We start from the raw sequence: 109,857 nt of genomic DNA, 5'->3' as shown, positions 1-109,857 counted from the left end.
CCTGAACCGGTCCATCCTGGACAAGGGCTGGCACCGCATCGAACTCGCCACCCGCAGCAAGGCCCGGTACACGGGCACCCACGTGATCACCGTCAACCCGGCGTACACGAGCCAGAGGTGCAACGTGCGTCGTCAACGCCATGGACGACCCCGGCTTCGCGGCCGCCGTCAAGGCCGCAGGCCGGCCCAACCTGATCATCGCAGGCGTCACCAACGACGTCTGCACCGTCTACCCCACCCTCACGACGCTCGACGAGGGTTACCGGGTCCAGGTCGTCGCAGACGCAGGGGGGTCGCCGAGCAAGCTGGCCGACGACGTCGCCCTGCGCCGCATGGAGCGGGCCGGAGCCGGCATCACGTCGACCAACATGATCCTGACCGAACTCGCCCGCCACTGGGCCTCTCCCGCCGGCGAGAAGCTCCTCCCCATCGTGGCCGAACTCATCCCCGCCTGACGCGCGCTTTCTCCGCTCCTCATCCACCCCGCCGCACCGCGACCAGCGCCACGGCGGATTTCGAAAGGACATCACCATGTCCATGACCTACCTGGCCCAACAGGACCAGCAGCAGTCACTGGAGTGGCTGGACGGCGGGACGTTCTCCGTCCTGCTGGACGGCCAGGCGACCGATGGTCAGCTCACCGTCGGCCGCTTCCACGTCAGCAAGGGCGAAGCGCCGCCCTTCCACGTGCACACCCGCGAGGACGAGATCTTCATGCTGATCAGAGGCACCGCCCTGGTGTGGTCCGACGATCAGGAGTTCGAACTCGACGAGGGCGGCATCGTCTTCCTGCCGAAGAATGTCCCGCACGGTTACCGGATCACCTCTGAGGAGGCCGATCTGCTGATGATCGCTACCCCGAGCGGCATCGAGGGCATGTTCCGCGAGGCCGGACGCGACCTGTCGGCCCCGCGACCCGACGGCTTCGAGATCTCCCCCGATCGGCTCGCCCATGCGGCGGACGCCTACGGCCAGGTCGTCCTCGGACCACCCCGCTGACCTTCCCGCAACGCCTGCGGCGAGGGTCGAGAAGCTACTGATACAGTGTCTTGCTATAACGCCGCGAGTTGTCGACGCCCTGCCGAAGACGGCGACTGCGGACCCTGCGGCCAGGCGCGCGGCAGAACCGTGGAAACCGGCCTTGGTGAGAGGAAAGAATGAACACGGAGAGCACGCTCGCCGCAGCGCCCGCGACCGCCGAGTCGGAAGGCATCGACCTCGTCGGGTACCACGACCTCGACGGCAACCCCGCCTTCAAGATCGCGATGCAGCGCGCGAACGGACGCCACTACCTCTATCTGAGCCACTTCTGGCGCTCGGCATGGAGCATCGTGGACGTGACCGACCCCGGGCGTCCCGTGCTCGTCCGGACGATCGACGGGCCGCCGAACACCTGGACGCTGCAGGTGCAGGTGGCCGACGGCCTCATGATCAATGCGCTGGAGCGCGCGACACCGGGCTGGGGCTTCGACCCCGCGCTCACCGAGAAGGTCGGCGCGCTCATCTGGGACGTGGCGACGGACCCGACGAACCCGAAGCTGCTCGCGCACTACGACACGACCGGTCGCGGCACGCATCGAAACTATTACGCGGGTGGAAGGTACGCCTACCTGGCCGCCGAGCCGGAGGGCTTCAAGGGCAACATCCTCGTCATCCTCGACCTGTCCGATCCGAGCCGTCCGACGGAGGCCGGACGATGGTGGTGGCAGGGCCAGTGGCACGCCGGCGGCGAGCAGCCGGAGCACGACCACTACCTGCACGGCCCGGTCTATGTCGTGGGGAATCTCGCCTACCTCAGCTACGGCAGGGTCGGCATGGTCGTCCTCGACGTCTCCGATCCCACCCGGCCGGCCTTCGTGTCGCGCCTGTCGTTCGGCGACTTCGGCAGCGCGCTAGGCTGCCACAGCGCCATCCCGTACGGGCCGGGCATCGTCGTCGCCAACAGCGAGGCGTTGCGCGAGGGTGACACGGAGTCCCTGGGCTACTCGGTGGTGGTCGACGTGAGCGAGCCGGAGTCTCCGCGCATCATGAGCTGGCTGCCGACCCCGTACCCGAGCGAGGAAACGGGCCTCACCACCTACGCGAACAAGGGCGCGCGGCACGGTCCGCACAACCAGCACCAGTGGCAGTACCAGGACTGCCTCATGCGGGACGACACGAGGGTCTACCTCACGCACTTCAACGGAGGTCTGCGGGTCTACGACATCTCCGAACCGCTGCGTCCGCGCGAGATCGCGTACTACGTGCCGGAGGACCCGAAGATCCGCCGTGGCGTGAAGCCGGTGGAGGCGCTGGTGACCCAGTTCGAGGACGTGCTCGTCGACAGCCGCGGCTACATCTACTGCACGGACAAGAACCACGGCCTGTTCGTGCTGAGGATGCCGGCCTGACGGTGCTCTCAACCTGAGATGACCGGGGTGGACACGGAGCCGACGCGCTCGATCTCCACCTCGACCAGGTCGCCGGGGGTGAGGAAACGCGGGGGGTTGCGCACGTAGCCGACGCCGGACGGCGTTCCTGTGGCGATGAGGTCGCCTGGATGTAGCGTCATCCCCTGGCTGAGGAACGAGAGCAGATGATCGATCGAGAAGATCATCGAGCGCGTCGAGTCGGACTGCACGACCTCGCCGTTGACTCTCGCCTCGATCCTGAGGCCGCCGTCGATCGGCCCCACCTGGTCACTCGTCATGATCGGTCCGAGTGGGCCGCTGCCGTCCGCGTTCTTGCCGAGGGTCCACTGCGTCGTCAGTTTCTGCGATCGCCGGGCGGTGAGATCGTTGAACGGCGCGTATCCGTAGACGGCGCCGGCGGTGTCGGCCTCGGCGGCCCGATAGAGCGGACGCCCGACGATCGCGACGAGTTCGGCCTCCCAGTCGAGCCCCTGCTCACCGGGCGGTACGGCCACCGGGACTCCGTCGGTCGAGAGTGAGGCGGTCCAGCGGGCGAAGACCGTCGGATACTTCGGGGGATCCCAACGTCCTTCTGCCGCGTGCTCGGCGTAGTTGAGGCCGACGCAGATCACTCGGGCGGACGGCAGAACGGGCGGGACGATCTCGAGGCCCTCCCGCGCCACCGGATCACCGTCGACGGCGTCGGCCCCCCACCGGAAGGGATCGTCCCAGAACTCCTCGACCGGAGCGATCGGCTGCACCGTGCCGGTGTCCAGAATTCGTGCCACCATGATCGACTTGCCGGTTCGGTATCCAATCAGTCGCACAGGCGTGTCCTCCGAGAGTGGTGGGGGGTGGAATCAGCGCGCGGCAGTGGCACGCGCGTAGGTGGACTCGAATGCCCTGGATCCGGCTTCGAGCACCTGCGACGCCGGTTGCCGCCACATGGAGTTCGCCAGCGGCTCGCCGAACGTGCCGTCGTCGGAGAAGATCTCCAGCTCGTACCAGCCGTCGTAGCCCGCGTCGTGCGCGGTCCTGATCACGTCCTCGACATTGAGCGTTCCCTCGCCGGGCAGCGCTCGGTCGAACCGGCCGCGCGAGTCGGGCTTCTTGTCGCAGACCTGGATGCCCACGATCTTGTCGATGTGGGTCGCGATGTTCTCCAGCGGCTCGTTCGCGATGTGCCAGTTGTCGAGCAACACTCCGATGTTGTCGGCGCCGACGTCGGCGATGAAGTCGAGGGCCTGAGGGATCGTCCGCACCATGCTGCCGGCGGCGCCCGGACTGATGACCTCCAGGGCCAGCCGCACACCGACGTCGGCGGCGATCTCGCTCACGCGCCTGAACGCCGACACGACACGCTTGCGCGATTCGGCCTCGCCGTCGGGCTGGGGAGCTCCGGCGAGGATGCAGACCGCCACCGGCTGGTAGACGGCGAACCGCCGCACGGACTCGCACAGGATGGTCAGCCGGGCGTCGGGATCCTTCGGATGCGCAAAATGCCCGTTACCAGTGAAGATGCCTGGCGTGAGGGGAAAGCAGAATGTGGCAGTGAGACCGGCGTCGACGAGTTGCGCGGCGCGCTCCTCGTCCCGATCGCCTTCGAGTTTGTACTCCCACAGGCCGATCCCCCGGATGCCCGCGGCCGGGTAGGTCTTGATGTCCTCGACGAAAGGGGAGTGGTACGTGGTTCCGGCACTGACGGCGAACCGCGGGGTGTTGGTCATCATCGCTCCTACTGGTTGACCTGAACGAGGATCTTGAGCTCATCGCCCGGCTTGGCGAGGGCCTGGAACCCCTTGTCGACGATCTCGTCGAGCCCGATCCTCGAGGTCACGATCCGCTCGATGGGGAGAACGCCCGCCCGCACCATGAGCACCGTCTTCTCCCAGCTCTCCCGGCTGTATCCCACCGAGCCGACAAGGGTGAGGTCGTCACGCGTGATCCGCCGTACGTCGACCGTCGTGGGCCCGGGATGAACGGCGGGAACGCCGACCGTGCCGCCCACTCGCACCGACGCGACACAGGCCTCGTGCGCCGAGGGCTTGCCCGCGCAGTCCATGGCGACGTGCACTCCGTGCCCGCCGGTCCGCTCGCGCAGGTAAGCGGCGATGTCGTCCCGCGCGCTTTCCGGCACGATCGCGGCACCAAGGGACTGAACGAGCGCCGCACGCTCCGGGTTGATCTCGAAGACGTGTACGGCCGAGGCCCCGAGCGCCTTCGCCACCATGACCGTGAGCGCGCCGATGGCACCGGCGCCCGCGACGAACACGGTGTCGCCGGGGCCGATGCCCGCGCGGAGAGCGGCGTGCAGCGCGACCGCCGCCGGCTCGATGACGGCGCCCGCCACGGCGGAAATCCCCTCCAGCGGCGTGAGCTGATAGGACTGCACGAGTGCCCGCTCGCCGAAGCCGCCCCACGGCGAGCTCAGGCCGGTCCATGCCTTGACCACACAGTGTGTGTGCTGCCCCTGATGGCAGGCGAGGCATTGCCCGCAGTGCTGAAGAGGCATGATCGCCACTTCCTCGCCGACCGCGACGCCTTCGACGTTCGCACCGACCGCGACCACGCGCGCGGAGAACTCATGTCCCAGGACGAGAGGCAGGCCGGCCCCGGTCAGCGGATGCGGCGCGCGAGAGACGCTGCCGCCGTGCCCCGTGAACTCCTTGACGTCCGTTCCGCAGATCCCGCTCCACAGCGACTCCACCACGGCTTCGTACGGGCCGGGTTCCGCGGGATCGGGCACCTCATCCACGCGAATGTCACCTTGACCGTATAGGCGTGCGGCCTTCATCGGCGCTCCCTCCAAGCCTTGACATGGGGAAAAATATAGAAAATATTTTATTTCTGTCAAGGAACAATCATGCAAGGAAGGAGTGGAGATGGCACAGAGTCCGCCCGCGCGATCCAGGCTGCTGACCCTCGCCGGCCACGCTGAGCAGGTGCTCCGGGAGATGATCTTTTCTGGGGAGTTAGCCCCCGGGGTCCGGATCTCGACCGATGAGGCCGCGGAGAAGCTCGGCATGAGCCCCATCCCCGTGCGGGAAGCGCTGCGCAGCCTGGCCTCCCGCGGGCTGGTCGAGGCGATCGCGCGTCGAGGGTTCCGGGTGCGCGCGGCCGACCGCGCCGACTTCGCGGAGACGTACCAACTGCGGCTGCTGCTGGATCCCTTCGCGACGAAACTCGCCGTCCCCCGCATGGATGCCGATGCGATCGCCGCGATGGACCGCGCACTCGACGATCTCGAGCGCACGATACTGAGCGACGACGCCGAGTCCTACGAACCCGACCACCGCGCCTTCCACTTCTCGATCTACAACCACTCGGGGTCGCGCTGGCTGATCGACATCCAGGCGATGCTGTGGGAGAACAGCCAGCGCTACCAGCGACTGTCCGCCACTGTGCGCGGAACTCCCGAAGATCGCGTCGCCGAGCACCGCGCTATCGCTGGGGCGTGTCGCCGTGGCGACGCCGAGGAGACGGCGCGTCTGGTCCACCAGCACCTTGACTTCACGCAGGCCGTCGTCGTCCCGGTGCTCGAAGCGTCCAACCAGGAGAAGTGATGACAGACAAGACGAGCCGCGCGGTGTGGTTCACCGGTCCTCGCCGGATCGAGCTGCGGGAGGCGCCTGTCCTCCCGCCGGGTGCCGGCGAGATCGTGGTCGAGGCGACGCGCTCGCTCATCAGCGCGGGCACCGAGATGCTCGTCTATCGGGGCGACACGACCCCGGGCGACAGAATGCCACCGACCTCCGAGGGGCGGTTCCCTTTCCCTGCCAAGTACGGCTACCAGATCGTCGGCCGAGTCGTCGAGGCCGGGGCCGACTCCGGTTACGCGGTCGGCGATCGGGTGTTCGCCCGGCATCCGCACCAGGACGTCTTCACGATCGCGGCGCTGCCGACCCTGGTGACGGCGATCCCGGACGCTGTCTCCGACGATGCCGCCACCCTGCTCAACCTGACAAGGGTGGCGCTGACCGGCGTCCTCGATGTTCCGGTCAAGACCGGAGAAGTGGCGGTGGTGTTCGGCCAGGGCATCGTCGGGATGATGTGCGCCAGGATCGCCCGGCTGAACGCCGGCAAGGTCATCGTGGTCGACCGCCTGGCGAAGCGACGAGAACTGGCTCTGGCATACGGCGCGGACGCCGCGGTGGAGCCGCAGGACGTCGCGGCCACGGTGGCCGGACTCTCCGACGGCAGGGGCGCCGACGTCGTGTACGAGGCGAGCGGGGCGCCGCCCGCGCTGCAGTCCGCGATCGAGATCGCAGCCGATCGGGGGGAGGTCGTGGCGATCTCGCTCTATGGCAAACAAGAGGTCTCGCTCCGGCTCGCCCCGGAGTTCCACTTCCGCCGCCTGCGGATCACCAGTTCCCAGGCGACGGATCAGCCTCGCTGGGACTGGGTGCGGCGCACCGAGGTCTCGTTCGACTTGCTACAGCGGCTGGACACCACGGAGATGATCAGCGCCACGGTCCCGTTCGACCGCGCGGCGGAGGCGTACGACCTGGTCGACGGTGATCCCGCGCACGTACTCGGCGTGGTGCTCGACTACGGTCCGCCCCGGTCGGCGTGAACGGGTGAAAAGGCCCTCGCGTTGAGGAGTGACAACCGCACCGCCTTCGTCTACAGTTCGTTAGGCCAAGACAGTGTATCGAAATACCGCACCAAGGGCAGGATCGGATGGACGGTCGTTTGACGGGCAGGGTTGCCGTGCTGACCGGCAGCGGCGGCGACATCGCCCGTGCGATCGCCCTCCGGCTCGCGAGCGAGGGTGCGGCCATCGTCGGCTGTGACGTCTCGGCCGAACTCGCCGAGCAGACCGTCGAGGCCGTGCGTCGTGCGGGCGGGCGGATGGAGTCTCTCCACCCGCTCGACCTCTCCGACGAGGCGAACGCCGTGCGGCTCGCCGAGCTCGCGGTCGAGAAGTTCGCGCGGATCGACATCGTCTGCAACACCCCGGCACCCCGCGACGCGAGATCGTGAGCCGGGCCGCCCTGTTGCCTCGCAAGGTCGGCCGTCCTGAGGACATCGCGAACGGCGTCCTGTTCCTGGCCTCGGACGAGGCGTCCTGGGTGACAGGCACGGACCTGCGGATCGACGGAGGCTGGCTGGCCTCCGGCGGAGCCGGCCCGGCCCGCCCCGAAGACATCGCGGTGATGTCGGCGCCCGCGGACTGACAAGCGTACGTAACTCACTACCGCGGTGGGATCCCCAAAAGGAGTAAGGTCCATGGCAGCAGTCCAGGATATGGACGCCGGGATAACGCGCGCGTCGATGCGCCGAGTCGTTTTCGGCGCCATCATCGGCGGAACCATCGAGTGGTTCGATTACTTCATCTACGCCAGCGCCTCAGCGCTCATCTTCGGCAAGCTCTTCTTCACCGGGACGAGCCCGCTGGTCGGCACGCTCGCCTCGTTCGGGACGTTCGCGGTCGGGCAGCTCGTGCGGCCGATCGGCGCGATCGTCCTCGGCAACCTCGGTGACAGGATCGGCAGAAAACCGATCCTGGTGACGACGTTCATCCTCATGGGGGCCTCGACGTTCTGCGTCGGGTTGTTGCCGACGTACGCCTCGATAGGCGTGCTCGCACCCGTCCTGCTCATCGTGTGCCGCCTCGCCCAGGGCTTCGGCGCCGGCGCGGAGTACGCGGGCGCGTCGATCATGATGCTCGAGTACGCTCCCCCCAACCGCCGCGGCCTGTACGGCTCCATCGGCTCCATCGGAAGTGCCGCGGGACTGATGCTCGGGACCCTCGTCTTCACCCTGCTTCAACTGCTGCCGGACGAACAACTCCTCTCCTACGGATGGCGCATTCCGTTCGTCGCCAGCGCGATCCTGGTGGGCGTCGGCTTCTGGGTCAGGACGCGCGTCGGGGAGTCGCCGATGTTCGAGAAGGTCGCCGAGCACAGGGAGGTCCAGCGGCTTCCGCTCAAGAGCCTGGTGCTGAGCGAGCGTAAGTCGCTCCTGCAGATCTTCGCTCTCGCGGCGGGACTTCAGATGGGGACGTACATCTTCCTGACGTACATCATCTCCTACCTCACCGAGCAGGCGCGGTTCGCCTCGGGGACCGCGACCTACCTCGTCTTCTTCGCCGGCATCGCGGCCACGATCGTCACCCCACTGTTCGGCTGGCTCTCCGACGCCATCGGCCGTAAGAAGGTCTTCGGCGGCGCGGCGTTGCTCGCGGCCATCTGCGTGTTTCCGTACTTCTGGCTCATCGACACGAGGAACGTCGTCCTCGCCGGCATCGCGGTCGTCGTCCTCGGCGGAGTCGTCATCCAGGCGATGGCCGGCGTACAGGGATCGCTGTTCGGCGAGGTGTTCAGCACCAAGCTGCGCTACAGCGGGTTCGCCGTCGGCCGCGAGGTGTCGGCCGCGGTCTTCGGCGGTCTGTCGCCGCTCATCGCGACCGCGCTCGTCGCGGCGACCGGAGGAGCGCCCTGGGGCGTGTCCATCTACCTGATCGCGGTGCTCCTGCTGACCTTCGCGGTCACGTTGTTCGTGCCGGAAACGCACAAGGCGGCACTCAAACTCTAGATCGCCGGTCCGCCGGCCGTCCGCACGCTCACTGTGCCTCGGCCGGCGCGTGGTATCCGAGGCGCCGGGACAGATCGCTGCCTGCCCGCATCACCGTGGCGGCGATCTCCGGTTCGCGCGCAGGGTCGTAGCGCTGGTCCGGGCAGGTGAACACGACGGATCCGAGGCACCGCCCCGAGGCGTCGAAGTACGGTGCGGCGATGGCGCCTCCGGAGGGCACCCGCTCGCCGCGGCTCGCCGCGTAGTGCCGCTCGCGATCCGCGGCGACGAGGGCGAGCAGCCGGTCCGCGTCCGTGATGGTGCGGGAGGTGACCGCCTCCAGGCCGGTACGGTCGATGATCTCGCGAACCTCGCGGTCGTCGAGCCCTATCAGGACCGCCCGGCCTCCCGCTCCGGCGTGCAGCGGCGCACGCTCACCCGGATCGATGACGTAGCGGACCTTGTGCGTGCAATCCACCTTGTTACGGAAGATGATCTCGTCACCGTCGCGTACCGCCAGATAGCACGTCTCATTGAAGGTCGTCGCCAGGGAGCGGACGATCGGCTCGGCGGCCCGCCACAGGGTGTCGCGACCGTGGATGGTCGCGGCGAGCCCGAACAGCCGCGGCCCCACCCGGAACCGCCCTGAGAACTCGTCCTGCTGCGCGGCGCCGAGTTCGACGAGCTGCTCGGACAGACGCGAGATCGCGCTCTTGTCGATGCCGAGCTCGCGCGCCAGTTCGCGCACGCCGATGCCCTCCTCGCGCGTCGCCAGCGCCTCGAGGAGGAAGACCACCTTGGCCGCGGTGTTGTGGCGATTGCGGCGCCCTGACCGGTCACCGGGCACATGTTCGGCTTCGGTGTCATCGAGCCGCGTCGCCGCATCACCGGTGGTCACTCTGTCGCCGCCATCCTCGATCATCCCGACAATCTCCTGTCGACGCCGCGCGTCCAAGACAAACCTAAGCCAAGGCCGGGGGCGATGCGGCGCGTGTCCTCCCCCCGCGAGAAGACCGCCCCAGCCCTGGTCACCCTTAGTGACTCCTGTATAGTGAGACAACGTTGCAACATAATACCAGTCGCGTGCTAGCGAAGAGGATGCCGAATGGTTCAACCAGACATCGACACCGTGCGGGGTTACATCGCCAAGTACAGCAATTGGGGACGCTGGGGTGAGAACGACGAGCGCGGCACCCTCAACCACGTGACACCCGAGGCGATCGTGCGCGCGGCGTCCCTGGTGAAGAAGGGCCGCACGATCTCACTCGCGCTGCCCTTCGACGAGAACGGGCCGCAGAAGGGCACCTTCAACCGGTTCAATCCGATCCACCTCATGACCCGAGACGGTGCGGATGTCATCGCGAACACCTCGATCCGCGACTTCTACGGCGGCAAGGACCGCTACTTCCGCGGCACCGACGACCTCGTGATCCTGCCGCTGCAGAGCGGGACCCAGTGGGACTCGCTCGCTCATGTCGTCTTCGAGAACAAGATCTACAACGGTTACGGCGCGGACCAGGTGTCGAGCAAGGGCGCGCTGCGAAACGGCGTCACCAACGCGGCGGACGGCATGGTCGGCCGGGGCGTGCTCCTGGACATCCCACGGAGCAAGGGCGTCGCGTGGCTGGAGCCGGGGACCGCCATCGGCGCCGAGGACCTCGATCGCGCCGCGGAGCAGCAGGGCGTGGAGATCCGCAGAGGCGACTTCGTCTTCGTACGCACCGGCGCGATCGCGCAGGCGCGCAGCCGGGGAGACTGGGGAGACTACGCGGGAGGCGACGCCCCCGGCCTCGGCCTGAAGAGCATCGACTGGGTCGCCGGCCACGAACTCGCGGCGGTCGCGACCGACACCTGGGGCATGGAGGTGTTGCCCAACGAGACCGAGGACGTCTTCCAGCCGTTGCACATCGTGTTCATCGTGCACCTCGGTCTCTGGGTCGGTGAGATCTGGGATCTCGAACCTCTCGCTGAGGACTGCGCTGAGGACGGCGTCCACGAATTCCTGTTCTGCGGTCCACCGCTGCCCTTCACCCACGCGGTCGGCTCGCCGCTCAACCCGATGGCGATCAAGTAAGCGCTGCTCCGCGCGCCGCTGGGCCGGCCCAGGCCCGCCCTCATGGGAGTTGCGCCACAGCGGCGTCGTCGGTGAGCCAACCGGCCTGCGCGGCGAGGACGCCGGCCTGGAAACGGCTCTTGGCATTGAGGCGGGCCATCAGATCGGCGGCCAGGCGGCGTTCGGTGCGCAGCGAGATGCCGAGCTTGCGGGCGCACACCTCGTCGGTATTGCCCTCGGCCATGAGCTTGAGCAGGGAGAGCTCTTGGCCGCTGAGGCCGTCGTGCTCGCGTCGGGGGGCGACGCCGAGCGGGGTGGCCTCCTCCCAGAGCTTCTCGAAGAGCGCGCACAGAGCGGTGATCACACTGCTGTAGGGCAACACCATGGCCCCCATGGACGTGTCGTCGACCTGTACGGGAAGCAGGGCCACCCGCCGGTCGAAGATGATCATCCGGAGAGGGACCATGGGAATGGTGCGGATCGACGCCCCTTCTTCGGTCAGCCACCTGACGTACGCAAGGGTGGCGGGGTCGTTGGCCAGGCTCTCCAGGTAGATCGAGCGCATCCACACACCGCGGGCCAAGACCGACTGGTCCTGGGACCTGCTGGCTTCCATGTTCTCCTTGGTTTGGGGACCTCCGTCCACGAACGCCATCACGTCCGACACACATTCGCGCCCCATGACCTCGATGTACGTCCTGACGTCGTCCAGGCCAGAGAGGTACTTGATCCCGGCCCGGCCCGGTGAGCCGTTACGCTGGTTGTACTCCGCGATCAGGTCGCTGACCTCCGCGCGGCCGGTGGCGATCGCCTGCTGACGCTGAAGCAGCTCGGCCTCGTGGCTGGCGAGTAGCGAGGTGAGGCTGATCTCAGGGTCCACCAGGTGCAGGTGGCGCGGCCGCTCCCGGGATGGTTGGAGCAGCCCGAGTCGGGTCAGTTCGCCGAGGGCATCGTGCACGTGCTCGGGTGGTAACTGCATGCGGGCGGTGAGTGCCTCCACCTGCAGCCCCGGTTCGCGCAGGATGACGCGATAAACGGACTCGGCGTCGACGCTGAGGCCCAGCGTGGCGAAAAATCCTCGTGTCATAGATTCACTATGGCCAAGGAACGGCGACAGTGCGGCTGCACGAAACCCCTCGTGGAGATGTCCCTAATGCAGGCTGACCACCTGCCCAGGACACGCCGTCCCTGTCGGCGAAGCCGTCCGGCCGGGGGCGTGTCGGCCTGCGGGGCAGCAAGGTGCCAGGGCAGCATAATGACAGCCCACAACGGTGACAGGTCGGGGGCGGCTGCCCGAAACTCTTCTATATCGGTCTTCCGGACATGTGATACCGCGAGGAGTCCTACATTCATGAAGAGAGTCATCCTGTCGGTTGTGGCCGCCGCACTCGTCGGCGTGGCGCATGGGGCCGTCTTCGCGGGTGCGAGCGATCATGGCACGGTTGCCTTGCCAGCCGTCGACTGCCTGCCGGATGCGGTCTGCGACCCGGGCAACCTCGGCTGGCAGGACGAACCCCAACCCTAACCTTAACGTGTTGACGACATTGTGATCGCGTCCGGCCCCGGGGGCCACCGCTCCGCGCTGGCCGAGGACTCTACCTGCCTTCGCTGAAGCCGCAATCAAATATGACAGAAGCAGCATGCTGAGGGCTGAAATCATTGGAACATAATCGAAAAGTTCCAGGCCCCAGAAAGCCTGCCCCTCCGTCTGCCGATTCGCATTTAAGGAAACGACTCAACACCCATCTTCGGTGTCGACGAAGAGAGCATTGATCATGCCTGCTGACACGCTGGACCTTCTCAATCTCGTCCCTGAACCCCCTCTCCGGGATCTCACCGAAACTGAAATCAAAGCTTTTGAGCTTGATGGCGCGGTCCTGGTCAGAGGCGTGATTCCCAGTAGCTGGGTCTCGCATGTAGCCGATGCGATCGACCATATGACTTCACATCTGACGCCCTACGGCGAGTTTCTTTCCAGCAGCGCGCATCGAATGTACACAGATCTGTTCATGTGGCAATATGATGACGCTTTCCGTGACTTCGTGTTCCGCTCTCCCGCTGCGCGCATCGCAGCACAGGCCCTGCGGTCGGACCGAATCAACTTCTTGGTCGACCAGATGTTCAAGAAGGACATCGGCTGCAAAGTTCCCACCCAGTGGCATACCGATGACATCGCGTGGCCGGTGCGGGGCAGCAAACTGATGAACATCTGGTTCGCCTGCGACGAGGCGACCACGGAGAACAGCTCGCTTCAGTTCGTCCGGGGCTCGCATCAGCTGACCACGCGACGGACCCAGCCTCGCCACGACACCAGGACCGACGAACGGCTGGCCAAGGCCCTTGCCGAACTGGGCTGGAAACCCACTGTCGTGGAGCCGCTGGAACTTGACGAGCCGGTCACGACGCCGGCGCTGATGCGGGCCGCCTTCCAGTGGGTGCACCAGCGCTTCGAGCAAGAGATGATCGACGCCCCGCTTCCGGCTGAGCTGCACGGCCTCATTTCGATCGAGCCGAACCGGGACGCGCTACCCATCATCAGCTGGGACGTGGAACCCGGTGACGCGATCATCTTCCACCCAGGCATCCTCCATTATTCGACCGGCAACGAAAAAGGAGCGTCCGCCCGGCGCGCGCTCACGACTCGCTGGCTGGGGAGCGACACCACCTATTTCCCGAGTCCCGGGAACACTCCTCTGCTTTGGGACCACGGCCTCCGTCCGGGCGACGGGTTCGGCGGCCCACTCTTTCCCCAGATTCTGCCCGGCGTTATCGAAAGTGAAGTCTCCGCGCGCTTCTTGGGACCGCGGCCTGGCAACCCCGAGGTCGGCTACCGCGACCTTAGATTCCGCGTCGATCTGGATCGTCACGGAATCTAGGATCAAGAACTCCGGCCTCACCATCGTGGCGAGGCCGGGTGTCGAAGAAGAAAGGGGTAACTGATGGAACAGGACGACAAGAAGGTGGAGACGCCTTCGGAATTCACGCTCGAGACTCATGAGGAGCAGCTCCTCGAAGAGTTCGGCACTCTCATGTCGGCCGAGTACAACTACATGGCACAGTGACACCAAAGCCCGGAAATGAGGCTTTCCCTGGCCTCATTTCCGGGCGCTGGCGGTCGTTCGACAGGAACGTTTCCGGAACGTCGGTAATCGAGGGAGTCCTTGGAGACATCGGCAGAGAAGAGCGACGTACGCCATGACGTGAAAGCTCCGTCCGGCAGCGTGCTGCGCCATGTGCCATTCCTGCTGCTCTGGGCCGCCATGGCTCAGTCAGCTCTCGGAGATCAGTTCTTTAAGGTGGGCGTCCCCTGGCATATTACAGCCGGCTACGGCGGCCTGTTCAGCAGCGCGTTGGTCGGCATCGCGACCGCCCTTCCCCTGGCGATTCTTGGTCTCCTCGGCGGGGTCATGGTCGACCGGTCCAACAGGTTTACTCTGCTCGTCGCCGCCGATCTGCTCCGGGCAGTTCTGGTCGGCGGCCTCGCCGCGGTGATCAGCAGTCAGACCGGGCTTCCGGCGGTATTGACCGGTGTGCTACTGCTGGCCGTACCGGGCGTGGTGTTCATGCCTGCGTTGCAGACCGTGCTACCACTGATCGCCGGCGGAGACGTCAAGCGGGTGGCGCGCATGGACGCGATCATCATCGGCAGTACGAACACCATGGCTGTTCTGGGGCCGTCGCTGACCGGTCTTGCGCTGTCGGTCGTGTCCATTGGCTGGTTGCTCACCGCCGACGCGGTGAGCTTTGCCGTTTCCGCGCTGCTGCTCATTGCCGTGAAACGAAGTCTGCCGACACAGCCCGCGTCCCTGATGCCACCGTCGAAGGAGCCTCGGTCCATGCACGGTGTGTACAACGACGTACGCGCCGGCCTGCGCTTCCTGTCCAGCAACCCGGTGCTCAGACCACAATTCCTGGCCTATCCGGTGCTCGACGCCGCGCAATACAGCATCGCCTTCCTGCTACCCGGATACCTGGTCACGCGCAGCGCGGGGAGTTCGGAGCTTTTCGGCATCGCGATCGCCGCCATAGGTGTGGGCCGGATCGCAGGGCTGTTCCTGGTGTCCCACACACCCCTTTTGCGGCATCGAGGAATTGTGTTCGTCGGTAACTACGCGGTTCAGGGCTGCGCGGTCCTGCTGATGTGCGCGACGAATTCCGCCTGGATACCGCCGCTCGCCATGTTCTTCGTGGGCCTGCCCGCGGGAATGGCGACCGTGGCCGTGACCTCGTATCTGCAGTCTGCCGTGCCCGGCGAACTGCGAGGGCGGGTCTTCGCTGCGGTGATGTCGGTGACCACGGCGGCGATGCCCATCGGACTTCTCCTGCTCGGATGGATAGCCGCTTCCGCGACGGCGACGGTCGCGATGGTCTGTATCGGTGTCGTCTTCGTCGCCGGAGGCGCATTCCTGGCTACACGTTCCACGGTCCGGGAGGCGAAATGAGCTTGTCCACCAAAAGCCAAAGCCGGCCAAAATATCTCAGCGTGAGCCTTCGCCGTGGCTTCCCCATGCCGCGGACGCCGACGAGTACCTGGAACCTTTCGCTGCTCGGTCCCTATTTCGGGCTGCAGCCGACCCAGGTGTGCTCGTTGCACGCCCGAAACGTTCATCAAGCGTTTGCCGAACTCATTCCGACTGCACCTCAGTCGCCATTTCAGCTGCACATGCCGAAAGGCCTGCGACGCCTCACCGCCGTGCAACTCCGGATGCCCGAGTTGGCCACCGCCGACCCCGATGCGCTTCCTTCCCACCTGCGGACCGAACGCTGGGAGAAGCTGATCGAGCTGTACGAGCACGCGTCGGAGCTAGGCTTCGAGGAGTGCCTGCGTCTCGCCGTGCTGCTGTCCGCACTCGGTTTCGACGACCATGCGGTACAGGTACTGCCAGATGTCGGGATACCGCAGGGCGATGCCGACCAACTCACCGTGAAGATCGCCATGAAGCGTTCCCACGCGCTCAAACGCGCGCGTGGCGACGCCGTCAGCATCGACTATGACCAGGCGGTGCTCAAGGCCGTGGCGACCCGCGCGCCGATGGGCCGGCCGAGTCTGACCGCAGCTCTTACTCTCGTCGTCCTGCACGCTCGCGGTAGGAACCCGGATGTGGCGGCGGTGCACTACTGGCGGGACATCGCGACACAGCGCATCGCCGGGTTGGAACAAAGATCGTGGCTGGACCAACTGGCGGAAAGCACCTACTGGCGTGCGGTCAGTTATCTGCCGTTCCTGCAGGGAGACCATGTCCTGACGGGACGTGAGCTCGATCGGGCTGAGGAACTGGCGCGTACGCTTCCGACTGACACTCCGGAGCAGGAGTTTGCACGCTCGCAAAACCTTCATCCTCTCCTGGAGACCAGAAGCAGGGCCGCGCTGGCGGCCGGCGATATCGACGCGGCGATCAGGTACGGCACCGAACTCACCACGCTCGATCCCTACGACGGCAAGGTGTTCCTGGTCCTGGGCGATCTCATGGTTCGGGCTGACGACCAAACCGCTGCGCTGGCGGCGTACCGCCGCTCGACGCTGCTCGGCGCACCTTACGCGCCCCGCGCGCACTACGCGATCGCCATGCGGCACGAAGCGGCGGGCGACCTTGACGCAGCGCTGTCGAGCTACGTTCGCGCTGCGGAGCTGGACCCCCTCGCGTATTCGGCGGTCCGCAAAATCCACCAGCTGGCCGCCGCACTCGGGCGGGCTGATCTCAAGCGCTGGAGCATGGCCTGGTTGAACGCGGTACGACGGCGACTGCCGGCCCCCGATCTCGTTGAGGAGCGCGTGTTGTGAGCGCAGTGCGAACCCCCTACCAACGGATACCGGTCAACGACATGGACGTCGAGCTCGACCTGCGGCTCGATCTACGTGCCACAAGGCCGTACCTCGACCTCGGTGGAATGAGCGGTCCAGTGCACACCCAGGTGCTGCTCCATCTCGCGAATGCGCTGGCGGGCGTCTCCACGGTCAGCGCACCGTTCCAGAGCAACCCTCCAGCCAACCTGCGATGGCACATTGTGGGGGAGGCCCGAATGCTCCAGTATCACGCCGCCGGGCCTGAGGAATTGGCCGAGGCCTTGCGCAGTGATCGCTGGCAGCATCTGTGCGACTGCGTACGGAACTGGCACGACGTGCCCGCCGAGCGCCGCCGGGTGGCGGCGTCGGTGCTCACCAGGCTCGGCTTCTACGACACCGTTCTTTCGCTCGTGCCGCACGACGACATTTCGGCGCCGCTCGATCCATCGGCCGCGGCCTTGCTGCTCATCAGAGCGAACGCGCTCTACAAACGCGACGGTGGCTCCGCCCTGGCGACACTCGACATACTGCACACGGTGCACGGGCGCGCCTCGTCGGCACGGTCCCGCGTGCTTGCGGCCATCGCGATCACCGTGCACCACGCCCGCGTGAGCCGGGACGGAGAATTGGTGCGGCACTGGGCGGAGCAGGCGCTCGGCGAGATCGACGCGGCTCTGGAGGGGCAGTCCAGCGACCATGTCCTGCACAGCGCGGTCCTGAGAGCGTGCAGCTTCGCACCGTTCTTCGCCGGCGACATGGCGTGGACCGAGGAGATGCTCGACGAGTGCGAGCGACTGGCCTTGGCCGCACCGGACTCCACGTCGGAGCTTGCGGTGCTCAAGGCGGAGAATCTGCACGCGGTGCTCGAAACCCGCAGCCGCGCCGCGATGCGTACGGGCGACCAGGATCTGGCGCTGGCGCGGGCCAGACAGCTCACCGAGGTAGATCCCGAAGACAGCAGGGTTCACCGAGACCTTGGCTACATGCTGCTGGCCCACAGCGGTCCCGCAGCAGCGTTGCCCTCGTTCGAGCGGGCAGCGGCGCTCGGTCCGCCATTCGCGGCCGTGGCCTGGTGCCTGGTCGCGCACTGCCGCCGGGAACTTCACAACCCGCACGGCGCCATGGCCGCACTGGTGACCGCGACCGAACTCGATCCAGGCTCCATCACGGCATTGCGCGGAATCACTGATCTTGCACATCCCACGGGGGAGCAGGCCCTCGGCACGTGGGCACGTGATCGGATCGACGCCCTGCTGAGCTCCCACACCACCGCATAAGCCAAAGGAGTATCCATGACCGAGTTGGTCCCGTCTGTGCTGGCTTGTGTGGGGGAGGACGACCCGTACCAGGAGGCGTTCGTCAGCAAGCGCTGCGTCGCCATTCGTGTCGTGCTCCCCGCACTCGTCCGGCGCCTACCCGAGCAGGCCGGGTCGCTGATCCGGTCGGCACTGGCCGACTATGAACGGAAGTCCCCGGAGGCGCAGCGCGAGGTGGTGATGGCGCCGCTGTTCGGCTACTGGTGGCACCGGCTCTCACTCGGGTACCAACGCGGTGACGTCGCCGAGCTCATGTCGTGGGTAGAGCACCTGCCTCGCCTCATCGAGCCCACGACCGACAACGACCACGTCGTGCTACGTGACCAAATCGTCGTGGACTCCGGCCATCCATGGATTACGGAATACATCACCACCGCCAACGCCAAGACGCAACTGGACCGCAACCAGGGCGACGTCGCCCCGGCCCCACCCGGCGAAGCCGTGGCGGGGCTCACCGCCGCACTCGACCTGATCGACGCCGTGTGGCCAGAGATGGGCCGCGAGATCAACCTACTGGTAAAGCAGATTGTGCCGATTCACAGCGCGGAGACTGTCGCCTTCAGCAACACCGTGCTCAACGGACTGATCTTCCTTCGGACCGACCTCGACGACGTGGCGGTCGCCGCTGAGCGGATCATCCATGAAACCAGCCACCTACGCATGAACGCGGTATTCCACATGCACCCCGTGCACCAACACCCGCCAGAGGAACGACTGCACTCGCCGTACCGGAAGGTGCCCCGCCCGGTGGACGGCCTCTACCACGGAGCCTTCGTCTTCGCCCGGATCGCTCGATTCCTGCTGCGCGCCCACACGGTCGCCGGCGGCGATGTCTGGCTTTCCCGATTGCACGAGGTCCACGCCATGCAGACCGAGGCATTGGAGCTCATCGAGAACTCGGTGCGGCTGACCCCACTTGGACGTGCACAATTCCAAGAATTTCGCGAGGTCGCGCGGGAGATCAGCGCCAAGGTATCCGCATCGGCCCTTCACTGAACCGATCCGATCCCTTCGAGGAAGGCTATTATGTCGATTACCGGCACACACCCGACCCTCCCCCCCATCGCGGTCGCCGATGCCTATCCTGACGAGCCGCTGAACCGCTACCGCACTCGTGTCGCGCGAGGCGTTTCCAGGGTTATTCCCCGCCTGATGGACCGATTGGATCACGCTCAGGCGACAACCGTCGGAAACCTCTTGGAAATCTACGACGGACTTACCGAAAGCCAACGCGGCGACATCGCACAGCATCCGCTTTTCTGCACATGGTGGATCAAAGTCAAGGCCGCCGTAGGAAGCGGTGACAATGCACAGCTGTCCACACTGCTCAAGCATTTTGGAAGATTCGTGCTGGTACCGGCGCTGCGCGGCGGGCTTTCCGACGCAACGGTTGCGCTGCCTCTTTCCGAAAAGGGGGAGTTGCGGTTTCCCGGACACGCCAGGCACATCTCGCTCCCGGTGAGAGATGCGGCGGAGAGTATCGTCCGGGTCGAGGGCGATACTCTCGACATCACGGTCGATGACCGGACGTGGCGGGTGTCCGCAGCCCGATTGCTCGATCCGCAGGACGTCGATGCAGACCTACTCGTGTCCCGGCCGTTGATCGCAGACGGCAACGTCGAGGTAGACGCGTCCGACCCATGGTTTCTGCGGTTCTTCGAGAGTCAGAACGCGCGCAGCGCTATCCCGGGATATCCTCCCCGGGACTTGTCGGCCTATCAGCCGGTTGGTATGGACGTGGTCGACGCCATAGAGCGTGCGATCAGTCTGCTTGACTCCGCTTGCCCCGAGTTCGGAGCGGAGTTCCGCTCGTACATAAAGATCGTGGCGCCGGTCCAGAGCAAGCTGATCTCTACCTTCACCGACACGGGCTTCTTTGGCACGATCTTCATGAGCGAGCGGTTCGCGCCGTTTTCGGACACCCTGTACACCACCGAACACCTCCTCCATGAAGCGAGTCATCATCGGCTGATGTTGCTCATGGAAGACGACCCGATGATCGAGTCCACACCGGACAAGTTGGTCGCGTCGCCGTGGCGCGACGACGCCCGCCCCATGCACCAGATCCTGCACGGTACCTTCGTGTTCGCGCGGATTCTGCAGATGCTCACCGCGATGATGCGGTACGACTCCGCTCCTTCCCTGGCACAACGGTACGCGGAAGTGCGGAAAGAACTGTGGCAGGCCCTGCGCACACTCGATTCGGCGGAAACCTCCTTCACCCCCGGCGGAAGGCGCCTGGTGGAGCAGTTCCACACCGTGGCGCAGGACTGACCGGTGTCGACCAACACCTCACTGCGGTTGCGCGGCCGTACGCAATTACTGCCCCTCGCCGATGCCCTGGTCATGCGACTGCGCGCAAAAGTGATTCGGGTGCAGCCCTTCACTGAAGTGGAGGAGCGAATCCTGCACCTGCTCGCGGATGGTTTCAGCGACCTCGACCGGGCCACCGCCGACTGGCCGGACTCCGAGCGCGCACGCGCCAGAGAGCTGACCGAGACGCTCAGCGAAGCACGGTTTCTTGAAGAGGTACGTGTCAGTCCCCTTCTGCTCGCCGAAGACGCGGCGCGGTTCGACCGGCTGCTGAACTACTTCTCCGAGCTGGAGGAGGAGGGGACATCACGTCACGAGCGCCTCAGACGAATGCTTGACGCCCGCGTAGCCGTGGTGGGCACCGGAGGCATGGGGAGCTGGTTGCTCTACGGCCTCGCTTGTTGCGGAGTCCGCAATTTCGTCCTGGTGGATGCCGACCGCGTCGAGCCCTCCAACCTCAACCGCTCTATTCTCTTTGGCGAACACGACATTGGCCGGTCAAAGGTCGATGCCGCGGCGGAGGCATTGCTCCGCTTCGCCCCACGCGCCGACATTCGCACAGTCGCCCGCCCGGTGAGCGGTGCGAGAGACATGGTGCCGATCGCTGGCGACGTGGACATGGTGGTAGCGTCCGCAGACCAGCCGACGTGGCTGATCCGCCAGTGGCTGGCCGAGGCCTGCCGACAGACCGGGCGCCCTCTGCTGCACCCGAGCGGGCTGAGGGTAGGTCCGTTCTACGTGCCGGGCAGGAGCGCATGTCCCATGTGTGAATGGGCGGCGCTGGCACTGTCCACACCCGCCTTTCCCGAAACCGTCGCGCGCATGCGCCGCCTTCCCCGTGGCAATTCCGGTGGGCTGGCGACCGTTGCCAGTCTCACCGCGAGTGTGGCGACCGGAGAGGTGCTCCGGCACCTTGCCGGAGCCGGGCAGCCGTTGACGATCAATGGAATCTGGGAGTGGAAGCCGGACGGAACCGCAGGCGTGCGACCGCTGCCACCACAAAAGACGTGTCCTGTGTGCGCCGGTGAAGGGGCAGCGACGGCGGAAGAGGACGGTGCCGCATGACGGGACAGGTCGCGAGTTTCGAGCCGATCGCCGAACGGGACATCGACGGTGTGCGCATCACCGAGTTCGTGGAGCGCGTGACCGGACTGCGGCACGTCCATGTCGCCACTCCGACCCCGCACCTGGTGATCGCGCTCGCCGCGCACACGCCCACGCCTGGTCGGCCGGGCTTACCACACATGTTGGAGCATTGGATCGGGTCGGGGTCGCGGCTGTTTCCGGTCAGACATCTGTTTCCGGCGCTTCTGAACCGTACTGCGGCCACCTTCATGAATGCGTTCACCGGGCCTGGCCACACCAGCTTTGTCGCCGCCACGACCTGCCCGGCCAGCGCGGACCTCCTCACCGACGCGCTTATCGACGGCGTGTTCCACCCCCTGCTGCACGAGGAGGACTTCGCCGAGGAAGCATTCGGAGTTCATTCGTCTGCCAGCGGAACCGGCCTCTATGGCGGCGTCGTGTGGCAGGAGGCCGTCACGCGCCTGGGCGACCCGCCATCCCTTGCCGTGCCGGCGCTGGCCGCCAGCCTGTACGGCCAGAGCACCATGTCCTTGCTGCAAGGGCAGGGGTTACAGCCACTTGACCTCGTAGGGGTCGTACCGGATGACGCCCGCGAATACCACCGAAGTTTCTACCACCCCGGGCGCATCTGGCTGATCACTGCGGGAGACCTGCCTGCGTCCCGGTTCCAGCGGAGAGCGATGCGGGTGCTGGAGCACAGCACGTTCAGGCCGCCCGGTGACTTGCGCCCGGAAGTTACTCCGCAGCCTGACAAGAGCCTGGTCGTCAAGGTCGCCGGCGCGGCTGGGCCCGGGACGGGCGACGCGATGGTGGCCATCGGACTTGAGCCTGTGGATGTGCCGGGAGCGATAGCTCGTGCCCAGATTCTCCAGGACGCTCTTGCGAGGAAGAGGGAAGGGTCCTTGCGGGAGGCGCTGAAAGCCTGCGGCGTCGTACGGTATGCACCGGGCTCGGGCGTTCACGCCATCTATCCGCACACGATCTTCGGGGTGGGCGTCGTCACACGGAAGCCGGGTGACGCGGCACGGGCGCATGAGGTCTTGGCAGAGGCACTCCCCACGGCATTCGGCAGCGACGACATCCGGGCCGCGGCGCAGCGCAAGCTGCTGGACGCGTACGACCGCAGCCATCGTCCTCATCCGGCACCCATGTGGCCGGTCCAGCAGGTGCTGGACGCCGTCCTCCCGCTGACCCGGGGCGCCGATCCCCTCGACGTGTTCGACCTGGAAAGCCACCTGCGCTCGCAACTTGACGAACCGGAGCGGACATTGCAGGTGCTGACGAACGGACTCGGCTCGATCGGCCGAGTGATCGTGGACCGTACCGGGCCGACTGCCAGGCAGTCTTTCGACACCGCCGTGGCCGCGCTCCCCCTCGGAAAGCCCCGCCGGGTTGATTCCCGCATCGCAGCAACACCGCCGCTGGTGACCATCAAGGAGCTGTCTCCCCGCAGCGCCAGCAGCGAGCCTGAGCGACTCGATGACGAACTCTGGTTGTGGCGTACCGACACCAACGGGGTCGGCTACGCCACCGTGGACATCGACCTGTGCGGACTGGCGCCCCGTTTTCTGCCGATCCTCCGGTTGCTGGCCGCGCCGTTCAACCACAGCGCGCGCTGGCGGGTCACGACGGACGTCGTGGTGGAAGCGCACGAGAGCAACGTAGACGTGCCTCGCCTGTGGGTGCGGGCATCGCTGACCAGCCATCGCGACGACATTCACGCGGCGCATTCTTGGCTGATGCGGCGTTTCGCGGCAATGCGTGATGATCCCGCCGGCTGGGCGGAGCGGGCCATGCGAGGACTGCGCACCGCGGCCGCCGCACCTGCCGGATTGTCGCTGCTCCGCTCCGCGACGGCGGCACGTGTGTCGCTGACCGGAGTTGTGGATGACCGCGTGAATGGCCTGGCTGCCAGGCACCGCCTTCGCTCACTTCTCGAAGATCCGAGCACCGCACGAAGCCTGTTCACGGCGGCCACCAAGGACCTGGCCCGCATGCCACGCACGGTAGTAATCACCCAGGAGCCGAATGTTCCGCTGCCTGACGAGATCGCCTGGGGCGAGTTCTCCGGAACCGTGCGACAAGCGCCGGGTGACCCGCTGGCCGTGACGCTCCCCTCAAATGGTGATCCCGTGCTGCTGCCGTCGTCGAGTGGGCCCCCATACGTGCTGCTCACGTATCGGAGCGTTCCCGCCGCACACCCTGATGCCGCCGCAGATCTTCTCCTGGCCGCAATTCTCGACCGTCGGCTCTATCGAACGTTGCGCGCGGCTTCCGCGCACGGCAGCAAGGCCGCTCTTTCCTGGCGTACCGGTGCGTTGACTCTCGCCGCCGCCGGCAGTGACCGGCTGGGCGATGCACTCGCCGCAATGGGCGACCTGTTGACCGAGATGGCAACCCGTCCCCCGGAGGAGGACGAGTTGGCCGCCGGAAGGACGGCAGCCGTCGTGAGCCTGAATCGACCACCGTCAGTGCATGACCAAGCGGCAGATCTCGTACGCGCGCGAGCGACCGGCTGGCACTCGATACGAAAGCGAATTCTTGACGCTGCGAAACGGAGCCACCGCGATGCCGTGCTCGAATCCGCACGGCGCTATCAGGAAGGCCCCGCGGCCGCGTTGGGCGCCATCGGACCGGAGAGCGCGCTGTCGTACCTATCCGGCAGCTTGGCCACATCGACCCCCGCGGCAATCACCTCTGGAGTGCAAGCATGACCAGCGTCCTGCCGAAGAAGCACGACCCCCTGTTCACGCTCTTCCCACCGCAGTTGTCAGCGAACACCGCAGGGCACGGGTTCGCCCACGATCGGCTGGCGCTGGACGAGGCAGGCCGCGACTACGTGCTGTACCTGGCGATCCCCTTCTGCCGGGTTCGCTGCCATGCCTGCCCGTACTTCAACGAACTGTTGTCCCCACGGGATCCGCTCGACAAGGAGGAGCGCTACGTCTCCGCACTCCTTGAGGACCTGCGGCAATGGGCATCCTATACGCGCTTCAGAACAGGTCGGCTGCGCGCGATATACCTTGGCGGCGGGACCGGCTCCATCTTCTCCACCGCCAACATCAAGCGGATCGTCGACACGATCTTCGCCCTGTTCCCGGTCGCGCATGACTACGAGTTGACGTTGGAGGGCAACGCCCACGACTACAACAAGACAAAACTGGACTTCGTCGCCGACTCGCAGGTCACGAGAGTCAGCCTGGGTGTGCAGTCGTTCGACCCGTACATACTGAAAACGATCGGCTCACCACACGCCGCGGACGAGAGCACCAGGGTGATCAGCGAGCTTGGAGCCCGCGGATTCCACAACGTCCAACTCGACATGATGTACAACCTGCCGGGACAGGACCGGGAGACCTGGCAGCGGGATCTCAACCGACTGGACGCCCTGAACATCAGCCACTTCACGATCTATTTGTATCGAATCCATCAAAATTCCCCGCAGCACAGGTTCATCCAGATCGGCAAGGTCCCGGCAATCCTTCCCAAGGAATCAGAAAATGTCCGGCAAATGTACGACGATGTTATCGACGCGGCCGCCTCAATGGGCTTCCAGAACTACATGTTCGACTACTTCGCCAAGCCCGGCTACCAGAGCGAGTACAACAACTGGTCGTTAAGGAACGCGAGCTCCGAGTCGCTCGGCGTGGGTCCCGGAGCCTACGGCTACATCAATAACCACCGATATGCGACCGGCCGTAACGTCGAGAACTATATTGCCGCCGTCCACCGAGGCGAGCATGTGATAACCGGCGTCTCCGAACCGGTCAGCCTCCAGGCGCAGAAGGAGCGTTTCATCATCAATTTGCTCCAGTACTTCGTGGTGGACCTCGCGCACTACCGCTCGGCCTTCGGCACCGACCTCACCGCCGACTTCGCATCAGAGATCGAGGTGATGAGCAAGCGCGGTCTCGCGACTCTTGATGAGGAGAAGCTGACCCTGACCCTTCTCGGAAAGGAATGGCACAGGCAGCGAGTAGCCTACCAACGCACGAATTCCGGCATCAACCGGGAGTTGAGCAGAAACGGCGCACCCCCGAGCTGAGCGCCGGACCTGTACGGGGTGGGCTCGCATGTTGCTCACCCGACGGTGCCACCAGCGACGTGGCGGCGAAGGCCTACGGGCCGCTCGGCTCCGTGCGGCCACCACCTGGAACCGCATCTCCACGGTTACCGCGCCGGGTGGCACCGCGACCCAGGACGTCGGGTTGGTCGCCGGCGCGCACGTGAGAGCCGGTGTCGTCAGTCCTCGTGGGAGCGGGCGTACGTCAGCGTCTCGCCACGGGCGCCGGCCATCCAGATGTCCTGGCAGGCGGCGGCCATCTCCGCGAGGCCATCGACGACCGTGCCGAAGACGTTGCCGGGCACCCAGCCCTGGTCGCCGTTGATGAGCAGGTTGTTGCGCCCGTAGAACAGGGCCAGATCGATGATGTGGGAAAGGTCCTTGGGGCCGCCGCCGCTCTCGTAGCCGTGCGAGGGCGTGGCGAGATCATTGGCGTCGAACGCGAAGTAACAGAGGTCCCCGGGAATGGGCGTGACCGTGGTGTTCTCCTTGCCGGGCTCGACTCGCGCGAACGCCGGCACCAGGTTGTAGATCTCGTTACGGGCGTACTTGCCGTGGAAGACCTGACCGGACAGCGGAAGCGCGTCCCAGACGGCGGCCGCGGTGCGCGGCGCCTCGTCGTCGAGCAGCCTGGCGGTGCAGGAAACGCGGCGCGATTCCAGGGTGACCGTGATGTAGCGAGCCATGTCGTTCTCCCAAGCGGATCGGATGTGCTGTCAGTGGCGAGCGAGCGGCGGTAGGGCCGAGGTCCAGTCGGTGGCCGACTCGTAGGCGTGGGCGGCTCGCAGCACGAGCGCGTCGGCGTGCCTGGGGCCGACGATCTGCAGCCCGACGGGCAGGCCGGCGGAGGTGAACCCGCAGGGCACGCTGGCGGCGGGCTGCTGGGTCATGTTGAACGGATAGGTGTAGGGCGTCCAGCTGGTCCAGTCCTCGGAGTGCCAGCCCTCCGGCGTGTCCATCCCCTTGGGGAACGCGGTGATCGGCAGGGTCGGCGTCAGCAGCAGGTCGTACGTCTCGTGGAAGCGCCCCATCCGTACACCGAGGTCCATCCGGACCGCCGTGGCCGCCAGATAGTCCGCGGCGCTGACGGTTCCTGTGCGCTCGATGGCGCGGCGCAGTCCGGGGTCGACCCGTCGCAGGGCGTCGGGTCCGTACGACTCGACGACCTTGGCCGCGCCCGTGAACCACAGGACATGGAAGGCGTCGACGAGGTCGGTGAAGCCGGGATCGATCTCCTCGACGTCGGCCCCCGCGTCGGCCAGTACGGCGGCGGCGGCCCGGACGGCGGCCTCGACCTCGGGGTCGTTACGCACATAACCGAGAGTCGGCGAGAACGCGATGCGCAGGCCGCGGACGCCGTCTTCGAGCCCGTCGAGGAACGAGGTCGCCGGGGTGGGCAGAGCCGACCAGTCGCGTGAGTCGAAACCGGTGAGTATGTCGAGCATGAGAGCGGCGTCCGTGACGGTGCGGGTCATGGGTCCGCCGTGTGACAGGGTGCCGAACGGGCTGGCGGGCCACATCGGGACGAGTCCGTACGTCGGCTTGATCGTGACCGTTCCGGTGAACGCGGCGGGGATGCGCACCGAGCCACCGCCGTCGGTGCCGACCGACCACGCCCCCATGCCCAGGGCCACCGCTGCCGCGCTGCCGCCGCTCGATCCGCCGGAGGTCAGATCGGCGTTCCACGGATTTCCCGTGGCACCGTGCCGCAGGGAGTCGGTGACTCCCTTCCACCCGAACTCGGGCGTGGTGGTCTTGCCCACGAGTACGGCGCCGGTCTCGCGTAGTCGGGCCACGACAGGGGCGTCCTCGGGCCACGGCCCCTTCTCGCCGATGAGGTCGGTGCCACGTAGCGTCGGCCAGTCGCGGGTGTAGAGGATGTCCTTGATCGAGGTGGGCACCCCGTCGCCGGGTCCGCGGGGGCTACCGTCGCGCCAACGGGACTCCGACTGCTTCGCGGCGGCCAGCGCGCCGTCGGCGTCGACCAGGACGAAGGCGTTCACGTCGTCGTTGGCGGCCTCGATCGCCGTGAGGGCGGCGCGGGTGGCCTCCACCGGCGACACACTGCGGTCGCGGTAGGCGGCGGTCAGTTCGGTGGCGGTCAGCCGGGTCGGCTCGGTCATCGTGGCTCCTTACTCGGCTGCGGTGCGGGCGGCACTCGGCCGCGGGCCGGGCGGCACGAACCCGAGTCGCTTGTCGACGACGTTGACGAGATCCTCGCCGTCGAGCCAGCGCAGGGCGTTGTCGGTGAACTGCCTGGCCAGCGTGTCGAGCCAGCCGACGGCGTCGCCGGACATGTGGGCGGACACGACCACGCCCGGTGTGTCCCACAGCGGATGGTCCACCGGCAGCGGCTCGGTTTCGAACACGTCCAGGGACGCGCCCGCGATCTGCCCGCCCGCCAGGGCCGCGATCAGATGGTCTTCGACGACGCAGGGACCGCGGCCGATGTTGACCAGGTGGGCGGTGGGTTTCATGGCGGCGAGCACGGGGGCGTCGATGAGGCCCCTGGTCGCCGGGGTCAGGGGCGCGGCCATGACGACGTGGTCGGCCCAGCCGACGTGGAGCGCCAGTTCGTCGCTGGCGACGACGGTGTCGAAGTCGGGGTCGGCGGCCCGCGCGGTGCGGCCGGCGCCGCGTACCTCCATGCCGACGGCGCGGAGCAGCCGGGCGATCTCGCGCCCGATGGCGCCGGTGCCCACGACCAGCGCCGTGCCACCGGCCACCGACCGGGTTTCACGGTGTTTCCAGGTGCGGGCGAGCTGCAGATCATGGCTGCGGTGGACGTCCTTGGCGAAGGCCAGCACCGAGCCGAGCACGAACTCGGCGATGGGCCGGTCGAAGACGCCACGCGCGTTGGTGACGATGACGTCCGAGTCGATCAGTTCGTCGAAGAGCAGCTTGTCCACGCCGGCCGCGGCCACGTGGATCCACCGTAGTGCCCCGGCGCGGTCCCAGACCTGGCGTACGGCGCTGGAGAAGTAGTCCCACAGGAAGAGGGCGTGCGCGTCCGTCACCGCGGCCGCCAGGCCGCCCGTGTCGCAGTAGCGGACCGTCGCGCGCTCTTCGACGGCCTGCATGTGCGGGGGACGCCGGTTCATGTCCGCGCAGAGCACGGTGATGACAGGTCTGTCTTCCGACCCTGCCATGGACACCTCCAGAGCCTCCGTTGGACCAGGTGATAGCCATGACTGATCGCACTCGCCGTCAACCCGAGTCGCGGACCAACGTAGGAGAGCTACGTATGATTGTCAACAATGCATCGATCCTGCATGATGGCGACACGGCTCCGCACCACCATGGGGTCGGACCTCGCGACCGCAGGAGGCCGGCTGTGACCACGAATACCAGTACCGCACCGCCCGGACCGCCGGCCCAGACCGGGGTCGGCGTGATCGTCCCGTACGACATGGCGCTGGATCGGGAGCTGTGGCGCTGGACGCCCGACGACGTGACGCTGTTCTTCACGCGTACGCCGTATTCGCCGATGCCGGTGACGGTGGAGATGGCGGAGCACGTCGGTGATGCCGAAGCCATACGTGTCTGCACCCGGGACCTGATCACGGTCTCGCCCTCGGTCTACGCGTACGGGTGCACGTCGGGCAGTTTCGTACGCGGTGTGCGGGGGGAGCGGCGACTCGCCGAGGCGATGCGCGAGGCCGGGGCCCCGGCGGCGGTCACGACGTCCGGTGCCCTGCTGGAGGCGCTGGGGCGGCTGGCGGCCGGGCGCGTGGCGATCGCCACCCCGTACGACCCGCACGTGACCGACCGGTTGCGGATGTTCCTGCGCGAGGCAGGCGTGGACGTCGTCGCCGACTCGTACCTGGGGCTGACCACCGACATCTGGAAGGTCCCGTACGAGCGCACCGCCGAACTCGTCGCTCAGGCCGACGACGAGCGGGCCGAGGCGATCGTGATCTCGTGCACCAATCTGCCGACCTATGACGTCATCGCACCGCTCGAGGCACGGCTCGGCAAGCCGGTGGTCAGCGCGAACCAGGCGACCATGTGGGCGGCGCTGCGGGCCGTCGGCCGCCGGGCGGTGGGGCCGGGGCAACGTCTCCTCGACCGTTGAACATGGCCGGGGCACCGTCCCGTTGAACACGACAGAATGCGAGATCCACGTGGTGCAGCAGTCCTCCCCTTCCCCCGATCCGGATGCCGCCGAGTACGCGCGACGGCTCGCCCGTGTGCGGGCCGGCATGGCCGAGCGCTCGTTCGCCGCCCTGGTGGTGACCGATCCGGCGAACATCTACTACCTCACCGGATACAACGCCTGGTCCTTCTACACCCCTCAGTGCCTCGTGGTGCCGGCCGACGGTGCACCGATCCTGTTCGCGCGCGCGATGGACGCCGCCGGAGCCGGGTTCACCGCCTGGCTGCCGCCGGAGCAGGTCGAGGGCTATCCGGAGGAACTCGTACACCGGCCGAAGGTCCACCCGTACGACTGGATCGCCGAACGCGTCAGGGAACGCGGTCTGATCGGGACCGGCCAGGACGTGTGCGTGGGGTTCGAGGGCGACTCCGCGTTCTTCACGGCGCGCGCCTACCTCGCGCTGAGTGCGGGCCTTCCCGGCGTCAGGCTCGAAGACAGCAGGGAACTGGTCAACTGGGTACGCGTCGTCAAGTCCGGCCACGAGCTCGCCCAGATGCGCATCGCCGGGGCGATCGCACAGCAGGCCATGGAGGTGGCGTTGCAGGCCGTGGCAGTGGGGCGGCGCCAGTGCGACGTCGCCGCCGAGATCACCGCGGCGCAGACGCGCGGCACGGCCGGGCACGGCGGCGACTACCCGGCGATCGTGCCGATGCTGCCCACCGGTAAGGGAGCCGGCACACCCCATCTGACCTGGACCGATGAGAAGTTCCTCGCGGGCGAGGCCACGACCGTCGAGCTCGCGGGCGTGCACCGCCGCTACCACTCGCCGCTGGCCCGCACCATCATGCTGGGCGAGCCTCCCCGCCGGCTCGCCGACACCGCGGCGATCGTACGCGACGGCATGGCCGAGGTCCTGGCCACGCTGCGCCCAGGGCGGACCGCGCACGAGATCCACGCCGCATGGAACGCCGTCATCAGCGTGCACGGCCTGACCAAGGACTCCAGGATCGGGTACTCCATCGGCCTGGGATACCCGCCGGACTGGGGGGAGCGCACCGTCAGCCTGCGGCCGGGTGAGCACACGGTGCTCGAGGCCGGCATGTGCTTCCACGTCATCCTCGGGATGTGGATGGACGGCTGGGGATACGAGCTCTCCGAGCCCGTCGCGCTGACCGCCGACGGGGTCGAGCGGCTGACCGACCTCACACAGAACCTGACGATCGGACGGTGAACTCGATGACCCAGGCCGCCACCCACCCGCCGCTCGCGGCACGAGCGGCAGGACTGGTCGGGTCGGTCATCGACTCGAGCACGTCGCTGCTGCAGAAGCAGTCACACGACATCGTCCGCTTCGCGATGGGCAGCCCCGCCGCCGAAGCGGTCCCCACCGGGATCCTCGCCGCGATCAGCGCCGCCGAACTGGGTGCCGGCTCGGCAGACGCGTACGACTACGCCGCCACCGAGGGCGACCCCCGGCTGCGTGAGGCGGTGCTCGACATGCTGTCCGGCACCGGCGAGGCGACGACCCCGGACCGGCTGACCATCACCAGCGGCGGGATGCAGGGCATCGACCTCGCCTGCAAGCTCTTCGTCGACCCGGGCGACCCGGTCATCGTCGAGTCGCCGACCTACACCAACGGCAGCGCCACCGTCATGTCGTACGGCGGACAGGTGCTCGAAGCGCCCCTGGACGACGACGGGTTGGTCGTCGAGGCCCTTCCCGAACTCGTCGAACGGGCTGGTCGCCTGCCGAAGGCGATCTACACGATCCCGAACTTTCAGAATCCCTCCGGGACCACGATGTCGCTCTCGCGGCGCGTCGCGCTCATCGAACTGGCCCGCCGATGGGGGGCGATCGTCATCGACGACGACCCGTACGGGTGGTTGCGCTTCGCCGGCGAGGATCTGCCCAGTCTGCGCGAACTGGGCGACGGACACGCGGACGTGTTCTCGGTGCGTACCTTCTCGAAGGTGCTGGCGCCCGGTCTCCGGGTGGGCTGGGTCGACGCGGCCCCCGAGCTCGGCCAGTTGCTGATCAACGCGAAGCAGGCCATGGACACCTGCGCCAACCTGCCCGCGCAGCGCCTGGTGGCCAGGTTCCTCCAGGACGGCCACCTCGCCGAGCACCTGAGCGGGCTTCGTGAGACGTACCTGCTGCGCAAGGTGGGGATGCAGCGGGCGCTCACCGAGCACCTCGGCGACATCGCGAGATGGACCAGCCCGGACGGCGGGTTCTTCCTCTGGGTGACACTGCCTGAGGAGGTCGACGCGCAGGAGGTGTTCGAGGTGGGGCTCGCCGAAGGGGTCGCCTTCATCCCCGGGCAGGCCTTCTCGCCGAGCGGCCGGTTCCGCAACGCCCTGCGGCTGTGCTTCGCCTCGACCACCCCGGAGCGCACCCTCGTGGGTGTGCGCAGGCTGCGCCGCGCGATCGACCTGGTGATGACGGGAGCCGCCAATGCCTGACCGTGAGGCGATCAGCGAGGCTGAACGCGCGGCGATCAATGAAGCCGACCGCGCGGCGATCACCGAGGCTGAACGCGCGGTGCTCGAGTTGATCACGCTCGACGAGATACGTGAGATCGCGGTGGACCTCGTCCAGGCGGTGGGGCAGAACCCTCCTGGTGAGGAAGGGCCGACCGTGGACGTCCTCGCCGGTGCGTGCGAGGCGCGCAGCCTGACGGTGACGACCACCGAGGTGGAGCCAGGCCGGTCCAACCTGTCGGCCGTACTCGCCGGGGGCCCCGGCCCCGGGCTGCTGCTGCTCGGGCACACCGACGTGGTGCCCGTCGGCGACAACTGGACCGTGCCGCCCTTCGGGGGCGAGGTCCGCGACGGCCGGCTGTTCGGCCGCGGCTCCGCCGACATGAAGGGCGGCCTCGCCGCGTGCGTGGTCGCACTGTCCGCGCTGCGCCGGGCCGGGGTCGCGCTCTCCGGTCCCGTCGAGTTGGCCGCCGTGGTCGACGAGGAGGAGACCGGCAAGGGGGTGCGGGCCTACCTCGCCGGCGGTGACCGTTCCGGCCTGGCCGGGTGCATCGTGGCGGAGCCCACCGACCTGCAGACGATCATCGCGGCGCGCGGGGACTCGTACGTCGAGATCGCCGTCACCGGGCGCGCGGCGCACTCAGGCAAGCCCTCCGACGGGCTCAACGCCATCTACGGCGCCGCCGCGGTGGTGACCGAGCTCGAACGCTGGCACGGTGAGCTGTCGGACGCGCGGCACCCGCTGGTCGGGGCCGCCACGTGGAGCGTCGGTCAGATCGCCGGCGGCACCGGGACGTCCACCGTCCCCGCCGAGTGCCTGATCACCGCCGATCGGCGGCTGTTGCCCGGTGAACAGGGTTCGGCCGTGCTGGCGGAGACGGCCGCCAGGATCGAGGCGCTGCGTCTGGGCGAGCGTGGGCTGGGCGTCGAGGTCACCATGACCATGCAGATGCCCGGGTTCGAGACGGCGCCTGATCACCGGCTGGTCGTGCTGGCCGAACGTGCGGTGCGCGATGCCGGCGGGCCCGATCTGCCGCTGGGGGGATGGACCGCCGCGTGCGACGGCGGATTCGTCGCCAGGGACGCGGGGGTCCCGGTCATCGTGCTCGGCCCGGGTTCGGTCGCCGAACAGGCGCACCGGGCCGACGAGTCGGTCGGCCTCGACGAGCTGCTGATGGCGGCCCGGGTCTACGCGCTGTGCGCGATGAGGCTGCTCACCGGCTGAATGCGGCGGTGCACCGGCAGGCGCGGCCCCTGCCGGTGGACCGCCGGGTCAATGGCTCAGGACCGCGTGCAGGAAGCTCTTGGTGCGTTCTTCCTTCGGCGCTTTGAAGATCTCTCCTGGGGGTCCCTGTTCGACCACGGATCCGTGGTCGAACATCACGACGCGATCCGAGATCTCCTCGGCGAAGCGCATCTCGTGGGTCACCATGAGCATGGTCATGTCGGTGGTCACCGCCAGCTCCCTGATGACGTTGAGCACCTCGCCGATCAGCTCGGGGTCGAGCGCCGACGTGGGTTCGTCGAAGAGCATCACCTTGGGCCGCATCGCCAGCGCGCGGGCGATGGCCACGCGCTGCTGCTGTCCGCCGGACAACTGCGGGGGCTTGTGGTCGAGGTGCTTCGACAGCCCGACCATCTCCAGCAGGTCGGTCGAACGCTGACGGGCCTCGTCCTTGCCCAGCTTGAGCACGCGGATTGGCGCCTCGATGACGTTCTCGAGCGCGGTCATGTGGGGGAAGAGATTGAACTGCTGGAAGACCATGCCGACGTGGCGGCGGGTCTCCCGCATCTGCTTGGTCTCCTTGGGCCGTGAGCCGGGCTTGACGTCCCACAGCGTGTCGCCGTTGACCGTGACGAGGCCCGTGTCAGGGGTCTCCAGGGTCATCAGGATCCGCAGGATCGTGGTCTTCCCCGACCCGGAGGGCCCGATGATCGACACCTTCTCGCCCGACCTGACGTCGAAGTTCAGCGACCGGAGCACCTCGTTGTCTCCCCAGCGCTTGCTGACGTCGTCGAAGGAGATCATGACCTCGCGGTCCGCCGCGGGCGTGGATGCGGGCACCGGGGCCGAGCCGGTGTCAATGTGAGGGGGCAAGTCGACGCTCCAATCTCCGGACCATCTGGGAGGCAGGGTAGCTCACCAGGAGGAAGAGCAGGCCCGCGATGGTCAGTGGCTCCAGGTACCGGAAGTTGCTCGATCCGATCGCCTGCGCGTGGGCCAGCAGTTCGAACACGGTGATGGCGGACAGCACGGCCGAGTCCTTGAACATCTGGATGAGGTAGTTGCCCAGGATGGGGATCACCGACCGGACGGCCTGAGGCAGGATGATCCGGGTCCAGGTGGCGCCGATGGGCAGGTTGAGCGCCTTCGCCGCTTCCCATTGCCCTGGCGGCACGTCGTGGATCCCTGAGCGGTAGACCTCGGCCGTGTAGGCGCTGTAGTTGATGCCGATCACGACGATGCCGGTGGCCATCGGACTGAAGCTCAGGCCGTAGTTGGGCAGGATGAAGAACGCGCAGTACGCCTGGATCAGCAGCGGCGTTCCCCGTACGAACTGGACGTAGAAGTCGAATATCTGCGACACGACCGGCAGACGTGAGAACCGCAGGACCGCTACCACCAGCCCGAGGAGCATCGCGATGACGGTGCCCGCGAGGGTGATCTGGACGGTCACCCACAGTCCCCGAAGCAGCTCGGGAACGATCGACGCCGCGAACGTGGAGTCCCAAATCATCCGGGCACACCTGCCTTCACGAGCGGACCCGGCAGGCTTGACCTGGGCCGGCGGTCAAGGGCGAATCGCCGCTCCAGCCACTTCATCAGCAGTGAGATCAGCGACGAGAGCACGAAGTAGAACACGAGGATGGTGAGGAACACAGCCGTCGTCTGCCCGGTGGTGTTGCGCACCATCTGCCCGGTGAACGTGAGGTCCGCGACCGTGACGAGCGAGACCAGAGAGGTGTTCTTGAGCAGGTCCACCAGCACGTTGCAGAACGGCGGCAACATGGCGGGGATGGACTGGGGTATCAGCACGCGCCGCATCCTCAGTGCCCGGCCCATGCCGAGGGCCACGCACGCCTCGGTCTGCCCGGCGGCGCGCGAGCTGATCGTGCCACGTACGATCTCGGCCGCGTACGACCCCTCGTTGAGCCCCAGCGCCAGCACCGCCGCGGTGAGCGGGGCGAGCTGGAAGCCGAAGAAGGGCAACGCGAAGAAGAACCAGAACATCTGCACCAGCAGGGAGGTGCCGCGGAAGACCTCGACGAAGACGCCCGCCGGCCACCGAAGCCACCAGTGCTGCGAGAGCCGGGCGAGACCCGCTGTGAACGCGGTCACCACCGCGACGACGGCGCTGAGAACCGTGACGAGCAACGTGACGAGCAGCCCCTGCAGCAGCAGCGGCGCGTAGGCGATGACATCAGACATGGGTCGCCGGTTCCGTCGTCGAATTCGGCGCCGGGTTACGCGGCCGGTGGCGGTGATGGCCCACGCGCGTCAGCCGTCGTTCTTGCACAGCTCGGCGGATGTGACGCCCTTGGTGGCCGCCGCGTCGAAGCCCCACTTCTTGAGGATGTCGGCGAACTCGGGGGTCTCCTTGAACGCGGCCAACTCCTTGTTGTACGCCGCCAGGAACGTCTTGTCGGTGGGCCGGAAGGCCGCCCCCGACCCGGTCACGGGCGCGTCGTCGACCGGCGCGGTGACCTCGAAGTCCTTGTCCTTCTCCCGCAGGGCCTGCAGCGACAGGGTCGGCAGGAAGAAGGCGTCGGCCCGCCCGGACCTCAGCGCCTCGATGCCGCTGCGCCCGTCGTCCACCTTGACCAGTTGCCCGTCGGGCACCTTGGCCGTCTTGAGTATCCCGTCCTCGAACCCGCCGGGAAGCACCGCGATCTTCAGCTCCGCGTTCGCGAGCACGTCGGCGACGGCGACTATCCGCTTCGGGTTGCCCGGCTTGACCCCGAAGGACTCCGTCGAGACTATGACCGGCTCGGAATAGAGGACCTCGGCGCAGCGTGACTGCTTCATGAACAGGCCCGCCGCGATGGCGTCCCACCGGTTGGCCTTCAGACCGGGGATCATCGACGCGTACGGGGTGATGATGCCCTGGACGTCGTTGATGCCCAGGCGCTTGCACACGGCGCGGAACACGTCAGGCTCGGCGCCCGTGACGTTTCCGTCCGCGGTGACCTGCGTGTACGGCGGCTCATTCGCGATGCCCACCCGCAGATACCCCTGCTTTCGCCCGGTCGCGAGCAGGTCCTGGGAAGCACTCGTGGACCCGGGGATCTCCGTGCGGCTACAGCCGGCGAGCCACGCGGTCAGCGGTGCGGCCACCGCGGCAGCGCCGAGGCCGCGAAGCAACGCTCTCCGCGAGGGGTCGTTGGTCATGTCGACTCCGATATCGTCGCGGCCGTCCGAGGGGACAGCGTTTGGAAGCCTGGATCCGCCGGGGGGTGGCGCGGGCCTCTGTTGTTGCTGACCGAAGCTAATCAGCTGGTGTAGCATTGTCAACAATCTTATTGATCCCTCGGGATATTGGAACGCGCTAGAAACATGTAGGAAACGTGTTTTTTCCGCAGCCGAAAGGTCATTCGTGAACGAACACCCCCGTCCTACGACCGTCGGCCTGCTGTATCCGGGCTTCGGTGCCGAGGACGACTTCCCCCAACTCGAGCGCCGGCTGGACGGACAGGTGCGCCTGCCCCTGGTGCACACTCCGGTCGGTGAGGACGCCCACAGAGTCGACGCCCTGCTGGACCTCGGCAGCCCAGAACGCCTGGCCGAAGGCGCCAGGCAACTGGCCGGCCGCGATCTCGACTCGGTGATGTGGGCCTGCACCTCGGGCAGCTTCGTCTTCGGCTGGGACGGCGCCCGCGAGCAGGTGAACGACGTGGCGAAGATCGTGGGGCTGCCCGTCTCGTCGACCTCGATCGCGTTCGTCGAGGCGGCGCGCGCGCTCGGTCTGCGCCGCGTCGCCGTCGCGGCTTCGTACCCGCGGGAGGTGGCGTCGCATTTCGTGGAGTTCCTGCGGCGCGGTGGAGTCGACGTCGCGTCGCTGGGCAGCCACGACATCCTCACGGCGGCCGAGGTCGGGACCCTCGGAAAAGAGCGCGTGGCGGCCATGGTCCGCGCCGGTGACGTCGGCGACGCGGAGGCCGTGCTGGTCCCCGACACCGCGATGCACTCGCTGGCGTGGCTGGACGACCTCGAAAGCGCCGTCGGCAAGCCGGTCCTCACCGCCAACCAGGTCACCGTCTGGGAAGGGCTGCGCATCGGGGGAGGAAGCACGCGCCTCGCGGGCCTGGGATCCCTCTTCCGCCTGTGACATCGGTGTTAAATCAGTGATCGCGACAGCAGGATGATGAACAATCCACCATCGACACGTTCGCTCGGCTCTCCGGATCGCAAACGGACGGGCGCTGCCAAAACGGAGACCAGCATGACCCTCGGCAGGTTCATCGCACCCGTGGACAGGGAGTCCACGCCGAGCATCATCGCCCGCAAGCTACGTGAGGCCATCGCCCACGGAGAGCTCCAGCCAGGCGCCCAGCTCGGCGAGGCCGACCTCGCCCGCGAACTCGGCGTGAGCCGCGGCCCGCTGCGAGAGGCCATGCAGCGTCTGACGCAGGAGGGTCTCCTCGTCTCGATCCGCAACCGTGGTCTGTTCGTCATCGAGCTGACCGACGACGACGTCTATGACATCTACCTGGCACGCACCGCCGTCGAGCGTACGGCCGCCGCCGAGATCTTCCGCCGCGATCCCGTCGCCGCGGGTACGCGGCTGGCTTCGATCATCAAGAAAATGGCGAAGGCTTCCGACCGTCTGGACGGAGAGAAGATCGGCGCGGCGGACCTGGAGTTCCACGAGGAACTCGTCCGGATGGCCGAAAGCCCGCGGCTGTCACGCATGCACCACACGCTGCTGACCGAGACACGCATGTGCGTCACGGCGCTGCAGGAGACCTACCCGCCGCCGGACGACCGCGTCCCCGAGCACGACGAGATCGCCGACGCGTTCAAGGCCGGCGACGCCGAACTCGTCGACCGTCTCCTCATCGAGCACATGCACGACGCGGTGGTCCGGCTCCGAGCGCGGGGGACCACCGCCTAGAGGCGCGCATCGGTCAGGCTAGGCCGATACCGATGTACTTGGTCTCCAGGAACTCCTCGATGCCGATCGGCCCGCCTTCGCGGCCGAGACCGGATGCCTTGACCCCGCCGAAAGGCGCGGCGGGGTTGGACACCACACCCTGGTTGATGCCGACCATGCCGGACTCCAGCGCCTCCGCGACCCGTAGCGCGCGCGACAGGTCGTTGGTGTACACGTAGTTGACCAGGCCGTACTCGGTGTCGTTGGCCGCTGCGACAGCCTCGTCCTCGGTGGTGAACGCCGTCAGCGGCGCGACCGGACCGAAGATCTCCTCGTGCCGCATCCGGGCCGACTCCGGCACGCCGGTCAGGACCGTCGGCGGATAGAAGAAGCCTGGCTGGTCCGGGATCTCTCCGCCGGTGAGCACCTTGGCGCCCCGCTCCACGGCGTCGCCCACCAGCCGCGCCACCTTCTCCCGCGCGGCGGCGTCGATGAGCGGGCCGACGCGGACGCCGTCGAGCACACCTCGCCCAACGGGCAGGGCGGCCATCTTCTCGGCCAGCTTCGCCCCGAAGTCGTCGATGACGTCCGCGTGGACGTAGATGCGGTTCGCGGAGGTGCAGGCCTCGCCGGAGTTGCGCATCTTCGCGGCGATCGCCCCGTCGACGGCCGCGGAGAGGTCGGCGTCGGGGAAGACGATGAACGCCGCGTTGCCACCGAGCTCCAGCGAGGTACGCAGCACCTTGTCGGCACACTGCTCCAGCAGCCGCCTGCCCACGGCGGTGGAACCCGTGAACGACAACTTGCGCGCCACGCCGGAGCGGATCAGAGGCTCCATGACCTCACCGGCGTTGCTCGTGGTCACGACGTTGACGGCGCCGTCCGGTACGCCGGCCTCGCGCAGGATCCCGGCCAGGGCCAGCATGGACAGTGGGGTTTGCGGGGCCGGCTTGATGATGCTGGTGCAGCCGGCGGCGATCGCGGGACCGATCTTGCGGGTGCCCATGGCCATGGGGAAGTTCCACGGTGTGACCAGCAGCGAAGGCCCGACGGGCTGCTTGGTCACGAGGAAACGGGCGCCTCCGGCCGGTGCGACCTGGTAACCGCCGTCGATGCGGACGGCCTCCTCGGCGAAGTGGCGGAAGAACTCCGCGGCGTAGGCGATCTCGCCTCGTGACTCCGCCAGGGGCTTGCCCATCTCCAGCGTCATGAGCAGGGCGAGGGTGTCGATGCGCTCGTGCAGCAGGCGAAAGGCCCGCATGAGCATGTCGGAACGTTCGCGCGGCGGGGTGGCGGCGAACGCGGCCTGCGCTGCGGCGGCGGCTTCGAGTGCGGCCATCCCGTCCTCGGGCGAGGCGTCCGACACGGCGCACAACACCTTGCCCGTCGAAGGATCCAGCACCTCGAAGGTGGCTCCCTGCGATGCGTCCGTCCACTTGCCGTTGATGAAGAGCTGTTTCGGCGCCGCGTCGATGACTGCGAGCTCACCGGCCTGATCAGGCATTCTCGTCCCTTCCGACGGCGGGCGCCGCTTCAGGGGGCTGACGCGGACCGCAAGCCGTTGTAGGTTATCTTCCAGTTTGATTGTCGACAATCTACCAGAGGAGCTCCAGTGGCAGCACTCTCTCCGATCCTCAAGCAGGCGACCGGAGTCCTCGCCGCGCGCGGCGAAGGCGTCCACATCTACGACGAAGAGGGGCGTCGCTACCTCGACTTCACCGCCGGGATCGGCGTGACCAGCACGGGGCACTGCCACCCCCGCGTGGTCGAGGCGGCCCAGCGCCAGGTGGCGACCCTCATCCACGCGCAGTACACGACGGTCATGCACCGCCCGCTGCTGGACCTGGTCGACCGTCTCGGCGAGGTGCTGCCCACCGGCCTCGACCGCCTGTTCTTCTCCAACTCCGGTTCCGAAGGGGTGGAGGCGGCCCTGCGCCTGGCCCGCCAGTCCACTGCCCGCCCGAACGTCATCGTCTTCCACGGCGGTTTCCACGGCCGGACCGTCGCGGCCGCGTCGATGACCACCTCGGGGACCAGATTCCGCTCCGGCTTCAGCCCCCTCATGGGCGGCGTCGTCATCGCGCCGTTCCCGAACCCCACCCACTACGGATGGGACGAGGACCAGGCGACCGACTTCGCGCTGCGCGAGTTGGACTATGTCCTTCAGACGGTGACGTCCCCGGAGGACACCGCGGCCTTCTTCGTCGAGCCGGTGCTGGGCGAGGGCGGCTACGTGCCGGCCAACACCCGTTTCCTGGCAGGGCTGCGCGAGCGCGCCGACAGGTACGGGATCCTGCTCGTCGTCGACGAGATCCAGACCGGGTGGGGGCGCACCGGCGAGTTCTGGGGCGGCGACCATTTCGGCGTCCGCGCCGACGTACTGATCATGGCCAAGGGCCTGGCCTCCGGCTTCCCGCTGTCGGCGATCGCCGCCCGCGCCGACCTCATGGAGAAGGCCTGGCCCGGATCGCAGGGCGGCACCTATGGTGCGAACGTGGTGGCCTGCGCCGCGGCACTCGCCACACTCGACGTGATCCAGAGCGAGGGCCTCGTACAGAACTCGGCCGCCCGCGGCGTCGAGCTGCGGGCCGCGCTGGAGGACGTCGCGTCCGGGAACGAGCGAATCACCGACGTGCGGGGCCTCGGCCTGATGCTGGGCAGCGAGTTCCGCGACGCGGAAGGAAACCCGGACGGCGCCACCGCCGCCGCGGCGCAGCACGAGGCGGCCAAGCGCGGCCTCCTGCTGCTGACCTGCGGCGCCTGGAGCGAAGTCGTCCGGTTCATCCCCGCGCTGGTCGTCGACTCCGAGCAGGTGAAGGAAGCCGGCAGCATCTGGGCGGACGCGGTGAGCGCGGTGACCGCCTGACGATCGCTCTCCGAAATCAGGGGGTGAGCCTGGCGGGCAGGGCGCGGTACCCGTTCGAGACGAAGGCCGTAGGCGATGGAGTGAACGAAGGTCAGTTCCTTGGTCAGGCTGATGACCCCGGGAATCGGTGGTTCTCCCTGTAGACGCCTGTGGACACGACGCGTCCGCCGGGACGGGCGGCCGCGGCGGCGCTGCGGAGACTGGACCCGCTCCCCGCGGCGTCGATCACCATACTCGCCGCCGGGCTCTCCGCACCCGAGCTCCTCGGCCGCGCGCCGCTGGTGGGGATGCCTCGCATCGACGTCGACGTCGTGCCCCGCGGCCTGTGCCGCCGCGGCGGCCAGCAGCCCGATGGACCCGCCGCCGAGCACCAGCGCCGCGGCGAAGCCGATGTCTGTTCCGCAGATCCCCGCTGCGACGACCGACAGGCGTACGCCGTTTCCTTCGGGCTACGGCACATCGACAGTGTGTATTCCGCCGTCGTGAATGACCGCGCGCATCGCGTACCTCACTTCACAAACGCAGACTCATTGCCTGGACAGCGCCGCGAGGATCTTATCCTGGGTGATCGGCAGGTCGCGGATGCGGCGGCCGATGGCGTGGTGGACGGCGTTGCCGATGGCCGCGGTCAGCCCGGTCGAGGGCACCTCGCCGAAGCCGCGGGCGCCCAGCGCGTCGCTGGAGGGGTCAGGACGGTTGATGAAGGTGACGTCCATGTCCGGTACGTCGGCGTTGACGGGCAGCAGATAGCCGGACAGGTTCGGCGTGACGATCCGGCCCAGATGGGGATCGACCAGGGCATGCTCGGTGAGCGCGATTCCCATGCACCAGATGGCCCCGCCGATGGCCTGGCTGCGCGCGGTCTTGGGGTTGAGCACCCGGCCGGGGTCGAAGACGCCGACGACCCGGCGTACGCTGACCCGCCCCAGGCCGGGATGGACGTGGACTTCGACGAAGAAGGCGCCGACCGAGTAACGCATCGGCGTCTGCTCCGGCGGCTGGACGGTGACCTCGATCGGCTGGCCGTGGCGGCGCATGACCTCGCGGTAGCTGATCCGCCGCGCGGGCCGGTCGGTGTCCGACAGGTAACCGTCGCCGACGCCGATCCGGTCGGGGGGCAATCCGTGCAGGGGGCTGCGGGGGTCGGCCACGGTGAGGGCGATCACCCGTTCGCGGGCCTGGGCCGCACACCGTACGACGGCGGCGCCGACGCTCGGCACGGTCGTCGAGGAAACGGACGGGACCGACTGCGGGAATGACGAGTCTCCCAGCGCGAACTCGACATTCCAGAGCCGCATGCCCAGCTCCTGGGCGCCGATCTGCGCCATCACCGTGTACGTGCCGGTCCCGAGGTCCTGCGTGCCAGAGCGGATCCGGGCGCCGCCGTCCACGGTGATCCGTACGGTGGCTCCCGCCCCTCCCAGGCCACCCGAGACGTGGGACGCGGTCGCCATTCCCCAGCCGATCAGCCCGTCGCGGTCCCGCATGGAACCGGGCCGGGGATCGCGCCGCGACCAGCCGAAGCGCTCCGCGCCCTGCCGGTAGCACTCGCGCAGGTAGCTGCTGCCGTGGCGCTCGCCGGTCTCCTGGTTGGTGGCCGACCAGTTGCGGATCCTCAGCTCGACCGGATCCAGGTCAAGCGCGTGGCTCAGCTCGTCCAGCGTGGACTCCAGGGCGTAGTTGGCCGAGGTCTCGGGCGAACGGGCGAAGTTGGCGGTCGGCAGGTCGAGGCGCACCGCCCGCATCGTCGTCCGCACGTTCGGGCACGCGTAGAGGATCTTGGTGGGTTCCGGGCCGTTGAACATCAGCTCATCGGTACGTGAGACCGACTGGGTGATGGTGTGGTCGATCGCGGTGAGCCGCCCGTCGCGGGTGGCGCCCATGCGCAGGAGGTGATGGCTCTCCGCGCGGTGACCGTGGCTGGTGTAGGCGTCCGCCCGCGTCAGCACCAGCTTGACCGGCCGCCTGACCTGCCGGGCGACCGCCGCGGCGAGGATGGGTTGCGGCCAGGTCAGGCCCTTGCCGCCGAACGCCCCGCCGATGAAGGGGCAGATGACACGGACGTTCTCGCGCGGGAGCCGGAAGGCCTCCATGAGCGAGTTCTGGACGTCGGTGATGGACTGGGTCGACACCCGGACCGTCAGCCGGTCGCCGTCCCAGATCGCGACCGCGGCCGTCGGTTCCATGGCGTTGTGGTGCTGCAGCGGACTCGAGTACGCGGCCTCGACCCTGACCTGCGCGGACTCCAGTCCTGCTGTGACGTCGCCGCGGGCGTAGGTGCTGGGACCGAAGGGCCCGGGCTCGGGCACGTACGCCTCGTCCATGCTGTCGGCCGGCACCACCTGCGGCGTCTCGGCACGGTAGGTCACCTCGACCAGGGCGGCCGCGTGCTGAGCCTGTTCGAGGGTCTGCGCCACCACCACCGCGACGGGCTGGCCGGCGTGCCGGACGCGGTCGTCCTGGACGGGCAGGAAACCCTTCACGTACAGGCTCTCCGGGCCCGGCACGGTGATGCGGGGCATGTTCCGGTGGGTGAGAACACCGAGCACTCCCGGCGCGGCGGTCGCCTTGGAGGTGTCCAAGGCCGTGATGCGGCCCCGCGCGATCGTGCTCATCACCAGTACGGCGTGGGTCACTCCGGCGACGTCGGCGTCCGCGACATAGCGGGCGGCGCCGGTGACCTTGGCGACACCGTCCACCCGGTCGATCGGCCTGCCGACCGTGGATGCGCTCATCGGGTCCTCCCGAACTGGTCGAGGATCTCGGACAGTGCCCGCCGCACCAGCGGCACCTTGAAGGCGTTGTGCCGGCGCGGCACGGCCTCGCGCACCAGCGCCGCGCCGGCCGCCCGGATCGTGGTCTCGTTCAGCGGGCGCCCGACCAGCGCCTGCTCGGCCGCGGGTGAACGCCACGGCTGGGGAGCGATGCCGCCGAACGCCAGACTCGCCTCCTCGACCACGCCGTCGCGCGACCGGATCAGCGCGGCCACCGAGACCACGGCGAACTCGAACGTCGCCCGGTCCCGCAACTTCAGATACCGCGAGCCGGTGGCCAGGGGAGTGACGGGGACGTCGATCCTGGTGATGAGCTCGCCCGGGCCAAGCACGGTCTCCCGGTGCGGGGTGTCTCCCGGCGGCAGGTAGAAGCCGGACATCGGGATGCCGCGCGGGCCTTCGGCGCTCAGGGTGCGCACCGTGGCGTTCAGCGCGGTCAGGGCCACCGCCAGATCAGAGGGGTGGACGGCGATGCAGTGGTCGCTGCCGCCCAGGATGGCATGCCACCGGTTCTGGCCCTCCAGCGCGGCGCAACCGCTGCCGGGCGTTCGCTTGTTGCACGGCATGGCGGAGTCCCTGAAGTACCAGCACCGCGTACGCTGCAGCAGATTGCCGCCCAGCGAGGCCATGTTCCGCACCTGCGGCGAGGCGCCGGCCAGCAGCGCCTGCGACAACACCGGCACACGACGGCGGACGGCCGGGTGCGCGGCCACATCGCTCATCCGGCTCAGCGCGCCGAGCTCGATCCTCGCATCGGATTCCCGGATGCCGGAGAGCGGCAGCGCGTTGATGTCGATCAGCCGGTCGTGGTGTTCGGCACCCTCCTTCATCAGGTTGAGCACATCGGTGCCTCCGGCGATGAAACGCGCGCCTGGCTGGGCGGCCAGGCGGACCGCCGTCTCTGGCCGATCGGCGCGGGTGTAGACGAAATCGTCCATCAGCGTGTCTCCTTGGCGGCCTGGCGGACCGAGGCCACGATGTTCGGGTAGCAGCCGCAGCGGCACAGGTTGCCGCTCATCCACTCGCGGATCTCCTCATCGGATCCGGTGTGTCCTTCGTCGACGCAGGCGACCGCCGACATGATCTGGCCGGGGGTGCAGAAGCCGCACTGCAGTCCGTCGTTCTCGATGAAGGCGGCCTGCACGGGGTGCAGCCGGTCGCCGCGGGCGAGGCCTTCCACGGTGATGATCTCGCGGCCCTCCTGCATGACCGCGAGGGTCAGACAGGACTTGATCCGCCGCCCGTCCGCCAGCACCGTGCAGGCGCCGCACTCGCCGCGGTCGCAGCCCTTCTTGGTGCCGGTGAGGCCGATCCGCTCACGCAGCGCGTCGAGCAGGGTCACCCGCGGCTCGAGCGTCTGATCGTGCAGCACGCCGTTGACCTTCAGTGACGTCCGTACGGGGCCGCCGTCCACGGCGGCGACGGCCTCGCCAGGACCGGAGAGCGCCGGTGCCGTCGCGACGACGGCAGCCGCCTTGATGACGGTACGCCTGGTCGGCTCGAATTCCGAGGAGGACTCCTCGCTGGACATGCTGATCACCTCACGGGTCGGGGCATTCACGCACCGGGGGAGTGGTGTCTCCATCGTTCGAGCGAGCAGCCGTCCACGTCCAAAGCCTGTTGCGCATCGCATTGCGATTCAGGCATCACCCCAGCTCAGACCGAGCAGTGGAAACGGGCCACGAACTTCTGCGCGGTACGCTTCATGAATGGCCGACTCAGCTCCCGCCCTGGACCTCGATCTACGGTTGGTGCGCTACTTCACGGCTGTCGCCGAGCACCGGCACTTCGGCCACGCCGCCGAGTCCCTCCACGTCACCCAGCCGTCCCTGAGCCGTCAGATCCGCCGGCTCGAGCAGCAGCTGGGCGCTCGCCTGCTGGACCGCACCCCGCAGGGCACGCGCCTCACCGAGGCGGGAGAGGTCTTCCTGCCCCGCGCCAAGGCGCTGCTGCGCTCGGCCGCCCAGGCCGCGGCCCACACCCGTGCCGCCGCCCGGCCCAGCAGGATCATCATCGGTTACACCATGAACGTGACCGTCACGCCCGCGGTGCGTGAGCTGCGCCACCAGCACCCGGACGCCGACGTACGCACTGTGCTGCTGGCCTGGAACGAGTCGCGCGAGGCCCTGCTCGAGGGCCGAGTGGACGCGGCGGTGACCCGGCTGCCGCTCCGGACCGGCCGACTCCATGTGACGGTCCTCTACGACGAACCCCGGGTGCTGCTGGTCCCCCTCGACCACCGCCTGGCCGGCAAGGAATCGGTCACCCTCGACGACATCGCCGGCGAGCCCCTGCCCCAGCTGCCCGACCCGGCCTGGAACGCGTTCTGGCGCATCGACCCCCGGCCCGACGGAAGCCCCGCGCCCGACGGCCCCCTCGTCGAGGCCCTCGATGACAAGCTCGAACTCATCGCCGCCGGCCAGGCCGTGGCCATCGTTTCCGCGGGTCTCCGCGCGGAGAGCCTCCGCCCCGACCTCACCACCGTCCCCCTGCACGGCGTCGAGCCGAGCCACGTCGTGCTCGCCACCCGCGCCGGCGACGGCAACCGCCTGCTCGCCGCTTTCCGCAAATCCGCCGAGAAGCACCTCACGGGTGACTTCGCCTGACCGAGCGATGATCAGGATTGCTCGGGCCTCAACTCCGACACCTCGCGGACGCCGCGCAGCGGGGAGAAGACCAGAAACAGCGGCGCGGCCGCACGTCGAAGGTGCCCGCGAGGGGTGAGAGGTCGTGCCTGGAACGGTCCCTGTAGCCTTGAGCGCATTGCCCTCGCCCGGGATACCGATCAAGTCGGCATGGAGTAAAGGAGTTGGTAAAAGCGCGCACACCCGGAGACCAGCCGATCGCACCACACGAGGAGATCCGTGGATCTTTCGAAAACAGCCCTCATTCTCATCGATATGCAGCAGGAAAGTAAGTACGGCATCGAGAATGTGAATGGCGCCGTCGCGGCGACCGTGCCTCTCATCGGCGAATGCCGGCGACTCGGCGTCCCTGTCATCTACACGCGGCACGTCAGCCGGGCCGACGCGATCGGCCTGCCCAACAACGAGGTGCTCGACGACGAGGGCAAGCCCGTCCACTACCGGTCCGATTCCGACACCATGCAGGTCATCGACGAGATCGCCCCGCGTCCCGAGGACATCGTCATCGACAAGCACCGGTGGAGCGCCTTCTATGAGACGTCACTCGACCTGGTGCTGCGCAGTCTCGGCGTGAAGCACCTGATCATCGGCGGCTTCGTCACGGACGGCTGCCTGATGACCACCGTCTTCGACGGCTACGCGCGTGACTACCAGGTCAACCTCGTCAAGGACGTCTGCGCCGCCACCAACGACGGCTCCCACAAGGCCGCGATCCTCATGATGGCCAACTGGGTCTACGACATCGAGATCTTCGACTCCACCGAGATGAGCAAGAAGCTGCGCGGCGAGCCCTACCACTCATGGCGATCGACCGCTCCGGACCAGTTGCAGTTCACCGCCGGCACCCTTGACGGGGTCTTCGCCAAGCTCGGCTGAGGCACGAGGGATTCCCCCATGAATACCACCGAAACTGAGCACCCCCAGGACCTGCCGGAAATCGACGACTCGCACGACGTCACCGCGAAGGACCAGCTCTGGCTCTTTCTCGTCGCGCTTCTTCCGTTCATGGCGGCGACCATCTGGTACGTGCAGCGTTGAACCCGGCTCTGGATGACTTTCACATATGACTAACAGCGAAACCATTCTCCCGCTCGCCCGCAAAGACAGGCACGCGGGTTTCCTGTCCATCTTCTGGCTCTGGGCCGGCGGCAACGTACTCCTCACCAACTTCGTCTCGGGCAGTTCGTACGCGCTCGGCCTCGGTTTCTGGCCCATGCTCGTGATCTCCGTGACGGGCTATCTGCTCGGGCTCGCGTTCTGCTCGTGGGACTCACAGCGCAGCGCCCGGTACGGCATCGACGAGATGGTGTCGCTTCGCCCGACGTTCGGCTACCACGGCTCGATCTACGGCGTCGTCGTGCTGGTCGGGGTGAACTTCGGCTGGGTCGGGATCCTCGCCTCCATGGCCGGATCGGCGATGAAGCTCGTCGTCCAGGACGTCGGCCATGGCCTGACCTTCGCCGGCGACTACACCGTCTACGCGCTCGGCGTCGGCATCGCGCTTCCCCTGATCATCGTCATGTTCAGCCAGAAGGCGGCCTTCCAGCTGTCGAAGATCGCCGTGCCCGTCCTGCTGGTGTTCGTCGCCTACATCCTCGTACGACTGGTCGCCGGCGGTTACTGGACCAAGGTCATGACGACGCCCAGTGACGGCTCCCAGTCCTGGATGAGCGCCTTCGAGATCATTTTCGCGTTCACCATCTCGTGGTTTCCCTACCTGGGCTCCTGGAACCGCTTCGCCAGAGGGGAACGCATCGGTTTCTGGGGGACCTACCTCGGTCTCGCGTCCACCGGCATCCTGTTCGCCGTGGTCGGCGGGATCGCCACCCTCGCCACCGGGCAGACCGACCCCGCACTGTGGTCCAACCAGCTCGACCTGGGCCTGGCCGCTCTGGTGATCATCGCGCTCGGCACGGTGACCTCGGTCACGCACCTGCTCGGATCCGGATCCATGGGCATCCTCAGCGTCGCCCCGAAGTGGAACTACCGCTGGGTGTGCGCGATCGTGACCATACCGTCGATCATCTTCGTCTTCGCGACCTCGCTCCAGGAGATCTTCAACTTCCTGCTCATCTTCGTCGGTCTCCTCGCCGGCCCCTACTGGGGGATCGCCCTCACCGACTACTTCTTCCTCCGCGGGCAGAAGATCGACGTGCGCGCGTGCTACGACCCGAAGGGAAAGTACCGCTTCACCGGGGGCGTCAACCTCGTCGCCGTCGCATGCATGATCGCGGGTATGGCGGTCTGGCTGTTCCTCGGCGGCTGGCTCAGCGCGATCGACATGTTCACCTTCTCCGCCGGCGAGTCCCTGTTCCAGTACATCTCCGCCACGCTGCCCTCCATGATCGTCTCGGGGGCGCTCTACTACGTGGTGGCGAAGTGGTTCTTCGCCGACCGCGTGATGGGCGGTTACCAGCGGACACCGGAGACCGTCGGCCGGGGTGACGCGGCGCGGCCTTACGAGGTCGGCCCGCGCTGAGGCGACGCCGAGCTCGTGGGATGAACAACTTCTGATCGGCCACGCCTCGCTGCCTGGACGACAGCGAACCGTGGACCTCCCGTTAAGAGCCGTGTATTCCCTGCCAACGACATCGCGGCAAACGTCCCCAACAATAATCGAGAGCGCCGGGCAGGATGCGGCTGGAAAGGACGCTCTCGCTCCAGGTGAGAGGGTCACATTCTCGGTACGACTGTCACACAGTGGCGCCTTCGGAGCTCTTAGGGTGCGAACTCACGACAAACCACGGGGAGAGCCATCATGGGAAAAACCATCGCGAGGGTGGCAGTAGCCATCGCGGCGTCGGCAGGCCTCTGCGTCGCTGCCTCACCCGCGCAGGCCGATTCCGCCCAAGTTTTCGCGGGAAGCTGCAGCACCGGAAATTTCTGCCTCTTCGAGAACAACGACTTCAACAACGGAAACACCAATCACTGGCGCGATATCGTGCACGACGACAGCGACTTCAGGGGCAACCACTGGCGGGATGGAAACGGCTACCTCACGGACGACGACATGAATGACGAGACCAGTTCGATCAAGAATCGGGCCGGTTGCACGGTGACCCTCTACAAGGATCCGGACTATAAGGGCGACAGCACTCCGTTCGCCAATGGGAAGAACGACGGGTACCTGGCAAACGACAACGTAGAGGACAACGCCGCGACGTCGGCAAGGTTCGACGGCTGTTGACGGCGAGCTGAGTGGCCATGCGGAGGCCGGGATGCCGTGTGCCCGGCATCCCAGCCTCGCATCCCATCCAGTGGAACCCGAGGTCACATGTCGCGAATTCGCGCAGGCGCAGCGCTGATCCTCGTGCTGCCGATGCTCGCCGCCTGTACGGCCCAGCTTTCTCCGGGCTCCGCCGACGCTCCGACGCCCGTGGGCTTCACCGTTCTCCGGTTGGATCTTCCCTTCGATGAGTACAAGTGGAAACCGCGGGACATATGGTCACTGGAACGGGGACGCCAGATACTGGTGAAACGTTGCGTACGCGGGCGCGGGCTCAACTTCACCATGCCGGAGAACACCGGCGCCGAAGCACCCCCAGACGTATACGACAACAGCCGGCGATATGGCGTGGCGGACGAGAACGCGGCATCGCGATTCGGCTACCACCTTCCCGTGCGCCCGGACCAGGAACGACGCCGGAATCGAATTGAGGCGTGGAACAAAGGGGTGAGCGAAGCGGAGGAGGCCGCGATCTATGGCGGTAACGGGCAGCCCGGCTGCTACCAGCAGATCGATTCTTTTCTCGAACGCGGACTTCCCCGAGCGGATACCGACTGGCTGTCCGCGCAGAGTGCCGACTCCTTGCGGCGAACCGAACAACTCGAAGCCGTCACCCGAGCGAAGGAGGATTGGCGCAGGTGTATGTCGAGACTCGGCTTCGCCTACGCCAACCCTGACGCGGCGATCGGCGACCCGCGTTGGGACCTCGATGCCCCGGCGATCACCGAACGCGAGATCGAGACCGCGCAGGCAGACGTCCGATGCAAGCAATCGTCCGGACTCCTGAAGACCTGGCATGAAGCCGAGAGGACATTACAACACCAGATCATCCAGCGTAACCTGGAAAAATTCGATCTTCTCAGAGCCGGCAAAAACATACACCTGTCGAACGTAAGCCGGGCCGTGGCCGCCGAGTAAGTCAACCACCCGATAGTCCTTGAAAAGGTGGTGGCGGAAACTCGTCCCGGTCTCATGAAGCCAACTGGCGACACACCTTCCGCCTGAAGTTGATGGCCGAGCTCCCGAATGCGCGGCGGAACGCTCGGCTGAAGTCGGCGGGATGGGCGAAGCCCCATGCCGTGGCAATGGCGTGGATGGGAACGTCACGCAGTGAGGGATCGGCCAGATCGCTACGAGCACGTTCCAGCCGTTGCCGTCTGATCCAGGCGGTGACGGTGAGGCCCTGGGTCTGGAAGAGCCTGTGCAGGTGGCTGACGGAGATGTAATGGGCGGAGGCCACCGCGCTGGGTGTCAGGTCGGGCTCGCGAAGGTGCTGCTGGATGAAAGCCATGATGCGGCGGATGAGCGCGTTCCGACCGGATTTGTCGCGCACGTCGGCCAAGCCGGTCTCCAGCGCGTTGTTGAGCAGCGCGGAGATCAGATCCAGGAGTGCCATTCCCACCCGCGGGCCATCGGCGGGCCGGAAGCTGGGCCCGTGGTCGCACAAATCGGTGACGAAGTCGATCAGCAGCCCGCCGATCCCGTCCGCGGCCGGGATGGGCCGGCCCAGCAGCCCGTCCAGGTGTTCGGCCGGCACGTTGACCAGGGCCTTCGGGATGGAGACGCATGCCGTCCTGAGCCACTCGTCCGGCGGCCCGATCACACCCGAGATCACGCGTGCGGGATCATGGAGGAGCAAATCGCCGGCGCGGGCGCCACGTAAGGGAACGAACAGTTGGTAGGAGTCATCGGGCATCGGTTCTGGACCACGCGCCGGGATCACTGATTCCTTCGCCACGCGGAGGCCGCCGAGCTGTATGTGCTCCGTCATCATGGGCGCACCAGCCCGGCGATGCTTGCTCCCACGATCAGCACTCGTCTGTTCATCGATTGCCTTCTTTCCGCACGCCGAGGAAAGGGCTCCCCGCCCGCCTTGCCGGCGGGCGCGGCCGCCCCTTCGGCTGAGGGTGGATCTCGCTCAGGGATCGCCACGCGGATCGGGCCGATGCGGGGGATCGACAGGTACCGCATCAGTTCCTCGACGTGTCTTGCCCCAAGGCAACCGTGCCGTAGAGCGTTGAAAACTCGCTGAAAAGACCGTGAAACGCCAGCCCGCCGCCACTTCTGTCGCGCGCCGAGCCCGATCAGCGGCCGTAGGTGCCGACCAGCGTGCCCGAGGCCAGCACCCTTCCCTCGATCGCGCGCCGGAGGTCCGCGGTCGAGAAGCCGTCCGCCAGGCCGGTCGGCTCGGACAGGGCGTAGAGGCGGAAGAAGTAGCGATGAGTGTCGCCCGGCGGCGGATGCGGGCCGCCGTACCCCTGACTGCCGAAGTCATTGCGGCCGGTGACGAACCCCTTCAGTTCTGCCCCGGCGTCCAGCTCCGTGGTGTCCGGCGGGATGCCCGCGGCCAGCCAGTGGGTGAAGGTGCCGCTGGGGGCGTCCGGGTCCTCACACATCAACGCCAGTTCGGCCGTCCCGTCGGGTACGTCGGCCCACTGCAGATGCGGTGAGACGTCGCCAGCCTCGTGGGAGTGCCCGTGCGGGATCATCGCGTGATCGTTGAAAGCCATGCTCCGTAGTGCTATCCCAGCCATGCTCACCTGCTGCCCCGCAGGCCCGGTTCGACACACTCGGCTCATCCGACGCGCTGTCCATCGGCGTCGGCGCTGATGTTCTGGTCATCCATCACGGGTAGCCGATCGGGGAACCTGCGGCGCACGGAGGTTCCCGGGCCGGTATCAGTCGGTGAAGTAGTGGCCCTGCTCAAGGTCGGCGATCAGGCCGGGATGGACCGGCTCCCAGTCCAGTAGTCTGCCGATGCCCATGAGGGTCTTGCCCGTGCCGGCCAGCGTGGCGCCGAGCGTCTGTACCACGGCGTGGTCGGCGGAGGCCGCCCCGGCGAAGCCCGCCGCGGTCATGGTGCCGTGGTCGAACGCGAGGTGCACGACTGCGTCCGATCGGCCGCGGCTTCGCGCAGCCCGTTGGAGGTGGCCGAGGTCGCCGCGGCGCACCTGGGCGCCCATGGCCTGGACGGCGGCGGCCGAGGCCCCGATGCGATCGCCGCGTCGCCCGGCCCAGCCACGCCGCTGCAGGCGGTCGCCGCGGCCTCGACGCCCTCACGGCCACCTTCACCGACGGCCGCCGCGAGTTCGCCGCCGGCCGGGGCGATCGCGCCTCCAGGGAGTGGCCGAGCACGATCGCCCCGTCGATCCCGGCCGCTCTCTCATACCAGGTAGCGCAGCCACAGATACGGAACGCACAGCACGATGGTCACCACGGTGACGATCAAGCCGTACTTGGTGAACTGCCAGAAACTGATCGGATGGCCGTTGCGGGCAGCGATGCCCAGGACGACCACGTTGGCCGCGGCGCCCACGGCCGTGGCGTTGCCGCCCAGATCGGCGCCGAACGCCAGCGCCCACCACAGCACGTGCGGCCCCCCGCCGGTGCCGCCGTCGGCGTGGACGAGTTGTTCCACGATCGGGCTCATCGTGGCCACGTAGGGGATGTTGTCCACGATCGCCGACACCACGGCCGAACCGCCGAGCAGGCCCAGCGCCGTCAGTTCGGGCTGGCCCGCGGTGGCGCTGACCGCGGCCTGGGACAACTGGCCGATGACGCCGGTGTGCACCAGCGCGCCGACCATGACGAAAAGGCCGGCGAAGAACGTCAGTGTGGGCCATTCGACCTCGCTGATCGCCTCCTGGGTGGTCACCTTGGTGGCGGCCACGAGGATGCCCGCCCCCAAGATCGCCACCACCGACGGCTCGTAGTGCAGCACCGGGTGCAGCACGAACGCCGCCATCACCACGGCCAGCACCACCAGGCTCTGCGTGAGCAGCCGCCGGTCCTTGATGGCCTCGCGCTCGTTCAGGCTCATGATCTCCGCGGCCCGGTCCGGATCGTAGCGGAACGCGTCGCGGAACAGGACCCGGCACAGCAGGATGAAGACGGCCAGCAGCACGACGACCAGGGGCGCCATGTGGACCAGGAAGTCGTTGAAGCTCAGGTCGGCCCGGCTGGCGATGATGATGTTCGGTGGGTCGCCCACCAAGGTGGCGGCGCCGCCGATGTTGGAGGCCAGCACCTCGGCGATGAGATAGGGAATTACCGGCAGCGCCAGCCGCTCGCACACCAGGAACGTCACCGGCGCGATGAGCAGCACCGTGGTGACGTTGTCCAGCAGCGCTGAGGCGATCGCCGTGATGACCACGAGCAGCACCATCAGCTGGTACGGCCGGCCCTTGGCGCGTTTGGCCGCCCAGATCGCCAGGTACTCGAACACGCCGGTCTGCTTGAGCACGCCGACGATGACCATCATGCCGAGCAGCAGGAAGATGACGTTCCAGTCGATCCCGGTGTGCTCGTCGAAGAATGCGGTCTCGGCGTCGGTCGCGTGGATCAGCAGCATGATCCCCGCACCGCCCAGCGCGGCCGCCACCCGGTGGATCTTCTCGGTGGCGATCAGCACATAGGCGCACACGAAGACAGCTGTGGCCACCCAGGCGACGAAGCTCACAGGCCCGTCACCCGGTCCAGCAGCGCCTGCAAAGTGACGGCCCCCAGCAGGCGGTCCTCGTCCACGATCGCGACCAGCGGGCTGTGCGTACGGGCCATCATCGCGGCCAGCTCCAGCACGGTCGCGCCCGGATCGGCGACCGGCAGCTCACGCGGTTCGGGCGGCAGCGCCTCACGCACCGTACGGCCTGCCAGTGCGTCCAGGAAACGGTCGGCGTGCTGCTCGTCGATCACCCGGGCCAGCGCGGGATCGTCCTGGCAGTATCCGGGCACGGCCAGCCGCAGCACCTGCGTACCGGGCAGGATGCTGAACGGCAGCCCGCGATCGTCGACGACGATCAGCCCGGGAAGATCCTGCTCGGCCAGCAGCCGGGCGGCCTCGATCACAGGAGTGTCTAAGGAGAGCGTGGGGAACGCGGAGAGCAGGTCGCGTGCACGCATACAGGAGGCCTTTCAGGTTGACGACAACGACTGCCGACCAGGCTTCCCGGCGCACCAGTGAAGAACCTATCAAGAAACGTCAAGATCGGGCACAGTGGAGCGGCGCCGGTCATAGAGGTCGAAGGCGTCGTCAAGCGCTACCGCGAGGTGACCGCGGTCGACCATGTGAGCCTGCAGCTGCAGGCAGGACAGATCTACGCCCTGCTCGGCCTCAACGGCGCCGGCAAGACGACCCTCATCCGCATGCTGCTCGGCATGATCGCACCCACCCGCGGATCCGTACACGTCCTCGGCGCGGCCGTCTCCGCCGGTGACCGTTCGGCCTGGGCCCGCACCGGCTATTTCGTGGAAGCCCCCACGGCGTATCCCGAGCTGACCGTGCGCGAAAACAAGGTGTACCGCTTCAAGACGCATGTGTAACGGCCCGAGATGGTTTCTCGACGGCGAAATCTGCTGCGCCGCCAAGGCTTCGACACTGCGGAGGCGACGTTCCCCCTCAAGATCAGGAGCTCTCCCGGGCGGCTTGATCCTCGCAAGGCGCAAGGCGAACCGCACCGTGGCCCCGGAACCGCCGTATGCGGCCGCATGTGAAGTGACGATCAAGCCACCGCTCCGTTGCTGTAGGGGTGCCGCATGAGCTCTTTCAGCCTAGGCGAAGGCTACTGTAGGATCGTTAAGAAAGCTCCGAAAGATCCGTATGGAGATGGACGTTGGCGACACCCAAAGAACGTGACTTCGTCGAGCGCTACGCCTTGTTCTTCGAGGCGACGACGGGCGTCTCGCGCACCGCCGGCCGCCTGCACGGCTGGCTGCAGATCTGCGACCCGCCGCACCAGTCCCTGACCCAGCTGGCGAACGTCGTCGAGCTGAGCAAGGCGGCGGTGAGCCCGATGATCCGGCAGCTGGAGCAGCTCCAGTTCGTGGAGCGTGCCCCCATCCCCAGCACGCGCGAGCACTACTACCAGCTCAAGGGGGGCGGCGACGCGTCACGCATGATCGAGGGCCGCGCCAAGATGCTCACCCTGGGCCGTCAGATCGCCGAGCTCGGCCTGGAAGCCGTCGGGGACGACGCGGCCAGGCGGGAGCGGCTGGAGGAGTTCCTGGACCTCTACACCTTCATGGAGGAGAAGCTCGGTGCACAACTCATCACAGAGTGGGAGAAGTACCGCCAGGACCGGCGCGCCCAGCGCCCCCAGGCAGACGACTGATCCGGTCGTACTGTCCGGCCTGGTCAAGAACTACGGCGCCACCCGTGCCCTGGACGGCCTCGACCTCACGGTGCGCGCCGGTGAGGTGCACGGCTTCCTCGGCCCCAACGGCGCCGGCAAGACGACCACCATCCGCATCCTGTTCGGCCTGCTCCGCGCCGACGCGGGCAGCGCGGAGCTACTGGGGGGCAACCCGTGGCGGGATGCCGTGGAGCTGCACCGGCGGATCGCGTACGTGCCGGGCGATGTCACCCTGTGGCCCACGCTCACCGGCGGGGAGGCGATCGACCTGCTCGGCCGGCTGCGCGGCGGACTCGACGCGCGCCGTCGCGAGAGCCTGATCGACCGCTTCGACCTCGACCCCACCAAGAAGGCCCGCACCTATTCCAAGGGCAATCGCCAGAAGGTCGCCCTGGTCTCCGCGCTGGCCTCGGACGCCGAGCTGCTCATCATGGACGAGCCGACCTCGGGGCTGGATCCGCTGATGGAGGCGGTGTTCCAGGACTGCGTATGCGAGGCGAAGGAGGAGGGGCGCACCGTCTTACTGTCCAGCCACATCCTGGGCCAGGTGGAGGCGTTGTGCGACCGGGTCACCATTGTCCGGCGCGGCCGTACGGTGGAGAGCGGCACGCTCGCCGACCTGCGGCACCTCACCCGGACCACGATCGAGGCCGAGACCGCTCAGCCGCTCACCGGGCTCGGGGCGCTACCGGGCGTCCACGACGCCCACGTCGAGGGCGCGCACGCGACTTTCGACGTCGACGCGGAGCATCTGGACACCGTGATGCGGCACGTCACCGGCTTCGGCCTGCGCGGCCTCGTCAGCCGGCCGCCCACTCTGGAGCAGCTGTTCCTGCGCCACTACGACCAGGAGCCCTCCAGCGCCGGAGCCGGACGATGAGCGCGACCGCCCTGGCCGGGCTCGGCACGCTGACCTGGTCCATCCTGCGCCAGAACCGCGTGCGCGTCCCGCTGTGGATCGCTGTGGCCTGCGGGGTCGTGCTGGGCAACGCCAGCAGCTACCGCGACCTGTTCACCACTGAAGAGGCGCTGGCCGACCGGGTGGCGGCGGTGCTGGGCAACCCGGCGGTGCTCGCGGCGACCGGCCCCGGACACGGGCTGGCGGACGCGACGGTCGGCAACCTGGGCCCGTTGGTGGCCAACGACAGCTCGTCGGTCTTCATCCTGGCCGCCTTGATGAGCGTGCTGCTCACCGTACGGCACACCCGGGCGGAGGAGGAGAACGGGCGCCTGGAGCTCGTGCGCGCGGCCGTGGTCGGCCGGCACGCCCCGCTGACCGCCGCCCTGGCGGCTGTGGCCGCCGCGAACGTGACGCTTGGACTGGTGCTGGCCGTCGGACTGGCCGGGATGGGACTGCCGGAGGCGGGATCGATGGCCTTCGGGGCAAGCGTCGCCGCGGTCGGCCTGGTCTTCGCCGTGGTGGCGGGGGTGGTCGGCCAGCTCACCCAGTATGGCAGGGCGGCCTCCGGCATCACGCTCGCCGGTGTGCTCGGGTTGTCCTTCGCTCTGCGGGGCATCGGCGACGTCTCGGGCGGCGCACTGTCATGGGTCTCCCCGATCGGGTGGGCGCAGGCGATGCGGCCGTTCGCGGGTGAGCGGTGGTGGCCGCTGCTGCTCCTGCTGGCGCTCATCGCGGTCGGCGTCGCCGCCGCTTTCCTCCTGGGCGCCAGGCGGGACCTCGGTGCGGGGTCGGTGCGGCCCAGGCGCGGGCGTGCCGCGGCCTCCGGCCGGCTGCGCGGCCCGTTCGCCCTGGCCGTGCGGCTGCAGGGCGGCACGCTGGCCGCCTGGGGAGCCGGGCTACTCATCCTCGGCCTGTTCGGCGGCGGTCTGGTGAGCGCGCTGGACGCCGCTCAGACGGTCCAGACCGACGTCTACCGGCAGCTGTTCGGCGGCGGCGGCGCCGAGCGGTTCGCCGACCACGTGTTCGTCTATTACCTGCGGCTGATGGCCCTGCTTACCTGCGTGTACGCGATCGTGAGCGTGTCACGGGCGCGCGCCGAGGAAGGTTCGGGCCGCGCGGACGCCGTGCTCGCCGCGGCGATCTCCCGCCGGCGGTGGGCGGGCGCCCAGCTCGCGACCGCAGTGACCGGCAGCGCTGTGGTGCTGCTGCTGGCTGGCCTGGGAGCCGGTCTCGCCTACGGGGCCGCCACCGGGCAGGTGTCGCACGTGCCGCGGCTCGTCGCAGGTGCACTCGTCCACCTGCCGGCGATCACGTTGCTGACAGGCATCGCCTTCCTGCTGTACGGCCTGGCGCCCCGGGCGTCGAGGCTGGTCTGGGCAGTGGTGGCGTACGCCTTCTTCGCCTCGCTCTTCGGGCGGGCGCTGGGCCTGCCCGGCTGGCTGCTCGACCTCTCCCTGGTCGAGCTGAGCCCCGACTATCCCGAGGCCGCCATCGGGCCGCTCACCCTCACCGCCCTGACAGTGGTCGCGCTCGCGCTGATGGCCATCGCCGTCCGGGCCTTCCGGCACCGAGACCTGCACGCCTGACCTCGCCGACCCGTAGCGCGACGCCGAAGGAGACCGGAATCTGCTCACGATCCTGCCAGGAGTCGTGAGCAGAGTAGCGCCGACGGGTTGTGTGAATCGGCGAGGAGGCACACGCGGTTGACACACACGGAGCACCGTTGTCCGGCCCCCTGGCACGTCAAGCGGAAGCAGAGAGCGGGATGGCTAACGTCGTCTTCGTGGCTCTGACGTTCTACGATCTTCGCTATCTTGGGGCTGGTTGTCGAGGCGGTGGAGCGGTTGCGCTTACAACGGGAAGAGGCCGACGCCGCCCGCCCGTATTACACGCTCGACGGGGTTGGGGCGGTGCTGAAGGTCTTCTCTGCAGTCAGCGTCAACCATGCCTCCTCGCGTAGCCAAGGAGTGTGGCCTCGACATCCGGACTGTCCGGGCGGGGGTCGATTCCCGTGCGTGGCCGCATGGGGCGTCCAACCTCATCCGGTCGGGCGGACGGCATCTGCGGATCGGGGCCCGGAATCAGTCCTCGTTCGATGTGGTCAGGCCGCGGGCGAGGGCGTTGATCGTCGCGTCGAGTACGTCGTCGTAGGTGTCGCCGTACAGGTGCCGGTTCATGACGATCAGCCCGATGGTGCGCATCACGCCCATCACGACTTCGGGCTCGACCTCGCTGGTGATCACGCCGTCGGCCTGCCCTTTGGCGATGTACTCCAGCAGCGGTGTGATGACGTACGGCGTGACGTGGGCGATCTCCTCCGCGCCGATCCGCCGGGCCACCGCCTGGAGTTCGTCGGGGTGGGTGAACAGCCGCCGGTAGAACGGGTCGGTGGTCAGCACGGTCGTCACCCGCCGCATCACCTCCGCGAGGGACTCCACGCTCGGCGGGCGCCGGAACACCGTGCCGTGTTGCCGCGCGATGAGAGGGGCCCTGCGGATCATGACCTCCTTGTAGAGCGTCTCTTTGGAGTCGAAGAAGGCGTAGAAGCTCGCTTTTGAGATTCCGGCCGGCGCCACCAGTTCCTCCAGCGAGGTCTTCTTCAGCCCTTGGGAGGCATACAGCCGCTCGGCGGCATCGAGCAAGCCGGCGGTGATGCGCGCCCGCTCCTCGTCGGTAAAGGCAACAGCCACGACATCCACCTATGGCCAGATCGGATATTGGACTACAGCTTAACCGGGCTCCTACCACGCGGCCGGCTCCTCACCGTCATCGCCGGCAACAGCGAACTGCAGGAGCGCGCCGCGTTCAAGCACACCTGCCTCGCAGGAGCCATGACCGACGCACTCCGCGAGCGCGGCGTGCCGGATCCGACCGCACGCCCCGCCGCCGAACTCGGCGTCCGCGCCTTCGACGACGCCTTCGACCTCTGGTCCGATCCGGCCGAACAGCGGACGCTCGCTGACCTCGCCCGCCGGACGCTCGACGAACTACGGGCCGCGATAGCCACACTCGACTGAGCGCGTGGCCTTTTCACATGGCTCTCGTCCACGAGGGCATGGGTAGCGAAAGGTCCATTCGTGAGGGTGGGGCGCCATGAGCACAATCGATCACGCTGCGGCTGTGGCCTACCGCTTTCCGACCGACCAGCCAGAAGGTGACGGCACGCTCGCCTGGAATGCGACCACGATGGTGGTGGCCACCGTCACGGCGGCCGGAACGACGGGCACCGGCTGGACGTACGCGCCCGCCGCGGCGGCATCCTTCATCGACGAGGATCTCGCCGGCACGCTCGCCGGAGCCGACGCGATGGACATTCCAGCCCTGTTCGCCGCGCTGAATCGTAGGGTGCGCAATGCCGGACGCCCTGGTGTGGCCGGTTACGCCATCTCGGCTCTCGACGTGGCGCTGTGGGACCTCAAGGCGCGCCTGCTCGGCGTGCCGCTGACCCACCTGTTCGGCCGGGCCCGCAGGCGGGTGCCGGTGTACGGCTCGGGCGGTTTCACCACCTACGACGACTCCGCTACCACTGCCCAACTCGAGCACTGGGTGCACGAACAGCGGATTCCCCGGGTCAAGATCAAGATCGGTGAGTCCTCGGGAAGCGCGCCCGAACGTGACCTGCGCCGGGTCGCGCTGGCCCGCCGCGTGATCGGTGACCAGGTCGAGCTGTACGTCGACGCCAACGGCGGCAACACCGCCAAGCAGGCGATCCGCCAGGCGCAGTGCATGCGCGAGCACGGGGTGACCTGGTTCGAGGAGCCGGTCTCCTCGGACGATCTGCACGGGCTGCGTCTGGTACGGGAAAGCGTCGAGGCTGACGTGGCGGCCGGAGAGTACGGTTGCGACCTGTCGTACTTCACCCGCATGTGCCAGGCCCGGTCCGTCGACTGCCTGCAGATCGACGCGACCCGCTGCGGCGGATACACAGGATGGTTCGCCGCCTCCGCCGTGGCCGCCGGCCACAACCTCCCGGTGTCGGCGCACTGCGCCCCCAACCTTCACCTGCCGGCCGCCGCCGCCACCGTCAACCTGCGGCACATCGAGTGGTTCCACGATCACCAGCGCATCGAGGCCGGGATGTTCGACGGCGCCGCCGATCCCACGGGCGGGCTGGCCGAAGCACGGTCCGATGCTCCAGGACATGGCCTGCTGTTCCGCGAGCAGGCTGCCGAGCCTCATCGGGTGTCATGAAGCGGGCATGGCATGAAGCGGGCATGGCATGAAGCGGGCATGGCATGAAGCGGGCATGGCATGAAGCGGGCATGGCATGAAGCGGGCATGGCATGAAGCGCGGACCTATTCGGCCGTCTCCTTCAGCCGCTTGAGGCGGCGGTCGGAACGGCGTACCGCCCATACCGTGGTGAGCAGGGCGAGTGCCAGCAGCGGATAGCCCATGGTGATCTTCGCGACCGCCAGCCAGCCGGTGTAGTCCTCCTCGTACAGCCAGCGCTGCACCACGTACCTCGCGGCGAACACCGCGGCGAGCACGGCCGTGGCCACGTCGTAGCCGAAGCGGGACGGCCTGTCCTTCGTCCACTCCAACGGCACACGGTTCAGCACGCTCCAGGCCACTCCTGCGAGCGGCCTGCGAATCAGGATCGAGAACACCAGTACGGCGAAGCAGGCCAGGCTGAACCAGATGCCGAACAGGAAGAATCCGCTCGCCGAACCTGAGCGGTAGGCGATGAACGAGGAGATGGCGATGCCGATGAAGCCGGACAAGGCAGGCCCCAGCGGCTCCTTACGGACCACCCGCAGCAGGATGAACGCGATCGCGGTGCCCACCGCGCTCCAGATGCCTGCCTGCAGTCCGAACATCGCGTTGCCGCCGACGAACACCATGACCGGGAAGGAGGAGTAGAACAGCCCGGCCAGACCACCCGTCTGCTCCCACGCCGTGGGCATCCGCCGTTTTCCCTGCCCGGCGGGGGAGTCGGTGGGAGGGGAGCCGATCATGACAGGTCCGTACTGGGGATCCAGCTGCCGTGGAAGCCCAGCGGCACCCGTACCGGCAGGTGGACGGTGGCGATCGGGGTGCCGGTGAAGTCCTGGGCGGCCAGGATCACCAGGTCGCTCGCGCCCCGGTCCGGGTCGTGCACGAAGGCCATCACATACCCGTCGTCCTCCGCCGCGCCGGCCGCCGACGGCACGAACACCGCCTCGCCGACCGCGGCGTCACGGCCGAATTTGTGCGTCTCCACGGCGCCACGCACGAGATCGTGCTTGAGCAGCACGTTGCCGAAGGCGTCGTCGTCCAGGTCCTGAGGGTCCTCGACGTCGGGAGGCACGGTCCCGCTCACGGCGGTGTAACCGTAGCGGTGCGGCGCGCTCACCACGCGCTCGTCCACCCGCGGGAACTCCTGGGCACGGTCGTGCAGCCGCTGTTCGGCGACCTTGCCGCCGGTGACGTCCACGGTGAACCGGTCGAGCGTGGGGGTGTCGGTCCCCTCGAACCTGGCCATGTCGAACGCCTGGGGATAACGGACCACGTCGATCACGACGCGGTCGCCGTCGTCGTACGCGTTGAGGGTGTGGTAGATCCAGCAGGGCTCGATGTCCAGCCAGCGAACCCCGGAGCCGTCGCGCGGCAGCAGCCCGAGGCGCGCCCCGTGTGCCTCGTCCCACGCGTACGGGACCGTCGCCCCGCCCGCGGCGGCGTCCGTGATCGCGATGACCGGCAGGTCGTAGAGGATCACGTACTTCTCGGTGAGCGCGAAGTCGTGCATCATCGGCCCGCCGGTCACCGGCACCTCTCGCACCGAGGACACCTGGCCGTCCGCACCGACGACGACGTGCTCGACCACGTCAGGCCGCCCCCAGCGGTACGTGATCGCGTGCAGTTCTCCCGTGCGCGGGTCGAGCTTGGTGTGCGCCGCGTAGCCCGTCGGCAGCGTGCCGCCGAAGTCGAATGGGCCGACCGTCTCCAGATCGTCGGTGAGCTCGTACGGCCGGGGCCCCGACTCCACCAGCGCCAACGTCCGGCCGGCGTGGCCGATCACATGGGTGTTGGACGCGAAGTCCATCCCCTCGAAGACCGGCCCTGGCCGCGGCTGCTCACCGAGTGCCTGGGACACCATGGCCGAGCGCACCCAGCGGTTGCGGTACCACTCGGCTCGCCCGTCCCGCAGGCGGACTCCGTGCACCATTCCGGTGCCGAGGAAGAGGGAGCTCGCGCCGGGATCGTCGAGTCCCAGCGCGTTCGGCCCGTTGCGTAGGTAGCGTCCGTTCAGCCCGGCGGGAAGGGTGCCGCTGACCGGGAGGTCGTACGCGGTCACCTCCTCGGTGACCGGGGCGGAGGCGTTCTTCGGAGGCATGCTCGTCCTCTCAGGTGGTCGGCCCGCTGAGAGCACGCCGGCCGATTCAGGTTGTATAACATTGTTGTGTAACAACGTTATGGCATAATGTCAACCATGAGCCCCAAGCCTCCCGACCCTGCCGTCCGCACCGGACTCATCGAGGCCGCCGCGCGTGTCCTCGCCGAAGAAGGCCCGAAGGCCCTGACCACCCGGCGCCTCGCCAATGAGGCAGGCACGTCCACGATGGCCGTCTACACCTACTTCGGCGGCATGGACGAGGTGTGGCACGCGGTACGCAGAGAGGGCTTCGCCCGGCTCGTCGCGCGCCTCGACGCCACTCCCGACCTGGCGGACCCGGTGGCCAACCTCGCCGCCGGCGGCGCCGCCTACCTCGCCAACGGGCTGGCCAACCCGCATCTCTACCGGGCGATGTTCCTCGAACGCCAGGAGGGGCCAGGCGTCGGGGACGACACCTTCCAGCGGCTGGTCGACACGGTCCGCCGATGTGTCGAGGCCGGGCGGTTCCATCAGGGCGAGCCGATGACGTCGCTGGGGTGGGCCGTCCAATTGTGGACCATGAGACACGGCATGGTGAGCCTCGCCATCGCCGGGCTGCTGCCCGCCGAGCACGTCCCGCTCCACTTCGCGGACATGTCGCAGCGCCTGTTCATCGGTTACGGCGACGACCCCGAGGCGGCCCGGCGTTCCGTGGACCTGGCGATGCGCGACCACCGGCGTCCTGTGCCGTGACAGCCGAAGGGCCGTTTTCGTGCTGTCGGGCTACCAGGCGCCGCCGGCGGAGTAGAGCTGGCCGCGGACCGCGCCGCCGGGGAACTGGCCGGTGTGCAGGTTGGCGTACCAGTTCTTCGGGTTCTTCGAGATGCCCTTGGCGGTGTCCTTCTTGATCGGCGCGGTGCCGGCCAGGCCGTTGACGCCCTTGGGCAGGCCGTTGGCGTCGGCGAACAGGTCCACGGCCACCGGGCCGTTCTTGCCCTTGGCGCCGCTGTGGATGTGGGCCAGGGTCGGCGCGGCGATGCCGTGGAACAGCGTCGCATACTCGATCTTGCCGCCCTTGACGTCGAACAGCCACTCGGCGAAGCCGTTCTTGTCACCGACCTTCTGGCCCGGAGCCGGAACCTCCTGCTTGCCGTCGGCCTTCACATGGAACCGGCTGCCGTTGCCGATCGCGAGCACCGAGGCCAGGTTCACCGGCCGGATCCGGTACAGCTGCGCCCGCACCGCGCCGCCGGGGAACTCGCCGGTGTGCAGGTTGGCGTACCAGTTGGCCGGCTTGTTCTTGATGCCGGCCAGCAGGTCCTTGTCGGTGACCTGCACGGTGCCGGACACGGCGCTGGTGCCCTTCGGCAGGCCGTCCATGAAGAAGCCGATCTTGACGTCCCCGTTCCTGCCCTTCTTGCCCTGGTGGATGTGGAACATCGACGGCGTGGCCGTGCGGTCCCAGCGGATCGCGTACGACACCTCGTCGCGGTCGATGACGAAGACCGCGAAGGCGCTGCCGTCCTTGTCGCCCACCTTGGGGCCGCCCTTGACGGGCACCTCGTTCTTGCCGACGAGCTTGGCCGCGAAGTAGACGGGGGCGGAGTACGGCGAGGCGTCCGCCTGGGCGGCACCGGGCGCGAGGGCGCCGGCGAGCAGGCCGGCGGCGAGGACGGTACCGGGAAGGGCGAGGACGCGCTTGTTCATGGTGAACCTCTTGGGGTGTGCTGGCGGAGGGGCCGTCGGGTCACGGCCGGAAGCTGACACCGAAGAGACTGTCGGGAACCCTCCTGCACCAACACGTACAAATGCGCACTGACCACTGTCGATGCTTGACATGGGGGCAAGTCTGCAAGTTAATGTCAACATGAAGTCAAGCGACTCGATGCGTATCGGGGAACTCGCCGAGCGGTTCGATCTCGCGCCGCACGTGCTGCGCCACTGGGAGTCGATGGGTCTGCTGACCCCGGCCGCCAGGGTCAACGGCCGCCGTCGCTACACCCGCGACCACGTCATCCGGGTCATGACCATCATCCGCGCCAAGGCAGGAGGGATGAGCCTGGAGCAGATCCGCGAGGTGCTCGACGCCGCCGGCCAGTCCGAGCGCCGGGCACTCCTGCGGCAGCAGCACACGGAACTGGAACGGCGGCTTGCGGAGATATCGGCCTCCAAGAGGCTGATCGAGCACCTCATGGAGTGCACCGCGGACGACTTCACCCAGTGCCCCGACTACCGGCGCATGGTAGAGAGCGCCGCCGAGCTCCAGAACCTGCACGAGGACGTATGCGTGATCTGACAGAGAGTCCGCCGCTTCTCCGTCGTGCCACCCCGCAGCGATCCATCGGCGAAGGCTGGGCCCGTTCAGCCGGCCACTGGTGTCCGCAGACTCGCTCGATGTGCTCGATTCGTGGCCATCAGCCCATCGAGTGCGTCCCGCGTGCGTATGAGGTCGGTGATGTGCTCGGAGAGCCGGTCGCGCTCCTGCGCCATCCGCTCCAGCGCGGCGTCGGAATTCTCCGTGCTGGGCTTGTCGACGCAAGGCAGCAGTTCGACGATGGTGCGGCTGGACAGACCTGCGGCGTACAGCCGTTGGATGAACATGACCCGTCCGACCTCGTCGTCCGTGTAATGCCGCTGCCCGCTGGAGCTGCGGATGCTGGTGAGCAGTCCCTGCTCTTCGTAATAGCGCAGGGACCGGACGCTGACTCCGGTCCGAGACGCGAGCTCCCCTATGCGCACATCGTCCTCCTGGCTGTGATCTGCGGCACACATCTTGCCTCTGACATGGATGTGAGGTTCTAGCCTAACCGTCGTGCCCGAGATCCGGGCACCACGGAACGAGGAGTCCTTGCGTGATGACCCTTTTCAATGGCTATCAGCTCGGCGACCTGACGCTGCCCAACCGGGTGGTGATGGCCCCGATGACGCGGGTCCGGGCCGCCGCCGGCGGTCTGGCGACGCCGTCGATGGCGACGTACTACGCCCAGCGAGCGACGGCCGGGCTGATCGTGACCGAGGGCGTGCAGCCGAGCTTGATCGGACAGTCCAATCCGGGTACGCCGGGACTGCATACCGATGAGCACGTCACCGCGTGGCGCCCGGTGACCGATGCCGTGCACGCCAACGGCGGCCGGATCTTCGCCCAGCTCATGCACGGCGGACGGGTCTCGCACCCCGACACCACCGGTATGCGGCCGATCGGGCCTTCTGCCGTCCCCGCCGTCGGCGAGGTGTTCACCCCGACCGGACCCAAGCCCGCGCCGACCCCGCGTGCCCTGGACACCGCCGAAGTGCCTGAGCACGCCCAGGCATACGCCCATGCCGCCCGCCGTGCCATCGACGCCGGCTTCGACGGCGTGGAACTGCACGGTGCCAATGGTTACCTGATCTCGCAGTTCCTCTCTTCCAACGCCAACCTGCGCACGGACCTCTACGGAGGTTCGGTGAGCAATCGGATCCGTTTCGCCGTGGAGGCGGTATCCGCAACCGTCGAGGCCGTCGGCGGGCCCAGGACCGGCATCCGCCTCTCCCCGGGCGGGACGTTCTGGGGCGTGGAGGAGAGCGATGTTCCCGAGCTCTACACCGCGCTGCTGACCGAACTGGCCCGCCTGGGGGTGGCCTACGTCCATCTCGAAGCCACCACCGACGAAGAGACGCTGGCCGGCCTGCGCCGCGCATGGCCCCGCACCCTCATCATGAACCCGGTGCCTGGGATGGGACCCAAGCAGACCGGGCGGGCCGACGCCGATCACTGGCTCGGGCTGGGGGCCGACCTCATCAGCTTCGGACGCGCTTTCCTCGCCAACCCCGACCTGGTCGAACGACTGCGTAACGGACTCCCGATCGCTCCCGTCGAGGAGGCCACGTACTACCAGGGCGGTGACGCGGGTTATCTGACCTACCCGACGTATCAGTACACGGCCTGATGCGTGGCTTGTGATGTTGTCGACGAGCGTGGTTTTCGCGAGAAGTTGCCGTGATCAAGACACTGATGATTACATCATTACGGAGGCGATGATGATCATCGAGTACATACGCTACCGAGTGCCCGACACACAGCAGTTCGAGGACGCGTACCGGCGGGCCGTGGTACCGCTCGGCGCCGCGCCGGAATGTCTGGACTTCGAGCTGTCGAGGAGCACCGACGAGCCGGAGTGCTACATCCTGCGCATCGAGTGGACGTCGGCGCGGGATCACACGGAGGGGTTCAGGAACAGTGAGAGGTTCCGGGAGTTCTTCGCCGAGATCAAGCCGTATGTCGCGAACATTGAGGAGATGCGCCACTACGAGCAGGTGATCGCCAAGACCGAGACCACGCTCTACGAGTGGGCGGGCGGAGCCGAGGCGTTCGAGCGGCTCACCGAGGTGTTCTACGGCCACGTGCTCAAGGACGACCTGCTCGCCCCGATCTTCGCCCACATGAACGCGCGGCACCCCGGGTTCGTGGCCATGTGGCTGAGCGAGGTGTTCGGCGGGCCCGACCGCTACACCCGCGAGCGAGGCGGATACCCGCACATGCTCGCCCAGCACGTCGGCAAGCACATCAGGGAGGAGCAGCGGCGCCGGTGGGTGAGCCTGCTGATGGACGCCGCCGACGAGGTGGGGCTGCCCGGCGACCCCGAGTTCCGGGCCGCTTTCGCGAGCTACATCGAGTGGGGCACCCGCCTCGCGGTGCAGAACTCCGCGCCCGGCGCCACCCCGCCCACCGAGGCGCCGGTGCCGCGCTGGGGCTGGGGCGTCGCCCCGCCGTACCAGCCTTGATCCCGGCTCGGGGAGCAGCTACGCCGGGCGGTGAACGCCTTCGTGACCAGGCGGCGCAGCCGGGTGTGGTCGGGCGGGTCCATGTTGAGCAGGTTCGCGTCCAGCGCCGGCGGGAGGGCGAACCCGCGATAGTTCCCGGGACTCGCGTTGCGCTTGTCCAGGGACAGTCGCGGGTCGGCCAGCAACCGGCGGACGTCGTCGTGGTGGGTGAACAGCCAGGCGGGCGAGCCGACGGGACCCTGGATCCGGTGTACGGGCCCGGCGTCCCGCAGCCGGTCGTAGGCGGCATGCGGATCGGTGATGAGCAGGGCGGGGTCGATGGCAGGACCGTCGGGAGCCGCGGATCGCATGGCCAGCCACCCTACCCCGGGCCGGCTCAATGGGTGGATCGGGTCCAGCCGTCGGCGACGAACAGGGCGGCGTCGTGCGGGTTCTGGTCCTCGAAGTGAAGCCCAGGACCGCTGATCCGCACCTTGTCCACGTACACGCCGCGGCCCTGGTAGAGCGGGTCGCTCACGTAGCGCCACCGCAGCCCGGTGGTCCCGGCAGGAAGGTGTGCCTCCGCACGCAGCCACTGGCGGCCCTGGAAACCCGAGAACGTGCCGTCCGACGACCAGCGGTGCGGACCGGCGCTCAGCTCCATCGGCAAGGGGTTCCAGGTGGCGCCGCCGTCGGCGCTGGCCTCGAGGGACCCGATGTCGGAGTCCGCCTCCGTGTCGTACCACAGGGCGAAGGAGAGCCGCCCGCCCCGCGGCGCGCCGACCGGCAGCGTGAGCGTCGCCGTCCGGTCGTCCCCGACTTCGGAGAACCACGCGTCCCGTCCCTGGGCCGGCCGTACCGGAATGGCCATCGCCAGGTCGCGGGCGACCGCCCGGCGGGCCGGGTTGTTGGAGCCCCAGTCCCGGCTGGGGTGCACCCGGTTGGTCAGCAGGATCACGAACGAGCCGGACAGCGGGTCGATGACGAACGACGTCCCGGTGTAGCCGGTGTGCCCGCCGGTCACCGGCGAGGAGAGCCCTTCCATGTACCACATCTGGTCGAGTTCGAAGCCGAGGCCGTGCGAGTTGCCGGGGAAGGCGGTGTTGAAGTTCGTCAGCAGCAGCCGCACCGAGTCCTCCGACAGGATGCGCGCCCGGCCGTGGTGACCGCCGTTGAGCAGCGTCTGGGCCAGGATCGCCATGTCGTACGCCGTGGAGAAGACCCCGGCGTGGCCCGCGACCCCGCCGAGTGCCCAGGCGTTCTCGTCGTGCACCTGGCCCCAGATCATGCCGCGGTCGGGCTCCGTGGTGGTTTGGTACTCGGTGGCGGCGATCCGCGGTTTGAGTGCCGGGTCGGGGTTGTAGCCGGTGTCGCGCATCCCGAGCGGCCCGGTCAGGTCCTCCGCGACGACCGCGTCGAGCCGCCTGCCGGTCACCCGCTCCACGATCACCCCGAGCGTGATCAGGTTGAGGTCGGAGTATCGGTAGATCGTGTCCGGCGGGTTCGTCGGTGCGACGTTCCAGACCGCGGCGTACCGTTCCTCAACGGTCGGGGAGGTGTACAGCGGTATCCACGCCGGCAGCCCCGACGTGTGGGTCAGCAGGTCCCGGACCGTGATCCCACCTTTGCCGTTCGCGGCGAACTCCGGGATGTACGCGGTCACCGGGTTGTCGAGCGCGATCCGGCCCTGCTCGATCTGCCGCACGGCCACGATCGAGGTGAACAGCTTGGACACCGACGCCATGTCGAAGATCGTGTCCTTGCGCATCTCGATCTGCTGGTCCGGCGGCAGCTCGGTGGGCGTGGAGTCGGCGTAGCGCACCGCCTTCCCCATCGCCTCGTGGGTCGCGATCACGCCGTCCCGCCCCGCGATCACGACCGCGCCCGGGTAGAGCGGCCGCGACGGCGACGGCTGCATGAACCCGGCGGCGTCGGGCGCGATCCGATCCACGTACTCGGAGACCAGGCCCGCCTTGCGGGCGTCGCCGTACCGCAGTTTCTTGTCGGCGAACCGCACGTCTGCGGCGGTGACGGTCGGCGGTCCCGCGACAGCCGCCGCCGCGGGCAGAGGGGTCGTCACGGTGAGCGCCACAGCGACCAGGACGGGCAGAGCGCGCACCACTAGTTACCTCCGCGGTAGATCAGGTACTTCGCGCGCGTCTCGGCGAACTCCTTGAGCGCGCCGGCCCAGCCGGCCTCGACCTCGTCCGGGCCCTTCCCGGCGTCGATGTCGGTCCGGACCTGGGTCGAGCCGGTCATCTTGTCGATCCAGTACGGCCGCGCCGGGTCGGAGGTGTCGTATCGCCAGGCGAAGTCGTCCGGATAGAGCTGTTTCACCGTGACGAGCATGGCGATGCCCGTCTTGACCGGGTCGAATGCCTTCTGGTCTGTGACGTACAGCTGCACCCCGCCGCACAGCGTGTTCACGTGCTTGGAGAACGTGGGCGTGAAGTAAGACAGCCGGAACCCGGCGCCGGGCAGGCCCAGCGCGTTGAGCGCGTCCGCCCACCGGTGGTCGGCGTACGGGGCACCGATGAGCTCGAAGGGCCGGGTCGTGCCGCGTCCCTCCGACAGGTTGGTGCCCTCGAACATGCCGGTGCCCGAGTAGACGATCGCGGTTTCCACGGTCGGCATGTTCGGCGACGGCAGGACCCAGGGCAGGCCGGTGTCCTCGTACGCCTGGTCTCGCTTCCAGCCGCGCATCTCCACGATCGTGAGATCCACCGGCTGGTCCAGGAACTCGGCGTTGAACAGCTTCGCCAGCTCGCCGACGGTCATGCCGTGTGCCTGGGAGATCGCCTCCCGGCCGATGAACGTGGAGAACCGCGGCGTCATGATGGGCCCGTAGGCCCGGCGGCCGGTCATCGGATTGGGCCGGTCAAGGACGACGAACCGCTTGCCGGCCAGCGCCGCGGCCTGCATGGAGTCGAACAGCGTCCAGATGTAGGTGTAGAAGCGGGCGCCCGCGTCCTGGATGTCGAACATGATCGTGTCCACGCCCGACCCGGTGAAGATGTCGGCCAGCGCCTGGCCACTCTTCAGGTACGTGTCGTAGACCGGCAGCCCGGTCTGCTCGTCCTCGTAGAAACCTTCGGAGCCGCCGGCCTGAGCCGTGCCGCGGAACCCGTGCTCGGGACCGAACACCGCGACGAGATCGATCTTGTCGCTGGCGGCCATCACGTCGACCTCGTGGCGGAGGTCCGGCAGGATGCCGGTGGGGTTGGTCACGATGCCGACCTTCTGGCCCCGTACAAGCTCGTAGTCATCGGCCATCAGGACCTCGACGCCGGTCCTGAACCTGCGCGATGGACGGTCGTCGAGCGGGGAGATGCCCACGCCTGTCCCGGCCACGGTGACGGCCGCGGTGGACAGCAGAGCCCGCCGGGAGAAGAAATGGCCCATATCAGGTGTTGCTCCGTCCTGGGGGAGGGTTCAGTAACTCAGGCTGTGTCCGTAGGGGTAGAGGATGGAGCCGTCGCCGGCAGCTTGCCCTTGGGGTCGGTCTGGCCGAACAGCACCCGTGCGGTGGCCTCCATCGCCGGCTTCTCCCACGAGTACGTCGCGAGGTACGTCGGAGCGTTGGGGAAGTCCGTGATGTCGTACGACGCATCTGTCCTCCAACCCCTCGCATGGACGAAAAAATTCATGCAAAGGTGACCGGCGCCTTGAAAGTAACTTTCATCCATATGGACGGTCAACGCTTTCCTGGCGGAAATTTCGCGCGCCGCCGATCCCGGTGACCCTCGACTCGTCGTTGACCCGCTTGCCCGACTTGAAGTCCCACGCGCAGAAGCGACCTTCCCGCCTTTCGGGAGCCTGTGCTCGGGCTAGGCCATCGCGAAGCCGGATGGCGGGGCAGATGTCACAGGGGAGAGAAGACCGGGTAGCGCTCGGCGTTGTCGTCCAGCGCCGTCACCGGGCGGGAGGTGCGTTGCGCGCACCGCCCCGCCGGGTCAGGCTGGTCCGGCCCCGCAGGCGACGTCGTGCCGCGGGGTGAGCGGCCGGTCTCCTTCCGAGCACCCGGGCTGGGTGGTCAGTCGCGCCGGCGGCATGTCAGGCGCAGACCCGAGGGAGTCAGCGCACCTTCGGCGTCCTGCTGGTAAGGGGCGGTCGCGGGAGCGCGGAGCCGGTGGTGGCGGGCCATCATCGCGGTGATGAGGATCAGCTCGGTCGAAGCCAGCGCCGCCCCTCGGCACATGCGCGGCCCCGCGCCGAAGGGCAGGTAGGCAGGGTTGTGGTCGGCCGTTTCCCGTCTGAGCCAGCGCTCCGGCCGGAAGGTGTCCGGTTCGGTGAAGTAGCGCCGGTCGTGGTGCAGCAGGTACGGCGAGAGCAGGAGGTGGTCACCGGGGACCAGCTGATAGCCGCCGAGCTCGGCCGGTGCCGTGATGGTGCGGGAGACCAGCCAGGTCGGCGGGTGCAGGCGCAGCGTCTCGCGGACGAACGCGTCGGTGAGCCGGAGCCGGGCGAGATGTCCGGCGTCGATCTTGGCCGGGTCCTCCGGCAGGCTCATGGCCTCGGCGGCGATGCGGTCGGCCCACTCCGGCTCGCGCGCCAGCTCCATCATGATCCATCCGGACGCCCGTGTGGGCATGTCCTGGGCGGCCACCATCAGGGTGGCCAGGCCGTAGGCGATTCGGTCACCCGGCCGGGTGTCGTCCTCCTGTGCCGCGTGCATCGCGGCGGCGAGCAGGTCCTGCTCCTGGCGGCCCTCGTCCAGGCGCCGGTCGATGACGGCACGAATGCGCCCGGCGAGTCGCCTGTGACAGCGGTACACGCGGGTCCGCGATGGTGAGGGCATCCACGACGGTAGATGGAGGTACCTGTGGGTGAGCTCCGTGCGCAGCCGGGCGAGCTCGGCTTCGGCGTGCGTCAGAGCTGCGGCGTCGGGGCCGAAGTAGTAACGGGCTCCCATGCGCGAAACCGCGCCGTTGACCTGGGAGAGGACCTCAACCTCCTGGTCCGGCGGCCAGGTGGCGGCCAGGGCGGCGGCCTCGGCCGCCAGCATGCCGGTCTGCTCACAGACCGCGGCGTGACGGAACCCGCGCACCAGGGCCGTGGCGGAGCGGTCGTCGGCGTCGGCCGGTCGCCGGGCACGGCGCTGCACGGGAGGGGACGCGAACGCTCCCTCAAGAAGGTCGAATCCGTTTCCCGTGTGGCGAAATACCTCTCTGGCCAACTCCACCCCCGCTACGACGTAGACGCGGGGACGGATCGCCCACAAATCGCCATAATGCGCCGTGCCCGCGACCAGGAAAGACGTCCTGTCAGCCGCGAATGGCGCCGCTCCCGGGATCTCCCCTTTTCGCGGCCCCGGCGGTCGGCGTGCGGACATCTTCCCGGTCATGCCCTGTTCAGGTCCAGGTCGGGTACGGCCTGAGCCGGGCGGCCCGCCGCTTCGTCAGAAACTTCTTGATTGCCGTCATGGCGCTCACCTCCTGCAAGAAATGGTGCAGGCATTCTGCGTGAATTCTCAGGATACCCGCAGCCGTCAACGCAAATCCGGCCGGTTGAGTGCGCACTTGTAAATCTCCCTCCTTTTGGCCGGAGCGGGGCGACTTTTTGTTCTGCTCGACGTTTGTCGTCGGCGACGGCCGGACGCTGGTCAGCCATGCTCGGCCGCGTGCGAGGCGGAGGTGCGCCGGCACGTGGCGGCGAAGCGCCACTCGGAACCGGAACGGCTGCGCACACCGCACGGTGGAGCGACCCGCGCAAGTCGCCGCGTGCTGATCCTTCACTTTGGAATACTCTTCTCGCGATCATGTCAACGAGTCGAAGTGGGACGACCTCTTGCGTATCCCCCCTCGCCCCAATCCCCATTGGACCTTCAATCCTCCCCCCCGGATGGACCGTCGCGGAGGGATGGGAGCCGCCCGCCGACTGGGCTGGTCCCGAGCCGCACTGGCCGGCGCCGCCGCCGTGGTGGACCGAGCCCGCCCCGTCGAGCACCCCAGGTGTCTCCGCCCCGCGGCAGGGGGATCCGGCGGAGGTGGGGCCGTACCGGATCGTCGGACGGCTCGGGGCCGGCGGCATGGGGATCGTCTACGCGGGCGTCGACTCCGCCGGCCAGAGGGCCGCGGTCAAGCTGATCCACGACATGCATGCCGCGAACCAGGAGTTCAGGGTACGGTTCCGGCGCGAGGTGGCGATGCTTCGCCGGGTCCAGGGCGCCTGCTGCGTACGGATGCTCGCGGCCGACGCCGAAGCCCGGCAGCCGTGGCTGGCGACGGAGTACATCGCCGGGCGCACGCTGGACGAGCACGTCGGCGTCGAAGGACCGCTCAGCGGTGACGGGTTGTACGGGCTCGCCGCCGCCCTCGACCTGGCGCTCAGCGCGACCCCCGCCGCCACCTTCTCCTTCCACGGCGCCTTCACGCAGAGCACCGTCTCCGCGGAGGCGAGTGGCCGCCTCCTGACCCGCGATTCCCCGTACGAGGACGACTTCCAGATGCGGATCACCCCCTTCGACGCACCTCGCGCTCGTTACGTTGTCGCGGGCGGGGACCTGTACGTGGACGAACCGCGAGCTCCCGCCATGGGGCTGACGGACCAGGATGCCGGGAGCGCGAGTTGGTACGCGTTCATGGTCGCCGGTATGGCCGGGCCGTCCGTCATCCACCAGGTGGTCCTGAACTCCACCAACGTACGCAGAACAGGCGCCAGGCAGTCACCGCCAGCGGAGCCTCACCGCCGCATCGGTTGACTCGGTGCGGAAGCAGCCGTTCCCGCCGCTCGCAAGATATGTGCTGTCCAGGGATTGAGCTCGATCGGTTGGTCTTCGCCGACGATGACCGTCCCGCCGATGTAGGCCAAGTGTCGTCCGAAGACGTAGTTGGGCTCGAGGGCGAAGGTCATTCCGGGTTCGAGTTCCATGCCGCCATTGATGGTGGGGTGGTCGGGCTCGGGAGGGTAGGCCTCCGCGCCGGCGATTCGACGGCCGGCGTCCGCGGGGAAGCCGCTGAGCGCGATCGCCGGGTTCAGCGCGTGTATCGATGGGCCGAACTCCCAGCCGTCGGCCGCGTCCAACGGCTTGCGCATGGCGTCGACGACGTCGCCGAACGTCCGGCCGGGGCGCAGCGCTCGCAGGCCCGCGTCGTACGCCGCGCGAGCGACGTCGGCGGCGCGCAGCAAGTCCTCGTGCGGCTCACCTACGGCGATCGTGACCTGGTGCTGTGTGTGGCGTCCGCCGAAGTTGCAGAACACCTCGGCGGAGATGATGTCGCCGTCCTGCAGGATGCGGGGGGCCTGCGGGCGGTAGCCCCACTGCGGCAGGCCTGAGGCGAGCGGGTCGGGGCCCGACCAGAAATGCATGGCCGCTGGAATCGTTCCGCGCGCGTATCCCGCGGACATGCCGGCTGCGTACACCTCGCTCTCGGAAACACCGGCGGCGGCGGCGTCGACCATGGCCTTCGCCATGGCGTCGCCGATGCTCGCGGAGTGGCGTACGACGGCGATCTCCTCGGGGCTCAGCGGCATGATGAGCCGGGACAGGGCCATGGCCACCGGCTTGAACTCAACACCGGGGAACTCCCGCAGGATGTTGTCCCAGAGCCGGTAGGGCACGATGCCTTCGGGGTGCCACGGTGGATAGACCTCCAGGCCGACGACGCCGACAGTTCCGTTGACCAGGCCCAGTTGGTTGAGCGTTTCCGCGATCGCGCGGGAGTCGCGCCGCGATCGGATGTTCTGTGGCGCGATCCACATGATGTCCCCCCTGCGCGAGGACTCGAGGTGGTCCATCGCGAACATCTCCATGGGGAACAGCGAGATCGGGTCGCCGTCTCGCGGAAAGACGACCGTCGTCCCTGCCCTGGCGTTGGTGAACCACGTGTCGTAGGCGAACGGCGCCGGGCCGGCGTCTTCGTGCTCTCCGAAGACGAGCAGCGCGTCGAGGCCCTCGCGCTCCATGAACGCGCGCGCCACATCCCATCGGCGATCACGCTCGGCCATCGAGAAAGTCGGTACCACCACATCACTCATGTCGTTCTCCTCAAGGTTTCCCATCAACGGGGTTGGGGCCATCGATACCGGTCGGGATCCAGGTCAGCGGAACGTGATGCTCTTCCGGGCCGCGCGCGCCCTCACCAGGGGAGGGCGCCGTCGCGATCGCGGTACTGCCCGGTCTGCCCGGGGGAGGTGACCGCCAGTTCGACGATGGCGTCGGTGCCCTCGCTGACCGTCTGGGTGCCCTGGTGGCCGTTGAGGTCGGTGGCGGTGAATCCGGGGTCGGCGAGGTTGAAGCGGATCTCCGGTATGGCCTTGGCGTACTGGATGGTGATCATGTTGAGGGCGGCCTTGGACGTCGGGTACATCAAGTGGGGGAAGGTCGACTCCTTCCGCTCGGGGTCTGTGATGATCGTCAGCGATCCGGCGCCGCTGGAGACCATCACGACCCGTGGGTCGTGCCCGGCGCGCAGCAGCGGCAGGAACGCGTGCGTCACGCGGACCGTACCGACCACGTTGACGCCGAAGACGGGAACGAGGTGCTGCGGCAGGGTCGCCGCGGGGCCGATGAGCTCGCCGGTGATCCCCGCGTTGTTGATCAGTACGTCGAGCCGGTCGGTGCTCTCGCGCACGGTCTGGACGGCCGCGGCGACCGAGTCGTCGGAGGTGACGTCCAGCTGGACGAAGGTCACCTCCGCGCCGCCGGCGGCGAGCCGCTCGCTCGCCTCACGGCCGCGGGCCTCGTCGCGCGACCCGAGGAAGATGCGCCAACCGAGTGCGCCGAGGCGGCGCGCCGTCTCGTAGCCCAGGCCCTTGTTACCGCCGGTGATCAAGACGGTGGTCGTGCTGCTGGAGGTGCTGTGTGATTCGCTCATGCCTCGACGATGCCGGACCGGCCGGGAGCCATCCAGAGATGCCTGAGACTAGGAGCGGCCGTACCAGGATGTCCGTGCTGGACGGGTGGAGAATGGACGCATGGATCGTCTCGAGCTCGCCCGCCTTCTCAAGGCCGCACGGGCACGCATCGTGCCTGAGGAGGTCGGCCTGCCGACCGGCCCGCGGCGGCGGGTGGCCGGGCTGCGTCGCGAGGAGGTGGCCCAGCTCGCCGGGCTGAGCGTCGACTATGTCGTACGCCTCGAGCAGGGCCGCGGGCCGCAGCCGTCCGCCCAGGTGCTGACCGCTCTGACCCAGGCGCTTCGGCTCGAGAGCGACGAACGCGACCAGGTCTTCCGCCTGGCCGGCAGCGCCCCGCCGCTCGCCGGCCGGGTCGAGATGTCGATCCGGCCGAGCATGCTGCGTCTGCTCCAACGGCTGACCGACCTGCCGGCACTCGTGTTGTCGGCCAAGAGCGACGTGCTGGCACAGAACCCGATGGCCGAGGCGCTCCTCGGCGATCTGAGTCGCTGGCCCGAGCGGCAGCGCAACATCATCTGGCAACGGTTCCTCGGCACCGGTGGCGCTCACGTGGCGCTCGCTCCCGAGGAGGACGAGACGACGGCGCAGCAGGCCGTCGGGTCGCTGCGCACCGCGCTTTCCCGCTATCCGCACGACCCGGACCTGCGATCGCTGGTCGATGAGCTGCTCACCGGCAGCGAGCGATTCCGGATCATGTGGGAGGAGGGACGCTCGACGCTGTGGCGGTCGATGCACAAGACGGTCAACCACCCCGACCTCGGGCTTCTCGTCCTGGACTGCGACACCCTGCTGCTGCCGGACACCGACCAGTCGATGATCGTCTACTCGGCGGCGACCGGCACGCGCGAGGCCTCGGCCCTCGACATGCTGTGTGTCACCGGCACCGAACGACTGGGTGTGAGTCGCTAGGGCCGCTTCGGTGCCGTGATCGGCGAATACCAGCATGCCGCTTGAACTGCACGGACGGAGTTTTCGGCAGGCACAGGGCCCGCCCGTGCTTCATTCGGTTGACAGGCCGGCGCGAGAGCGCAGACGGTGGAAGATCTCGCCGAGCTGAGCTACCTCATCCGCGGTGAGTGCGTCGAAAACCAGGTGTCGTACGGCGCGTACATGACCCGGCGCGGCACGTTCGATGGCCGCTCGCCCCGCCTCGGTGATGCGGACGAAGGCACCGCGACCGTCGTCCGGGCAGCCAAGTCGGGACACCAGGTCTCGTTTCTCCATCCGCGCGACGTGGTGGGACACCCGGCTGCGTTCCCACTGCAACGACGCGGCCAGGTCGGATACCCGGATTCGTCCTTCGGCGGAGTCGGTCAGCACGACGAGCACCTGGTAGTCGGGGTTGGACAGCCCAGCGTCGGTCTGCATGTCGCGGTTGAGCTTTGCCAGGAGCTCCGCGTTCAGGCCCATCCATTGTCGCCACATGTACTGCTCGTCATCGTTCAGCCAGGGGATGTCATTCGTCACAGCCACACCTTCAGTGTAGCAGAGTAGGTGACACATCATGTATGGTCCATGTCATGTAGATGACGTGTCACCAACAGGGTGGCGCTCACGGATTTCAGGAGTACCGACGTGACCAGCACCGCAACGACGACCGACCTGTCCACCCTCTCCGGCGACTACGTCCTCGATGTCGCCCACACTCGGATCGGGTTCGTGGCCCGGCACGCGCTGGTGACCAAGGTGCGCGGCCAGTTCAACGAGTTCGAGGGCGGCGTGGGCATCGACGCGGCGGAGCACGGCAATACCACCGCGCACGTCACCATCAAGGTCGCGAGCATCGACACCCGCAACAAGCAGCGTGACGAGCACCTGCGCAGCAGCGACTTCCTGGCGATGGACCAGTTCCCGGAGATCACCTTCGTCTCCACCGGAGTCCGGGTCACGGGCGAGCAGACGGTGGAGTTGACCGGCGACCTCACCATCAGGGGCATCACCAACTCCGTTACTGTGCCGTTCGAATTCCAGGGCGGGGTCGTCGACCCGTTCGGCAACCACCGCATCGGCTTCGAAGGCTCTGCGGTCATCAACCGCAAGGACTTCGGCATCACCTGGAATGCCGCCCTGGAGACCGGTGGTGCCCTGGTCAGCGACAAGATCACGTTGGAGTTCGAGCTGGCCGCCACCAAGCCTGTCTGACATGTCACGGCGAAATCGCCCCTCGGGGCCCGTGGCAAGGCCAAATCCCTCATGGCCAACGTTGCATTCGAGGACGGAAATGACACCTCCATTCGAAGTTGGGATCATTACCTTCGGCGAGATCAGCCCCGATCTCACGACCGGCAAGCTGATGTCACAACACGACCGCATGGCCGAAATCGTGGAGCAAGCGGTCGTCGCCGACGAAGCCGGTCTGGACGTCTACGCCGTCGGTGAGCATCACCGATCGGATTTCGTCGCTTCGGCGCCGCCGGTCATCTTGGCGACGGTAGCCGCCCGGACGAAGCACATCCGTCTGACCAGCGGTGTGACCGTGCTCGGCTCGGAGGACCCGGTCCGGGTCTTCCAGAACTTCGCGACCTTGGACCTGCTGTCCGCCGGCCGGGCCGAACTCATCGCCGGTCGAGGTTCCTTCACCGAGTCGTTTCCGTTGTTCGGCTACGACACCGCCGATTATGCGGACCTTTACCGGGACAAGCTCGACGCCCTTCTCGCGATCCGCGACGGCAACCCCGCGGTTTGGCGTGGCGGGCCGCACACGCGTGACCTCACCGGACTCGATATCGCTCCCCGGCCGGTCGGCGAGTTGCCGATCTGGATCGGCAGCGGAGGCACTCCCGCCTCTGCCATCCGAGCGGGTTCCCTGGGCCTGCCTCTGGTACTCGGCCTGTTACTCGGCCCAGTCGGCCAGTTCACCGACGGGGTGGCGAAGTACTACCAGGCCTTCGAGGCCGCCGGCCATCCGGTGGCGGACGCGCGGGTCGGCATCACCGCCCACGGCTATGTCGGCGCGACCAGCCAGGGCGCTCGGGACACGATGTATCCGTATTTCAAGGTGGGTATGCGGGAAAACAACCACCAGCGCGGAGCCGGATTCGACTTGCCGCGACCCGCCTTCGACGCGCAGGCGACACCGGGCGGCGGGCTGCTCGTGGGAAGTGCGCAGGAGGTCATCGACAAGTTGATGACCTACCACGAACTCTACGGGGTGACCCGAGCCGTTTTCCATCTCGGCTACGGGCACATGCCGCAGCGGGACCATCTCGCCGCCATCGAACGTCTCGGCACCGAGGTCGCGCCGGTGATGCGGCGTGAGCTGTCCCGCACTGCCGGGAGCCCGGCATGAGCCGCACCCTGAGAGTCGTCGTCGTCAACGGCAGCCCGAACGAGCGATCCAAGACCATGGGCCTCGCCGGCCTCGTCACGTCCCGGCTCAACGAAGCCCTGCCGATCGAACTCCATCAGGTCGACGTCTACCGGCTCGGGCCGAGCTTCACCGGAGCCGCCATGCGCGAGGACGTATCGCCCGAGGTCGAGCTCCAGATCCGGCTGGTCGAAGAAGCCGACGTGGTCGTCGCGGCGACACCGGTGTTCCGAGCGTCGTACTCCGGAATGTTCAAGCACTTCTTCGACCTGGTCGACCAGTACGGCCTGGCGAACAAGCCCGTCATCCTGGTGGCCACCGGGGGAAGCGATCGGCATGCGCTCATCATCGAGCACGAGCTCCGGCCGCTCTTCGGCTTCTTCCAGGCCGCGACCGCGCCGGTCGGCTTCTATGCCAATACGGGCGACTTCGACGGCACCCTGGTCCTCAACGGCGAGGTGTACAGCCGCGTCGAAGTGGGTTTGAACGACATCATGCCGCAGCTCAAGGCGCTGGCCGATCGCGAAGAGGTCGCCGCGGTTTAACGTCCTCCGACGGTGTGCGACTGCGGCTCCACCGCGTGTCAACGGCGACCGCGGGGGCGCCTCGCAGTTCGGCTTGGCGCAGGACGTTGACGAGGCGCGGCTCGGTGTAGACGGCGATGATCAGCCACGTCCACCGACGGCCTCGATGTCGACCATATTGTTGATCTTTCAATCATATAGATTAAGATTCAACTGTTAGATTCTGAAACATCGCCCTAATGATCACCTCACTCCTACAGGGAGCACCCATGACTACTGTGTTCGTTGCCGGCTCCACCGGCCATCTGGGCCGCTTGGTCGTCGAGAGTCTGCGGCGGCGGGACGTGCGGGTCCGCGCCCTCGTCAGGCCCGGCAACACCGAGGGCCGCAAGGCGTTGGCCGGCGACTCGGCCATCGAGATCGTGGAAGGTGACATCCGCGATTCCCACGACAGCCTCACCCGCGCACTGGAGGGAGTGGACGTCCTCGTCTCCACCGTCTTCGGGGATGCGGGCGTCTTCGTCGACGGCCAGGTCAACCTGCTGCGTGCCGCCGAGAAGGCCGGGGTTCCGCGCTGGATCCCCTCGGACTACTCCCTGGCCATGGACCGGCTCGACTACGGCGACAACGACCTCGTCGACCTGCGCAAGAAGGCCGGCGACCGCACCCGCGACAGCACCGTGGCATCCACGCCGATCCTTATCGGCGCCTACCTCGATACGGTGAACATGCCCTGGTTCCAGTGGATCGACTGGGAGTCCGGCACCTTCAGCTACTGGGGTGACGGCGATCAGCCCGTCGACTTCTCCACCTATGCCGACACCGCCGAGTGGACCGCCGAAGTAGCCCTCGACCCCTCGGCCGCCGGGCGCACCGTGCGACTCGTCGGGGATGAGCTGACGATGAAGGACCTGCACCAGGCCATGGAGCGCGGCTCGGGACGACGGCTCGAGGCACGGCAGTTGGGCAGCATCGAGGAACTCAGCGCCGAGATCGAACGCCTCAAGGCGGCCGGCGACTCGATGGCGTACATCCCGCTGCAGTACAACTTGGCCATGGTCAGCGGGAAGGGGAAGCTCGACCCGCTCGACAACCACCGCTACCCCGGCGTCAAGCCCACCAGCGCCGAAGAGTTCTTCCGGCGGGCCACGAGATGACACTCATCGCGGTGAACGTACGAGCCGGCCGCCTCGAAGACGACGCGCGCACAGACTTTCTCCCCTTCATGTCGAGAACCTTGCTCGTGACCGCCTGATCAGGTTGGGCCGGCTCGTACCTCTTCATTCATGGACGGATCTGCCTGAACACCGAAAGGAACTTCATGGATCTTGAATTGTCCGGTCGTGTCGCCATCGTCACCGGCGCGTCCAAGGGCATCGGCCTGGCCATTGTCCGCACCCTGGCCGAGGAGGGGGCACTCGTCGTGGCCACCTCGCGGACCCGTGCGGAGGAGTGGCCCGACACGGTGGTGTCCTCGGGCTCCGCCAGGCAGCCCGGCGCCATGAACATCGACTACGCCGCCGCCAAGTCCGCCATGAACCACGTCGGCAAGGCCGTCTCCGAGGAGTACGGCGCCCAGGGCATCCGCGTGAACACCCTCTCGCCAGGACCGACACTCAGCGACATGTGGACCAGGCAGGGCGGGTCCGCCGAGGCGTTCGGCGCCCTCACCGGGACCTCGAAGGAGGACGTCATCGCCAAGGTCGCCCCTGAGATGATGCGGCTGGTCACCGGGCGCCTCGTGCATGCCCAGGAGATCGCCGACGCGATCGCCCTGCTGGTCTCCCCACGCTCGGGCAGCACGACCGGCGCGGACGTCGCCATCGACGGAGGCTACCTGGAGGAGTTGTAGCGCCGTGAACCCTGGTGGGAGGTTGTGGCAAGCCGGCTGAAGACAGCCGCGGACGGCACGCTCTTCAACGCGACGCATGTCCTGACGGCGCCGTCTACTGCGCCACCAAGTACGCCGCCTGGGCCATCACCGAGGGCCTGCGCCCGGAAGTCGACCCGAGCATCCGCGTCACCACGACCTCTCCCGGGGCCGTCGAGTCCGAAATCGCCGACTCGATCCCCGATCCGGGCACCCAAGAGGCCATACGCGCCCTGCCCGAAACACCAATCACCAAATCCATTTGAGGAGCTCACGGATCGTGACCGCAGCACTCGGACTTGGCCTCCCTCAGAACCATCAGTACGACGTCGGCAGGGACGTGCCCGACGTGGCACGCACTGCCGAGCAGATCGGATACCGGAGCCTGTGGGCCTATGAACGGGCCCTCTTCCCCGAGCCCACGACCCAGGGCCTGTTCGGCATTCCCGGCCTGGCCTGGCCCGACGACTACCGTTCCGTGGCCGAGCCACTGATCACGCTGTCCCTGGCGGCCGCGGCCACCGAACGGGTCCATCTGGGCACGTCCGTGCTGGTGGCGCCGCTGCATGGGCCGTTCCAACTCGCCAGGACCCTCGCCACGCTGGACGCGGCGAGCGGTGGCCGGGTGGTCGCGGGCTTCGGCTCGGGATGGTCCCTAGACGAGTACGCCGCCGCGGGCGTCCGGCCCTTCGAGGAGCGCGGCAAGGTGCTGGACGAGGTGATCAAGGTCTGCCGGGCGGTGTGGGGGCCAGACCCGGTGACCTACGACGGCGAGATCGCCCGGATCGCGTCGGCCGTGGTCGGCCCCAAGCCCGCCCGGCCGATTCCGATCCTGCTGGCCGGGGGCAACAGGCAAGCCCAGCGCAGGCTCATCGACCACGCCGACGGCTGGCTGCCGTTGGCCATGGGCGCCGAGCAGACTGCCGCCCAGTGGCGCGAACTGCAGGAACTGGCGGCCGAACGCGGGCGCACCAAGCCGATCCAGACGGTGCTGCGGGCGAACGCCGCGTACACTCCCAAGCCGTACGACGGAAACGACCGCGCCCTCTTCCAGGGCAACGCTGAGCAGATCGTCGAAGACCTGGTCCCGCACGCCGGGATCGGCTTCGACGAGATCCTCATCGATCTGCAGAAGGGCACCCGCGACGCCCAGGAGTTGAAGGACGTCGCCGCCGAGGTGTACGAGAAGGCGCGTGCGGCCGGGGTGTGAACGCCGCTCGGTCTTCAGGACGATGACAAGTGGACGCGGGCCCTGTTTCGATCGGCTGGCTCAGCCACCACCGATCATCAGGGTCCGCCACCCTACTCCGCTCAGCGTTGCACGCCTCGGCGGCTGCGTTGTCGAGCAGCCGACTCGGCCCATGGATCATCGCCGCGCGTTCCGTCCCGCACGTCACGAGTCCTGACCGGTATGAGGGCTGGACGTGGGCGAGTCCCTCGCCGGGGGCCGCGCGCGGTGACGGCCGCGGCCATCGAGTTGGCGGGGGACTACGCCGACAACGCCACGGCGCTGTCGCAGGCTTCGTCGCTGGGCCTGCGGAAGTCGGAGGTCAGACCGACACCGTGGTCTCGCTTGTCGGCCGCTCGCGCCCTGCTTGGCAATGTTCCGAATCCGGACGTACGGCGTGCTCGATCACCTGATCCAGCTTCCTGCCCGCTTCCTCGAGCTCGGCGATGCTCACGGTGATGCGGGCACGTTCGGCGCGCAGGCTGTCGACCACCTCAGGTTCCGCGTGCCCGGCGTCGACGCAGGGCTTTGACGTCAACGTCAAGTCTTAGCGTATGGCCGGCAGGGCAGATCCGATCGCGTCCGCCACCAATGGAGGGAGAACCCATGAACATCGCCGGCTCAATCGCCCTCGTCACCGGCGCGAACCGCGGCATCGGCCGCTGCTTCTTCGACGAGTTGCTCGTGCGCGGGGTCGCGAAGGTCTACGCCACGGCCCGCTGACCCGAACTGATCGAAGTGTCCGGCCCGCGGGTCGCAGCGCTGTGCCCCTCTTGGATCTAGTTGGCCGCGTTCTTCCGGATGATCGTGGTGAGCGCGTTCTGGTGCCCCACGAGGTGAGGTGCTGGTAGATCACCTCACCGAAGGCCGACGCGGTCTTCTCGTCGCGGGTCCAGCCGCGCAGAAGCTCGGATCCGACGGCAAGCCAGTTCACCGGGATCACCCCGGCCTGGACCAGCCGCATCACCGCGGTATCGTGCGTCTCCTTGGTGGTGGCGATTGATGACGGGGTGGTCGCCGAGGACGTCAAGGAGCTCCGGGTACAGCACGCGGGCGCTCGGCTGAGACGTTGGACAACTCCGGACAAGACTGGCAGACTCCCGGAACCGTGACGACGCCTTACCAGCCTGAAGACCAGCGCCGGCAGTACGCGCCGGCCAGTCGGAACCCGCCGCAGCAGGTCCAGTACAACCTGGGGACGGCCAAGCTGAACAAGAAGTTCGGCACGCTGGGCACGGTCGTCTGGGTCATCCTCGGGGTGGTCTTCGCCGGCGGCGTGATCGTGTCGGTGGTGGCGCAGAGCATCGTTCCGATCGGGCTCGTCGTGATCGCGTGCATCATGGTGGTGGCGCGCCGGTTCCTGCGGCCCAGGCGGACAGGTGTGATCGGCAAGCAGGCGATGGGGACGATCACGATCGGCGGTCAGGGGATCGCGATCGCGAACGTCCAGGGGCGAGCGAACGTCTTCTCCTGGAACGAGATCGACGCGATCGGTGTGCTGCGCTGGAAGGAGAACATCGCGTTCCGCAGCGGCTCGGCGCGGGTCGCCCAGATGCTGCGTCCGATGCGGCCGGGCGTACCCGTGTATCTGCCGATCTCCCTGCTCTACGTCGAGGCGCCGAACGAAGAGGTGATCGGCGCGCTGCATCACTTCGCCGGCCCTCGGTTCGTCGGCGTCGACCTGGAGAAGAGCGCTCTGGGCGGTTAGAAGCCGGGAATCACGGCTGCACGTCCGTGACTGGCACGGGGTGGCCGACAACGTCGCACAGGCGGTTCCGGATCAGTTGCCAGCTGTGTTACGTCTGGTTCCCCGACGTCCCGGCCCACCCGCGGCTTCCGGTCCAGGCACAGGTCCCGGCCGGTCGGTGACGTCGTCGCACCCTGCTCACGGACACGATCACCGTCACCGTCGGCGCGGGCGTGTCGAACTCGACCAGCCTGGAGTTGGGGGCCGTGCCGGTACAGCGACATGACCTCGACGCCGAACCGCTCTGCGGCATCGCGCATGCTGACCACCGAGACGCGCCCCGCTCGTCGGCGACGGCCACCGCTGCCTCGATCACGCGCTGCCGGCCGAGCGGCGGGCGGGCTGTCGACGCTCCGGGCACCCGGACTTCTTTCTGCAGCAGAACCCTTGCGGCCTTACGCCCGTAAGGGTAGCGTCAGCAGCGTCCTTACAGATGTAAGATAAGGCGCAGCCAGCCTGCGGCATACCGGAAAAGTGTTATGAATACAAACAGGCGGGCAACCGTAATTGCCGGTGCACTGGTCATCGTGGGCATGATCGCCGGGGTGCTAAGTGTTGTTCCCGTTCTCGAGGAGCCGCGCTATCTCCATCTCATTTCTGCACATGAGCGCCAGGTCATCGTCGGCGCAGTTTCTCAGTTCATCATGATCCCCGCCTATGTCGGGTTTGCACTGTACCTGTATCCGACATTGCGGATGGAGAACGAAGCGCTCAGTCTGGGCTTCCTTGGATTCAGACTGATCGCGGCGACGTTCCATTTTGTCGGCGTGCTTCTCTTGCCTTTGTTCCTTGTGCTGGGCCAGGAATTTGCCCACGCCGGTGCTTCAGACGCGGTCCGCCTCGAGGTCATAGGTGAGTTGCTGCGGATGGCGCGCGACTTGGTGAATCATGTCGCATTGATCCTCTCACTGGGCCTCGGAGATCTCCTATTTTTCGCTATTCTATATCGGTCGAGAATTGTCCCACGTTGGTTGTCTGCCTGGGGACTTCTTGGAGTCGTCCTGGCCATGTCGGCGAGCTTCTTGGTGCTGTTTCGTCTGACTGATGTCGTCACGCCACTATACCTATCAATAAATGCGCCGCTGGCCCTGCAAAGCTTGGTCTTGGCCATATGGTTGATCACAAGAGGATTCGATACAAAGGCATTGCCCACGGGCCACCGGCGCGGCTGACGTGCACGTCGTCCCGCCTTGTTGCGACGTCCTGTGGGTGCCGAGAACTTCGTCGCGTCATGCGACCCGCGGAGTCGATCTCGCGGCGTGGCCACCCCGTTCGACAAACTCGCCGTTCGATACGAGGCGACCGCCCACATCGCTGCCATCGATGGGCAGGCGGGGCTATCCCTCCAGCGCGCTCAGCGTGCCGATGTCCTCGGCGGCACGACGATTCTGCGCAAGATAGAAACGTACTGGGACGGGATCGGCGGTTGGATGAAGTAACCGCCGACGGAGCGGCACCGGGCCGGAACTGAGTAGTGGCACCTTTGGCCGGTAATGCGCCTGAACCGGTCGACTCGGGGCCTCAGTTACCGTCCCGGCTTGAACCTTCGCCGGGCGACGGTACCAGCATTCCCTTCATAGTCGCTGATCGACGACGAGGCCACTGAGGAGCCGTTGCACGACCCGCAGGTGAAGAAGCTCTGCGATCGATGTAGAAGCCGGCGGGGTCCGGCCAGACGAGGCCCTCGGGCGCGAGGTTGGTCACGCCGGGTCCCTCGCTGGAACACCCCAGCCGAGCGCCGCCGCCGAAAACCGGCCGAGGGCTGAGTCATCGCGAGCTTTGAAGTTCACCTGAACAAGTCGCAGCTTCCGAGCTCGCGGCCTGGGCCGCCGAGACCGGTTTGGCCATCACCGTGTGTCACTTCCCGCCCGGGACGTCGAAGTGTGACGTCGACGAGTGCGGCGGCGAACCGGCCAGGATCGGCGTCGAGTATCGCCCGATCTCGGCCGGCGGTACGCCGGCGGCGGTCGCGGTCGCGTTACGACCTGATGGACGCAGAGTCGTCGCTGTGCGCGATTGCTGCCGGCGCGGCCATGGAGGCGAGGAGGGTGAGCTTTTCGCCGCTGTCCGTCTGGGGCTCGGGGTGATAGACGACAAGCATCGCGCCCTCGGTGCCGCTGACGGCGAGTTTCTCGCGGTCGAGCCGGATGGCGCCGACCTGCGGGTGGTGGAATGTCACGGTCGCTCCGGCGCGTGGGCCGACGTCGTGACGTGCCCACAGGCGGCGAAACTCTGGGCTCGCGAGTGTGAGCTCACCGACGAGCTCGATGACCCGTGGGTCGTCGATCTTGCCCGCGACTGACCGGCGGAACCCAGCGAGCAGTCCGGCTGCGGCGCCCTCCCAGTTCGAGAAGAGGGCTTGTTCCGCGGGGTCGAGGAAGACGTCACGAAGCCGATTCCGTCCTACCCGCAGCCGCGGCGAGATCGCCGCGGCGAGCGAGTTGGCCACGAGCACGTCCAGGTATCGACCTTCGATGAAAGCAGGAAACGGAAGTTCTGCGACAAATCGGGCGGTGCTCGCTGGAACGGTCTCGCGCCGGACTTTCCCTCGATTCCGACGCGGTCGCTCCACCGCGAGGCCGAGTAGGTACGTGTCGTCCTCAAGCTGCAGGACATGTCCAATCGACTTGAGCACCTGGACCGACGGGTTGCGGTCGCGGCCCTGCTCGAGGCGCAGGTAGTACTCCGCGCTGATCCCAGAGAGCATCGCGACCTCTTCGCGGCGCAGTCCCGGGACGCGGCGAGTTCCGCTCATCGGGATCCCGACCTGCTCGGGAGTGACGAGCTCGCGGCGAGCTCGGAGGTACTCGCCAAGAACGTTCGGCTCATCTGTCATACCTCTCACGGTAACCGCAGGGTGGCTCGGCCTGGCTACTCCCTGCCACTACCAGTGTCACGGGGAGCCTGGTTCGCCGACGCCGGCCCGCGGAACGTTGATCCCGGCTGGAAAGACGCAGCCGTTCACCTCGAAAGGAATGGCCCATGACTCGAGAGCACGCCCTCGTCACCGGCGGATCCGGCTTCGTCGCCGGGCACTGCATCCTGCGGTTGCTCGAACGGGGCTACGACGTCCGCACCACCGTTCGCTCCCTCCGTCGCGAGAACGAGATCCGTGCCGTCCTGGAAGGAGCGGGGATGCGCCGCGGTGCCGCCCTGAGCTTCGTGGAGGCGGACCTGACGAACGACGCCGGCTGGGCCGAGGCGGTCGAAGGCGTCGACTACGTCCTGCACGTCGCCTCACCGATCCACACCGAGAACGTGAAGGATGAGAACGAGGTCATCACCCCGGCGCGCGAGGGCACCCTGCGTGTCCTCCTGGCGGCCCGCGATGCCGGTGTCAAGCGTGTCGTGCTGACGTCGGCCTTCCACGCCGTCGGGTTCGGGCACGGCCACATCGACCATGTCTTCACTGAGGACGACTGGTCGCCCCTTGACGGCCCGGGCATCGATGCGTACGGCAAGAGCAAAGTCCTCGCCGAACGAGCGGCTTGGGACTTCATCCGTGCTGAGGGAGGCAGCACCGAGCTGACCACGATTTGCCCGGTGGCCATCATGGGACCCGTCATGGGCAAGGCCGTCTCCGGCGCGAACCACATCGTCCAGCGCAGCCTGAACGGTGAGATGCCCGGATACCCGAACATGTACGTCCCGGTGGTCGACGTTCGCGACGTCGCGGCCGCGCATGTCGCGGCGATGACCGCACCGGGTGCCGCCGGCCAGCGATTCCTTGTTGCAAGTGGTGAGGCTGCCATCGCGATGAAGGGGATCGGCGCCATCCTCCGCGAGCATTTCGGCGATGCGGCGAAGCGCGTCCCGACTCGCTCCATCCCCAATGTGGTCGTCCGTCTCACCGCACTCTTCAAGGCGGAGTTCAAGCCCGTCGCCGCGGACCTTGGCTATGTCAAGCGCGTGTCGAACGAGAAGGCACGCAGGCTCCTGGGACTGCAGCCGCGAACGTCCTTGGAGGCGATCATCGCGTCCGCCGACAGCATGATCGCCAAGTCGCTCGTCAAGGCTTGACCAAGTGAGCGGGCCGGACCGCCGGATGACAGCGGCAGCCCGGGCCGTTCTGGGTCTTTCTCGTGATTGTCATACTCCGCACCAAGGCCCTGATGAGCATGAGAGCCGTCGGACACGGCGAGCTGCCGAGAAAGGACCAACGTCGTTCGCGCACGGACGGCTACGCCGAGGAAGACGAGCTCTGGCGGGCCGCCGAGCGGTATGTTCTCGTGGCGTCTACCGCTCGCACGCGATCACCAGGCACGCCATCCGCAACGCCATGAACTTGGGACCGTGTCGGCGGTTCAGGCGGCCCTGTGCCGTGCTGAGGGATAGCCCGGAGATTGCTGATCCTGCGGCTCGGCACGCACCAGCCACGGGAGCCCGGCGTAGTTCCGGTGCGGCCAGCCTCAATGTTGGGCAAGTGTTCCGCAAAATCCTGAATGGTGGATCTCTGCCTGGATATGGAGGACGGGGTGCCGGGGGAAGGAGCGGATCCGTCATGGCCGCTCAGAGTTATGCCAGGCCTTTGGGTGGGCGTGTGGCCGTCGTCACCGGGGCGTCCAGCGGTATCGGTGAGGCCGCTGCCGAGCATCTGGCGTGGCTGGGTGCCAAGGTCGCGGTTGTGGCGCGGCGCGAGGGGCGCCTGGAGGACCTGGTCGCCCGGATCGAGAAGAACGGCGGCAGCGCGATGGAGATCGCCGCCGATGTAACGGACGCGGCCCGGGTGCGGGCCGCCGCCGATGCGGTGGAGGCGGAGCTGGGTGCTGTGGACCTGTTGTTCAACAACGCGGGCGTCATGCTGCCGGCGCCGATCGAGGAGCGGCGTACCGATCAGTGGCGGCACCAGATCGACCTGAACATCAAGGGGTTGATGAACACCATCGGCGCCTTCGTCCCGCAACTCATCCGGGCTGCGGGAGCGCGTGGGGTGGCCGATCTGATCAACACGGCTTCGATCGCGGCGCACAACATCTTCCCGAACTTCGCCGTCTACTCCGGCACCAAGGCCTTCGTCGCGATGGAGTGGCTCACGCCGCAGGACATCGCCCAGGTCGTCGGCTTCATCGCGGCCTTGCCACCGCAGGCGAATCTGCAGGAGGTCATCGTCATGCCGACCGGGCAGCCCACCTGACGGCGCTCGCCGCGTGCGCCGGCACCGTACAGCGGGAGAGGAAGGGTGATCAGTGCGATGAAGATCGATCTGAGTGGGCGTACGGCACTGGTCACCGGGTCCACCTCGGGGATCGGGGAGGCCACCGCGCAGGCGCTGGCGGGCGCGGGCGCCGAGGTCGTGATCAACGGTCGGGAGCCCGGCAGCGTGGCGGAGACCACGAAACGCCTCGGGGTGGGCGGGATCACGGCCGACGTCGGCACCGCCGAAGGGGCGGCCGCGCTGGTCGAGCAGCTCCCCGATGCCGACATCCTGGTCAACAACGTGGGGATGTTCGTCACCCGGCCGGTGTTCGAGATCACCGACGAGGAGTGGCTGCGGATCTACGAGGTGAACGTGTTGTCCGGGGTACGGCTGGCGCGGCACTACACCCCGCGGATGGCCGGCCGCGGGTAGGGCCGGGTGATCTTCGTGAGCAGTGAGTCGGGGGTCCAGACGCCGGCCGCCAAGGTGGACCGCATCAGGGCCGTCTGCCGGCAGTACGGCATCAGCGTCAAGGCCGCCGCGCTGCAGTTCTCGCTGGCTCACCCCGCCGCCCGCGCGGCCATTCCCGGCTCCACCAAGCCCGACCACGTCGCCGAGGACGTCGCCGCGATCAGCGAGCGGATCCCGGCAGAGTTCTGGACGGCCCTGCGCCAGGAGCGCCTGATCGCGCCCGACGCTCCGGTGCCCACCACCTGACCACACGCGCAACCGCACCCGTTCCGAGCGGGCTCACGAGACGCTTCGGTGCCCGTCTCCCGACTGCAGACATCCGCCTCCGGCTTGTGGAGGGTTCCCATGGCCACCACCAGCGCATCCATCGACCTGCCTGTCCCGGCCGAGCACGTGTGGCGGCTGATCGGCGGCTTCGGCTCGCTGCCCGACTGGCTGCCGTACATCCCGGCAAGCGACCTGGCCGAGGGCGGCCGCGTCCGCAGACTCACCAGCAAGGGGGGCGATGTCATCGTCGAGCGCCTGGAGACGTTCGACGAGCGGGCGCGTACGTACACCTACTCCTTCGTCCAGTCGCCCTTCCCGGTGACCGGCTACCGGTCGACACTCGCGGTACGCGAGGCACCCGGGCACCGGGGGTGCCGGGTGGAGTGGTCGGGCAGCTTCACACCCGTGGGCGCCACCACCGACGACGAGGCGATCGCCCTGTTCCACGGCATCTACGCCGACGGTCTGGCTGCATTGAAACAGGTCGTCGGTGCCGGGCAACCACTCGGTGTCCCGTGCCGGGCCTTCGCCGGGCCGCGCCGTGACGGCGTAGCGGCCAAGCAGCACGGGCGCGAGCACGATATCGGCTCACTCACCGTTCCCCGTCACCGGCGGCTGGGAGAACTTCCAGAACCTCTCCACCCCTGACCGGCACCGCCAGCGGACCTCTCCATCTGGTCTTCACCGGCGGCAGCGGCTCCCTGTTCGACATCGACACCCTCACCCTGGAGACCTCGGCCTCGTGAGCGCGGTCACGTCACTGAAGGAGAGGTGAACACCTAGGGTTCATCTGGTTGAAGCGGGCAGTTCGGCGATGCGGCGGCGTAACTCCTCGGTTGAGCGGCCAACCTTGTCGAAGAGCTCCAGCGTCCACTCCCAGCACTGGCGTGCGTGTTCACGGACCAAGGCCGCGCCCAGGGCGATCCCCTACCGGCTCTGGGCCAACCGCGGACCGTCGACGATGCGGGTCTGAGCCCCGGCCGTCCACGCGCCGTCGATCCCGTAGGACACGAACGTTGTCCAGTAGAGCCGGGCGATGCCGCGCCCCCGAGGCGGCCTACCGGCTCGGGGACCACGCCTGGCATCCGTCACCGGCGCAGCTTGTACCGGATGGGCAGGTGCTTGATGCCGCCGACGAAGGTCGTGGCGGTCCATTCCGGTTGTCCGGCGAGTTCGACGGTGTCCAGGCGGGGCAGCAGCTCGGCGAACAGCGCCCGCAGCTCCATCCGGGCCAGCGCCGCGCCCAGGCAGTAGTGCACGCCGAACCCGAAGGCGAGGTGCCGGTTGGGGTCGCGGCCGACGTCGAAGCGGAACGGGTCGCTGAACACCGCTTCGTCGCGGTTGGCCGATGGATACGACAGCAGGACGGACTCGCCTGCGCTGATCTGCACGCCGTTCAGGCTGGTGTCGGCCGCCGCAGTCCGCATGAACTCCTTGACGGGGGTGACCCAGCGGATCATCTCGTCGACCGCCAGCGGCAGCAGGTCGGGGTTCGCGCGCAACCAGGCCAGTTGGCCGGGGTGCTCGATGAGGGCGTGGAGCCCGCCGGCCACGGTGGAGCTGGTGGTGTCGTGCCCGGCGGTGGCGATGATGACGTAGTAGGAGGCCGTTTGAAGGTCGTCGAGCGGCCTGCCGTCCACCGTGGCGTTGGCGATGGCGGAGGCCAGGTCATCGGTCGGGTGGGCGCGACGGGTGGCAGTGAGCTCCTTGAAGTAGGCGAAGAAGTCCAGCAGCACCGCGAACTGCTCCTCGGCGCTCGCGCCGCGCCTGTTCTCCTCGTCGGCGCCGCCGAACAGTTCCTGGGTGAGCTTGAGCATCCGCGGGAAGTCGGACTCGGGCAGGCCGAGCAGCGAGAGGATCACGTACAGCGGGTAGTGCACCGCGATCCGGGTGGCGAAGTCGCACTCGCCGCCGTAGTCGGCCATGCGGTCGACGTAGCGGCGCGCGAGGTCCTGGACCCGGGCCTCCAGGGCGCGCATCGCCTTGGGGCGGAACCAGTCGGCGCCGATCGCGCGGACCACCCGGTGCTCCGGGTCGTCCATGTGCACCAGGGTCTTCAGCGCGATGCCCTCGGCCGCCCGCCCTCTGGCGAGTTCCTCGAACTCTCTCTTCGCGAGGATCGGGCGTGGCTCGTTGAGCCACAGGGCGTTGTCGCGTTCTATCTGCATGATGTCGGCGTGCCGGGTGACGGCGTAGAAAGGCCGGTATCCGGGGGCCGCCACGAGGTGGACCGGGGCCTGTCCGCGCAGCAGGGCGAGCGCCTGGTGCAGGCGCGCCTCGTCGGTGTAGGAGGCGGGGTCGGCGAGCATGAGCCCCGCCTGTTCGATCGTCATGTTCATGTGGGACTCCTGACCAGGACCTGGATTTCGGTGAACCGTACAGGCCCCACGGCCCGTTCTCGATGCCGAGGCCCCATTTGTGGCCACGGGGAGACGCGAGGGCGGCCGCGACCGCCTGAACGTGCCAACCCCAGTCCCCACGCCCACCACTGGCAGCCTTCGGTCGGAACGAACGGCATGGCCGGGACTGTACGGGTTACTGGACACACTCGCATGGCCCAGTATTGTCCTCGTGCCCCGTATCTCCGCGGAGGCTGAGCCATGTCCTCCTCCCACGCGCCCCTGGACCAGAGCCTGGAGCCTCCCGCTGAGGCGGGCCATGGGAGCCGTGCTCGGTATCCGCAGTGGCGCGGCACGATCCCGCGACGCGGGCTCCACACGTTCATACACAGTGACGGCGTACGAGCGCACCGGATGCTCGTAAGGATGCTCGCTCACCTTGCGGAAGAAAGGGTCCTCGTCGAGGTGCTGGTAGAGGCGGCGTGCCTCGGGCCATTCGTGCACGAGGACCAGGACCGCGCCCGGCACCATGAACGAGCGAAATCGCCCGAAAACCAGGCGCAGCCGTTCGCCGCGGCCCACGTAATACAACGTCTCAGCGCAGATGACCAGATCAAAGGTGCCGCCGGGATCCTCGTTGAGGAAATCGAGCGCCGCGAACCTCGCCACCCCAGCCGCCGCCCGTATGACCGCCCGATCCGAGACGTCCACCCCCCAGCACTCCGCCCCCGGGTACGCACCCGCCAGCCGGCGAGTGAACGCCCCTTCGCTGCATCCCACGTCCAGGACCCTGCGGCAGGCACGGCGGGGCACATGCTGCAACGTCCTCTCATACTTCTCGATCTCATATGGCTCGGTGTCATACCGCCACGGGTCAGGTACGTGATGAACCCACTCGAAGTAGTGGCGCAGGAAGCGCCCATGATCGGAGGCGGGAAGAAGCGAGACGACTCGGAAGAACATCCGATGCAGGCGATCGTGGATGGTGGACATGCACTTCAGCCTGCTGAAGCACATGCATCGGTTCATCGACCGCAGGAACGATCTCTCACCGAGACCGAACTCCTGACACAGCGGCGTCGCCAGGTACTCCAGACCTGGAGCTGTGGTACTTCCGGCCCAGGCCATGGGGTCCGGCGGAAGCGGCCGGATGAGGAGCGCGCTGGTGCGTCGGGAGTGGGAACCGCAAGAGTTGGGCGCGGAGAACGGATTTCGTCGCCGGGGCCGCCGCGGCGGTCGTCGGCGTCTGGCTTGGCCCGATGCTCCTCTGGGCAGTGCCGTACCAACTCGGCCTGACCTGGGGACAAGCCCATCCGAGGCTGGAACTCCTGCCGCCAGGCCCGCAGGCGAGGAGCCGCCTGGTCATCCTGAGCAACCGCTTCGCACTGCCGCTCCACGGCCCGGCGCTCGGGTAACGGGCGGCAAACAGGGTTCCCGGGCAACTGCTGACCGCACACCGCCCGTGGTGCTGGATGGCGCATGTCAAGGCGTTGTCCCCCAGCCCCTCAACAGGCTGGGGGACAACGCGCCGCCCTCGACGGCAGACGACGCTATGTCAACGTGAACCCGTTCACGATCTCAATCAGGCGGCGGGAATTCGCGGTGCCTTCTACGCTCCTCCGCCGATCTTCACGTGAGCAATCACGGGGTAGTGGTCGGAGGGGAACTGGCCGTTCCGCTCGAATGGGTCGATCTCGGTCCAGAGCGTCTCGATGTCGCCACGAGACAGGATCCAGTCGATCCGGTCGCCATTCGGGACAGGGGGGTTCCAGCCGCCGAAGGTGTTGTACGCGGGGCCGCGGCGATGTGCGGTCAGCCACGTGTCGGTGAAGGCGTTCTCGCCGGTGAGGATCTTGTAAGGCTGCGTCTTTTCGGCGGCCACGTTGAAGTCTCCGGTGAAGATGACCGGACGGCCGGCCTCGAAGCCACGCACCCGCTGGAGAGCCAGTTCGGCGCTCTTCACCCGGGCGTTCTCCGATTCGTGGTCGAAGTGGGTGTTCACGTGGTAGAAGTCCGCGCCGGTCCTTTTATCGCGAAATCTCGCCCAAGTCACCATCCTGGTGATGTTGTTACCCCAGGTGGCCGACCCGATGACGTTGGGGGTGTCGGACAGCCAGAAGTGGTCGAAGTCGAGCACTTCGAAGCGGTCCTTACGATAGAAGATCGCGGAAAACTCGTCCCGAGTGCCGCCCTGTCGGCCCATTCCGATCCAGTCGTACTCCGGGAACCCACCCTCGATGTCCCGCATCTGGCGCCACAACGCCTCCTGCACACCGAGCAGGTCGGGACGATGATCGCGCAGGACACGCTTCATCACCGGAAGGCGGTCCGGCCAGGCGTTGGGCGGGGTGTCCGAGGCGTAGCGAATGTTGTAGGTCATGACGCGGACGGAGGCGTCACTTGCCGACGCAGGGCTAGCGGCCGTCAGCATCGCCAGCGCGATGGTGAGCGCGCTGACCACGGCGGCGAGAGGTACGAACGATGACTTCTGGAAGAGGCGGGAGGCTAAGGTGGCGCGACCTCGTGCGAGCATGTCGGTCCCTTCGAAAGATCTTCGATGCGCGCTCGATCCTGATCCGGCGAGATGTCCACCCAACGGCAGCGGCATGTCCGTCTCGGTACGTTCTGATGGCGCAAGACCTGACCGCAGGCGCTATGCAGCACGGTGATCCCTGCCTATGGCTCACCAACATGATCCCGCGAGGTCCACTCCGGCTCTCGGGGCATCTACGGCGCCCGATATTGAGGAGCGCGATCATCCATGCGCGCTGTACCCTCGTGTGCTCGCGATCTCCCGCGTGGATCCACACGGGCTCGGACGCGACCTCGGCCCCGACCGACCCGGGTCGCTGGGCGGGGCGGGTCCACCGCATCGGCTGTCAGGAGGAAACAGCGTATGCCGCCCCCAGTGAGGTACAGGTCCGACGAGGAGGACAGCGGCCGATGGAGCGGATTCCCCTTCCGGCAGGGGGACATCGTCATCAGCACGCGCTCGAAGAGTGGTACGACATGGATGCAGATGATCTGCGCCCTGCTGGTCTTCCAGACACCTGATCCGCCCGAGCCGCTGTCGGTGATGTCGCCCTGGCTGGACCACTTGGTCGTCCCGGAAGACGAGGTGTACGCGCGGCTCGCGGCCCAGCGGCACCGGCGGTTCATCAAGACGCACACGCCGCTCGACGGGGTTCCGATCGACGCGCGGACCACCTACATCGTGGTGGCCCGCCACCCGCTCGACATGGCCGTGTCGCTCTACCACCAGGGCAGCAATCTCGACAGGGAACGAATCCGCGCGCTCACGAACCAGCCCGAGCCCTCCGGGTCGTCGGCACCGAGGCCGCCGTTGCGCGACTGGCTGCTCCGATGGATGGACAAGGATGTGGCGCCCGTCGATGAGATGGACTCCTTGCCGGGGGTGATGTGGCACCTGTCGGACGCCTGGCGACGGCGCCTGCGGCAACCGAACGTCCTCTTGGTGCACTATGACGATCTCCTGGGAGACTTGGCCGGTGAGATGCGCAGGCTCGCGGGGGCGCTGGGCATCAGCATGCCGGAGGAGGTCTGGCCGGCGCTGGTGAAGGCCGCGACGTTCGACAGCATGAGATCCCGTGCCGACCGGCTCCTGTCGAACGCGGGCGGCTTGCTCAAGGACACCGCCGCGTTCTTCCGCCGGGGCGCGTCCGGCTCGGGTCGCGAGTTGCTCACCGACGACGAGTTCGCCCGCTACCAGGAGCGGACACGCCAGCTGGCCCCGCCGGACCTGTTGGAGTGGCTGCACCGCTGATGTAGCGATTTCACCTCAGCACCCTGCCGGCCGCGGTATCGGCCTGGTGGGCTTAGTGCCCATGGGGCAAGCGGGCGTTTCAGGGGCGTTGTCGTCGCGTGGCTGAGGAATACAGGCCTCCAGAAGTAACGCCTTATGCAGGCGGCAACGCCATGCCTGCTGGTGGTGATGAGGCATAGGCCTTGCCGGACGCGGGCGGCCAGGGCGCGTATCGAGTCGTGATCACAGACTCGGACCTTTGGCCGGGTCAACCGAGTTTGTAGCCGCCGCTTCGTTCCTTGGCGGACAGCAGGTCCATGATCATCAGAACGTCGCGTTCGACCGGAACATAGGCCATGTGAACCACGTAGTGTTCAGGGCGCGGGCAGGGAACGGGCCCGGATCGAAGCGCCGGCCGTATGTGATCAGCGCGATCTTCTTTCCGACGGAGGAACGGAGGGTGGACGAAGCAAGCCCGTGAACTCGCCCGATTGAGCCTCGCCCGTCGATTCGTCCCTGGACGGCAATGCCCGGTCCGGCCAGCCGTCGGCGCTGCGGCGAGCATGTACAAGGACATGGAGGCGGTGCCCGGGGCAGGATGCAGGTCCTGCCGCCCTTCGCTTCCAGCGAGGGATCCCCGGGGCTCTGCCGTCTGCCGGGAGGGGATGCGACGTCCCGAGGCTGCGAGCAGCTGCAGCAGGCCGCCGTCGAACGCGAGATGGAACAGGCCGCCCGGGCGCACGCCGCGAAGTCCGGGTCATGTCCAGGTTGGTGGCGGCGAGCGAGGTGTGAACGCCGCGATGCATCCCCCAACTTCAGCAGGTAGGGGCACACGTGCTGTCAGTCAGGAAGAAGCCTGACGTACTGTCGCCTCAACCGGTGGAGGGCAGGTCGATGGCGCCGAGAAGTTGCAGCAGCGCGAGTGCCGCCACGACGGCCAGCACGGTCCAGGCCACGGGGTTGCCGAGATTGAGCGTCCATCGGCTGCCGATGCGCTGGTGAATGAGGATCGCGGGGTCGTGGCGGTTGGCGTACATGGTTCCGGCCAGATGCCAGTATCGGTCGTCGTCGCGCTGCACGTAGCCGGAGTCGGATTCCCCGGGCAGGGAGGGGAGGCGGTGGCCTGCCTCGCCGACCCGGACACCGAAGACCAGGCAGGCGGTCGCGGCGACGGCCAGGGGCGCCCAGGTGGCCACCGTGGTCAGCGGCGCGGGTGTGAGGACGTCCCATTGCTGCAGGGCCAGCAGGAGCAGGGTCAGGTTGGCGCAGGCCGCGCCGGTCAGCAGGAGCGTGGTGATGCCGCGCAGGTAGACGCGGTAGTGCCGGGCCGAGCTCGCCGGCCGTTCGGCGTCCGTCTCCGGCCTGGCGCGAACGATGGCGGCCAGCAGCAGGGGGACGAGAAGGGTGATCGCCGTCTGGGTCAGGACCGGGGCGAAGGCGGTCGCGGGGGTGGTGGCGACGCGATCGGCGCCGTCCACGCTCAGCCCGCGCAGGGTGGGCAGGGTGCGGGGCAGGCCGCCGTATCGCCAGAGCCCGATGGCGGCGGTGCCGGCCAGCACGACCAGTGAGGGGATCAGCAGCGGCCATGGTGGGCGTACGGGATCGGTACGCCAGGTGGTGTCGGCGGTGACGGCCTGTCGTGTGCCGTTGTACCAGTTGCCACGCCGTTTGGCGGCGCGGACCGCGTGGTGCGCGGCCGCGTAGAGCGCGATGTCGGCGGCGCCCAGCAGCACGGCGGTGGCCGTGAGCACGTCGGGGGTGCCGCGGAGCACGACGGCGGCGGCTGACGCGAGGGCGGCCAGCACGCCGAGAGTGATCACCGCACGTGAGTATCGGCGGCGTTGCGCGGTGATCGCCGGGTCGGCCATGCGCGCGGCCGGCACCCGTACGCCGAAGGGCAACGTGGGACGGGTCAGCACCGGCAGCGCCCAGGCGGCGACGGTGAGCAGCGCGACCTGGCCGAGGCAGGCGAGGACGAGCATGGTCATGCTGGTGTTCCTTTCGTGGTGCGCTGGGCGTGGAACGAGGTGAGGGTGTCGCCGCACCGCTGCAGCACGTCCTCGGGGGTCATGCCGTGCACCGTGGCCTCGGCGACGAGCGTGCGCAGGCGCGTCTGCCAGTCGTCGGCGTAGCCGGGTTGCGGAGGTCCGGAGCCGGAGTCGCGGCGGACCACGGCTCCGCTCTTGCGGTTGATGCGGATGATCCCTTCTTGGCGGAGCAGGTCGTAGGCCTTGTTCACGGTGTGGAAGTTGATCGCCAAGTCGGCGGCCAACTGCCTGGTCGAGGGCAGTGCCGATCCCTCCGCCAGCTCTCCTTCGGCGATGGCCTCCACGATCCGGTCACGGATCTGCTGGTAAATCGGGACCTCGCTGTCGAGGTCGATCGTCAGAAGCACATCGCTAGCCTATCTGATATAGAAGATATAGAACAGATGGCCGAGCGACCCGCTCCGCACCTCCCCGCTTCGAGAAGGGACTCCCGATGCCGTTGCCACCGACCTCGCCGGTGAAGACCGGTACCCGCTTCGCCCTGTCCGATCTGCGTCCGCGCGAGTTGAGCACCTTCTTGGTGCTGGCGTTCGCCATCCCCTGGTTGCTGTGGCTGGTGCGGCTGCTCACCGGCGCCGACCTCGTCGCGGCCGGTGGCATGCTCAGTGCCGGGGTGGCCACGTTCGTGGTCGTGCGCTGGATCCGCCGGCCTGGCAGCATCCCGCGCGACACCGCTCTGGCGCCGCTGCGCCCAAGTGGCCGGCTCATCCGCTTCTGCGTGATTGGGCTGGGCGTCCCGCTCCTGCTCGCCTTCCTGGCCGTGGCGATCGGCGCGCTGGCGGGGTTGTATCCGGCCGACCTGGCCGGGTTCTCCGAGCTGCGCAGCGTCTACGCGCCGGACACCGTCGGAGAGCAGGGCGTGCCGGTCGGCCCGATCCTGTCCGCCCTGGCCGCCAACCTCGGGCTGTTCGTGCTGCTGCTGCCGTTGGCCTTCTGCGAGGAGTGGGCCTGGCGGGGCTTCCTGCTCCCTCGGCTCCGGCCGCTGGGGCTGTGGCCGGCGCTGCTGCTCAGCGGCCTGATCTGGGGTCTGTGGCACCTGCCCGGTTACATCGCCACAGGCACCGCCTCCCGCCTGGTTCCCTTCCTGATCACCGTCCTGTTCTTCGGCGTGCTGCTCGGCTGGCTGCGCCTGGCCTCGGGGCTGATCTGGCCCGGCGTGCTCGCCCATGCCGCGAACAACACCCTGGTCACCGGCTTCGTCAACATCCTGTTCGCCGCCGACGACCCCCGGGCGCTCAGCAACCCTTGGACCATCGGGATCAGCGGATGGCCGGGCTGGCTGGTCATGCTCACGGTCATCGTCGCCCTGGTGGTGAGCGGCGCGTTCCGTCGCGCCGACGCACGCGAGGCAATGCGAGCCGCGTGAAAGCACGGCGACTACCGCGCACGCAAGGCCTCCGAGCGGCGCATCAAGATGGCGGGGTTCCCGCGGCAGAAGTCGCTGCGGGAGTTCGATTTCGACGCCAACACCAACATCGATCCGGCCGTCATCAACACCCTGGCCACCAGCGACTGGGTGCGCAAGCACCTGCCGCTGTGTCTGATCGGCGACTCCGGGACGGGCAAGTCTCACCTGCTGATCGCGCTGGGCACCGAGGCCGCCATGGCAGGCTTCGAGGTCAGGTACACCTTGGCTGCGAAGCTGGTCAACGAGCTGGTTGAGGCCGCCGATGAGAAGGTGCTGACCAAGACCATCGCCCGCTACGGCCGGGTCGACCTCCTTTGTATTGATGAGCTTGGCTGTGCGCCACGAGGCGCTGACGGATCTCGCGGGATGATGGGCGTACTTCTTGAATGCCCGCTCTCGCGGACGGTACTCGACCACAGGCCGGACCCTCATGCACCTCCTCCGCGAGGCCGGCCCACCGTGCTCATCCCTGCTCTGCCCAGTCGCCCAGCGACCAGTCCCGCACCTCCGGCATGTCCTGCAGGTGCTCGACCACGTACCGCTCGTGGCGGAGGAGCTGCTGCTCGCACCACGCCTTCAGCTCGCTCGCCCCGGCCGGGGTCCGCCGCGCGGCGTTCAGCGCGTCGATCACCAGGTGGTACCGGGATGCCCGGTTGCGCACCACCATGTCGAACGGGGTCGTGGTCGTGCCCTCGTCGACGAACCCGCGCACATGGAACCTGTCCGGGTCCGGCCGGCCGTGCACCAGCTGGTGGATCGCGCCCGGGTAGCCGTGGAAGGCGAACAGCACGTCGACGTGGTCGGTGAACAGCTCCCGGAACAGGATGTCGTCCATGCCGTTCGGGTGGACCGTGCGCGGTGGCAACGTCATCAGGTTGACCACGTTGACCACTCTGGTGGCGAAGTGCGGCAGCCGCTCGCGCAGGATGTTCGCCGCCGCGACGGTCTCCATGGTGACCACGTCCCCGGCGCACGCAAGCACGATGTCGGGGTCCGACCGCCCGTCCTCGGTGCCTGCCCACGGCCACACCCCGGCACCCCGGGTACAGTGAACCACCGCCTCGTCCATGGTCAGCCACTGCAGCTGCGGCTGCTTGTCGATGACGACGAGGTTCACGCGCGACCGCGACCGCATGCAGTGGTCGGCCACCGACAGCAGCGTGTTCGCGTCCGGCGGCAGGTAGACCCGGCTGATCGTGCCGCGGTGGGTGATCACGTTCTGGATCAGGCCGGGCCCCTGGTGGCTGAAACCGTTGTGGTCCTGGCGCCAGGCGGTCGAGGTCAGCAGGATGTTCAAGCTCGGCACCGGCACCCGCCACGCCAGATCGTGCGCCTCCTGCAGCCACTTCGCATGCTGCACGGTCTGCGAGGCCGACACCATGGCGAACGCCTCGTAGGTGGCGAACCAGCCGTGCCGGCCGGTCAGCGTGTACCCCTCGAGCCAGCCGTGGCAGGCGTGCTCCGAGAGTATCTCCATCACCCGGCCGTCCCGCGATATCGCGACATCTTCCTCGGTCACGCGCTCCGCGAACGCCCGGTCGGACGCCTCGAACACCGCCCCGAGCCGGTTGCTCTTGGTCTCGTCAGGGCAAAAGAGCCGGAACCGGTCTGGGTTGCGTTTGTAGGTGTCACGCATGAGCTCGCCGAGCTTGCGGGTCGACTCGAGCCGGTCCCGGCCCGGCGCCTTCACCGGCACCGCGTAGTCGCGGAAGTCGGGCAGGTCCAGGTCGACGGTGAGCAGGCCCCCGTTGGCGTGCGGGTTGCCACTCATCCGCAGCTTTCCCTCGGGGTTGATCGACAGCGCCAGCGCCTCGGGCGCGCCATGGTCGTCGAAGAGATCCTCGGGCCGGTAGGAGCGCATCCAGTTCTCAAGGATCCGCAGGTGCTCCTTGTTGCCCTTTATTCCGGCCAGCGGCACCTGGTGAGAGCGCCATGTGCCCGACACCTGCGCCCCATCCACCACGTCCGGTCCGGTCCAGCCCTTCGGCGTCCGTAGCACGATCATCGGCCACCGGGGCCGGGTGCCGTCCCAGTCGCCGCCGCGGGCCGCCGCCTGGATCGCCTTGATCGACGCCCACGCCCGCGTCAGCGCGTCGGCGAACCGGTGGTGCATGCCGGGCAGATCGTCACCCTCGGCCTCGATCACGTCATACCCATGCCCGGTCAGCAGGGACCGGACCTCGTCCCGGTCCTTGCGGGCCAGCAGGGTCGGCCCGGCGATCTTCGCGCCGTTCAAGTGGAGAACCGGCAGCACCGCGCCGTCGCGGACCGGGTTCAGGAAGGAGATCCCGTTCCACGACCCCTCCAGCGGACCGGTCTCCGCCTCCCCGTCGCCGACTATCGCCAGTGCGATGAGATCCGGGTTGTCCATCACCGCGCCGAACGCGTGCAGCAGCACGTAGCCGAGCTCGCCGCCCTCGTGGATCGAGCCCGGGGTCGGCACCGACGCGTGGCTGGGGATCCCACCGGGTGCGGAGAACTGACGGAACAGCCGCAGCAGCCCCTCCTCGTCCATGGTGATGCACGGGTAGATCTCGGTGTACGTGCCCTCCAGGTAGCCGGCCCCGACCAGCGTCGGGCCGCCGTGCCCGGGACCGGCCAGGTAGATCATCTGCTGCCCGGTGTGCTGGATCAGCCGGGACGCGTGCGCGTACACCAGTGCCAGGCCAGGGCTGGTGCCCCAGTGTCCCAGTAGCCGCGGCTTGATGTGCTCGCCGGCCAGCGGCTCGCGCAGCAGCGGGTTGGCCATCAGGTAGATCTGGCCGACGGTCAGGTAGTTGTTGGCGCGCCACCACGCGTCGACCGCGGCGACGTCAGCGTCGGTGGGATGGGCGAGCCGGTTCACCAGGTCCACGGGTGGCGGTCCGGCGCTGCCGGTTTCGGTGGTTGCCACGATTGTCTCCATCCACCAGAATGTCGGCGCTCACGTTATTCCCCAGGGGTTCTGATCAGGTAATTCCCCAGGTCCTGGACGTGTTGTCACTCTATTTGTCACTTGTCTTCCCGGTGGGGACGACACACGAGGGACTCTTGTTCGGGCGATAGCTCGGCCCGTTCTTCAAGCACTGGTGGCTGTTGTTAATGACCCGGTCCAGGAGCGACTCGCATGCCGAAGCCGTCCAGGATCAGGACGGCGGGGCGGGTGAGCTCGGCGAGCCGCCTGCCCCAGATGCGGTCGGTCCGGCCGCCGGCGAGGTGGGCGAGGACCCTGCTGGTCTTCATGAACCGGGCCTCGGCCCCGGCGCGGCAGATGGTGGCACGCCGCCGTGCGGCCTTCGCCTGTCAGGTGTGCGCCTGGTGACCTGGGGAATCAGGCTGATTGGCTGCTTCTCGCCGCCGTACATGCGCCGCCCGGTGCCGCAGTTCACCGACGCCACCTGGTTGGCCTTTTCCTCACAGGGAGATGAGCGATGCGTGTCCATGCGGTCCCGGCCCCGATAACCGTTGCCCCCAACGCCCAGCTCGCCGACGTGGTGTTCGCCGACGACCGGGTGAACAGCGACATGGTCCTGTTCCAGCGCCGGTCGGCCGGCAGCTGGCGTCCGGTGACGGCCAGGCAGTTCGCGGCCGACGTTCGCAGCCTGGCGGCCGGCTTCCTCGCCGCCGGCATCCAGCCCGGCGATCGGGTCGCGCTGCTGGCCGCCACCAGCTACGAGTGGACACTGCTGGACTATGCCCTGTGGACGGTGGCGGCGCTGCCTGTCCCGATCTATGAGACCTCCTCGGCCGAGCAGGTCCGCTGGGTGCTGGAGGACGCCGGCCCTGTCGCGGTGGTGGTCGAGCGCGAGACGCATCGTCGCTTGGTCGAGGACGTGGCCGAGGGCCTGTCAGGGCCGCCGCAGGTGTGGCAGATCGGCGGCGGCGGGCTGGACCGTCTCCGCGAGGGCGGGCTGGACGTGGACGACACTCAGCTGCGTGAGCGCCGCCGGGCGGTGTCGGCCGACGACCTGGCGACGATCATCTACACCTCGGGCACCACCGGCCGCCCGAAGGGCTGCATGCTGAGCCACGGCAACCTGCTGTACGAGGCTCGCATCGCGATCCACAGCCTGGAGCGGATCTTCGGCCACGACGCCTCGACCCTGCTGTTCCTCCCGCTGGCGCACGTATTCGCGCGGGTGATCCAGGTGGCCTGCGTGGAGCGGGGTATGTGCCTGGCGCACAGCGCCGACCGGGCCAGGCTGACCGAGGACCTGGCCGCCATGCAACCGTCGTTCCTGCTGGCGGTGCCCAGGGTATTCGAGCGGGTCTACAACGGTGCTCAGCAGCGGGCCCATGCCCAGGGCAGGGGGAGGATCTTCGACTGGGCCGACCGGACCGCCGTGGCCTACAGCCAGGCGCTGGACGATGGGCGGCCAGGCTGGCGCTTGCGCCTGGCACTCCGCCTGTCCGACCGGCTGGTGTACCGGCGGCTGCGGGCCGCGCTCGGCGGCCGGGTCGGCTACGCCATCTCCGGCGGAGCGCCGCTGGGCGCACGGCTGGGCCACTTCCTCCGAGGAATCGGCATCACCGTGTTGGAAGGCTACGGGTTGACCGAGACCAGTGCCGCCGCGACCGTGAACCTGCCCCACGCGCTGAAGATCGGCACGGTGGGGCGGCCCCTCCCCGGGGTCGAGATCAGGATCGCCGACGACGGCGAGATCCTGATCAAGGGCCCGATCCTGTTCCAGGGCTACTGGCGCAACGAGCAGGCGACCAGGGAGAGCCAGACCGCCGACGGCTGGCTGCGCACCGGCGACGTCGGCGCCCTGGACGAGGACGGGTTCCTCACGATCTCGGGCCGCAAGAAGGAGATCATCGTTACCGCCGGCGGCAAAAACCTCGCCCCGGAGCCGCTCGAGGACCGCCTGCGCACCCACCCGCTCATCAGCCAGGCGGTAGTCGTCGGCGACCGGCGGCCGTACACCGCCGCGCTGATCACCCTGAACGCCGAGGCGCTGTCGTCATGGAAGCGGGCCGCCGGCAGGCCCGAGCAGGCCGGCCCGGCCGAGCTTCGCGACGATCCGGATCTGCTGGCCAGGCTGCAGACGGCCGTGGACGAGGCCAACACGGCGGTGAGCCGGGCTGAGTCGATCCGCAGGTTCCGGATCCTTCCGGTCGACCTGACCGAGCAGAACGGATATCTGACCCCGACCATGAAGGTCAAGCGTGCCTTGGTCCACAAGGACTTCGCGGCCGACATCGAGGAGCTGTACCGCTGAGCACCAGACGCCAAGGCCGGCAGACCCGCCGCGTCGCGGGCGAGCGATCGACGCTGGACCGGCTGGTGGCGGCCACGCCGACCTCCCGCGACCGGGTGGTCGACGCCGCCCGCGCGCTGTGCATCGTGGTCGTCACCCTCTGGCACTGGACATTGTCGGTCACCCACCGCACCGCCGACGGCGTCCTGACCATGCCCAACCCGATCCATGCCGTGCCCGGTGGCTGGCTGGCCACCTGGGTGCTGCAGATCATGCCGGTGTTCTTTCTGGTCGGTGGGTACGCCAACCTGGTCGGCTGGCAGCGGGCTCAGGCGCGCGGGACGACCGCCGGCCAGTTCGTCCGAGGCCGGCTGCGCCGGCTGCTCTGGCCGACTGCCGTCTGGGCCCTGGTCTGGCTCGCCGGCGAGCTGATCGCGGCCGCCCTACCCGGTCCGCACCGATGGATGTGGGAGTGGTTCCCCGGCTACCTGACGCCGCTGTGGTTCCTGGGCGTGTACGGCCTGCTGATCGCCGCGGTGCCGATCACCGCGAGCCTGAACGCCCGCTACGGAGCCAGGGTCCTGGTAGCGCTCGTGGTGCTGATCACCCTCGGCAGCGTGGCGCACCGCGGCGCCGACCTGGCCTGGGCGGGCTGGGTGACCGCCGCCCTGGTGTGGCTGTTCTGCCACCAGCTCGGCTACGCCTGGCGCAGCTGGGAGCTGGGGCGGCGGCCGCTGGCGCAGCGGCTGGCGGTTGTCGGGGCCGGACTGGCCGGGCTGGCCGGGCTGACAGTGGGAGCGGGCTACCCCGTCTCGATGGTGGCCACCACCGGCGCCGAATCCAACATCTTCCCGACCAACGCCGCCATCGCCGCCCTGGCCGTCTTTCAACTCGGGCTGCTGGCCCTGGTCACGCCGGCCGCCGAGCGCCTGCTGCGCCGGCCGACTGCCTGGAAGCCGGTGGTGGCCCTCAACGTGGTCGCGTTGACCGTCTTTCTCTGGCACATGACCGCGTACCTGGTGGTGCTGTGGGCCTATGAAGGGCTAGGTGGCGCCCTGCCGGCGGAGCCAACCGTCGGCTGGTGGGCCCAGCGCTGGCTGTGGCTCCTGGCCCCATCGGCCGTGATGGCCGTGCTGGCCGTACTGTTCGCCCGAGTCGAGCTGGCCGCCCGCCGACCCCGGAAAGGGGCAGGTCGCTGAGCTCGGCACCCAACAAAAGACCGGGCCGTGTCATCCCACCGGGAACACGAACCGCAGCCGCTGACGTCGCCCAGCGCGACCCCGCAGCCCGGCGGAAGCGCTGACGCCTCAAGATCATTACATTGCCGGGCATGTCTGTGCCCGTCACAGCGTCATCCACCGGATGGGTGCAGGGCTCGACGCGCCGCGAGTCGCACTGACACAGATCGTCAACTGATTGATTCTCACGGGACTGGTCGCTGTCCCGGTCCTGCGTAGGCTTCAAGAAGGCGGCAGTGCGGCATTTGCGCACTCGATCTGTTGCCGCGCCGAGTGTTCAGGCGCATCCACGAGAGAAGGAAACACACCCCTATGCGCGCCCTTGTGGTCGATCACAGTGAGGCGGGACCCATCCGGTTCGCCGATGTCGATGAGCCCGTACCGTCCACCGGTGAGGCGTTGGTGGAGATACGGCACATCGGTCTCAACTTCGGAGAGCTGAATTATGTGCACCAGTGGCCAGCTGGCGCTGTGCACGGTCACGACGCGGCCGGCGTCGTGGTGCGCGCCGCATCCGACGGCTCGGGGCCACCCGAAGGTACGCGCGTCGCGCTGGGGATGTCTTCCCACGCGTGGGCGGAGCGGGCGGCTGTCAGCCCCGCCTCGCTCGGCACCGTCCCCGAGGGCGTGGACCTGGCCGACGCCGCCGCGCTGGGGATCGCCGGAGTCACCGCATTCCGGGTGCTGCGCAAGCGTTCCCTGCTGGCGCGCAACGTCCTGGTCACCGGCGCCAGCGGGGGCGTGGGGCACTTCGCCGTCCAGTTGGCGGCGTTGGCGGGCGCCCGGGTGACGGCACTCGTGGGTTCGCCGGACCGGGCCGCCGGACTCCGTGAACTCGGGGCCGACGAGGTTCTGACCGACCTGGCCGAGACCGAGGACCGGTTCGACCTCGTCCTGGACACGGTCGGTGGGCCGCTGGTGGCCCAGGCGTGGAGTTCCCTCGCCGAGGGCGGCACCATCCACCTGGTCGGTTACTCCTCGGGGCAGGACACCACGTTCCCGTCAGGGGCCTTGTTCGGCTTCGGCGAACCCCGCAGCATCGCCACCTACGGCGACATGACGCCGACCAGCGGGGAGCTGACGGACCTGCTGGGCCTCATGGCCGCCGGGAGGCTCTCGGCACCGGTCGGACTGCGAGGCGACTGGCAGGGCGTGGACGACGCCGTCCAGGCGCTGTTCGCGCGGAAAGTGCACGGAAAGATCGTTCTTGACGTGGCCTGAAGCTGTGGACGAGGACACATGCGCCGTCACCAGCCGGTGGGCGGTTCGCGGCGGTGGACGAGAATGGACCCATGGATGTGCTGGCAGAGGTCTTGCGTGTTTCGGGTGCTCGTGGGGCGGTCGGGGTCATGCTGAAGGCCGGAGTAACCTGGGGCCTGTGGCTGGACTCCTATCCAGGAGCGGCACTGCACGTGGTGTCCCGCGGCACTATGTGGCTCCACGTCACAGGCGAGAAACCTCTTCAGGTGCAGGCCGGAGACGCCGTCCTGGTGTCGCCGGGCACCGCACACGGGATAGCCGGCGGCGCCAGCGTGACGATGGGTTCCTGCGACCGTGAGGCGGCGGCCCGGGCTTTTGGCGATGGCCGAGCCCTGCGGCTGGGCTCGGCGCCGGTGCAGACGGAAGTGATCGTCCTGCACTATGAGCAGGACCCGGAGGTGAGCACACCGGTGCTTACCTCCCTCGCTCGGCCGATGCACGTCACAGCCCGGGAGAACGCGCAGCTCAGAAGGACTGTCGAACTTCTCGCTGCGGAGCTCGCACATCCGCAGATCGGCACCACCGCTGCCATCAACAGCATCGTCGACCTTCTGCTCGTCCAGTTCGTACGCGCCTGGCTGGCCCGCCACCCGGAGGAGCAATCCGGCTCATGGCTGGGCGCGATGCGTGATCCAGTCGTGCGCGACGCTCTGGCATGTGTCCACGCCCAACCGGAACACCCCTGGACCACGGAGACCCTGGCCGCCGCGACGAGCGTCTCCCGGGCGACGCTGTCCAGGCATTTCCGGTCCGCCCTCGGACAGACGCCGGGCGCGTACGTGACGCAGTGGCGCATAGACCTGGCGTCCGTCCGGCTCCGCGACACCGACGAGCCGGTCGAGTCGATCTCCGGCGCGGTCGGCTACGCCTCTCCGCACGCTTTCAGCCGTGCCTTCAGACGTGCCCGAGGCACGGCCCCGGGGGAGTACCGTTCTCGAATTCGCCAGTGATCGCAGGCAGGCGATCACCGGCGACACTTGAGCACGAGTGCGGTCCGGGCGGGCGGGTAAGGGCGACGCGCCTCGTCATCGCTGAGCAGGTCGTTGATCTCGTCCTCGGGTGACCCTGCTGCGGGAGCAGGGCACGACCATCCTCATGGTCGAACAGAACGCCCTCGCCGCCCTCACCCTTGCCGACCACGGCTACGTCATCGACCTCGGCCGCACCACGCTGTCCGGTTCTGGGGCGGAGTTGCTCACCGACCGGCGCGTCCGTGCCGCCTACCTCGGCTGACGTGCCCTCCGGTCCTGCTGCGGCTGAGGTCTTCGGGAGCGAAGAAGATCCGGCGCACCGGGTGTCACCGGGCGGACCAGAGCCAGGGGAGGCGGTTGTCTCCGAGGGCGGGCCGTGTCAGTGGCGGCTGCCATGCTGGGCCCATGACTGACCCAACTACCGCCTCCGATTACGCGTGGATCCGGGAGCGAGACCAGTACGAGACGTACTGCGTCAC

The 109,857-nt window shown here is 67.9% G+C and carries 110 protein-coding genes and 4 pseudogenes; 71 read left to right on the top strand and 43 right to left on the bottom strand.

Annotation, left to right across the window (positions count from 1 at the left end):
• Position 1: 1 nt before the first annotated feature.
• From ITP53_RS61690 to ITP53_RS03335, 4 genes and pseudogenes are all read left to right on the top strand, one after another.
• Positions 2-121 (top strand): annotated as a pseudogene (locus tag ITP53_RS61690) (zinc ribbon domain-containing protein); the annotation flags it as partial.
• Between the two features lie 19 nt (positions 122-140).
• Positions 141-455, top strand: coding sequence for an isochorismatase family protein (locus ITP53_RS03345; RefSeq protein WP_207755483.1), 315 nt, complete (start codon positions 141-143; stop codon positions 453-455).
• Positions 456-531: 76 nt separating this feature from the next.
• Positions 532-999, top strand: coding sequence for a cupin domain-containing protein (locus tag ITP53_RS03340; RefSeq protein ID WP_195893774.1), 468 nt, complete (start codon positions 532-534; stop codon positions 997-999).
• 158 nt (positions 1,000-1,157) lie between these two features.
• A complete protein-coding gene (locus ITP53_RS03335) occupies positions 1,158-2,390 on the top strand; it encodes an LVIVD repeat-containing protein (protein ID WP_195893773.1) in 1,233 nt (410 codons plus the stop codon).
• A gap of 8 nt (positions 2,391-2,398) precedes the next feature.
• Here ITP53_RS03335 and ITP53_RS03330 read toward each other — a convergent pair whose 3' ends face one another.
• From ITP53_RS03330 to ITP53_RS03320, 3 genes are read right to left on the bottom strand one after another with little or no spacing between them, the layout of a single operon-like run.
• Complete coding sequence (locus ITP53_RS03330; protein ID WP_195893772.1) at positions 2,399-3,217, bottom strand: fumarylacetoacetate hydrolase family protein; 819 nt, start codon at positions 3,215-3,217, stop codon at positions 2,399-2,401.
• A gap of 33 nt (positions 3,218-3,250) precedes the next feature.
• Positions 3,251-4,117, bottom strand: coding sequence for a sugar phosphate isomerase/epimerase family protein (locus ITP53_RS03325; protein WP_195893771.1), 867 nt, complete (start codon positions 4,115-4,117; stop codon positions 3,251-3,253).
• 8 nt (positions 4,118-4,125) lie between these two features.
• On the bottom strand, positions 4,126-5,145 hold the full coding sequence (locus tag ITP53_RS03320; RefSeq protein WP_195893770.1) for a zinc-binding dehydrogenase: 1,020 nt from the start codon (positions 5,143-5,145) through the stop codon (positions 4,126-4,128).
• Positions 5,146-5,272: 127 nt separating this feature from the next.
• On the opposite strand from ITP53_RS03320, the gene ITP53_RS03315 reads away from it, so the two are divergent.
• From ITP53_RS03315 to ITP53_RS03295, 5 genes are all read left to right on the top strand, one after another.
• Positions 5,273-5,953 carry a GntR family transcriptional regulator gene (locus tag ITP53_RS03315; protein WP_195893769.1) on the top strand — a complete coding sequence of 227 codons (681 nt, stop codon included), beginning with the start codon at positions 5,273-5,275 and terminating at the stop codon, positions 5,951-5,953.
• Positions 5,953-6,963 (top strand): zinc-dependent alcohol dehydrogenase, encoded by a 1,011-nt coding sequence (locus tag ITP53_RS03310; RefSeq protein ID WP_195893768.1) that lies wholly within the window; start codon positions 5,953-5,955, stop codon positions 6,961-6,963. Before ITP53_RS03315 ends, ITP53_RS03310 begins: the two co-directional genes overlap by 1 nt.
• 119 nt (positions 6,964-7,082) lie before the next feature.
• Positions 7,083-7,373 carry an SDR family NAD(P)-dependent oxidoreductase gene (locus ITP53_RS03305; protein WP_207755482.1) on the top strand — a complete coding sequence of 97 codons (291 nt, stop codon included), beginning with the start codon at positions 7,083-7,085 and terminating at the stop codon, positions 7,371-7,373.
• On the top strand, positions 7,370-7,567 hold the full coding sequence (locus tag ITP53_RS03300; protein WP_328813829.1) for an SDR family oxidoreductase: 198 nt from the start codon (positions 7,370-7,372) through the stop codon (positions 7,565-7,567). The genes ITP53_RS03305 and ITP53_RS03300 overlap by 4 nt, the downstream gene beginning before the upstream one ends.
• 52 nt (positions 7,568-7,619) lie before the next feature.
• Positions 7,620-8,927, top strand: a complete 1,308-nt coding sequence (locus ITP53_RS03295; RefSeq protein WP_195893766.1) for an MFS transporter — start codon at positions 7,620-7,622, stop codon at positions 8,925-8,927.
• 28 nt (positions 8,928-8,955) lie between these two features.
• Here the strand turns inward: ITP53_RS03295 and ITP53_RS03290 are convergent, their stop codons facing one another.
• The gene (locus ITP53_RS03290; protein WP_195893765.1) at positions 8,956-9,828 is read right to left on the bottom strand and encodes an IclR family transcriptional regulator; all 873 of its coding nucleotides are present in this window, start codon (positions 9,826-9,828) and stop codon (positions 8,956-8,958) included.
• 183 nt (positions 9,829-10,011) lie between these two features.
• On the opposite strand from ITP53_RS03290, the gene ITP53_RS03285 reads away from it, so the two are divergent.
• Positions 10,012-10,980: a cyclase family protein gene (locus ITP53_RS03285; RefSeq protein ID WP_195893764.1), complete on the top strand. Its 969-nt coding sequence runs from the start codon at positions 10,012-10,014 to the stop codon at positions 10,978-10,980.
• A 40-nt stretch (positions 10,981-11,020) separates the two neighbouring features.
• On the opposite strand, the gene ITP53_RS03280 is transcribed toward ITP53_RS03285, so the two are convergent.
• Positions 11,021-12,046 carry a helix-turn-helix domain-containing protein gene (locus ITP53_RS03280; protein ID WP_195893763.1) on the bottom strand — a complete coding sequence of 342 codons (1,026 nt, stop codon included), beginning with the start codon at positions 12,044-12,046 and terminating at the stop codon, positions 11,021-11,023.
• Between the two features lie 264 nt (positions 12,047-12,310).
• Here ITP53_RS03280 and ITP53_RS03275 point away from each other — a divergent pair, with 264 nt between their 5' ends.
• The 11 genes from ITP53_RS03275 to ITP53_RS03230 all read left to right on the top strand — a co-directional run bounded on the left by ITP53_RS03275 (position 12,311) and on the right by ITP53_RS03230 (position 25,504).
• A complete protein-coding gene (locus tag ITP53_RS03275; protein ID WP_195893762.1) occupies positions 12,311-12,484 on the top strand; it encodes a hypothetical protein in 174 nt (57 codons plus the stop codon).
• 250 nt (positions 12,485-12,734) lie between these two features.
• Positions 12,735-13,835, top strand: a complete 1,101-nt coding sequence (locus tag ITP53_RS03270; protein ID WP_195893761.1) for a phytanoyl-CoA dioxygenase family protein — start codon at positions 12,735-12,737, stop codon at positions 13,833-13,835.
• A gap of 63 nt (positions 13,836-13,898) precedes the next feature.
• Positions 13,899-14,021, top strand: a complete 123-nt coding sequence (locus tag ITP53_RS59020; protein WP_268960909.1) for a hypothetical protein — start codon at positions 13,899-13,901, stop codon at positions 14,019-14,021.
• A 99-nt stretch (positions 14,022-14,120) separates the two neighbouring features.
• Entirely contained in the window at positions 14,121-15,401 is a 1,281-nt protein-coding gene (locus tag ITP53_RS03265) for an MFS transporter (RefSeq protein WP_195893760.1), read from the top strand.
• The gene (locus ITP53_RS03260) at positions 15,398-16,741 is read left to right on the top strand and encodes a tetratricopeptide repeat protein (protein WP_195893759.1); all 1,344 of its coding nucleotides are present in this window, start codon (positions 15,398-15,400) and stop codon (positions 16,739-16,741) included. Before ITP53_RS03265 ends, ITP53_RS03260 begins: the two co-directional genes overlap by 4 nt.
• Positions 16,742-16,782: 41 nt before the next feature.
• Positions 16,783-18,021 carry a tetratricopeptide repeat protein gene (locus ITP53_RS03255; RefSeq protein ID WP_195893758.1) on the top strand — a complete coding sequence of 413 codons (1,239 nt, stop codon included), beginning with the start codon at positions 16,783-16,785 and terminating at the stop codon, positions 18,019-18,021.
• A 15-nt stretch (positions 18,022-18,036) separates the two neighbouring features.
• Complete coding sequence (locus ITP53_RS03250; RefSeq protein ID WP_195893757.1) at positions 18,037-19,056, top strand: aKG-HExxH-type peptide beta-hydroxylase; 1,020 nt, start codon at positions 18,037-18,039, stop codon at positions 19,054-19,056.
• 30 nt (positions 19,057-19,086) lie between these two features.
• Entirely contained in the window at positions 19,087-20,334 is a 1,248-nt protein-coding gene (locus ITP53_RS03245) for an aKG-HExxH-type peptide beta-hydroxylase (protein WP_195893756.1), read from the top strand.
• Between the two features lie 3 nt (positions 20,335-20,337).
• On the top strand, positions 20,338-21,438 hold the full coding sequence (locus tag ITP53_RS56945) for a HesA/MoeB/ThiF family protein (protein ID WP_195893755.1): 1,101 nt from the start codon (positions 20,338-20,340) through the stop codon (positions 21,436-21,438).
• Positions 21,435-24,173 (top strand): insulinase family protein, encoded by a 2,739-nt coding sequence (locus ITP53_RS03235; RefSeq protein WP_195893754.1) that lies wholly within the window; start codon positions 21,435-21,437, stop codon positions 24,171-24,173. Before ITP53_RS56945 ends, ITP53_RS03235 begins: the two co-directional genes overlap by 4 nt.
• The gene (locus tag ITP53_RS03230) at positions 24,170-25,504 is read left to right on the top strand and encodes a coproporphyrinogen-III oxidase family protein (RefSeq protein WP_195893753.1); all 1,335 of its coding nucleotides are present in this window, start codon (positions 24,170-24,172) and stop codon (positions 25,502-25,504) included. The genes ITP53_RS03235 and ITP53_RS03230 overlap by 4 nt, the downstream gene beginning before the upstream one ends.
• A gap of 197 nt (positions 25,505-25,701) precedes the next feature.
• Here ITP53_RS03230 and ITP53_RS03225 read toward each other — a convergent pair whose 3' ends face one another.
• From ITP53_RS03225 to ITP53_RS03215, 3 genes are read right to left on the bottom strand one after another with little or no spacing between them, the layout of a single operon-like run.
• Positions 25,702-26,208: a DUF3830 family protein gene (locus ITP53_RS03225; RefSeq protein WP_195893752.1), complete on the bottom strand. Its 507-nt coding sequence runs from the start codon at positions 26,206-26,208 to the stop codon at positions 25,702-25,704.
• A 30-nt stretch (positions 26,209-26,238) separates the two neighbouring features.
• Positions 26,239-27,645 carry an amidase gene (locus ITP53_RS03220; RefSeq protein ID WP_195893751.1) on the bottom strand — a complete coding sequence of 469 codons (1,407 nt, stop codon included), beginning with the start codon at positions 27,643-27,645 and terminating at the stop codon, positions 26,239-26,241.
• Positions 27,646-27,654: 9 nt separating this feature from the next.
• A complete protein-coding gene (locus ITP53_RS03215) occupies positions 27,655-28,671 on the bottom strand; it encodes a D-2-hydroxyacid dehydrogenase (protein WP_195893750.1) in 1,017 nt (338 codons plus the stop codon).
• A gap of 185 nt (positions 28,672-28,856) precedes the next feature.
• On the opposite strand from ITP53_RS03215, the gene ITP53_RS03210 reads away from it, so the two are divergent.
• From ITP53_RS03210 to ITP53_RS03195, 4 genes are read left to right on the top strand one after another with little or no spacing between them, the layout of a single operon-like run.
• Complete coding sequence (locus ITP53_RS03210; protein WP_328813820.1) at positions 28,857-29,597, top strand: maleate cis-trans isomerase family protein; 741 nt, start codon at positions 28,857-28,859, stop codon at positions 29,595-29,597.
• 22 nt (positions 29,598-29,619) lie between these two features.
• Positions 29,620-30,849, top strand: a complete 1,230-nt coding sequence (locus ITP53_RS03205; RefSeq protein WP_207755481.1) for a M24 family metallopeptidase — start codon at positions 29,620-29,622, stop codon at positions 30,847-30,849.
• A gap of 5 nt (positions 30,850-30,854) precedes the next feature.
• Positions 30,855-32,081: an aminotransferase-like domain-containing protein gene (locus tag ITP53_RS03200; RefSeq protein WP_195893782.1), complete on the top strand. Its 1,227-nt coding sequence runs from the start codon at positions 30,855-30,857 to the stop codon at positions 32,079-32,081.
• A complete protein-coding gene (locus tag ITP53_RS03195) occupies positions 32,074-33,324 on the top strand; it encodes a M20 family metallopeptidase (protein ID WP_195893748.1) in 1,251 nt (416 codons plus the stop codon). The genes ITP53_RS03200 and ITP53_RS03195 overlap by 8 nt, the downstream gene beginning before the upstream one ends.
• Positions 33,325-33,372: 48 nt before the next feature.
• Here ITP53_RS03195 and ehuA read toward each other — a convergent pair whose 3' ends face one another.
• The 4 genes from ehuA to ehuB all read right to left on the bottom strand — a co-directional run bounded on the left by ehuA (position 33,373) and on the right by ehuB (position 36,489).
• On the bottom strand, positions 33,373-34,197 hold the full coding sequence (gene ehuA / locus ITP53_RS03190; protein WP_407941210.1) for an ectoine/hydroxyectoine ABC transporter ATP-binding protein EhuA: 825 nt from the start codon (positions 34,195-34,197) through the stop codon (positions 33,373-33,375).
• Complete coding sequence (gene ehuD, locus ITP53_RS03185; RefSeq protein ID WP_195893747.1) at positions 34,181-34,837, bottom strand: ectoine/hydroxyectoine ABC transporter permease subunit EhuD; 657 nt, start codon at positions 34,835-34,837, stop codon at positions 34,181-34,183. The genes ehuA and ehuD overlap by 17 nt, the downstream gene beginning before the upstream one ends.
• Positions 34,834-35,529, bottom strand: a complete 696-nt coding sequence (gene ehuC, locus ITP53_RS03180; RefSeq protein ID WP_195893746.1) for an ectoine/hydroxyectoine ABC transporter permease subunit EhuC — start codon at positions 35,527-35,529, stop codon at positions 34,834-34,836. Before ehuC ends, ehuD begins: the two co-directional genes overlap by 4 nt.
• A gap of 69 nt (positions 35,530-35,598) precedes the next feature.
• Positions 35,599-36,489: an ectoine/hydroxyectoine ABC transporter substrate-binding protein EhuB gene (gene ehuB, locus ITP53_RS03175; RefSeq protein WP_195893745.1), complete on the bottom strand. Its 891-nt coding sequence runs from the start codon at positions 36,487-36,489 to the stop codon at positions 35,599-35,601.
• A 205-nt stretch (positions 36,490-36,694) separates the two neighbouring features.
• On the opposite strand from ehuB, the gene ITP53_RS03170 reads away from it, so the two are divergent.
• Together ITP53_RS03170 and ITP53_RS03165 are read left to right on the top strand one after the other, a co-directional pair.
• On the top strand, positions 36,695-37,426 hold the full coding sequence (locus ITP53_RS03170; protein ID WP_195893744.1) for a maleate cis-trans isomerase family protein: 732 nt from the start codon (positions 36,695-36,697) through the stop codon (positions 37,424-37,426).
• Between the two features lie 114 nt (positions 37,427-37,540).
• Positions 37,541-38,212, top strand: coding sequence for a GntR family transcriptional regulator (locus ITP53_RS03165; RefSeq protein ID WP_195893743.1), 672 nt, complete (start codon positions 37,541-37,543; stop codon positions 38,210-38,212).
• 13 nt (positions 38,213-38,225) lie between these two features.
• Here the strand turns inward: ITP53_RS03165 and ITP53_RS03160 are convergent, their stop codons facing one another.
• Positions 38,226-39,695: an NAD-dependent succinate-semialdehyde dehydrogenase gene (locus tag ITP53_RS03160; protein ID WP_195893742.1), complete on the bottom strand. Its 1,470-nt coding sequence runs from the start codon at positions 39,693-39,695 to the stop codon at positions 38,226-38,228.
• 108 nt (positions 39,696-39,803) lie between these two features.
• Here ITP53_RS03160 and ITP53_RS03155 point away from each other — a divergent pair, with 108 nt between their 5' ends.
• Complete coding sequence (locus ITP53_RS03155) at positions 39,804-41,057, top strand: aspartate aminotransferase family protein (RefSeq protein WP_195893741.1); 1,254 nt, start codon at positions 39,804-39,806, stop codon at positions 41,055-41,057.
• Positions 41,058-41,584: 527 nt separating this feature from the next.
• Here ITP53_RS03155 and ITP53_RS03150 read toward each other — a convergent pair.
• Genes ITP53_RS03150 through ITP53_RS03140 form a run of 3 tightly spaced genes read right to left on the bottom strand, consistent with a single transcriptional unit; the run spans position 41,585 to position 45,362 of the window.
• Entirely contained in the window at positions 41,585-43,792 is a 2,208-nt protein-coding gene (locus tag ITP53_RS03150; protein ID WP_195893740.1) for a xanthine dehydrogenase family protein molybdopterin-binding subunit, read from the bottom strand.
• Positions 43,789-44,769: an FAD binding domain-containing protein gene (locus ITP53_RS03145; RefSeq protein ID WP_195893739.1), complete on the bottom strand. Its 981-nt coding sequence runs from the start codon at positions 44,767-44,769 to the stop codon at positions 43,789-43,791. Before ITP53_RS03145 ends, ITP53_RS03150 begins: the two co-directional genes overlap by 4 nt.
• Positions 44,769-45,362: a (2Fe-2S)-binding protein gene (locus ITP53_RS03140; protein WP_195893738.1), complete on the bottom strand. Its 594-nt coding sequence runs from the start codon at positions 45,360-45,362 to the stop codon at positions 44,769-44,771. Before ITP53_RS03140 ends, ITP53_RS03145 begins: the two co-directional genes overlap by 1 nt.
• 178 nt (positions 45,363-45,540) lie before the next feature.
• On the opposite strand from ITP53_RS03140, the gene ITP53_RS03135 reads away from it, so the two are divergent.
• The 6 genes from ITP53_RS03135 to ITP53_RS03110 all read left to right on the top strand — a co-directional run bounded on the left by ITP53_RS03135 (position 45,541) and on the right by ITP53_RS03110 (position 50,620).
• On the top strand, positions 45,541-46,437 hold the full coding sequence (locus ITP53_RS03135) for a LysR family transcriptional regulator (RefSeq protein ID WP_195893737.1): 897 nt from the start codon (positions 45,541-45,543) through the stop codon (positions 46,435-46,437).
• Positions 46,438-46,695: 258 nt separating this feature from the next.
• Positions 46,696-47,352 carry a cysteine hydrolase family protein gene (locus ITP53_RS03130; RefSeq protein ID WP_195893736.1) on the top strand — a complete coding sequence of 219 codons (657 nt, stop codon included), beginning with the start codon at positions 46,696-46,698 and terminating at the stop codon, positions 47,350-47,352.
• Between the two features lie 18 nt (positions 47,353-47,370).
• Positions 47,371-47,514, top strand: a complete 144-nt coding sequence (locus ITP53_RS03125) for a hypothetical protein (RefSeq protein ID WP_195893735.1) — start codon at positions 47,371-47,373, stop codon at positions 47,512-47,514.
• Positions 47,515-47,539: 25 nt separating this feature from the next.
• Positions 47,540-48,955 (top strand): purine-cytosine permease family protein, encoded by a 1,416-nt coding sequence (locus ITP53_RS03120; RefSeq protein WP_195893734.1) that lies wholly within the window; start codon positions 47,540-47,542, stop codon positions 48,953-48,955.
• Between the two features lie 279 nt (positions 48,956-49,234).
• On the top strand, positions 49,235-49,663 hold the full coding sequence (locus ITP53_RS03115; RefSeq protein ID WP_195893733.1) for a peptidase inhibitor family I36 protein: 429 nt from the start codon (positions 49,235-49,237) through the stop codon (positions 49,661-49,663).
• An 87-nt stretch (positions 49,664-49,750) separates the two neighbouring features.
• A complete protein-coding gene (locus ITP53_RS03110) occupies positions 49,751-50,620 on the top strand; it encodes a hypothetical protein (protein WP_195893732.1) in 870 nt (289 codons plus the stop codon).
• Positions 50,621-50,672: 52 nt separating this feature from the next.
• Here ITP53_RS03110 and ITP53_RS03105 read toward each other — a convergent pair whose 3' ends face one another.
• The 5 genes from ITP53_RS03105 to ITP53_RS03085 form a co-directional block, all read right to left on the bottom strand.
• Positions 50,673-51,317, bottom strand: a complete 645-nt coding sequence (locus ITP53_RS03105) for a helix-turn-helix domain-containing protein (protein WP_195893731.1) — start codon at positions 51,315-51,317, stop codon at positions 50,673-50,675.
• 469 nt (positions 51,318-51,786) lie between these two features.
• Positions 51,787-52,212 carry a YbhB/YbcL family Raf kinase inhibitor-like protein gene (locus ITP53_RS03100; RefSeq protein ID WP_236050380.1) on the bottom strand — a complete coding sequence of 142 codons (426 nt, stop codon included), beginning with the start codon at positions 52,210-52,212 and terminating at the stop codon, positions 51,787-51,789.
• Between the two features lie 168 nt (positions 52,213-52,380).
• Positions 52,381-52,587, bottom strand: coding sequence for a hypothetical protein (locus ITP53_RS03095; protein WP_195893729.1), 207 nt, complete (start codon positions 52,585-52,587; stop codon positions 52,381-52,383).
• A 278-nt stretch (positions 52,588-52,865) separates the two neighbouring features.
• Positions 52,866-54,161, bottom strand: a complete 1,296-nt coding sequence (locus ITP53_RS03090) for an ArsB/NhaD family transporter (RefSeq protein ID WP_195893728.1) — start codon at positions 54,159-54,161, stop codon at positions 52,866-52,868.
• On the bottom strand, positions 54,158-54,601 hold the full coding sequence (locus tag ITP53_RS03085) for a CBS domain-containing protein (RefSeq protein ID WP_195893727.1): 444 nt from the start codon (positions 54,599-54,601) through the stop codon (positions 54,158-54,160). Before ITP53_RS03085 ends, ITP53_RS03090 begins: the two co-directional genes overlap by 4 nt.
• A 57-nt stretch (positions 54,602-54,658) precedes the next feature.
• Here ITP53_RS03085 and ITP53_RS56940 point away from each other — a divergent pair, with 57 nt between their 5' ends.
• The 4 genes from ITP53_RS56940 to ITP53_RS03065 all read left to right on the top strand — a co-directional run bounded on the left by ITP53_RS56940 (position 54,659) and on the right by ITP53_RS03065 (position 58,317).
• The gene (locus ITP53_RS56940; RefSeq protein ID WP_207755478.1) at positions 54,659-55,021 is read left to right on the top strand and encodes an ATP-binding cassette domain-containing protein; all 363 of its coding nucleotides are present in this window, start codon (positions 54,659-54,661) and stop codon (positions 55,019-55,021) included.
• Positions 55,022-55,311: 290 nt separating this feature from the next.
• Positions 55,312-55,809, top strand: coding sequence for a GbsR/MarR family transcriptional regulator (locus ITP53_RS03075; RefSeq protein ID WP_195893726.1), 498 nt, complete (start codon positions 55,312-55,314; stop codon positions 55,807-55,809).
• A 10-nt stretch (positions 55,810-55,819) separates the two neighbouring features.
• The gene (locus ITP53_RS03070; RefSeq protein WP_207755488.1) at positions 55,820-56,710 is read left to right on the top strand and encodes an ABC transporter ATP-binding protein; all 891 of its coding nucleotides are present in this window, start codon (positions 55,820-55,822) and stop codon (positions 56,708-56,710) included.
• Positions 56,707-58,317, top strand: coding sequence for an ABC transporter permease (locus ITP53_RS03065; RefSeq protein ID WP_195893724.1), 1,611 nt, complete (start codon positions 56,707-56,709; stop codon positions 58,315-58,317). Before ITP53_RS03070 ends, ITP53_RS03065 begins: the two co-directional genes overlap by 4 nt.
• 495 nt (positions 58,318-58,812) lie before the next feature.
• Here the strand turns inward: ITP53_RS03065 and ITP53_RS03060 are convergent, their stop codons facing one another.
• On the bottom strand, positions 58,813-59,421 hold the full coding sequence (locus tag ITP53_RS03060; protein ID WP_195893723.1) for a TetR/AcrR family transcriptional regulator: 609 nt from the start codon (positions 59,419-59,421) through the stop codon (positions 58,813-58,815).
• 27 nt (positions 59,422-59,448) lie between these two features.
• Here ITP53_RS03060 and ITP53_RS03055 point away from each other — a divergent pair, with 27 nt between their 5' ends.
• Complete coding sequence (locus ITP53_RS03055) at positions 59,449-59,748, top strand: hypothetical protein (protein WP_195893722.1); 300 nt, start codon at positions 59,449-59,451, stop codon at positions 59,746-59,748.
• 76 nt (positions 59,749-59,824) lie between these two features.
• A complete protein-coding gene (locus ITP53_RS03050) occupies positions 59,825-60,922 on the top strand; it encodes an enolase C-terminal domain-like protein (protein ID WP_195893721.1) in 1,098 nt (365 codons plus the stop codon).
• Between the two features lie 105 nt (positions 60,923-61,027).
• Here the strand turns inward: ITP53_RS03050 and ITP53_RS03045 are convergent, their stop codons facing one another.
• Positions 61,028-61,687, bottom strand: a complete 660-nt coding sequence (locus ITP53_RS03045; RefSeq protein WP_195893720.1) for a DUF3159 domain-containing protein — start codon at positions 61,685-61,687, stop codon at positions 61,028-61,030.
• Positions 61,684-63,045 (bottom strand): carotenoid oxygenase family protein, encoded by a 1,362-nt coding sequence (locus ITP53_RS03040; RefSeq protein ID WP_195893719.1) that lies wholly within the window; start codon positions 63,043-63,045, stop codon positions 61,684-61,686. Before ITP53_RS03040 ends, ITP53_RS03045 begins: the two co-directional genes overlap by 4 nt.
• 96 nt (positions 63,046-63,141) lie before the next feature.
• Between ITP53_RS03040 and ITP53_RS03035 the strand changes: the two genes are divergently transcribed.
• Complete coding sequence (locus ITP53_RS03035; RefSeq protein ID WP_195893718.1) at positions 63,142-63,777, top strand: TetR/AcrR family transcriptional regulator; 636 nt, start codon at positions 63,142-63,144, stop codon at positions 63,775-63,777.
• Between the two features lie 30 nt (positions 63,778-63,807).
• Here the strand turns inward: ITP53_RS03035 and ITP53_RS03030 are convergent, their stop codons facing one another.
• Entirely contained in the window at positions 63,808-64,731 is a 924-nt protein-coding gene (locus tag ITP53_RS03030) for a CHRD domain-containing protein (RefSeq protein WP_195893717.1), read from the bottom strand.
• Between the two features lie 178 nt (positions 64,732-64,909).
• On the opposite strand from ITP53_RS03030, the gene ITP53_RS03025 reads away from it, so the two are divergent.
• Positions 64,910-65,320, top strand: a complete 411-nt coding sequence (locus ITP53_RS03025; protein WP_195893779.1) for a helix-turn-helix domain-containing protein — start codon at positions 64,910-64,912, stop codon at positions 65,318-65,320.
• 65 nt (positions 65,321-65,385) lie between these two features.
• Here ITP53_RS03025 and ITP53_RS03020 read toward each other — a convergent pair whose 3' ends face one another.
• Complete coding sequence (locus ITP53_RS03020; RefSeq protein ID WP_195893716.1) at positions 65,386-65,763, bottom strand: MerR family transcriptional regulator; 378 nt, start codon at positions 65,761-65,763, stop codon at positions 65,386-65,388.
• Between the two features lie 116 nt (positions 65,764-65,879).
• On the opposite strand from ITP53_RS03020, the gene ITP53_RS03015 reads away from it, so the two are divergent.
• Together ITP53_RS03015 and ITP53_RS03010 are read left to right on the top strand one after the other, a co-directional pair.
• Positions 65,880-66,950 carry an alkene reductase gene (locus ITP53_RS03015; RefSeq protein WP_207755476.1) on the top strand — a complete coding sequence of 357 codons (1,071 nt, stop codon included), beginning with the start codon at positions 65,880-65,882 and terminating at the stop codon, positions 66,948-66,950.
• Positions 66,951-67,038: 88 nt separating this feature from the next.
• Positions 67,039-67,785 (top strand): group II truncated hemoglobin, encoded by a 747-nt coding sequence (locus ITP53_RS03010; protein WP_236050379.1) that lies wholly within the window; start codon positions 67,039-67,041, stop codon positions 67,783-67,785.
• On the opposite strand, the gene ITP53_RS03005 is transcribed toward ITP53_RS03010, so the two are convergent.
• The 5 genes from ITP53_RS03005 to ITP53_RS02985 form a co-directional block, all read right to left on the bottom strand.
• A complete protein-coding gene (locus tag ITP53_RS03005) occupies positions 67,668-68,135 on the bottom strand; it encodes a cytochrome P450 family protein (protein WP_207755475.1) in 468 nt (155 codons plus the stop codon). The two genes, ITP53_RS03010 and ITP53_RS03005, sit on opposite strands and share 118 nt — an antisense overlap.
• 26 nt (positions 68,136-68,161) lie before the next feature.
• A complete protein-coding gene (locus tag ITP53_RS03000) occupies positions 68,162-69,883 on the bottom strand; it encodes a serine hydrolase (RefSeq protein ID WP_207755474.1) in 1,722 nt (573 codons plus the stop codon).
• A gap of 2 nt (positions 69,884-69,885) precedes the next feature.
• A complete protein-coding gene (locus ITP53_RS02995; RefSeq protein ID WP_195893713.1) occupies positions 69,886-71,166 on the bottom strand; it encodes an exo-beta-N-acetylmuramidase NamZ family protein in 1,281 nt (426 codons plus the stop codon).
• 38 nt (positions 71,167-71,204) lie between these two features.
• Positions 71,205-71,411, bottom strand: a complete 207-nt coding sequence (locus ITP53_RS02990; RefSeq protein WP_195893712.1) for a hypothetical protein — start codon at positions 71,409-71,411, stop codon at positions 71,205-71,207.
• 386 nt (positions 71,412-71,797) lie between these two features.
• Positions 71,798-72,868 (bottom strand): cytochrome P450, encoded by a 1,071-nt coding sequence (locus tag ITP53_RS02985; protein ID WP_195893711.1) that lies wholly within the window; start codon positions 72,866-72,868, stop codon positions 71,798-71,800.
• 882 nt (positions 72,869-73,750) lie between these two features.
• On the opposite strand from ITP53_RS02985, the gene ITP53_RS02980 reads away from it, so the two are divergent.
• Entirely contained in the window at positions 73,751-74,464 is a 714-nt protein-coding gene (locus ITP53_RS02980; RefSeq protein ID WP_195893710.1) for a protein kinase domain-containing protein, read from the top strand.
• Here ITP53_RS02980 and ITP53_RS02975 read toward each other — a convergent pair.
• Together ITP53_RS02975 and ITP53_RS02970 are read right to left on the bottom strand one after the other, a co-directional pair.
• Positions 74,446-75,741 (bottom strand): M24 family metallopeptidase, encoded by a 1,296-nt coding sequence (locus tag ITP53_RS02975; protein ID WP_195893709.1) that lies wholly within the window; start codon positions 75,739-75,741, stop codon positions 74,446-74,448. The two genes, ITP53_RS02980 and ITP53_RS02975, sit on opposite strands and share 19 nt — an antisense overlap.
• Positions 75,742-75,842: 101 nt before the next feature.
• Positions 75,843-76,580: an SDR family NAD(P)-dependent oxidoreductase gene (locus ITP53_RS02970; RefSeq protein WP_195893708.1), complete on the bottom strand. Its 738-nt coding sequence runs from the start codon at positions 76,578-76,580 to the stop codon at positions 75,843-75,845.
• Between the two features lie 100 nt (positions 76,581-76,680).
• Between ITP53_RS02970 and ITP53_RS02965 the strand changes: the two genes are divergently transcribed.
• Positions 76,681-77,529: a helix-turn-helix transcriptional regulator gene (locus tag ITP53_RS02965; protein ID WP_195893707.1), complete on the top strand. Its 849-nt coding sequence runs from the start codon at positions 76,681-76,683 to the stop codon at positions 77,527-77,529.
• 90 nt (positions 77,530-77,619) lie between these two features.
• Here ITP53_RS02965 and ITP53_RS02960 read toward each other — a convergent pair whose 3' ends face one another.
• Positions 77,620-78,087 (bottom strand): MarR family winged helix-turn-helix transcriptional regulator, encoded by a 468-nt coding sequence (locus ITP53_RS02960; RefSeq protein WP_328813806.1) that lies wholly within the window; start codon positions 78,085-78,087, stop codon positions 77,620-77,622.
• 108 nt (positions 78,088-78,195) lie between these two features.
• On the opposite strand from ITP53_RS02960, the gene ITP53_RS02955 reads away from it, so the two are divergent.
• The 6 genes from ITP53_RS02955 to ITP53_RS02925 all read left to right on the top strand — a co-directional run bounded on the left by ITP53_RS02955 (position 78,196) and on the right by ITP53_RS02925 (position 83,531).
• Positions 78,196-78,762, top strand: coding sequence for a YceI family protein (locus ITP53_RS02955; RefSeq protein ID WP_195893705.1), 567 nt, complete (start codon positions 78,196-78,198; stop codon positions 78,760-78,762).
• Between the two features lie 79 nt (positions 78,763-78,841).
• Positions 78,842-79,909: an LLM class flavin-dependent oxidoreductase gene (locus tag ITP53_RS02950; RefSeq protein ID WP_195893704.1), complete on the top strand. Its 1,068-nt coding sequence runs from the start codon at positions 78,842-78,844 to the stop codon at positions 79,907-79,909.
• On the top strand, positions 79,906-80,472 hold the full coding sequence (locus tag ITP53_RS02945) for an NAD(P)H-dependent oxidoreductase (RefSeq protein WP_195893703.1): 567 nt from the start codon (positions 79,906-79,908) through the stop codon (positions 80,470-80,472). Before ITP53_RS02950 ends, ITP53_RS02945 begins: the two co-directional genes overlap by 4 nt.
• A gap of 248 nt (positions 80,473-80,720) precedes the next feature.
• Positions 80,721-81,608 (top strand): NmrA family NAD(P)-binding protein, encoded by an 888-nt coding sequence (locus ITP53_RS02940; protein WP_195893702.1) that lies wholly within the window; start codon positions 80,721-80,723, stop codon positions 81,606-81,608.
• Positions 81,609-81,772: 164 nt separating this feature from the next.
• Positions 81,773-82,303, top strand: coding sequence for an SDR family NAD(P)-dependent oxidoreductase (locus tag ITP53_RS02935; protein ID WP_195893701.1), 531 nt, complete (start codon positions 81,773-81,775; stop codon positions 82,301-82,303).
• A 298-nt stretch (positions 82,304-82,601) separates the two neighbouring features.
• The gene (locus tag ITP53_RS02925; protein ID WP_195893700.1) at positions 82,602-83,531 is read left to right on the top strand and encodes an LLM class F420-dependent oxidoreductase; all 930 of its coding nucleotides are present in this window, start codon (positions 82,602-82,604) and stop codon (positions 83,529-83,531) included.
• Positions 83,532-83,871: 340 nt separating this feature from the next.
• On the opposite strand, the gene ITP53_RS02920 is transcribed toward ITP53_RS02925, so the two are convergent.
• Entirely contained in the window at positions 83,872-84,042 is a 171-nt protein-coding gene (locus ITP53_RS02920) for a hypothetical protein (protein ID WP_195893699.1), read from the bottom strand.
• A gap of 615 nt (positions 84,043-84,657) precedes the next feature.
• On the opposite strand from ITP53_RS02920, the gene ITP53_RS02910 reads away from it, so the two are divergent.
• From ITP53_RS02910 to ITP53_RS60935, 4 genes and pseudogenes are all read left to right on the top strand, one after another.
• On the top strand, positions 84,658-85,257 hold the full coding sequence (locus ITP53_RS02910; protein WP_195893698.1) for a hypothetical protein: 600 nt from the start codon (positions 84,658-84,660) through the stop codon (positions 85,255-85,257).
• A 518-nt stretch (positions 85,258-85,775) separates the two neighbouring features.
• The gene (locus ITP53_RS02905; protein ID WP_268960908.1) at positions 85,776-86,468 is read left to right on the top strand and encodes a DUF4386 domain-containing protein; all 693 of its coding nucleotides are present in this window, start codon (positions 85,776-85,778) and stop codon (positions 86,466-86,468) included.
• Between the two features lie 87 nt (positions 86,469-86,555).
• Complete coding sequence (locus tag ITP53_RS02900; protein WP_195893696.1) at positions 86,556-86,735, top strand: hypothetical protein; 180 nt, start codon at positions 86,556-86,558, stop codon at positions 86,733-86,735.
• A gap of 368 nt (positions 86,736-87,103) precedes the next feature.
• A pseudogene (locus ITP53_RS60935) lies at positions 87,104-87,178 on the top strand (ISAzo13-like element transposase-related protein); the annotation flags it as partial.
• Positions 87,179-87,274: 96 nt separating this feature from the next.
• On the opposite strand, the gene ITP53_RS02890 reads toward ITP53_RS60935, so the two are convergent.
• On the bottom strand, positions 87,275-88,132 hold the full coding sequence (locus ITP53_RS02890; RefSeq protein ID WP_195893695.1) for a helix-turn-helix domain-containing protein: 858 nt from the start codon (positions 88,130-88,132) through the stop codon (positions 87,275-87,277).
• Positions 88,133-88,278: 146 nt separating this feature from the next.
• Between ITP53_RS02890 and ITP53_RS02885 the strand changes: the two genes are divergently transcribed.
• The 6 genes from ITP53_RS02885 (at position 88,279) to ITP53_RS60930 (ending at position 92,144) form a co-directional block, all read left to right on the top strand.
• The gene (locus tag ITP53_RS02885) at positions 88,279-89,316 is read left to right on the top strand and encodes an SDR family oxidoreductase (protein WP_195893694.1); all 1,038 of its coding nucleotides are present in this window, start codon (positions 88,279-88,281) and stop codon (positions 89,314-89,316) included.
• Positions 89,317-89,836: 520 nt separating this feature from the next.
• Positions 89,837-90,430, top strand: a complete 594-nt coding sequence (locus ITP53_RS02880; protein WP_328813799.1) for an SDR family oxidoreductase — start codon at positions 89,837-89,839, stop codon at positions 90,428-90,430.
• Between the two features lie 57 nt (positions 90,431-90,487).
• On the top strand, positions 90,488-90,865 hold the full coding sequence (locus ITP53_RS02875; RefSeq protein WP_195893692.1) for an SDR family NAD(P)-dependent oxidoreductase: 378 nt from the start codon (positions 90,488-90,490) through the stop codon (positions 90,863-90,865).
• 15 nt (positions 90,866-90,880) lie between these two features.
• Complete coding sequence (locus ITP53_RS56925) at positions 90,881-91,150, top strand: aldo/keto reductase (RefSeq protein ID WP_207755473.1); 270 nt, start codon at positions 90,881-90,883, stop codon at positions 91,148-91,150.
• A gap of 99 nt (positions 91,151-91,249) precedes the next feature.
• Positions 91,250-91,819, top strand: coding sequence for an SRPBCC family protein (locus ITP53_RS02865; protein ID WP_207755472.1), 570 nt, complete (start codon positions 91,250-91,252; stop codon positions 91,817-91,819).
• Positions 91,820-91,985: 166 nt separating this feature from the next.
• Positions 91,986-92,144, top strand: coding sequence for a hypothetical protein (locus ITP53_RS60930; RefSeq protein ID WP_407941209.1), 159 nt, complete (start codon positions 91,986-91,988; stop codon positions 92,142-92,144).
• Between the two features lie 115 nt (positions 92,145-92,259).
• On the opposite strand, the gene ITP53_RS56920 is transcribed toward ITP53_RS60930, so the two are convergent.
• Entirely contained in the window at positions 92,260-93,510 is a 1,251-nt protein-coding gene (locus ITP53_RS56920; protein ID WP_236050376.1) for a cytochrome P450, read from the bottom strand.
• Positions 93,511-93,978: 468 nt separating this feature from the next.
• Positions 93,979-94,473: pseudogene (locus ITP53_RS60925) on the bottom strand (class I SAM-dependent methyltransferase); the annotation flags it as partial.
• A gap of 296 nt (positions 94,474-94,769) precedes the next feature.
• On the opposite strand from ITP53_RS60925, the gene ITP53_RS02855 reads away from it, so the two are divergent.
• Positions 94,770-94,925: a hypothetical protein gene (locus tag ITP53_RS02855; RefSeq protein ID WP_195893689.1), complete on the top strand. Its 156-nt coding sequence runs from the start codon at positions 94,770-94,772 to the stop codon at positions 94,923-94,925.
• A gap of 194 nt (positions 94,926-95,119) precedes the next feature.
• Here the strand turns inward: ITP53_RS02855 and ITP53_RS02850 are convergent, their stop codons facing one another.
• Complete coding sequence (locus tag ITP53_RS02850) at positions 95,120-96,043, bottom strand: endonuclease/exonuclease/phosphatase family protein (RefSeq protein ID WP_207755471.1); 924 nt, start codon at positions 96,041-96,043, stop codon at positions 95,120-95,122.
• A 375-nt stretch (positions 96,044-96,418) separates the two neighbouring features.
• Here ITP53_RS02850 and ITP53_RS02845 point away from each other — a divergent pair, with 375 nt between their 5' ends.
• A complete protein-coding gene (locus ITP53_RS02845) occupies positions 96,419-97,294 on the top strand; it encodes a sulfotransferase domain-containing protein (RefSeq protein WP_207755470.1) in 876 nt (291 codons plus the stop codon).
• Between the two features lie 851 nt (positions 97,295-98,145).
• Here the strand turns inward: ITP53_RS02845 and ITP53_RS02840 are convergent.
• Together ITP53_RS02840 and ITP53_RS02835 are read right to left on the bottom strand one after the other, a co-directional pair.
• Positions 98,146-99,261: a DUF1648 domain-containing protein gene (locus ITP53_RS02840; RefSeq protein ID WP_195893687.1), complete on the bottom strand. Its 1,116-nt coding sequence runs from the start codon at positions 99,259-99,261 to the stop codon at positions 98,146-98,148.
• Complete coding sequence (locus ITP53_RS02835; protein ID WP_195893686.1) at positions 99,258-99,668, bottom strand: GntR family transcriptional regulator; 411 nt, start codon at positions 99,666-99,668, stop codon at positions 99,258-99,260. The genes ITP53_RS02840 and ITP53_RS02835 overlap by 4 nt, the downstream gene beginning before the upstream one ends.
• Positions 99,669-99,754: 86 nt before the next feature.
• Between ITP53_RS02835 and ITP53_RS02830 the strand changes: the two genes are divergently transcribed.
• On the top strand, positions 99,755-100,687 hold the full coding sequence (locus ITP53_RS02830; protein WP_195893685.1) for a CPBP family intramembrane glutamic endopeptidase: 933 nt from the start codon (positions 99,755-99,757) through the stop codon (positions 100,685-100,687).
• A 27-nt stretch (positions 100,688-100,714) separates the two neighbouring features.
• Positions 100,715-101,083: pseudogene (locus tag ITP53_RS02825) on the top strand (ATP-binding protein); the annotation flags it as partial.
• Between the two features lie 109 nt (positions 101,084-101,192).
• On the opposite strand, the gene ITP53_RS02820 reads toward ITP53_RS02825, so the two are convergent.
• Positions 101,193-103,577: a phosphoketolase family protein gene (locus ITP53_RS02820; RefSeq protein WP_268960910.1), complete on the bottom strand. Its 2,385-nt coding sequence runs from the start codon at positions 103,575-103,577 to the stop codon at positions 101,193-101,195.
• 230 nt (positions 103,578-103,807) lie between these two features.
• Positions 103,808-103,981, bottom strand: coding sequence for a hypothetical protein (locus ITP53_RS60050; RefSeq protein WP_328813835.1), 174 nt, complete (start codon positions 103,979-103,981; stop codon positions 103,808-103,810).
• A gap of 158 nt (positions 103,982-104,139) precedes the next feature.
• Here ITP53_RS60050 and ITP53_RS02810 point away from each other — a divergent pair, with 158 nt between their 5' ends.
• The 5 genes from ITP53_RS02810 (at position 104,140) to ITP53_RS02790 (ending at position 109,640) form a co-directional block, all read left to right on the top strand.
• Positions 104,140-105,930 carry an AMP-dependent synthetase/ligase gene (locus ITP53_RS02810; RefSeq protein ID WP_195893683.1) on the top strand — a complete coding sequence of 597 codons (1,791 nt, stop codon included), beginning with the start codon at positions 104,140-104,142 and terminating at the stop codon, positions 105,928-105,930.
• 65 nt (positions 105,931-105,995) lie between these two features.
• Positions 105,996-107,108, top strand: coding sequence for an acyltransferase family protein (locus ITP53_RS02805; RefSeq protein ID WP_328813790.1), 1,113 nt, complete (start codon positions 105,996-105,998; stop codon positions 107,106-107,108).
• Positions 107,109-107,459: 351 nt separating this feature from the next.
• Positions 107,460-108,368 carry a zinc-binding dehydrogenase gene (locus ITP53_RS02800; protein WP_195893682.1) on the top strand — a complete coding sequence of 303 codons (909 nt, stop codon included), beginning with the start codon at positions 107,460-107,462 and terminating at the stop codon, positions 108,366-108,368.
• Between the two features lie 71 nt (positions 108,369-108,439).
• Entirely contained in the window at positions 108,440-109,357 is a 918-nt protein-coding gene (locus ITP53_RS02795; RefSeq protein ID WP_195893681.1) for an AraC family transcriptional regulator, read from the top strand.
• 109 nt (positions 109,358-109,466) lie between these two features.
• Complete coding sequence (locus ITP53_RS02790; RefSeq protein WP_207755469.1) at positions 109,467-109,640, top strand: ATP-binding cassette domain-containing protein; 174 nt, start codon at positions 109,467-109,469, stop codon at positions 109,638-109,640.
• The last annotated feature ends 217 nt before the right edge of the window (positions 109,641-109,857 follow it).

Source organism: Nonomuraea cypriaca (assembly GCF_015645445.1).
Classification (GTDB): domain Bacteria; phylum Actinomycetota; class Actinomycetes; order Streptosporangiales; family Streptosporangiaceae; genus Nonomuraea; species Nonomuraea cypriaca.
The sequence above is the reverse complement of the archived record's forward strand: the minus strand, read 5'-3'. Positions and strand labels throughout refer to the sequence as shown.

Bases quoted from the DNA above. Each gene is read 5' to 3' on its own strand.
- ITP53_RS03345 (WP_207755483.1), top strand. From the start codon at position 141: ATGGACGACCCCGGCTTCGCGGCCGCCGTCAAGGCCGCAGGCCGGCCC.
- ITP53_RS03340 (WP_195893774.1), top strand. From the start codon at position 532: ATGTCCATGACCTACCTGGCCCAACAGGACCAGCAGCAGTCACTGGAG.
- ITP53_RS03335 (WP_195893773.1), top strand. From the start codon at position 1,158: ATGAACACGGAGAGCACGCTCGCCGCAGCGCCCGCGACCGCCGAGTCG.
- ITP53_RS03325 (WP_195893771.1), bottom strand. From the start codon at position 4,117: ATGACCAACACCCCGCGGTTCGCCGTCAGTGCCGGAACCACGTACCAC.
- ITP53_RS03315 (WP_195893769.1), top strand. From the start codon at position 5,273: ATGGCACAGAGTCCGCCCGCGCGATCCAGGCTGCTGACCCTCGCCGGC.
- ITP53_RS03310 (WP_195893768.1), top strand. From the start codon at position 5,953: ATGACAGACAAGACGAGCCGCGCGGTGTGGTTCACCGGTCCTCGCCGG.
- ITP53_RS03295 (WP_195893766.1), top strand. From the start codon at position 7,620: ATGGCAGCAGTCCAGGATATGGACGCCGGGATAACGCGCGCGTCGATG.
- ITP53_RS03290 (WP_195893765.1), bottom strand. From the start codon at position 9,828: ATGATCGAGGATGGCGGCGACAGAGTGACCACCGGTGATGCGGCGACG.
- ITP53_RS03285 (WP_195893764.1), top strand. From the start codon at position 10,012: ATGGTTCAACCAGACATCGACACCGTGCGGGGTTACATCGCCAAGTAC.
- ITP53_RS03280 (WP_195893763.1), bottom strand. From the start codon at position 12,046: ATGACACGAGGATTTTTCGCCACGCTGGGCCTCAGCGTCGACGCCGAG.
- ITP53_RS03275 (WP_195893762.1), top strand. From the start codon at position 12,311: ATGAAGAGAGTCATCCTGTCGGTTGTGGCCGCCGCACTCGTCGGCGTG.
- ITP53_RS03270 (WP_195893761.1), top strand. From the start codon at position 12,735: ATGCCTGCTGACACGCTGGACCTTCTCAATCTCGTCCCTGAACCCCCT.
- ITP53_RS59020 (WP_268960909.1), top strand. From the start codon at position 13,899: ATGGAACAGGACGACAAGAAGGTGGAGACGCCTTCGGAATTCACGCTC.
- ITP53_RS03260 (WP_195893759.1), top strand. From the start codon at position 15,398: ATGAGCTTGTCCACCAAAAGCCAAAGCCGGCCAAAATATCTCAGCGTG.
- ITP53_RS03255 (WP_195893758.1), top strand. From the start codon at position 16,783: ATGGACGTCGAGCTCGACCTGCGGCTCGATCTACGTGCCACAAGGCCG.
- ITP53_RS03250 (WP_195893757.1), top strand. From the start codon at position 18,037: ATGACCGAGTTGGTCCCGTCTGTGCTGGCTTGTGTGGGGGAGGACGAC.
- ITP53_RS03245 (WP_195893756.1), top strand. From the start codon at position 19,087: ATGTCGATTACCGGCACACACCCGACCCTCCCCCCCATCGCGGTCGCC.
- ITP53_RS03235 (WP_195893754.1), top strand. From the start codon at position 21,435: ATGACGGGACAGGTCGCGAGTTTCGAGCCGATCGCCGAACGGGACATC.
- ITP53_RS03230 (WP_195893753.1), top strand. From the start codon at position 24,170: ATGACCAGCGTCCTGCCGAAGAAGCACGACCCCCTGTTCACGCTCTTC.
- ITP53_RS03225 (WP_195893752.1), bottom strand. From the start codon at position 26,208: ATGGCTCGCTACATCACGGTCACCCTGGAATCGCGCCGCGTTTCCTGC.
- ITP53_RS03220 (WP_195893751.1), bottom strand. From the start codon at position 27,645: ATGACCGAGCCGACCCGGCTGACCGCCACCGAACTGACCGCCGCCTAC.
- ITP53_RS03215 (WP_195893750.1), bottom strand. From the start codon at position 28,671: ATGGCAGGGTCGGAAGACAGACCTGTCATCACCGTGCTCTGCGCGGAC.
- ITP53_RS03200 (WP_195893782.1), top strand. From the start codon at position 30,855: ATGACCCAGGCCGCCACCCACCCGCCGCTCGCGGCACGAGCGGCAGGA.
- ITP53_RS03195 (WP_195893748.1), top strand. From the start codon at position 32,074: ATGCCTGACCGTGAGGCGATCAGCGAGGCTGAACGCGCGGCGATCAAT.
- ehuD (WP_195893747.1), bottom strand. From the start codon at position 34,837: ATGATTTGGGACTCCACGTTCGCGGCGTCGATCGTTCCCGAGCTGCTT.
- ehuC (WP_195893746.1), bottom strand. From the start codon at position 35,529: ATGTCTGATGTCATCGCCTACGCGCCGCTGCTGCTGCAGGGGCTGCTC.
- ehuB (WP_195893745.1), bottom strand. From the start codon at position 36,489: ATGACCAACGACCCCTCGCGGAGAGCGTTGCTTCGCGGCCTCGGCGCT.
- ITP53_RS03165 (WP_195893743.1), top strand. From the start codon at position 37,541: ATGACCCTCGGCAGGTTCATCGCACCCGTGGACAGGGAGTCCACGCCG.
- ITP53_RS03160 (WP_195893742.1), bottom strand. From the start codon at position 39,695: ATGCCTGATCAGGCCGGTGAGCTCGCAGTCATCGACGCGGCGCCGAAA.
- ITP53_RS03150 (WP_195893740.1), bottom strand. From the start codon at position 43,792: ATGAGCGCATCCACGGTCGGCAGGCCGATCGACCGGGTGGACGGTGTC.
- ITP53_RS03145 (WP_195893739.1), bottom strand. From the start codon at position 44,769: ATGGACGATTTCGTCTACACCCGCGCCGATCGGCCAGAGACGGCGGTC.
- ITP53_RS03140 (WP_195893738.1), bottom strand. From the start codon at position 45,362: ATGTCCAGCGAGGAGTCCTCCTCGGAATTCGAGCCGACCAGGCGTACC.
- ITP53_RS03135 (WP_195893737.1), top strand. From the start codon at position 45,541: ATGGCCGACTCAGCTCCCGCCCTGGACCTCGATCTACGGTTGGTGCGC.
- ITP53_RS03125 (WP_195893735.1), top strand. From the start codon at position 47,371: ATGAATACCACCGAAACTGAGCACCCCCAGGACCTGCCGGAAATCGAC.
- ITP53_RS03120 (WP_195893734.1), top strand. From the start codon at position 47,540: ATGACTAACAGCGAAACCATTCTCCCGCTCGCCCGCAAAGACAGGCAC.
- ITP53_RS03115 (WP_195893733.1), top strand. From the start codon at position 49,235: ATGGGAAAAACCATCGCGAGGGTGGCAGTAGCCATCGCGGCGTCGGCA.
- ITP53_RS03110 (WP_195893732.1), top strand. From the start codon at position 49,751: ATGTCGCGAATTCGCGCAGGCGCAGCGCTGATCCTCGTGCTGCCGATG.
- ITP53_RS03100 (WP_236050380.1), bottom strand. From the start codon at position 52,212: ATGGCTTTCAACGATCACGCGATGATCCCGCACGGGCACTCCCACGAG.
- ITP53_RS03085 (WP_195893727.1), bottom strand. From the start codon at position 54,601: ATGCGTGCACGCGACCTGCTCTCCGCGTTCCCCACGCTCTCCTTAGAC.
- ITP53_RS03065 (WP_195893724.1), top strand. From the start codon at position 56,707: ATGAGCGCGACCGCCCTGGCCGGGCTCGGCACGCTGACCTGGTCCATC.
- ITP53_RS03050 (WP_195893721.1), top strand. From the start codon at position 59,825: ATGAGCACAATCGATCACGCTGCGGCTGTGGCCTACCGCTTTCCGACC.
- ITP53_RS03045 (WP_195893720.1), bottom strand. From the start codon at position 61,687: ATGATCGGCTCCCCTCCCACCGACTCCCCCGCCGGGCAGGGAAAACGG.
- ITP53_RS03040 (WP_195893719.1), bottom strand. From the start codon at position 63,045: ATGCCTCCGAAGAACGCCTCCGCCCCGGTCACCGAGGAGGTGACCGCG.
- ITP53_RS03035 (WP_195893718.1), top strand. From the start codon at position 63,142: ATGAGCCCCAAGCCTCCCGACCCTGCCGTCCGCACCGGACTCATCGAG.
- ITP53_RS03030 (WP_195893717.1), bottom strand. From the start codon at position 64,731: ATGAACAAGCGCGTCCTCGCCCTTCCCGGTACCGTCCTCGCCGCCGGC.
- ITP53_RS03025 (WP_195893779.1), top strand. From the start codon at position 64,910: ATGCGTATCGGGGAACTCGCCGAGCGGTTCGATCTCGCGCCGCACGTG.
- ITP53_RS03015 (WP_207755476.1), top strand. From the start codon at position 65,880: ATGACCCTTTTCAATGGCTATCAGCTCGGCGACCTGACGCTGCCCAAC.
- ITP53_RS03010 (WP_236050379.1), top strand. From the start codon at position 67,039: ATGATGATCATCGAGTACATACGCTACCGAGTGCCCGACACACAGCAG.
- ITP53_RS03005 (WP_207755475.1), bottom strand. From the start codon at position 68,135: ATGCGATCCGCGGCTCCCGACGGTCCTGCCATCGACCCCGCCCTGCTC.
- ITP53_RS02995 (WP_195893713.1), bottom strand. From the start codon at position 71,166: ATGGGCCATTTCTTCTCCCGGCGGGCTCTGCTGTCCACCGCGGCCGTC.
- ITP53_RS02990 (WP_195893712.1), bottom strand. From the start codon at position 71,411: ATGAATTTTTTCGTCCATGCGAGGGGTTGGAGGACAGATGCGTCGTAC.
- ITP53_RS02975 (WP_195893709.1), bottom strand. From the start codon at position 75,741: ATGAGTGATGTGGTGGTACCGACTTTCTCGATGGCCGAGCGTGATCGC.
- ITP53_RS02970 (WP_195893708.1), bottom strand. From the start codon at position 76,580: ATGAGCGAATCACACAGCACCTCCAGCAGCACGACCACCGTCTTGATC.
- ITP53_RS02965 (WP_195893707.1), top strand. From the start codon at position 76,681: ATGGATCGTCTCGAGCTCGCCCGCCTTCTCAAGGCCGCACGGGCACGC.
- ITP53_RS02950 (WP_195893704.1), top strand. From the start codon at position 78,842: ATGACACCTCCATTCGAAGTTGGGATCATTACCTTCGGCGAGATCAGC.
- ITP53_RS02945 (WP_195893703.1), top strand. From the start codon at position 79,906: ATGAGCCGCACCCTGAGAGTCGTCGTCGTCAACGGCAGCCCGAACGAG.
- ITP53_RS02940 (WP_195893702.1), top strand. From the start codon at position 80,721: ATGACTACTGTGTTCGTTGCCGGCTCCACCGGCCATCTGGGCCGCTTG.
- ITP53_RS02935 (WP_195893701.1), top strand. From the start codon at position 81,773: ATGGATCTTGAATTGTCCGGTCGTGTCGCCATCGTCACCGGCGCGTCC.
- ITP53_RS02905 (WP_268960908.1), top strand. From the start codon at position 85,776: ATGAATACAAACAGGCGGGCAACCGTAATTGCCGGTGCACTGGTCATC.
- ITP53_RS02890 (WP_195893695.1), bottom strand. From the start codon at position 88,132: ATGACAGATGAGCCGAACGTTCTTGGCGAGTACCTCCGAGCTCGCCGC.
- ITP53_RS02885 (WP_195893694.1), top strand. From the start codon at position 88,279: ATGACTCGAGAGCACGCCCTCGTCACCGGCGGATCCGGCTTCGTCGCC.
- ITP53_RS02875 (WP_195893692.1), top strand. From the start codon at position 90,488: ATGAAGATCGATCTGAGTGGGCGTACGGCACTGGTCACCGGGTCCACC.
- ITP53_RS02865 (WP_207755472.1), top strand. From the start codon at position 91,250: ATGGCCACCACCAGCGCATCCATCGACCTGCCTGTCCCGGCCGAGCAC.
- ITP53_RS60930 (WP_407941209.1), top strand. From the start codon at position 91,986: ATGCGGCGGCGTAACTCCTCGGTTGAGCGGCCAACCTTGTCGAAGAGC.
- ITP53_RS56920 (WP_236050376.1), bottom strand. From the start codon at position 93,510: ATGAACATGACGATCGAACAGGCGGGGCTCATGCTCGCCGACCCCGCC.
- ITP53_RS02855 (WP_195893689.1), top strand. From the start codon at position 94,770: ATGCTCCTCTGGGCAGTGCCGTACCAACTCGGCCTGACCTGGGGACAA.
- ITP53_RS02850 (WP_207755471.1), bottom strand. From the start codon at position 96,043: ATGCTCGCACGAGGTCGCGCCACCTTAGCCTCCCGCCTCTTCCAGAAG.
- ITP53_RS02840 (WP_195893687.1), bottom strand. From the start codon at position 99,261: ATGACCATGCTCGTCCTCGCCTGCCTCGGCCAGGTCGCGCTGCTCACC.
- ITP53_RS02830 (WP_195893685.1), top strand. From the start codon at position 99,755: ATGCCGTTGCCACCGACCTCGCCGGTGAAGACCGGTACCCGCTTCGCC.
- ITP53_RS02810 (WP_195893683.1), top strand. From the start codon at position 104,140: ATGCGTGTCCATGCGGTCCCGGCCCCGATAACCGTTGCCCCCAACGCC.
- ITP53_RS02800 (WP_195893682.1), top strand. From the start codon at position 107,460: ATGCGCGCCCTTGTGGTCGATCACAGTGAGGCGGGACCCATCCGGTTC.
- ITP53_RS02795 (WP_195893681.1), top strand. From the start codon at position 108,440: ATGGATGTGCTGGCAGAGGTCTTGCGTGTTTCGGGTGCTCGTGGGGCG.